Here is a 114,008-nt window from a genome sequence, read left to right on the forward strand (position 1 = left end):
GCCCAAAGCCACCCCCAGGCGCTTGATTTCAGCCATACCCCGAGTAATGAGCGCAGCCCGGGCATTCAGCCCCAGTTGCATGCCATCGCAAATGCCGGTAGCCACCGCCATGATGTTTTTTACAGCACCGCCCACTTCAGCGCCGACCAGATCGTCAAGCTCGTATACCCGCAAGGCGGCATGGTGTGCAGCACGCACCATAGCTTGGCGGGTGGGCTCGTCAGCACTGGCGGCAGTGAGTGCGCAGGGCAGGCCACGTGCCACTTCGGCAGCAAAGGAAGGGCCTGTGAGCGCACCGCCATAGGGCTTGCCCAACACTTCCTCAATGACTTGGTGCGGCATCAGGCCAGTACCTACCTCAAAACCCTTGCACAGCCACACCAAAGGCGGCCATTGCTCAAAGGGCGCTATTTCAAGCAATTGCAACAGTGTTTGGCGCAGTGCGCCCATGGGCGTACCTAACACCCAAAGTGCATCAGCTTGCCCAAGCGCATGCCGGGCAGCCACCGAAAAATCGGGTTGCACTTTCAGTGTGGGAGAAAGTTTGATTCCCGCCAGGTAACGCGGATTTTCACGCTGGCTGGCAATGGATTGCAGCACAGCGGTATCGCGCCCCCACAACACCACATCATGCGCAAACGACGTGTGGGCAGCCACTGCGGTGCCCCATGCCCCCGCACCGAACACGGTGATGTTCATGCGCGCCACCGATTAGGCTGTGGTGATGATGCCGGAACCGTTTTGCTTGGCAGCCTGTTCTTGGGCTGCGGCCAAACGTTGCTGGTAAAACTGCTCGAAATTAATGTCGGACAAATGCACGGGTGGGAAGCCTGTGCGGGTAATGAGGTCGGCCACGTTGGCACGCAGGTAGGGGTAGATCATGTTGGGACACAAAATGCCCAACAGGGGATCAAACTGTTCTTCAGGCACATTCGAAATTTCGAAAATACCAGCCTGTTTGCACTCGACCAGGAAAGCCACTTTGTCGTCGATTTTGGCGGTCACAGTGACGGTCACTTCAGACTCGAAAATGTTTTCGGCCAAGCGTTGCGCACCTACGTCCACAGCCACTTCAATTTTGGGCGGGTTTTTCTCGAGGAAAATTTGGGGCGCATTGGGTAGCTCCAAGGACGCGTCCTTGATGTACACGCGCTGCATTTGAAACACTGCTTCTGAATTCTGTTCGGCCATTTGCTGGCTCCTATGGATTGAATGAATAGGGTATGAAATGAAATTAGCCGGGTTGCCCCAGCAGTGGCAAGAGCTTACCAGCGCGATCCAGGTCGAACAGGTCGTCACAGCCGCCCACATGTGTGCTGCCAATGTAAATTTGCGGCACGGTTCGGCGGCCGGTTTCAGCCATCATTTTTTCTTTCTGGGATGGATCAAGATCGACCCGGATTTTCTCGATGTTCTGAACACCACGCTCGTTTAGCAGGCGTTCGGCACGCACACAAAATGGGCACACTGCGCTGGTGTACATACGAACCGGGGCTTGACTATTGCTCATGTGTATTCCTTGACTACTGTGATTCTACAACTTGGCTTGCTTTTACTTGGCAACCTGCTTGGTGGCCTTGGGTGTTTTGGCTTTGGGCGCGGCATCTGCTGCGGCTTCTTGTCCCTTTTTAACCGGCAAGCCAGCTTCTTTCCAGGCATTGATGCCGCCGTCAAGCACAAACACATCGGTGTAACCAGCTGCTTTCAACACGGTGGCTGCTGCACCTGAACGCGCGCCGGTTTGACACAACACGATCAAGGGGGTTTCCTTGGTTTTGGCCAAGGTACCGGCCTTTTCTTTCAGGTCTTTGATGGCCATGCGCTTTGAGTTGGGTACCGAGCCCGAGTTTTTGACGAAATCATCGTCGCGAATGTCAACCAGCACTGCCTTTTTTTGGTTAATCAGCAAGGTGGCTTGGGGCACGGTGACGCGAGTGCCGCCACCTTTGGTCAACACTGGCCAAATCAACATGAGGCCAGAACCAACGGCCAAGGCGATGAGCCAACTGTTTTGAATCAGAAATTCCTGCGACATAAATCCTGCAATGAGTGGGTCTTGATGGATTGGTCATTATATCCCCTTGAATCGAGGCTAAAATGGAGGTTTGCCTAATTAGACAGCAACTTAAAGGCCACAAACATGTACAAACTCGTATTGATGCGCCATGGCGAAAGCCAATGGAACCTGGAAAACCGCTTTACCGGCTGGGCCGATGTCGACCTGACCGAGAAAGGCCGCGACGAAGCCCGCAAGGCAGGCGACCTGCTGAAAGCCGAGGGCTACAGCTTCGATGTGGCTTACACCTCTGTGTTGAAGCGCGCCATTCGTACCCTGTGGATTGCCCTGGATCAAATGGACCAAATGTGGCTGCCCGTGGTGCATGCATGGCGCCTGAACGAGCGCCATTACGGCGACCTGCAAGGCTTGAACAAATCAGAAACCGCAGCGAAGTTTGGCGAGGAGCAAGTGCTGATTTGGCGACGTGCGTACGCGATTGCGCCCAACCCATTGAAAGTGGACGACCCTCGTTTTGCGGGCAAAGACCCCCGCTACGCCAAACTCAAGCCCGAAGAAATTCCGCTGACCGAGTGCCTGAAAGACACTGTGGACCGAGTAATTCCCCTGTGGAAAGAAGGCATTGCGCCCGCCATCAAGGCTGGCAAGAAAGTGCTGATTGCAGCCCACGGCAATTCATTGCGCGCCCTGATCAAGTACCTGGACAACCTGAGCGAAGAAGACATTTTGCAGGTGAACATTCCGACCGCACGCCCATTGGTATACGAACTGGATGAGAACCTGAAGCCGATTCGCAGCTACTACCTGGGCGACCAGGCCGAAATTGAAGCGGCCATGGCTGCCGTGAAAAACCAGGGAAAGGCCAAGTAAACACAGGTGCGTAACTATTCCAAGTTGATTCGTTGTACACAGGGTGGGCTTTGCGCTGTATTGGCCGTGCTCACCCTGAGCGCCACTGAACCTGCCCGGGCGCAAAGCAATGTGCGCGACCCGGCCGGCGTAAAACAAGAGCGCGACGAAGTGCGCCGAAAACTGGATGCATTGAAAAAACAAATCAATGAAACCAGTGGCGAGAAAAAACAGGCTGCGAAAGCACTTGGCTTGCTTGAGCAACGGCTGGAGAAAACCCAGAACCGCCTGAAGGCACTGGACCAAGACAGGGATGCCCTGGAAACGGACATCAAGAAACTGAGCCAGGAAGAGGCCCAACTTCAGAAAGACCTGGAGAGCACCCAGGCGCGTTTGGCGGAGGTAATGCGCAACCAGTACCGCCGGGTCGAAGTGAACCCGACACAGGCATGGCTGGCGGGTAAGTCGGCCAGCGAAGCTGCGCGCGAAAGCTATTGGTATGAACGAATTTCAGCGGCCGAGCGTGATTTGGCTGCGCAACAGGCTGCGCAAGCCCGTGAATTAGAATCCATTCGGCTGGGCCTGGAGAAAAAGCAGGAACGGCTTGACAACACCATTGCCGACCAGAACAAAAGCCAGCGGGAATTGGTGGCGCAGCGCGAAGAGCGCAACCAGCTGATCGCCGACTTGAACTCGAAACTGAAAAACCAGGAACTTGAACGAAAGCGCCTGCAAAGGGATGAGGCACGGCTAAGCAATGTGATTACCGAGCTGGCCCGCGCCATTGAGGAGGCCAAGCGCAAACAGGCCCTGGCTGCGCAACAGCAAAGCCAAGGCGGCAAAACGCCCGGCAAGGCGCCCAGCAAACCGGAATATTCCTCCCCGCCCCCCATGCCCAGTACGGGTGAGTTTGCGAAACTGAAGGGGCGCCTGGTGCTGCCTGTGCAAGGCACGGTGTCAGGGCAATTCGGGCAAACACGGTCAAAAGACGGGCAAGGTCCTTCCTGGAAGGGTATTTTTATCGCCACTGAGGCCGGACAAGGGGTTCGAGCGGTTGCAGCCGGGCGGGTGGTGTTCTCGGAATGGCTGCGCGGATTCGGCGAAATCGTGATCATTGACCATGGCGACCAATTTTTGAGCGTTTATGGCAACAATGGTAAATTAATGAAAAGATCAGGGGATTCCGTGAAAGCGGGTGACACCATTGCTGAAACTGGCAACAGCAGTGGTAATCTTGATACAGGTTTATATTTTGAACTAAGGCATCAGGGACAACCCTTCGATCCTGTTTCGTGGACCAAAGGTCGGTAGGCATTATGCGTCAAAAATTGCGTCAAATCAGTTTGGTATCCGTCGGTGTAGTGGCCGGCGTGTTGGTCAGCGTAGGAATCAGTGCAGTGGCCCAACGGCAACAGCCTGAGGCCTTGCCCTTGAGTGAGCTGCGCCAGTTCACTGAGGTATTTGGCGCAATCAAGAGTTTTTACGTGGAACCCGTGGGCGACGACAAGCTGTTCAATGGTGCCATCAGTGGCATGGTGGCCAATCTGGACCCCCATTCCAGTTACCTGGATGCTGAAGCATTCAAAGAACTGCGCGTGGGCACGCAAGGCGAATTTGGTGGCCTGGGTATTGAAGTGGGCACCGAAGATGGCTTCGTTAAGGTTATTTCACCGATTGAGGACACCCCTGCCGCCAAAGCCGGCGTGAAAGCGGGCGACCTGATTGTGAAAATCGATGACAAACCCACCAAAGGCATGAGTTTGTCGGATGCTGTCAACCTGATGCGCGGCAAACCAAAAACTGAAATTCGCCTGACCTTGCTGCGCAAGGACGTGGAAAAACCCATTGAAGTGAAGATTATTCGCGATGTCATTCGTGTGCAAAGCGTGAAATCCAAGATGCTGGACGATGCCATTGGTTACGTTCGCATTACCCAGTTTCAGGAACACACGGGCGAGTACCTGGTGAAAGCCATCAACACCCTGCAAGCCAAAACACCCATGAAGGGCTTGGTGCTTGACCTGCGCAATGACCCAGGTGGCTTGCTGAACGCAGCCGTTGGCGTGAGCGCCGCATTTTTGCCGCAAAACACCTTGGTGGTGTCCACGGATGGTCGCACTGAAGACAGCCAGCGCAAATTGGTGGCCGGGCCTGAAGATTACCTGCGCGGTCGCGAAAAAGACTACTTGAAAGAGTTGAGCCCAATCGCCAAAACCGTACCCATGATTGTGGTGGTGAACGGTGGCTCGGCATCTGCCTCGGAAATTGTGGCAGGTGCCCTGCAAGACCACGGCCGTGCCAAAGTACTGGGCACACAAACATTTGGCAAGGGCTCGGTTCAAACCATTTTGCCGCTGAACAACAACACAGCGATCAAATTGACAACGGCCCGCTACTACACACCAAAAGGCAGAAGCATTCAGGCCAAAGGCATTGAGCCGGATTACATCGTGACTGAAACGCCTGAGGGTGACATTGTTGAACGTGTTCGTGAGGCTGACTTGACTCGCCACCTGAGCAATGAAAAAGGCGAAGAAACGCCCAGCGAAAAGAAGGCTGACAACAACAAGAACGCGGACATGAAGCCGATTGTGTTTGGCGAGAAAGACGACTACCAATTGCAACAGGCCTTGAATTACCTGAAAGGCAAGCCTGTGGTGCAAAACCGCAAGCCTGCACAAACAGCCAAATCAAGCAAGTAAGCGGCCCCGCAAACAGCTTGAGCATGGAACTGCGAGACTTGAATGACGAGGAGTTGCTGCGCTACTCCCGTCATATTCTTCTGGATGAAATTGGCATTGAAGGCCAGTCGCGCATTGCCAGTGCCAAGGTGCTGGTGGTGGGCGCGGGCGGTTTGGGCTGCCCCAGTGCCTTGTACCTGGCCAGCGCGGGTGTGGGCACCATTTACATTGCCGACGACGACGAAGTAGACCTGACCAACCTGCAACGGCAGGTGCTGCACACCACAGCCCGTGTCGGCATGGCCAAGGTTGAATCTGCAAAAACCCAGCTGAATCAACTGAACCCCTGCAGCACCATTGTGCCGATTGCTCACCGCCTGGAAGGCGAGGAACTGGAACAGTTGGTTGCAGAAGTCGATTTGGTGCTGGACTGCTGCGACAACTTCAAGACCCGCCATGCGGTGAACCGCGCCTGTGTGAAGTTTGGCAAGCCCTTGGTATCGGGTGCGGCCATTCGGCTGGACGGTCAGCTTGCCGTGTTTGAACTGAATAACCCGGACGCACCTTGCTACCACTGCCTGTTCCCGGAAGGGGACGATGTTGCTGAAGTGCGCTGCGCCACCATGGGTGTGTTTGCACCCCTTACAGGAGTAATTGGCACCTTGCAAGCCAGTGAGGCACTAAAAATTTTGGCGGGCTTTGGTCAACCCATGTACAGCACGCTGCAAATTTACGATTCGCGCAGTTGTGAATTCACGAAAATGAAAATTCGCAAAGACCCCAAGTGCAGTGTGTGTAACACCTAAAATTTTGCGGTGCGTATGGCTTCGAACTGCCTTATGCGGTGTTTCACTTTGCCCGTGAGTTGCCTTGGCTTGAAACCCAGGCGGGGAAATGTGATCCAGCTGGTGTGAATGCCGTGCCGGGCCGCTTGCTCTAGGTGCCCAAAGGTGTCGTCTACCAGCAAAGCCCGCTTTCCCTTTAATTTGCTTTTCAAGTTTGGCCACAAAATATTGGTAGGCTTTGGCCGCCAGGTTTGATGCACTACCATGTCTTCAATTGCGATGACCGCGTGCAGGTGCCGGTACAAGCCCATTTCCTTGCACAAGGCCACGGCGTAAGCGCGAGGTGCATTGGTGAGCATAATGCGCAGGCCGGGTAGTTTGCCCAAGCGGTGCGGCACACTGCCGTGGCGAGAGCTGAGTTTTTTCAAGCCCTCGAAACGGTGGGTGCTGGCCAGAAAGTGATGCGGGTTGGTTTGGTGATGGCGCATCATGCCCAAGAGGGTTGCGCCATAACGAAGCCAGTATTGGGTGCGCAACTCGCTGGCCTGTTGATGGTCCAATTCAAGGTGCTCAGCCAGGTAGTGTGTCATTTGCCGGTTGATCTCGGGCAGAATGTGGGTGGATGCATGGTGCAGGGTGTTGTCTAGATCGAGCAAATACACTTTGCCAGACAAACCCGCATGGGGACGACGAATATAACGAATGCGCAAAACGAATGAACCTGAAGTTGAGTTTTCATCCTGAATTTTGTCAGGACACCTTGTGCCATTCTGACACCGCCCTGCGGTGCGGTCTAGACAACAGCTGCCCGCCAGAATTGCTGGACAACCTGAGCAGGCTGTCGGCCTTGCTGGGCGATATTCAAAGGTCCCTGAATATTCGCCCTGGTGCGTTAAAGATTAACAGTGGTTTCAGGGCAGAGGCCCTGAATGAAAAGGTGGGTGGCGTGCCCAACTCACAGCACTGTGCGGGGCTGGCAGCAGATGTGGTGTGCCCTGAATTTGGCAGCCCCGGTGAATTGGCTGCGGCGATTGCACAATTGCCATGTGAATTTGATCAACTGATTCTGGAGTTTGGCAAATGGGTGCATGTGTCTGCCGCCCCCATGGGCCAGGCTCCCCGGCGAGAATGCCTGAGCATTTTCAGCAAAGACGAAGGTTATCTGGAAGGTATTGTGAAGCGATGAATAAAACCAAAAAAACAATGTTCAAAATCGGTGCTGCTGCCCTGCTTTGCTTGGGCACCTCGGGAGCGGCTATGGCAGCCGATGCCACATGCAAGGGCATGGGCAAGCAAGTGATTGATTCAGACCTGCGGTTTTCACTGACGCACAGTCAAATTCCTGGCGAATTGGCGATCAGCACCCACAAAATTCGGGTGGCGGGCACACAGTACAAACTGGAGTCGACCTCACAGGCCAAAGGCTTCCTGGCGTTGCTGTATTCAGGGCAGCTGACCCAGAAAAGCGAGGGGCTTGTGGACCCGCAATTGGGCTTGACACCCCTTTATTATGCCGAGCAGCGCGGTAAAAAACCGGTGGCTGAAAGCATGCTGAATGCAGAAACCCAGCAAGTGATGTTCAAGCGCAATGGCGAATCTGCGCCTTATGAAAAAGGCCTGCAAGACCGTATCAGCATGATTTATCAGATTGCAGCCCGATTGCGCTGCAACGCTGACTTGAAAGCTGGCGACACTTTGCCCATGCGCGTGATGAGCACCGGGCGCGTGGCCAACGAGGTGTTTGTTTTAAAGAAAACAGAAGAATTGACCCTGGATTTGGGCAACGGCGAACGCAGGGTAAGCACGCTGCAATTTGAGACCAAGCCCGAAGAAGCTGGCGATGAGATTGTGCGCATTTGGTATGCCAAAGACTTGAACTGGCAACCCGCAAAAATTGAAATTCAGGATGCTGACGGCAAGGCCTTGACCCAAACCCTGATTGGCGCAGGTGCTTAGCCGTTGGCAGGCACGCGACGCAGTAAATTGGGGTCTGCTTCAAGAATGGGCAAATTGACCTGATGCCGCTGCCCACTGCGACGCATGACTGCGAAGGTTGGGCCTACTTCTTCCAGTGTCCAGCCGTTGGCCACTTCATCACCCACACGCCTCGACTGCGCTGGCTGCCCTTCAATTGACATCACCGCGGCCCCCTTGCCGTCGCTGTTGGCAAAAACACCCAACAAATTCACCGATGGCGGAGTAAGGCCACCGGCAGTTTCAACACCCATGAGCCGAGCTTCAGGCGACTGGTCAATTTGATAATTGGCCGAAGCCTGCGCAGGCATGGCCGGGGCCACCACAGGTGCGGGCGCAAACAATTTGATGAGCACCCACACAGCCAGGCCCACTGCACTTAGCCAAAGCGCCATGCGCAAGGCCTGGACCAGCCTTGGCGACAAGCTGAACTGGGCAACAGGGTTTTTCAGTGCAAGTTTCATGGGGCGTAGTGAAGTGACACGTTGGAAAGCATCATAACCCGCGAGAAGGGCCAGATTCAAAAAAAAACCGGACAACCCGCAAGGGTGACCGGTTTTTAAGCCATGCTTCAAGGGTTGTCGGCAACCTTGGTTGCCCACATCAGCAGTATGCGCATGCAAGAACACCTAAGAAAGACCCTATTTACGTGACAAGGGTAAAGGTTTTACCGATTACCCGAAAGCGGGGGGATTTTGTGCTGCGTGCAAGGGTGGTGCGAGCTGCTGTCAAATATTCATAAAATGGGTGTAACCTTCAGCAAGGATAATTCTGGATCTTTTCTACGGTTGTTTATGAAAAAACTAAATTCGCTTCAAGGCAAAAAACAAAACAAGGGTTTTACCCTGATTGAAATTATGGTGGTTGTAGTCATTCTTGGCATTCTTGCCACCCTGGTGGTGCCAAAGATTATGGGTCGCCCGGATGAAGCCCGCGTGGTTGCTGCCAAGCAGGACATTGCCTCGGTGATGCAGGCCCTTAACCTGTACCGCTTGGACAACAGCCGCTACCCAACCACTGAGCAGGGTTTGCAAGCGTTGGTGACTCTCCCGACAACAGAACCCGTGCCACGCAATTACAAGCAGGGCGGTTATTTGTCTCGCCTGCCAGTTGACCCTTGGGGCAGCAACTACCAGTTTTTGAGCCCGGGCATCAATGGCGAAGTTGATGTGATGAGCTTTGGCGCAGACGGCAAAGCCGGTGGTGAGGGCGTGAATGCCGACATTGGTTCCTGGAGTCTCTAAGCAGGGTTTCACCCTGCTTGAACTGCTGGTGGTGATCGTCGTTTTGTCGATCGCCGCTGGCCTTATTGTGGTGCGCGGCACACCCGGCGACTCCAATTACTTGGAGTCTGACGCCAAAAAGCTGTCGCAACTGCTGCGCATTGCCCAGCAAGAATCCCTTCTGAAATCCAAAGACATTCGCTTTGTGGCCGGCGATGAAGGCTATACCTTTGAGGAATTCACCGGCAGCCGTTGGGTGCCAGTAAGCACGGAACCCCTGCTACGCCCTCGCCTTTGGGACAACGGTCCCTTCAAGGTAACCCTGATTAATGAGGGCCTGGAGAACAAATTCCTGACCCTGGAAAGCCAGGCTGGCCTGAAACGCCAGGCCATTGTGCTTCAACGCAACCAGGTTCAAGTGGTGCTGGAAAGCCAGGCCAGTGGGGTGTTCAAGGTGGGCAAACCCAACACGGTGCTGAACAGGGGCAGTCAGCGCCTATGAAACAGCAGCGCGGTTTTACCCTGATTGAAGCATTGGTTGCAATGACCATTATTGCTGTGGCCTTGATCGCTTGCCTGAAGGCCGCGGGTAATTTGAATATTCAGCAGGACGAGATGATCAAGCGGCAGTATGCGCAGTGGAGCGCAAAGAATGCGGCCAACTTCATTCGGGTGTCCGGTGTTTTCCCAAGCGCACAAACAGCACAACAAGCCTGCCCACAGGGCAATTTCCGTTTCGTGTGCCGGGTTGAAATTTCAAATACCCCAAACCCGAATTTCAGACGGGTGGAAATTCAGGTGCTGGACGCCTTTGAGGGTGCCCAAGGCAATCAACTTGCACGCTTGGTGATTTTCTTGAGTAGTGCGCCATGAGTAAAAACGCACAAGGTTTCACACTGTTGGAAGTGCTGATCGCCTTGGGCATTGTGTCGGTGATCTCGATTTTGTCCTGGCAGGGTTTGCAAGAGGTGCTGCGCTCGGCCAACCGGGTGACCGAAGTGGATGAGCAAATTCAAACTGTATCGGCGGTGTTGTCGCAATTTGAGAAAGACCTGGGTGCGCTTGAGCTGACGCTGGAGGCGCCCACCCCGGAAAGCGATTTGATTGAAGTAACCGGCAATGGCCTGCTGATTCAGTTTACCCAGCGCAACACCAGCGAACCCGCCTACCGGGAGCGTGTGGAATGGGTGCTGGACGGCACCAACTTGCTGCGAATTGCCCGGCGCGAGCTGAACCCTGAGCAACCCTCGATCAGCGACCCGATTGCCACCCGTGGCATGCAGGTGCGCCTTCTGCGGGAACCGGGCGGCTGGAGTAGCCCCGTGATATTTGGCAACCACATTGTTCAAGAACGCACCGATCTTGAATTGCAAGGGCCCGCTTTGCAGTTGAACAGCGGCAGCCCGGCACAGCGCCCCCCCGAGAGCGGAGAGGGCGAAACACCGGGAACACCTGAAGGGCAGGCCGTGCAAAGCCTGGTACGGGCGGTTGAAATCAGCTTGACCCAACCCAACAACCAGGCTGTAACGCGGGTGTTTTTAACAGGCGGGGTGTACTGATGCAATTGACTCGAGCCCCAAGGCAACAAGGCGCAGCCGTGGTCATGGCGCTGTTTATTGTAGTGCTGTGCACACTGGCAGTAAGCCCTTTGATCTGGAATCTGTTTGCAACCGCCAAAACCATTTCAGTGGCTGCTGCACGCGACCAGGCGGATGCTGTTAGCCGCAGCGGTGTAGATTGGGCCCGTGTTATTTTGCGCGAAGACGCGAGGGTGTCTACCACTGACACTTTGACTGAGCCTTGGGCTGTGCCCTTGGCAGAAAGCCGCATCAACGAGGGTTTGATGCGCAAGGAAGAAAACGCCACTGACGTGGATGACCGCGAGGTGGTGTTGACCGGGCGAATTGAGGATGCACAAGGGCGCTTTAACCTGCGCAACCTGGGTGCTGACAACCCACGCCAGCAAATTTGGCTGGCTGGCTTTACCAAACTGTGCGACCTGCTGAGCGTGCCTGCGGACCAGCGCAACTTGCTGGTGCAAACCTTGAGCAGCATGTTCATGCCAAAACTGGCCAACCCCGAAGAGCAAGGAATTGACCCCAACGCCCCACCCATTGAACCGGCTTTGCGTTGGGAAGAGTTTCGCGGCAAGTACGGAATCTCTGAGGAAACCTGGAACCAGTTGCGCCCTTATGTCGCCATTTTGCCCAAAGCGAGTGCGGTAAATGCCAACACTGCATCTGCCGAGGTGCTTTACGCAGTAGTAGAAGAAATGAGTTTTAGCGATGCCCAGCGACTGCTGGCCCAACGTGAAAGAGTCACTTTCAGAAATGTGGCCGATATTCGGGCTGCCCTGAATGCAAATGTGACCATAAACAATGATTTAATAACCGTGAGAAGCAATTACTTCCTGGTAGAAGGCACTGCACAGGTAGAGGAAGCGTTGATTCGGACCCGGGCTTTGCTTGAGCGAAGAGACCAGCGCGTGTATGTGATGTGGAGACAATAATTGAATAACAACCAACCCTTGTTGGTGATTTGGTGGCCAAAAGCCCTGGACCAAACCCGTGCGGAAGAAGAAGGCCGCATGATTCGCCTGCGTTACGAAGTGCTGGCCCGAAGTGGCGACAAATTGCATGGTGGCGAAGAAGCCCTGAACAAGCTACCGAAGGACATGCCTTGCCTGGTCTTGGTGAACCCCACCGAAGTGGGCCTGTTTGCCGTGGTGCCGCCAAAATTGACTGGTAACAAACTGAAAGAGGCGCTGCCCTTTCTGGTTGAACCTTATTTGCTCAATGAACCTGAAGAAAACCACGTAAGCCTTTGGCCCAACCTGCCCAACCATCTGGGCGGCGCGAAGCTGGCCGCCGTGCTGGGCAAAACACGCGCACGCAGCATTGTCAGCAGCTGTGCACAACAAGGGCTGAAGTTGGCAGGCTTGAGCTGCGAAACACTGCGTGAACGCACCGGAAGCGAGGGCGCGGCATGGCTGAGCGGACAAGATTTTATTTTGGTCGATGGCATTGACACTCCCCTGCTGACCCCCGCCACCCAACCCGCCGTGTTGAAAGTGATGCTGCAACGCCGATTGCAACAAACCGGCGCCCCCGTAATTGAGTTGAGTAACACTGACCACGCGTGGCTGAACACCCAGGTGGACGGTGCCATGGGTGAAAATAAAATTCGGGCCAGTGCCAAAGCACCGGTCGAGCCCCTGCCAAAGCTGTTGAACAAAAGCCTGTTGAACGCGGACGAACTTCGAAAAATGGGCATGCGCCCCATGGCCAACCAGGCTGGCTTGCGCAAATTGCTTGCCCCTGCCGCGGTGTTGTTGGCTGTTGCGGTGCTGGGCTTGAATGCATTGGCCTTCAAAATTGAAAACGCCAACGCCGCCATTGAAGCGCAGATTGCGGAAAGCTATGCACAGGCCTTGCCCAACACGCCCATGGTGGCCGACCCCCTGCTGTTGATTGAACGAGAAAAACGCAACCTGAACGCCGGGCTGGACACCAGCAATGCCCAGGGTGCAAGCGCCCTGCTGCACGAGGTGGGGCTGGCCATGGAGCAAGCGCCTTTTAACAGCATGGTCGATTTTGCCTGGGCTGAGAACACACTCAGTGTTCGGTTCAACGCCAATGTTTCTGAAGACCAGCAAGGTGCCGCTTTGCAAAAACTCAAGGCCAGAAGGCTGGAGGCCAAGTGGCTGATTGGTGCGCAATCCAACTTGCCAGTGCTGCAAGTAAAGAAGGGAGTTGCGCGATGAAACCCACTGACTTCCTGAACAAGGCGCAAGCCCAACTGGACCAACTGAACAGCAGGGAACGAAAACTGGTGACTTACGGTGGCGCGTTGGCGGCCATTCTGATTGCCTGGTTTGTTCTGATCGAACCAGCCTTACTGACCATACAACAAGGACCAGCCAACCAGGCTGCGCTGGTGGACAAAGCTGGCCAGGTGATGCGCGCTGCGCAAGACCTTGAAGCCCTGCGCGGCGCACGCTCGAGAGTTGTCGTACCCGAGAGCGATTTGCAGGCCCGCCTGCAACAACTGCTCGACGAACAAGGCATTGCAGAGCAGGCCGCATTGGTGCGCACCGAAGAGGGCGACATTCGTGTGGAGTTCAACAATGTGTCGGCCAGTGGCTTTTTGGCCTGGATGGCGCGCGCAGAGGCCATTTCCAGCATTAATTTGAATTTGGCCGAAGTCGAGAAAGTGGAAGCCGGGGTGTTGAAAGGTTATGTAACCTTGTTGCCAGCCAACCAGGGCAATGCAGGCGCGCCCCAATGAAACGATTGCGAGGCTTGTGGCCGTTTGCCTTGATTGCCCTGGCGGTGCTGGTGTGGAATTACCCGGTGTATGCCGTGTCCGGCAGCATTGAATCAGCAAGCGACGGTAAGGTGCGGGTGCTTGGCAGCAACGGTTCGGTGTGGGCCGGGCAAATGCAGTTGGGTTTGTCGGATGGGGCACGGGTGTATGCCATTCCGGAGGCACTGGCCTGGCGGCTGAAGTTGGGCAGCGACGCTGGTTGGCTGGCCATTGAAGTAACACATCCAAAATTCGTACAGCCTTTGCATCTGGGATTCAATGGCGCAGGTATTACTGTCAGTGGTGGAGAACTTCGAATGCCCGCAGCCTGGCTGGGGGCAACAGGCGCACCATTCAATACCATTCGACCCGAGGGGCTGTTGCAGTTAAGCTGGCTTGAATGGGAAAGCGGCAAGAACATGAATGCCACACTGAAATGGCTGGATGCGCAATCGGCGCTGGCCAGCATTCGACCCTTGGGTGAATATGTCATCACCGTGACAGGAAATCCTGATACAAGAATAGACATGACACTGGCGACCAACAAAGGCCCCTTGATGCTGGAGGGAAATGGTCAGTGGACAAACGGACAACGATTTGTATTCAATGGGTATGCCAGTGCACAGGAACGCAGCAAGGATGCGTTGACAGGCTTGCTCAGCCAGATGGGACGACTTGAAGGCGATCGCTATCGCTTGGGTGTATTTTGATGAAAGAAGCAAAAATAAAAGGAACAGTGAGCTTGAACACTGCACGCATGGGACAAATGAAACGCTCGCTTTTGAGCATTGCGCTGGCCTCTATGGGCTTGGGATTGGGTGTTGCAGGCCATGCACAAAACCTGAACCTTCAAAGCACGGCACGGGTACAAAACAGCCAGGAAGACAAGTTTGCACTGAACTTTGTGAACGCCGACATTGATGCGGTGGTGCGTGCAATTGGCTCGTTTACCAATCAAACCTTTGTGGTTGACCCGCGCGTGCGCGGCACCATTTCACTGGTGTCGCCTGAACCCTTGAGCGCAGCCGATGCGAAAAATGCGCTGCTGGCGGCGCTGCGCCTGCAAGGCTTCACCATTGTGGAAAGTGGTGGAATTGCCCGTGTGTTGCCCGAAAACGATGCCAAGGTGCAAGCCGACAGTGTCGACCCCCGCCGCGCGATGAACCAAAGCGGCAATGCAATCGTGACCCAGGTGTTTCAGTTGAACTATGAATCGGCCACTGCACTGGTTCCGGTGCTGCGCCCCTTGATTGCACCGAACAACACCATTGCCGCCTATCCCAACAACAACACCCTGGTGATTACCGATTACGCAGACAACCTGCAACGAATTGCCCGAATTATTGCCAGCATTGATGGCCCTTACTCCGGAGACCTGGAAGTAGTTCCGCTGGAACATGCACTGGCTGTGGATTTGGCTGCCATATTGGGCCGCATGCTGGATGAAGGCAACCGGGGAACCGGCGCTGCCGTGGATGCAGGGCAGCGTTTGTCCGTGATGGCAGACCCCCGCACCAATTCACTATTACTGCGCACGCCCAGCAAGGCGCGATTGAACCTCGCGAAGGCCTTGATTGCCAAGCTGGACCAGCCCACCAAACAGCCTGGCAATGTGTGGGTGGTGTACCTGAAAAACGCCGAAGCGGCCAAGCTGGCGAAAACACTGCAAGCGGTGCTCAGCAGCAGTCCGATTTCTGACAACAGTTCATCGGGATTGAGCTCGCTTTCTGGCGGCGGCTTGGCAGGTGGATTGGGCGACACATCGAATACCAACAACAGCACGCGCAACGTTACCAATGGCAGCCCTGGCTTGGGCGGTGGCAGCAGCTTGGGCTCCTCATTGGGTGGTGGTACTTCCAGCGGGCAATTGAGCGCGGCTTCCGGCAATGTGGATTTGAACAACGGCGGCATTGTGCAGGCCGACCCTTCCACCAATTCGCTGATTATCACCGCGCCCGAACCGATTTACCGCAACCTGCGCTCCATCATCGAAAAGCTGGATGTGCGCCGCGCACAAGTGTTTGTAGAGTCCCTCATTGTTGAAGTGTCCACTGACAAAGCAGCCGAGTTTGGCATTCAGTTTCAGGGCTTGTCGGGCGTGGGTGCGGACGGTGTGCGCGTAATCGGCGGCACCAACTTCAATGACCCAGGTTCAGGCAGCAATATTCTGGGCGCAGCCACCAACCTGGGTTCGGTGGGCCGCGGTTTGAACATCGGCGTGATTGACGGACAGGTGAATATTCCAGGCATTGGCACCATTTCCAACCTGGGCTTTTTGGCGCGGGCACTGGAAAGCAAGGCCAATGCGAACATTCTTTCCACACCGAATATTCTGACGCTGGACAACGAGGAGGCCAAAATTGTAATTGGCCAGAACGTGCCTTTCATCACCGGCCAATTCACCAACAGCGGTGGCAACGGCGCAACTGTAAACCCCTTCCAGACCATTGAGCGACAGGACGTGGGCTTGACCTTGCGCGTGAAGCCGCAGGTGTCTGAAGGCGGCATCGTGAAGCTGGGGATTTTCCAGGAAGTGAGTTCGGTGGTGGACAGTACCAATGTGTCGGGCATCATCACCAACAAACGCTCCATTGAAAGCAATGTGCTGGTCGAAACCGGGAACATCATTGTGCTGGGTGGTTTGGTGGAAGACCGGGTAACAGGCAATGAGGAAAAGGTGCCGGGCTTGGGCGATGTGCCAGTGCTGGGGCAGTTTTTCCGCTACGACAACCGACGCCGCCAGAAAACCAACTTGATGGTGTTTTTGCGGCCCGTGGTGGTGCGCAACGAGGACCAGGCCCAAAGCATTGTGACGAACCGCTACGACTACATGCGCCAGTTGCAACAGGAAAACCAGCCCGAAAAACGCTTTGGCTTGCCCAATATGGAAGCCCCAGTGTTGCCAAGCCGCCGACCTGCCGATATAGCGCGCCCCAACGCGGTGGCCCCGGCTCAAAACAATGCTGATTCAATCAACCTGACGCCAAGCAATCGCATTTTGGTGATTCCACGCGCAGGGGAAAGCAGCAGCAATTCCGATGTAGGCCCCAATGGCGGGCGCATTGTACGCGGCAGCGGCAATGAAACCAGCTCGAACCTGGGCACAGCGCCCACTGGAGGTAACAAGCCTTGAGCGAGCTGCGCTTCAACCCACAAACTGTTGCCCGTTTGCACTACGGTTTTGCGCGACAAAACCAGGTGCTGTGCCTGGACGCACATGCCGATCAATGGCGCCTGGCTTTCAGCCCACGCACGCCCAGCCATGCACTGATTGAAGCGCAGCGTGTGGCACCCTGCCCGATCGACTGGGTGTTTTGTGAAGATGCTGTGGTGCTGGAAAAAACGATCAATCAAGCGTATTCGAACCAGGAAACCAGTGCAGCGGCCGTGGCCGACGAGGTGGCGGGCGACCTGGACCTGGACCAGTTGATGCAAGACATTCCAGCAGTTGAAGACCTGCTGGAAACCGAGGATGACGCGCCGATTATCCGGATGATCAACGCCTTGTTGACCCAGGCCAGCCGAGATGGCGCATCGGATATTCACATCGAAGCGTTCGAAACCCATTCAGCAGTTCGCTTCCGCGTCGACGGCACCCTGCGGGATGTGTTGCAACCTCGCCGAGAACTGCACTCCGCCCTTATTTCACGTATCAAGATTATGGCCAGCCTGGACATTGCTGAAAAGCGATTGCCACAAGATGGCCGAATCACCCTGCGCATTGGCGGCAAGCCGATGGACGTGCGGGTTTCAACCTTGCCCACAGGCCACGGTGAACGCGCCGTGCTGCGTTTGCTCGACAAAGAAGCGGGCCGGCTTGAACTGAGCCGACTGGGCATGCCAGAGCACACCCTGAAGGAAATGGATCGTCTGTGCAATATGCCGCACGGCATTATCTTGGTCACAGGCCCAACAGGTTCGGGTAAAACCACCACGCTGTATGCCGCGCTGTCGCGAATTGATTCATCCACCACGAATGTGATGACGGTGGAAGACCCGGTCGAATACGACTTGCCCGGCATCAGCCAAACCCCTGTGAATGCCAAAATCGACATGACCTTTGCCAAGGCCTTGCGCGCCATTTTGCGCCAGGACCCCGACGTGATCATGATCGGTGAAATCCGCGACCTTGAAACTGCGCAAATTGCGGTGCAGGCTTCGCTGACGGGTCACCTGGTGTTGGCCACTTTGCACACCAACGACTCGGTGAGCGCAGTAACGCGTTTGGTCGACATGGGTGTTGAACCATTTTTGCTGTCCTCCAGCCTGTTGGGCGTGTTGGCCCAGCGCTTGGTGCGCCGCCTGTGCCCCCACTGCAAAACAAGCACCGTGGACGAGCAAGGCGCGACCCACTGGCATGCCAATGGCTGCGACCAATGCGGCCACACAGGCTACATTGGCCGAACCGGCGTGTACGAATTGTTCACCATCGACGATGAATTGCGCACCATGGTGCACAACGAAAACTCGGAAGCAGAAATGCGCCAACGCGCGCAGGCCAAGGGCATGAAGAACATGAGGGAAGACGGCCAACGCTGGGTTGACACAGGCACCACCACACTGGAAGAACTGCTTCGAGTGACGAGAGATTAACCACACATGGCCGTTTTTCGATACGAGGCATTAAACGCCCAAGGCAAAACAGTCAAAGGCTCGATGGAAGCCGATTCGCCCCGCGCCGCGCGCAACCAAATGCGCATGCAGGGCATGACCCCAATTGAAGTCGTTGAGGTGGGCAGCGCCAAGATGACCGGCAAGAAAGCCGGGCGTTTTGACCGGGAACTGAGCAACCGTGAAGTGGTGCTGTTGACCCGCCAGCTGGCCAGCCTGCTGCAAGCCCGTTTGGCATTGGCACAAGCTTTGGCGGCATTGGTTGAACAGGCTGAGAAACCCTTGATACGGGAACGCATCAACAGCATTCGTTCTGAAGTGGTTTCTGGCACACCCTTAAGCCAGGCACTGGCGCAGTACCCAAAAGCCTTCCCTGAAATGTATGTGGCCACTGTGGCTGCGGGTGAAAATACCGGTGATTTGGGTGGCGTGCTGTCCAAACTGGCCGACGCACTGGAAGCCCGCCAGGCCTTGCAACAAAAAGTGAGTGCCGCCTTTATTTACCCAGCCATTGTGACGGTGGTCGCCTTGATGGTGGTGATTGGTCTGCTGACCTATGTGGTGCCACAGGTGGTGTCGGTGTTCGAAAGCAACAACCAGGCTTTGCCAACCTTGACCGTGGTGATGATCGCCTTGTCCGACTTGTTGCGCGATTGGGGATGGCTGATGGCCCTTGCGCTTGCAATTGCCATTTACCTGTTTCGCAACGCGCTGAAGAACAAAGCCTTCAAGCTGAAGTTTGATGAAGCCGTGCTGACCATCCCGGTGGTTGGCCCTTTTGTGCGGGCAGTGAACACTGCGCGTTTGGCTTCCACGCTGTCGATACTGGTGGGCAGCGGTGTTCCCATTTTGAAGGCGCTGGCTGCGGCCAACCGCACCTTGGGCAACAGCGCATTGCAGCTGGCCATGATCGATGTTCAGGAGCGCGTGAAAGAAGGCAGTGGCTTGAGCAAAGCCATGGGCAAAAGCGGCCTGTTTCCGCCAGTGCTCACCCACCTTGTGGCCAGCGGCGAGGCCACGGGGCAGCTGGCTGCCATGCTGGAGCGTGCCTCGGAAAGCCAACGCACCGAAGTGGAACGCAAAGCCATGTGGCTGACCAGCTTAATGGAGCCCATACTTATTTTGGTGATGGGCCTGATTGTGTTATTGATTGTACTGGCTGTGATGATGCCGATTATTGAAGTCAACCAACTGATCCAATGAACATACAAAGCAGAACAGAAATTGGACAAGACACCATCCGCGTGATGCTGGTGGACGACGACGAGCGCATACAACAAGCGCTGCGCCTGGGCATTGAAACCCACCCTGAGCTGAACCTGGTCGGACAGGCCTACACCCTGAAAGAAGCCATGATCGTGGTTGAACAACTGCAACCCGATGTAGTACTGGTTGACCTGGGCTTACCCGATGGCAGCGGGCTGGAATTGATCGCGCACATTCACCAGCACCTGCCTGGTTGCGAAAGCATGGTATTGACCGTGTTTGGTGATGAATCACATGTGATTTCAAGTATTGAGGCGGGGGCCACAGGCTACCTGACCAAAGACACACGCACCGCAGACATTCTGGACCGATTGAAACAACTGCGCGCAGGCGGTTCACCCATCAGCCCGGTGATTGCGCGGCGGCTGCTGAACCGTTTTCGCGGTGTCGCCACACCCGATCAACTACCCACCAGCAAATCAACTGCCACGCATGAATTCACCCCCCTGTCCGAGCGGGAACAACAGGTGCTTGAGATGGTGGCCAAGGGTTTCATGCAAGCTGAAATCGCAGACATTCTGGGTGTTTCCATCAACACAATCAGCACCTACATTAAACGTATTTACAAAAAACTGGCGGTAAACTCCCGCACCAGCGCTGTTCATCGCGCCAATGCCTTGGGATTGATCAATCTGAAAGACTGCTGAAACAATGCCAAGCGCACAATTAACGCCCGCATCCAATTGGGTAAAGCGACTCGGCTTTTTCTATGCATTGGCCGTGCTGATTGCACTCAGTGGTGCGGCCGTGTTGTATTACCAAATTGCCAAAGCCATACCCAGCGACCCCGCCGCCATTGAATTAACCATGGCACGCTTTGCAGCGCACACCGACTACCAAACCAGCCCACCTGCGCACCTGGCCAACGCTCCCGTGGTGCTGCTGCCCCACAGAATTGACGACATGCTGCGCGGCCCTGGCGGGTTTTACTGGTATGAACTGGATTTCAACGTGGCCAGCGACAGCCGGATTGAGGCAATTTACATACCCCGCTTTGCCATGAATGCAGAGGTGTATCTCAATGGCGATCGCGTCGCATTCTATGGCCCGTTAACTGGTGCATATGCCGAGCGCAACTGGAACCGCCCGCAGATCGTGAACCTGGGGGCCAAGGCACTTCAGCCGGGCAAAAACACGCTGGCCATTCAAGTGCGCGCGTTTCCAGACTACCTGGCAGGCTTGTCATCGATCTGGCTGGGTTCAGACGAAAATTTGCGCGAAGCCTACCGTTCGCGTTATGAAGTCCAGGTGACTTCGGTTTACCTCAGCACGGCCTTTGTATTGGGTGCGGGTATTGTGTTGACCATACTGATCGGAATGGGCAAAACGCGCAGTGGACTGCTCACGTTACTTGCCGCCACCTGCTTTTTGTGGGGCATTCGGAACCTGGCATTTTTGACCACGGTGCCGCCCTTTGAACATGGTTTGTGGATCCAGATTACCCAAGGCGGCTTGCTGGTGTTTGCCAGTGCAATCGTATTGCTGATACTTCTTTATTGCAGGGTGCCCAAACCAAGGCTGGAGTGGAAAATATGGTGGGCCTACACCCTCAGTTTTCCGGTTTTGCTGTTCATCAATGAGAACTGGGCACTGCGACTGGTGGGCTATTACGGCATTCTTGGCCTGTGCATGTACAGCTGGAATGTAGTGCTGCTGATTAGGCATGGAAACAACAAACAATCACTGGCACCGCACGCTTTCGGCTTTGGCTTGCTGTGCTACATGGCTTTGAGTTTGTCCGACCTGCTATTCCTCGCGGGTATTTTGCCGTTCGATGGTTACTTCTTGAATCAGTACATGGGCATTGCCATGTTTCTGGCCATGAGTTACTTCCTGATTGACCGCTACAGCGGTCTGCTGGCTGAATCGGACCGTTTTAACGAGACACTTCAAAGCCGCCTGATGGAGCGGGAAGTTGAATTGGCAACGCAATACCAGCGTATGCAAAAAACCGATGAAGAAAAAGTGAAAATGGCTGAGCGCCAACGCTTGATGGCGGACATGCACGACGGCTTGGGCGCCCACCTTGTGGCTGCCATTCACCACCTGCAATCTTCCAACTTCAACAGAAAAAGTACCTTGAACCTGCTTGAATCGGGCCTGCGGGATTTGCAATTGACAATTGATTCACTGGAGCCGATTGAGCAAGACCTGACCACCCTTCTGGGCGCCTTTCGCTACCGAATCGCAGACAATATGCGAAGTGCCGGCATTCGACTGCATTGGGTGGTCGATGAAGACATACCACCCGTGCCTTACCTGGACGCCCGGAACTGCCTGCATGTTTTGCGCATGGTTCAGGAAATTTTCACCAATATTTTGAAACATGCGAACGCCAGCGAGGTAAGCCTTCATGTTTCAAGGGGACCAAAATATGTGGGTGTTCAGATTCGGGACAACGGCGTAGGATTTGTGCTGGAGAGGAGCCGACACGGCAGGGGCTTGAAGAACCTCAAACAACGTGCGGCTTCACTGGGAGGCAACATTGAAATGTCCACTGAAGTGGGACATGGCACCTGTTTTCTGCTCAAATTACCCTTGAATACCGAAACCGGCCAACCATGAACGCGCGAGACCTTGATCAGTTTGAATCCAAGCCTATTGGTGTGATCCTGATCGAGGACGAACCAGCCACGCAAGACCACCTGACCCGCGTTATCGATTCCTCACCGCAAATGAAATTGCTGGGGGTGGCAAGCACTGTTCAAGACGCCTATTCCCTGCTGTTCATGACCAACCCCACAGTCGCCCTGATCGACTTGGGTTTGCCCGATTCCTCCGGAATTGAGGTGATTGAATGGCTTAGCAAACACAAGCCTGAAACAGAATGCCTGGTGATTACGGCTTTCGGTGATGAAGACCATGTGGTGAGAAGCCTTGAGGCAGGCGCAAGCGGCTATCTGCTCAAAGATTATTCCAACGAGGAACTGATTGAGCACATTCTGGAAGTGGCCAATGGTGGTTCGCCCATCAGCCCCTTGATTGCCCGCCAGTTGTTGTCAAAAATGCAGGCAGCACGGCCTGCCGACAGCGACTTTTTACAAGCGAAAACCGGGCAGGATGAGTCACAAAAAGCCTGCAGCATCACCGACCGGGAATTGAAAGTCATTCAACAAGTGGCACGCGGGTTCACAGCGCAGGAAATTGCAGCTCAAATGGGAATTTCTACCCACACCGTAGCCACGCATGTGAAGCGAATTTACAAAAAACTGCATGTTCACAGCAGGTCAGAAGCAGTCTACGAAGCCACTCTTCTGGGCTTGCTCGACCTTTGAACCCGGAACCCGTTGATCGCCTGTTTGCCTGGCGTTTTTCCCTGTTGTTCGCAATCACCCTGCTGGTGGCCTTGTGGGGCACGTTCAACGCCCCCCTGCCCGGCCTGGGTGATGACAATGCCAAAGCGCAAGCCTATCTGTTTGATCACGCCAAAGTGCTGTTCTCCAGCAATTCCGCACTGAGCGCAGCCGACGTGATGTCGCTGAATGCCAAGAAAACCGTGATGCTGCCCGATTCCTGGGACACCACCCAACCCGGCTTTGAAGGCCAAGGTTGGTACCAGATCGACTTTCGATTGGATCCGGCCAAACCCACCCCCAACACCGTGTTCTTGCCCAGGGCGATCATGAACGCGCACGCTTACCTGAACGGACACTGGATTGGCGGACTGGGCACCCTGGAGGGCGAGGTTACGCGGCATTGGAACTACCCTTACCTGTTTCAGTTTTCACCCGACCTTCTTTCCACTGGCCAAAACACCTTGCTGATTCAGGTGGCCGGCTACAAAAACTATCGCAGTGGCCTTGGTCGACTGTGGCTGGGCCCCAATGACACGCTCGAGCCAATGTATGAATCGTCTTACAGGTGGCAGGTCACCGGGTCGATGCTGGCCACACTGGTGGCCTTTGTCAGCGGCCTTTTGCTGCTGGCTTTCTCCAGGGTTTTTCGGGAACAGGAAGGGTTCTTTTTTTTCAGCCTTGCCGTGATCGTGTTTGCCATTCGCAACACCGGATATTTCATGGACTGGACGCCCCTGCCCCATGCGCAATGGGGTCAACTGGTGCACAGCCTGCATGCGTGGTTTGCCTGCCTGTACGGGCTTTTCCTGATCCGCTACATGAAACTTGGCTGGAACTGGATACCGAAGGGTTTGCTAACCTATGCGGTGACGGTTTCTCTGCTCACCTTTGCTGCAGGCAGCGAGCAAATCCTGAATTTCACATTCTGGTTGCTGTTGCCAATCATCCCGCTGGTGTTTGTGTTGAATTTGATTTTGCTAAGCCATTCCTGGCGCGCACGCAATTTCGAAGGCGCCATTCTGGGCTGTAGCTCCCTGCTGTTTGTGTTGCTCAGCATTCGGGATTTGGCCACCATGCTGAACCTGCTGCCCATCGAATCCATACTGCTGTCGCAGTACACCGGTATTTTGCTGTTTGTATGCGCTTGCTGGATTATTTTCAGGCGCTATCGCGGCTTGCTGCAAGAATTGAAATCATCCAATGACTCGCTGAATTCCGAACTGGCAGTTCGCGAACAACAACTGTTTCGACAATTCAATTTGTTGCGCAAAATTGAGCAACAACGGGCCCAGGACGATGAGCGCCGACGCATTATGCAAGACATTCACGATGGGGTGGGTTCCAGTTTGGTGTCGGCCCTGAACCTGAGCGAAACCAAGCCTTTGAGCCAGGATGAAATGCGCGATGTGTTGCAGGAATGCCTGGACGACTTGCGCATGGCGATTGATTCGCTTGATCCACAAAGTGATGACCTGCTGGCCTTGTTGGGCAACTTCCGCTGGCGCTACGAGCGTCGTTTGAAGGCAAGTGGTGTTTCATTGCTGTGGAGTGTGGCTGACGTTCCAAAATTGGAGGGCTACAGCTCTCGCGACCTGTTCGATCTGCTGCGAATTGTGCAGGAAATTTTTGCCAACAGCCTGAAACACGCCAAAGCCAGCAAGATTGAATTGAGTGTGCGCTGGGATGAGGCCAATGACAAAGTGCTGTTGAATATCAGCGACAACGGCGTGGGCATGCCCCACAACACCTTGGGGCGCGGGCGTGGTTTGGCACACATGAAAATTCGGGCCAAAGCCATTCGCATCGAACTTTACACTGGTCGCAACAGCCAAGGCCAAGGCGTGGCCGTGTTCATGGCCATTCCAAAAATGCGCAGAAAGTAAAACAAGCCGGGCAGTAAGTTGGGTGTGAACTCAGCTGCTGGCTTCTGAGTTCAATTTATTCCACACCGCGCGGCCTGCGCGGCTGATGTAAGGCTTGCCAATGCTGCCTGAAATCCACGCCCCGGTTTGCACCAACTTGTTCAGGTTCAAACCGGTTTGAATACCCATGCCATGCAGCAGATACACCACGTCCTCGGTGGCCACATTGCCAGTTGCACCTTTGGCATAGGGGCAACCACCCAAACCCGCGATCGAGCTGTGAAACGTGGCTACTCCTAGCTGCAAGGCAGCCAGAATATTCGCCAGGGCTTGCCCGTAAGTGTCATGGAAATGCCCTGCCACGTTGTTCAAGCCCACGCTGTAACCCACCGCCTCAAACACCTGGCTAACTCGCAAAGCGGTGCCCACGCCAATGGTGTCGGCCACATCAAATTCTTGCACCCCAATATCGCGAAGCCGCAGGGCCACTTCGGCTGCGCTTTGCACAGGCACTTCACCCTGATACGGGCAGCCCAGAGCACATGAAATAGAGCCGCGCAAATGAATGTTGTGTGCGCGGGCCAACTCGGCGACAGGTTTGAAACGCTCGATACTTTCAGCAATCGTGCAGTTGATGTTTTTTTGAGTGAATGCTTCCGATGCGGCGGTGAACACCACCGCTTCCTGCACACCGGCCTCAATGGCTGCCTCCATGCCTTTAAGGTTGGGCACCAGGGCTGAATAAGACACCGTGCGGTCTTGCAGTTCAGGCAGGTTTTGAAGGCCTGCCAACACATCGGCACCATCGGCCATTTGCGGCACCCATTTCGGCGACACAAAGGCTGCGGCTTCCAACCTGTGAATACCTGCCTCAATCAGTTGCTTGCACAGGTCAATTTTGATGGCTGTGGAAATTGGCATTTTCTCGTTTTGAAGGCCATCGCGTGGGCCAACTTCAACCAAGGTGACTTGGGCAGGAAGTTTAGTCATGCTCATTTTGAATTCATGTCTTCAGAAAAATGAATCAGCTCGGTGCCCTCGGTCACCTGATCACCAACAGGATGTGGAATGGCTTGCACTACACCATCGCAGGGCGAATTCAGGGTGTGTTCCATTTTCATGGCCTCCAGGCCAATCAAGGGCTGCCCTTTTTTAACAGCATCGCCCACTTTCACAAACACTGCAAACACCTTGCCCGGCATGGGTGCTGCAACACCGTGTGCGTCGTGCCCCTGATCGGCGCGAATGTGCGCCGGGTTTTGCCAGTGCAGGTTAACTTGTTCCGCACCCACATGAATGCTGAGATTGTCGCCATGCCAAATCAAATCAAAGGGGCTGCCTGCGTGTGGGCCTGTGTTGATACTGCCTTGGATTCGAGCCAAGCCACTTTGATTGCCCTGACCTGCCAGCGTTGCAATCAAAGAAGTGCCCGAGCATTGAATAGTCGCCTGCTGCCCATTGACCAAGACATGCGTGTGCGTGGCCAGGGCAGTATCGCGATTTAACCAGCGATCCTCCCGCAAGGGTGGTGCACTGGAATAGAAACCGTCGAGCTGGGCCATTGGGTCGGCAGTTCTTTGGCCTTGGGTGTGTTGATGCAAAGCCCAGCGCGCAAGACCGGCCATGGCATGCACAGTGTCAGGATTAATCGGGTTTGGTGTGTCAGTAGCAGTACTCATTCTGTCTATCAGCCCAGTGTCGTATCCACCTGCCGCGAACTCGGGATTCAAACACAAGCTGCGCAACCAAGCCAGGTTGTTTTTCACGCCCACACAACGCAACTGCGCCAAGGCATCGGCAAGTTTTTTCAATGCGGCTTCACGGGTGGGCGCCCAGGTAATCAGCTTGCCCACCATGGGGTCATAATACGGCGACACTGCGAGGCCAGAGCGCATGGAAGAATCGAGGCGAATGCCGGCAGTGCGGCCCGCATGGGTGCCCGTGCGAAACTCGATCGCATCCGGTGCTTCCCACAATTCAACGCTGCCAATGGCTGGCAAAAAACCTTGATCGGGGTTTTCGGCATACAGGCGCGCTTCAAAAGCATGGCCGTCGATGTGGATGGTTTCCTGCGTGGCGGGCAGGGGCAAGCCGGCTGCAATTTCGATTTGCCACTGCACCAAGTCAAAACCGGTGATCATTTCGCTGACAGGGTGTTCCACTTGCAAGCGCGTGTTCATTTCCATGAAATAGAATTCGCCACGTGCATCCAGCAAAAACTCGACTGTGCCCGCACCCACGTAATTCACGGCCTTGGCTACTTGCACTGCAGTGTGCCCAAAGGCTTCACGCTGTTGTTCAGTAAGACCAAATGCCGGTGCTTCTTCAATCACTTTTTGGTGGCGACGCTGTGCTGAACAATCGCGTTCAAACAAATGCACCACATTGCCGTGCGTGTCTGCAAACACCTGCACTTCAACGTGGCGTGGCTTGATGATCTGTTTTTCAAGCATCACGGTGGCGTCGCCGAATGCATTTTTGGCCTCGCGCTGGCAACTTTCCAAGGCGGTCTGCAATTCGCCTGAATTGTTCACAATTCGAATGCCTTTGCCACCACCGCCAGCCACGGCCTTGATCATCAGCGGAAAACCGATGCGTTCAGCTTCAGTTTGCAAAGTAGCCAACGATTGGTCGGCACCAAAGTAACCGGGAATCAGCGGCACGCCCGCGGGTTGCACGCAGGCCTTGGCTTCGCTTTTGCTGCCCATGATGCGAATGGCTTCAACACCAGGGCCGATGAAAGTGAGGTGTGCGTTGGCACAGGCCTGGGCGAATGCCGCATTTTCAGACAGAAATCCATAACCTGGGTGTATGGCCTGCGCACCGGTTTTCTTTGCAGCGGCAATCACTTTGTCGATATTCAGGTAACTTTGCGCGGCCTCGGGCTCGCCAAGGCACACGGCTTCATTGCATTCCTGCACATGCAAGGCCTGCGCATCGGCAGTGGAATACACCGCCACGGTGTGTATACCCATGGCCTGCGCTGTGCGGTTAATTCGGCGGGCAATTTCGCCCCGGTTGGCAATCAGTATTTTGGTGAACATTGTGTGAATAACCTTTTTAGCCAACCCACTTCGGTTTGCGTTTTTCCATGAAAGCCATCATGCCCTCGGCGGCCTCGGCGCTGCCGCGCACAGCCGCCAGGCGTGCAGCCACGTCGGCATGGGTTTCGTCGGCGGTGACGTCCATGCGTGACACATCGCGAACGAGTTTTTTACATGCGGCCATGGCGTCGGGCGCGCAACTGTCCAGTTCTGCCAGAATGGATTCAAGTTTGGCATCCAGCGTATCGGGCGTGGTCAGTTCATGCACCATGCCCAATTCGTATGCTTTCTCGGCAGTGAATGTTTCGCCTGTGATGAAGTAACGGCGTGCGGCCTGCACACCCATGGCTTGAACCACATAAGGGCTGATGGTGGCGGGAATCAATCCGCGCTTTACCTCAGGCAAGCTGAACTTCACGTTGTTGCTGGCCACAATAATGTCGCTGGCGCTGACCAACCCTGTTGCGCCGGCCAGGCACAGGCCATGCACCCGGGCCACCACTGGTTTCGGGCATTCAGCAATGCCACGGAACAGGCTAGTCAGGGTAATGCCGCTTTGCTGGTTGCTGGCAGCCTGCTGGGCCATTTGCATCATGTAACCGAGGTCGGCGCCAGAACAAAATGCGTCGCCGTTTGCAGCCAGCACAATTGCGCGTGTTTCCGCATCATTGCCCAAACGTTGAAAGGCCTCCACGAGCATGGCGATCATTTCACCGTTCATGGCGTTTTTGATGTGCGGGCGGTTCAGCGTTAACCACACAGATTTTCCATTGCGGGTTTCAATCACAGGTTTTTCGTTGGTCTGCTCTGTCATCGCAGGGTCTCCATTTTTATTGTTCTACGCATTTGCATACGCGCCTTTACATTCTGTACACGCCAAATTTCGTTTCTGGAATGTCAGCATTCAGGCTGGCTGAAATGGCCATGCCCAAAATACGCCGCGTGTCAGCCGGATCGATCAAGCCGTCGTCCCACAGCCTTGCAGTGGCGTAATACGGTTGGCTTTGTTCATCGAACTGTTTCAGCGTGGGGGCTTTGAATTCGGCTTCTTCTTCCTTGCTCCAGCTGCCACCTTTGGCTTCAATCTGGTTGCGCTTCACAGTGGCCAACACACCGGCCGCTTGTTCGCCACCCATCACGCTGATGCGCGCATTGGGCCACATCCACATGAAGCGCGGGCTGTAGGCGCGCCCGCACATGCCATAGTTACCGGCACCAAAAGAACCACCAATGACCACGGTGAATTTGGGCACTTTGGCACAAGCCACTGCCATGACCATTTTTGCGCCATGGCGGGCAATGCCTTCGTTTTCCACTTTTTTGCCCACCATGAAGCCAGTGATGTTTTGCAAAAACACGAGCGGAATTTTGCGCTGGCAACACAACTCGATAAAATGCGCACCCTTCTGGGCCGACTCGGAAAACAGAATGCCATTGTTCGCCACAATACCCACGGGCATGCCGTACAAGCGCGCAAAGCCACACACCAGCGTGCTGCCAAAACGGGCTTTGAATTCATCGAACTCGCTGCCATCAACCATGCGGGCAATGATGTCGCGCACGTCGAATGGCTTTTTCGCATCGCTTGGCACAATGCCGTAAATTTCTTCGGCGCTGTACAGGGGCTCTTTCGATTCGCTCAAGGCCCATGGGTAGCGCTTTTCGGGGCGACCCAGATTCGCCACGATGCGGCGTGCAATTTCCAAAGCGTGTTGATCGTTCTCGGCCAAGTGGTCGGCCACACCGGAAAGGCGCGTGTGCACATCGGCACCACCCAGTTCTTCAGCACTGACAATTTCGCCCGTGGCGGCTTGCACCAAGGGTGGGCCACCCAAGAAAATCGTGGCCTGATTTTTTACGATAATGGCTTCGTCGCTCATGGCGGGTACATAGGCACCACCGGCAGTGCAGCTGCCCATGACCACTGCAATTTGCGCAATACCTTGCGCACTCATATTGGCCTGGTTAAAAAATATGCGGCCGAAGTGATCTCGATCGGGAAACACTTCGTCTTGATTGGGCAAGTTGGCCCCACCAGAGTCCACCAGATAAATACAGGGCAAGTTGTTTTCTGCGGCCACTTCCTGCGCACGCAGGTGCTTTTTCACGCTGAGTGGATAGTAAGTGCCGCCCTTCACCGTGGCGTCGTTGCACACAATCATGCAGTCCACACCGCTCACCCGGCCAATGCCGGCAATGGCACCCGCGCCCGGCGCAGCACCACCGTACATGCCCCAAGCCGCCAATGGCGCCAACTCAAGAAATGGTGAGCCGGGATCGAGCAAACCGGCCACGCGCTCGCGCGGCAGCAACTTTCCGCGCGCGGTGTGCCGCTCATTGGCCACCTTGCCACCACCCTGCGCGACCACCGCCAAATTGGCTTTCAGTTCGTCAACCAGCTTTTTCAGTGCAGCCTGATTGGCCGCAAAATCAGGGCGGTTTTTAACGTTGTTGGAATCGAGAACCGCCATGTTTAGAACGGTCCCTGTGCTACCCAGCGGCGCAATTGCTCCATGCGGTCTTGGCCCCAGAAGGCTTCCCCATCCACCACAAAGTAGGGTGCACCAAACATGCCTGCATCAATGGATTCTTGCACGGCGTTTTTCATTTGCTCTTTCACTGCGTCGGTTTGGCTGCCTTCAACCAGCGCTGAACCATCCAGACCAATCGAGCTGGCCACTTGGGCAACCACAGCGTCTTCAGTGATGTCCAGGCCATCCACAAAATACGCCTTGTACAGGGCGCGAGTTAGTTCACCTGCTTTGTCAGCCTGTGTGTTGAGCACCTGCAAAATAGCGCGTGAAGCCGTGGTGGCGTTGATTGGAAACTTCTTGGGCCAATTGATTTTCAAGCCATGAAAGCGCGCGGTGCGGGCAAAGTCTTTTGCCGAATACTTGCCCTTGGCCGGGTTCATCATGGGCGCGGTGTTGCCTGTGCTTTTGAACACGAAGCCCAGCAAGGTGGGCTTGTAGTTCACCGTGCGGTTGCCAGCGGCAGCAATTTCTTCGATTTGCTCGGCGGCCACATAGCTGTAGGGGCTGGTCAGGTCGAAATAGAAATCAATCGTTTGTTTGGTAGTCATGGTGCTTTTTGGCTCCAGATTGAGGTGTTCTTGTGATTCTATCGAAGTTAGGGCTGACTTCGCAGGCCTGCCTGCGCCTTGTCAGGAAAAAAGCCAACCCAGCCACTGGCTGGCCCAGGGTTGCTTTGAAACCCACGCAAACACAGCATAACCGCCCCACCACAACAGCAGCACCAACAGGGCCGCTAGCGCGGTGAACACATAGCCAGCCAGCACCAACCTGCCATCGCGCACCCTTAAACCAAAGGTGATGCACACCATGGCCGCTGCGGGCAGCACATTGTCGAATGAAGCAAAGGGCACTGGTGCAGCCATGCACAAACCCGCAAAAGCCAGCACCAAACCGTTGATTGGCCGCATGCGCGGGTGGCTCATGATGAAAAGCCTTGGCCTACTGTGGGGCGCCACCCTGCGAATAAAAATTCCCAGAAACTTTTTGAGCACACCGGCCGCCTTGGGTGGAAGTCGCTTTTCACCGATCTTCTTGGGAATGGGCACACCAAAACCCAGCGCATAGCCCACACCGAGCAAAAAGGTAAGGTACCCCAAACTGGTGGCAATTCCGGGAATTCCAAAAGGCAACAACAGCGGCAAGGCAGCCAGGCCAATCCAGGTCAATTGCTGCTTCGGGCTACGCCCAATCGCATCGGCCACAGTGGCCTGCGCCATATTGTCGGCGAACAACACCACACGCCGCCAAGCGTAGGGCAGTTCTTTCAACGATTCATCTTGATCGGCAGGCTTGTTCAATTGACTGGCTGTGAATAAAAGCACCCCATCTTAGGCGAATTTGAGTGCAGGCATGATGCGGCATACCACTTTCGAGCGAAGGGTAAGCCCGATAGACAACATACCCAATGAAGCATCACCCTAGATGATGACGCTTTTGCCACATTCAGCCGCAAACAGGAGTGACCATGCTAAAACGAGCTTGTCTTTCAATTGCTTTGACCGCGGGCGCATTGATGGCTTCACCTGCGTTCGCAGAGCGCTTTCCGGACGTGCCGCGCCCCATCGATTATTTTGTGAATGGCGAAGAAATTCTGGCCGTACACACGCTACGCGACAATATTCGGGCACAAGGTAACTTCCCCTTGGCCAAGGCTTTGCTGACAATTGGCCGTGAAGACCTTCTGGGTCTGAACCGCAGCCTGGACAGTTTTGAAACCGGCACCTTGGAAACACCCTTGGGCGGGCACTTCGAGGTGGACAAAGAGGAGGTTGTACAATTCCGGAGCGAACGCGCGGTGCGGGGCACACGGGGGTTGAATCGCCTGGGTTACAGAAGTGGATTCAATTAAAATTAAAAAAGGGCTGCATTCACGCAGCCCTTCTCAATTAACACTTTGATTACTTACGCAGCCTGCTTGGCCTGCGCTTTCCGGCTTGATGTTTTCTTGCCAGCTGCTGAACCTGCTTTCGCAAATTCCAGCACGCCGTCTTCAAGCTTGCCTTTCTTCAACACAGGGCGATCGGCCAGGTAGTTGTTCACCACTGTCCACGGTGCTGCCGGGCCCTGTTTGGGCAGACGGTCGGCTGCGCGCTTCATGTAGCCAGCTTCCAGGTCAAACATCGGCGTATCGTCGGCTTCAACACCTTCAGCATTGGGCACCACGCGGTTGTAGCCATGTTTGTCCATGTGATTGATCACGCGGCACACAAATTCAGCGGCCAAATCCGCTTTCAATGTCCACGATGCATTGGTGTAACCAAACACCATGGCAAAGTTGGGAATGCTGCTCATCATCACGCCTTTGTAGCTCATCACCTCGCCGACATTCACGGGCTTGCCATCCACGTGCGCAGTCAAACCGCCCAGAATTTGAAGATCGAGACCAGTAGCAGTGATGATGATGTCCGCTTCCAAAACCTGTCCGCTTTTCAACTTGATGCCATTGCTCACGAAGGTGTCGATGTGATCGGTCACAATATCGGCCTTGCCTTTTTTCAACACTTTGAACAAGTCGCCATCGGGCACCACACACAGACGCTGGTCCCATGGGTTGTAGCTGGGGGTGAAGTGCTTCATGTCGAAACTCTTGCCCATGCGAGCACGGGTAGCACCCAACAACAGGCGTTTAATGGCCTGTGGGCGCTCTTTGCTCAACTTGAAAATCAAACGCTGCAACCCAATGTTGCGGGCACGGCCAATGTTGTAAACCCAAGTGTCGGGCATGAATTTCTTCAACACCACTGAAACTGGGTCGACTGAAGGAATGGATGCGATGTAAGTGGGCGAGCGCTGCAGCATGGTGACGTGGGCTGCGTCGTCGGCCATGGCGGGCACCAGGGTAATGGCTGTTGCGCCACTGCCAATCACCACCACACGCTTGCCAGAGTAATCAAGGTTTTCAGGCCACTGCTGTGGGTGCACCACGGTGCCTTTGAAATTCTTGATGCCAGGAAATTCCGGGCTGTAACCCTTGTCGTAGTTGTAGTAACCCGTGCAGCCCAGCAAGAAGTTGCTGGTAAACACCTGCTTTTCACCAGTTTCTTCAATAATGCCTTCCACGGTCCACTGGTTCGCCTCAGAATCCCAGTTGGCAGCCGTTACTTTCAAACCGAATTGGATGTCTTTGGTGACGTTGTTTTCTTTGGCTGCTTCGGTCACGTATTCACGAATTTCCTGGCCATTGGCCAATACTTTCTCGCCTTTCCAGGGTTTGAAGCTGTAACCCAGTGTGAACATGTCGGAATCTGAGCGAATACCGGGATACCGGAAAAGATCCCAAGTACCACCAATGGCTTTGCGACGTTCCAGAATTTTGATGCTCTTGCCCTTGCAGTTCTGCTTGATGTGGCATGCTGCACCAATGCCAGACAGACCGGCGCCAATAATCAGTACGTCTACGTGTGGATTGTTCATTATTTTGTCCCCGTGGTTTGACCGTTCATGTGACTTTTCGTATTGTCAGTTGAGAGGATAGTGGCGAGCCGGCTCTGTTGGCTAGTAAGAAACACTCTAAACTGGGCTAACTATTACACAGAGCAAGGAAAAATGGAATTTCTTGAAACACTGAAACAGCGACACAGCGTACGTGCTTTTGACCCCAAGGCTGTACCAGAAGAAGTACTTCAACGCCTACTTTCACAGGCTGCACTGTCACCAAGTTGGTCGAATACCCACCCCTATCGCATCGCACTGGCCACCGGAGATGTGCTGGAAAGTTTGCGCAGCGAACTGTATTCACGCTTTCAAGAAACCATTAAATTGCAGCGCGGCGGCAAGTTGGCGCAAATCAAAGGGCTGCTGACACGCAGCAAAGGCATTCCCGATGGCGATGTAAAACCTGTGGTGAACTACCCAGGGGATTTGCAAGCCCGGCGGGTAGAGTGTGGCAAAGGTCTGTACGGCGTACTGGGTGTAGCCCGCAACGATTTGAAGGCCCGCGACCAGGCCATGGCCGAGAACTTTCGCATGTTTGGTGCCCCGGCTGCTGCATTCGTGTTTGTGCATGAGGGTGTGGGCATTTACAGCGCACTGGACGCCGGTATTTTTTTGCAAAGCCTGATGCTGGCGGCCACCAACGAGGGCTTGGGCACCTGCGCGCAAGGCGCACTGGGGCTGTTCCGTTCACCCTTGGATAAACACTTTGACATCCCGAAGCAGTACAACTTGCTGTGCGGCGTGGCCATTGGCTACGAACTGGATGTGCCTGTGAACAAGTTTCAGCCTGAGAAGATTGCGGCGAGTGAATTGATGTTGCCCAAGCGAGGGGCCTGAATGCAGGCTGTTTAACAGCTCAATCGGCTTGGGTTCCGATCTCTCGCCAGAAAACCTGTTGATCCCTTGCTGAGCCTTGCGATGCCTGAGAACGACCCTCCTAAACTGCGGGTCGGGTCCGTTCTCTGTCGCCCATGCTGGGCGACACCGGCCCTGCTCGGCACGCAAGGGCAGGTTTTCTTGAAGGCGAGGCGATCGAAACACCGCCGCCGATTGGGCTGTTGAACCAGTCGTGACTAGGAGCTGAACTTGCAATGGGTCGCACGATGACCAGTCAGAAAACTTGCCGGCTTGGCGCGCCGAGACTAACGATCGCGCCCTGGCGCGAAAGCCAAGACCCGACCGTTACTTTTGGAGGGCTTGGCTTAGTGCAGACTCAAGCTGACAAGACGATATGCCAAGTTTTCGGGCAGCGGTGACCCTTCAAGTTCAGATCAAAAGTCACCAATGACATGCGACAAAAGCAACCTCAATGGCTGTTCACTGCTTCTTGATAAACCGGTTGGTAAACCGCACCGCTTCGGAGTACGGGAAAATATCCTCAATATGCCCTTGAGTAATGCGGTCTTTGCGTTCTTGCCAGAATTCATATTCCAGCAAGTCCCGGTGTTTGCCTAAAAATGCCTTACGCACTCTGCGGTCGCCGAGCAGAAAATGCCCGAACTCCTCGGGAAACACGTCTTTGGGGCCTACGGTGTACCAGGGCTCAGACGACATCTCGGCTTCTGGATTGGGTGCCTCGGGAATGCGACGGAAATTGCAATCCGTCATGTACTCAATTTCGTCATAATCATAAAACACCACACGGCCCAGGCGCGTCACACCAAAGTTCTTGAACAACATGTCGCCCGGGAAAATATTGGCAGCGGCCAGCTGCTTGATCGCATTGCCATACTCGGTAATGCCATGTTCCACTTCAGCGTCGGTGCCCTGCTGCAGGTAAATGTTCAACGGGGTCATGCGGCGTTCAATGTACACATGCTTGATCACCACTGTGTCGTCTTCGAAGGTCAGAGAACTTTCACAAGTGTCTTTCAGGTGGTCGATCAACTCCTCAGAAAACCGGTTCAACGGCAAGCCCACATGGCTGTATTCCCAGGTGTCGGCCATGCGGCCCACACGGTCATGTTCTTTCACCAACTGGTATTTGCGCATTACACCTGCGCGGTCAATTTCCTTGCTGGGTGCAATTTTGTCTTTGATCAGCTTGAACACATAAGGGTAAGACGGCAGCGTGAACACCGCCATCACCAAGCCTTTGATACCGGGCGCCACGATAAACTCATCGTGCGAATGTTTCAGATGATGCAAGAAGTCGCGGTAAAACAAGGTTTTTCCCTGCTTGTGCAAGCCCAGCATGGTGTACATCTCGGCCTTGGGCTTGTTGGGCAACAGGGTGCGCAAAAATTGCACATAAGCGCCAGGTGTTTCCATGTCCACCAAAAAATAAGCGCGCGTAAAACTGAACAGCGTGGCAATTTGCTGCACATTGAACAGCACTGTGTCGATGTACAACTTGCCTGAGGAATCGCGCAAAATTGGAATGGCAAACGGTTGCGGCATATTGGCGTTGATAAATTTGCCAATGATGTATGCGCCCTTGTTGCGGAAAAACAGGCTTGAAAGCACCTGGATTTGGCAATCCGGATCCACCTTGATAGGCCGTGGCATCACCTGCCTAGCCGCATGCACCACATAGCGCAAGTCACGCTCCAAATCGACGAAGTCGGCATTCAGTGAAAAGTCGCGCACCAGTCTTCTTAAAGTTTTGCGCAAGCCACCGCTTTTTGGGTTAGCCGGGTAATAGCTGCGGTAAGAAGGCGGATCACTTTCCACGTAATCGGTGCTCACCGCTGGGCGTACGAACAAAAAACGGTTGTGGTAATAATCGCGGTGCAAAATTTTGGTGAGCGCCGAGTTGAAAAAGGTCTCAGCCAGCTCCGGCTGTTTGTGGTCGACCAGGTAGGTTACAAAACGGGTTTTGATCTTGGCCCACACCGATTCACTCATCAACAGCGAGCCATAGTTTCGGCGAAGCAAATCAACCGCCTCTTTCACGCGTTCATCGTAAAAATCAATACGGTCGCGTGCCAACTGCTGAATCAGATGCCAATCGCCTTCCTCAAACAGTTTTTTGGTTTGTTGGGCGCAGTAACGAAACAGCCGATAGTGCTTGTCAAAACCAGCAAGAATGTCGGAAGCCACTTTCTTGGACAGTTCGCGCTCCTCTTCCTCACTCAAGTGGCTGGTTTCGCTGAGTTCACCAAAATCCTCTTCCAGGGTTTTCAGGTCCAAAGGCACGCTGCTCATAACTGGCTTCACTCCATATGATGAACCACCGATTCTACGAGATACCTTACGCATTTGCCCGAGAAAATCCAAAACCTGCGCCAACTTAGTATGATTAGGATGTTGAACTGGGAAGTTGTCATGCGAAGTCATTTGAAATTGGTGTGTTTGGTGTTGTTGCCTCTACTGGCCTGGGCCTGCACTGGCGAGGACAGTACCAATGAAGGCTCAACACGCAACGCCATTCAATCCTCCGAGGCCTTTGGCTGGCCGGCTTCGGTTCAAGGTGAAGATCCGCCAGAAAGCCCGGCATCCAATGACGACGTTCTAACCCAGTTGGGCATGGTCAGCGACATGCTGCCACGCCAGCAACTGGCCGGTGTGGTCGACCCCATTGCCTTGGGCTACACGCTGAGCGACATCACCGACCCGGCATTGCTTGAATTTCAAATTCGCGCCATGGCTGCGCAGCTGAGCGATGGCTCCCGAATTGACCAGGTATTTCACTGGTACGGCCACCCCGAGAACAACCAATCGGTTGCATTGGTGCCGGTTGAATTTCAGAACCGCTATGGCACCCGCCTGCACGGCGAAATTGTGCTGCCCAAGCGCGGGCAAACCGAAGCAACTGCCCAAAAATACCCAGTCATTCTGGCGCTGGAAGGCCTGAACACCAACACCGCCATGTACCGCTGGTGGCATCAGCTTTTTGCCGACGCCGGCTATTTGGTGTTTGCCTTCGATTTTTCCGGCCAGGGCCGCTCAGATGATGAAGTGCAAGGCGACCCCGGCAACAATATTGAAGAAGCGCAAGACGCGCTCACCTACCTGCTCAACAACAGCCCGGTACGCGGGTTTATCGACCCCGCCCGCATCGGTGTAATCGGCCACAGCATGGGTGCCATTGCCACCATGGGTTTGCAGGCTGTGGAGCCGCGTTTGAAAGCCGCAGTGGCCGCCGCACCCATCAGTGAAATTCAATCGGTGTTCGACAAAAACCCGATTCCGGTGATGATACAAACCGGTGACCACGACGGCCCCATCGCCCCAATCGTGGCCATAAACCCTGCCGTGGTTCGGCCTGTGTATGACAAGTTGACCAGCGACCGCGCCTTTATTGTGGCCGACGCCGCCAGCCACGCCCAACACACCAACTACCCGCTGTTGCCCACCTCCACCTGGGGGCGAGAAATTGCCGCGCAGTACTCACTGGCCTGGATGAATTACCACCTGCTGGGCAACACCGAGGCGCTGAAAGTGCTGCAAACCGCGCACCCGCGCCTAAGCTATTTGTGGGAAAGTGAAGTGGTGATTGGGCAGGACAAGCGGGTTTTCAGATCCGCCGGGCCTGCCCTGCCGCAGTAATTGCTTACATTGTTTCCGCAAACAATTCGCGGCCAATCAACATACGGCGAATTTCGCTGGTGCCTGCGCCAATTTCATACAGCTTGGCATCGCGCCACAAACGGCCACAGGGGTACTCGTTGATGTAGCCATTGCCGCCCAGAATTTGAATGGACTCACCTGCCATCCAAGTGGCCTTCTCGGCCGAGAACAGAATGGCGCCAGCGCAATCCTTGCGCAGCTTGCGCACGGTTTCAGGCGTGGCCTTGTCGCAAGCCTTGCCCACCTGGTACACATAAGCGCGCGTGGCCATCATGACTGAATACATGTCGGCCAGCTTGCCCTGAATCAACTGGAATTCACCGATACTTTGGCCAAACTGCTTGCGGTCGTGCACATAAGGCACCACCACATCCATGGCCGCCGCCATAATGCCCAAGGGGCCACCAGAAAGTACAGCGCGCTCAAAATCAAGTCCGCTCATCAGCACATTCACACCACGGCCCACCTTGCCCAGCACGTGGGTCTCTGGCACTTCGCAATCTTCAAAGACCAGCTCGCCGGTGTGGCTGCCGCGCATGCCCAACTTGTCCAGCTTTTGCGCAATCGAAAAGCCCTTGAAGCCTTTCTCAATCAAAAAAGCGGTAATACCGTGGGGGCCAGCCGCCAAATCGGTTTTGGCATACACCACCAGTACATCCGCATCGGGGCCATTGGTGATCCACATTTTGTTGCCATTCAGCACGTACTTGTCGCCCTTTTTGTCGGCCCGCAACTGCATGCTGACCACGTCCGAACCCGCACCGGGTTCGCTCATGGCCAAAGCACCAATGTGCTCACCGGAAATCAGCTTGGGCAAAAAGGTTTTGCGCTGCCAGTCGTTGCCGTTGCGGCGAATCTGGTTCACACACAGGTTGGAGTGCGCACCGTAACTCAGCGCCACCGAGGCGCTGGCGCGCGAAATTTCTTCCATCGCCACCATGTGGGCCAGGTAGCCCATGCCACTGCCGCCCAGTTCTTCCTCAACTGTGAGCCCCAACAAACCCATATCGCCCATTTTTCGCCACAAATGCATGGGAAATTGGTCGGTTTTGTCCATTTCTGCCGCCAACGGGGCAATTTCCGCTTGGGCAAAAGTTTGTACTGCATCGCGCAAGGCGTCGATGTCCTCTCCAAGATCAAACTGAAGTCCTGGCAAATTCAACATGTCAAAGTCTCCGCAGAAGTTATGCTTTTTCGAAATGATGCCCTACAATCAGCCCCTTCACCCACACAAATGACTGAAAAGTCACCAGAAAACACATGGGAATTGAACGTTTGTTTGAACCGCCCGTTTTGGGCCAGCCCACCCCGGTTGCACCCGGCGTACTCTGGCTGCGTTTGCCACTGCCGTTTGCGCTCGACCACATCAATGTGTGGCTGATTGAAGAAGAAAGCCAGTACACCTTGGTGGACTGCGGGGCAGGCCTGCCCGACGTGGCCGCCATGTGGGAAGACATCGAACAAACCCTGTTTGTGCGCAAACCCTTGGGCAGAATTATTTGCACCCACGCCCACCCCGACCACATTGGCATGGCAGGCCCATTGGCGCGTCGCCACGGGGTGCATGTGCACATGTCCACGGGCGAATACTTCATGGCCCGCGGGCTGTGCGCCAACCTGCCAGGTTTTGACGGCAATACCCTGGGCACCTTCATGGCCAGCCATGGGCTGGTGAACGAGAAAAAGGCCGATGAAACCCTGGAAGCACGCGGCGGCATGTTTTCAAGGCTGGTGCCTGAACCACCCCTGAACTACCAACGTATTCAGCACGGCGATGAAATCGAGATTGGCAGCCACCTGTGGCGCTGCCATGCCGGCTTTGGCCATAGCCCGGAACACATCAGCCTGGTGTGCGACAGCCTGAATTTGATGATCAGTGGCGACATGCTGTTGCCCACCATTTCAACCAATGTCAGCGTGTACGGCATTGAGCCGGAAGGCAACCCATTGCTGCTGTTCTTGAAATCGGTGCAAAGCATGGCCCAATTGTCAGACAAACTCACAGTACTGCCGTCCCATGGCGTGCCATTCAAAGGTGTACACGACCGCTGTGCGCAATTGCTGCGCCACCACGAACACCGTTTGAATGAATTGCTGGACGCGATCAAGGAAAAACCCCTGACCGCTCGCCAGGCCATCTCCGTGTTATTCCGGCGCGAGATGGACGGCCACCAAATGAGCTTTGCCATGGGCGAGGCCATCGCCCACCTGCACTACCTGTGGTACAAAGGTTTGGTCAAACGTTCGGCCATTCAGGGCGTTTGGACATTTCAAGCCCTTTAAATTTGAACAAGTATCCCCATTTTCATCGTTGATCCAATTTTTGCAGCACACAGCACCATGAACAAAGCAGCCCACAACATGATCCCAGTCACCATTCTCACCGGCTTTCTGGGCAGTGGCAAAACCACCCTTCTCAACCGCATTCTCAAAGAGAACCACGGCATGAAGATCGCCGTGATTGAAAATGAGTTCGGCGAAGAAGGAGTCGACAACGACCTGCTGATGCAAAACGAGCAGGAAAACATTGTCGAGATGAACAACGGCTGCCTGTGCTGCACAGTGCGCGGCGACCTGGTGCGCATTCTGGGCGAAATGGCCGCCAAGCGTTTGGCTGGCGAGCTGAAATTCGATCGAGTGGTCATTGAAACCACCGGCATGGCTGATCCCGGCCCGGTGGCACAAACCTTCTTTGTCGATGATTTGGTGGCCGAAAGTTTTATTCTGGACGCAGTCATTACCGTGGTGGATGCCAAGCACGCCATGCAACAACTCGACGAGCACCGCGAGATTCAACAACAAGTGGGCTTTGCCGATCGTATTTTGCTGTCCAAAACCGACCTGTGCACGGAAGACGATGTCACTGCGTTGAAACGCCGCCTGGTTAAGATGAATGCCCGCGCAGAAATGATGATTTCAGAGTTTGGCGTGGCGCCCATCGACAAACTGCTGGACGTGCGCGGCTTCAACCTGAATTCGATTCTTGACATTGCCCCCGACTTTCTGGATGAAGACAAACACATTCACAACGACGAAATTCAAAGCTTTGTGTTCAAAAGCACCAAGCCGTTCGACGGGCAAAAATTTGAAGAATTCATGGGCTCGGTTACCCAGGTTTATGGGCCTGACATGCTGCGCTACAAAGGCATTTTGAACATCAAGGCCAGCGACCGCCGCGCCTTGTTTCAGGGCGTTCACATGCTGATGGGACTGGACTGGGGCAGAAAATGGGACAGTGCCGAGAAGAAAGAAAGCAAAATTGTGTTTATTGGGCGTAAACTCCCCAAGGAATTTATCACCCAAGGGTTAGAGCTCTGCCTAGCCCGATAGCGGATATACTGGTATATAGTCAATAAAAAACCAAAGGACTAGAGGCTGTGCTATGACCACTGAAAAGACGCCCGTCATCACTGAGAAGCAATTGCTCGCGATGAAAGAAGACGATTACATGAACGAGGTGCAGCTTGCCTTTTTCCGCCAGCGTTTGCAGGAAATGGAAAAGGAATTGCTGGCCAATGCTGGTGAAACCACCGAGCATTTGCGGGAAACCGTGGTGGTGCCCGACCCTGCTGACCGCGCCACGATCGAAGAAGAGCATGCGCTTGAACTTCGTACACGTGATCGTGAACGCAAATTGCTGAAGAAAATCCAGCAATCCATTCAAAAAATTGATGCCGGTGAATATGGCTGGTGTGAAGAAACAGGTGACCCCATCGGTGTGGCCCGTTTGCTGGCACGCCCCACTGCCACCTTGTCGCTTGAAGCACAGCAACGCAGGGAATTGAAGCAGCGCATGTACGGGGATTAATTTCTCGATTTGCTGTTGTTGTGCAAGAAGGCACGCTGACTGTCGGTTGGCGTGCTTTTTTTACGTTCCCTGCCGGTTCACAGCCCGATCGGCTTGGGTTCCGCTTTCTCGAACATTCGTTAATAGCCCACTCGGCTTGGATTTCAATCTCTCGCCTGAAAACCTGGTTTTCCCTTTTTGAGATTCACCCTGACTCACCTCGCTCGGCAAAAGGGCGGGCCGAGTCTCGGTGCCGGCCTTTGGCCGACCGTGGCGGGCGAATTCAAACGGGCAGGTTTTCTTGAAGGCGAGGCGATCGAAACACCGCCGCCGATTGGGCGTTGAACAGCGGTGAGCTGCGCGGTGTTGGAGAGACGCTGGCGCCGGCGACTCGGGAGCTGAACTTGCAATGGGTCGCACGATGACCAGTCAGAAAACTTGCCGGCTTGGCGCGCCGAGACAAACGATCGCGCCTTCGCGCGAAAGCCAAGACCCGACCGTTACTTTTGGAGGGCTTGGCTTAATGCAGGCTCAAGCAGACAGGCCGAAATGCCAAGTTTTCGGGCAGCGGTGCCCGTCAAGTACGCCCCCAAAGTCACCATTCAGGTGACGTAAACCCTCCAGCATCACAGTTTTGTCATCACTTTTCCGCCACAAATATTTCACCAAACTAATTTTTCATTAAAAATCATCGACTTAGGGGCAACAAATCCCATCAAAGTGAGTTTTTTACCCATCTTTTGTAAGTAATGTGCGAATTGCGACGCCCAATCATTCTCTGTTGTTATTACGTAGGCAACGCAGATTGCCTACAGAAAACTAATAACTATTTTTAATCATTTCAAATGACGGAGAAAGCATGGCCCTAGACGAATTGAAGAGCGGCATCAGTGCCGTACCAGTAGCTGGCGAAATTCTGGCTGGCGCATTGGACACCTTTGCTGGCGCACTACCAGCCGCCCCCGAACTGCCTGGCTTGGACGCCATCCCCGGCTTGGATGCATTGCCTATTCCCACCGACAGCCTGCCTGGCCTGGACTCACTGACAGGTTTGTTGGGCGGCGGTTTGCCCACACCTCCTGCCGGTGTTCCTGGCTTGGACTCAATTCCCGGCTTGGACATGCTGCCAACCAGCCCCGACGCGATCACTGACCTGCTGACAGGCGGCCTTCCAGATGCGCCTGCAATTCCTGGTCTTGATGCGATTCCCGGTCTGGACGCACTGCCGCTGCCAAGCGACGGCGCACCCAGCCTGGACACACTGACAAACCTGCTCGGTGGTGGCTTGCCAGAAGCCCCTGCGCTGCCCGGCCTCGACGCTATTCCAGGTTTGGATGCACTGCCAATTCCAACAGACGGCCTGCCCAGCCTGAGCACGCTGACTGACCTGCTCAGCGGCGGTTTGCCCGATGCCCCAGCCCTGCCAGGTTTGGATGCACTTCCTGGCCTGGACGCTATTCCCGGTCTGGATGCACTGCCAATCCCGACAGACGGCCTGCCCGGCCTTGATTCGCTGACTGGCTTGCTCGGTGGCGGTTTGCCAAGCCTGCCCGGTGGTGGTGACACAGGTGGTGGTCTGCCTGCCAGCCCCATCAGCTTCGAAGACGGCACATTGACCCTGGCCCTGCCCGAAGGTTTGCCAATTTCGGCATCCGTCAGCATCAGCGGTTTGGAAGTTCCTGAAGCAGGCTTGCCCCTGCCTGCCTAAATTTTAGGCAAAAGCGGTTCTTGACATGACACAGTGGTTTAGCCAGCCCTCGGGCTGGCTTTTTTATTCCTGATCGTTTTTTAATGCCAAGGCCCTGTTGTACACCGTGTTTTTGGCCATGCCAGTGGCTTTTACCACAACAGCCACGGCGGTTTTCAAAGGCAACTCAGCCAGCAGCAAAGCAAGCCAGGTGTCCAGGTCTGCATTGGCCTGCGCGCTTTCTGCGTCACTGTTCAAAACCGCGTTACCCCCGATGACCCAAGCCCACTCACCACGCTCAGCGTTCTTGTCTTGCCGCACCTGTTCAAAAACCCGCTCACCACTGCCCCGGTAAAAGGTTTCAAACTGCTTGGTCAACTCGCGCCCGGCGCACATGTCACGCCCGCCCATACCCAGGCTTTCCAGGTCATCCACCAATTGAATCACGCGGTGGGGCGCTTCAAACAGCACTTGGGGCTCAGGGCAGGCCAGCCAGTTCTTCAAATCCTCCAAACGGTTTTTTCCTTTGGCGGGCAAAAAACCACGAAAGGTAAAAGCGCCGTCCACCAGGCCACTGGCAGCCAACACCGCCAATACGCTGCTGGCGCCGGGCACCGGCACCACCGTAAAACCAGCTTCGGCCACGCAGCGAACCACCACCGCGCCGGGATCCGACACAGCCGGGGTACCGGCATCGCTGACCAATGCCACCGATTCACCACGCTGCAAGCACGCCAACACACCTTGTGCGCTTTCACGTTCATTGTGGGCATGGTGGGCCATCAAGGGCTTTTTAATGCCCAAGGCGTCCAGCATTCGGGCGGTGTTGCGGGTGTCTTCCGCAGCAATGCGGTCTACCTGCTCCAGCACCGCGCGGGCGCGCAAGCTTAAGTCACCCATATTGCCGATGGGGGTTGCCACCACATAGAGGGAAGGTTCTCGCCTTGCTTCAACCCTCGCGTCAGAATTCACAACATCCTTCACTCCATTCCCCTCACCGGCGTTCTGCATGGCGCTTAAATCCAAATTCAAAGTTCCTGAATTGTCCGGCATTCCGTGGGGCGCACGCAAATCACGTTCACCAAAAGCCAAAATTCCATGGGCAGCGCCTAAAGAAAAACACAGCACAGAGCGCAAATCAGCACCCGAACACAAACTGGCCTTGCTGGCAGAGGGGCAACTGGCCGAGACGCAGGCGCTACAGCTGTTGGAACGCCATGGATTGAAACTGCTGGCCAGAAACCACCGCTGCCGCTGCGGCGAAATTGATTTGATCATGGCGCAGGGCAACACAGCAGTGATTGTGGAGGTTCGCCTGCGCAACAACAGCCGCCATGGCAGCGCACTTGAGAGCATATCCGCCCACAAACAGGCACGCGTGTCGCGCTGTGCAAAGCTGTGGTGGGTGCAGCAGGGTCAACGCAAGTTCACGCATTTGCGTTTTGATGTGGTCGCACTGGAAAACGGCACCGAACCGCAGTGGGTGCAAAATGCGTGGCAAATCAGCAACTAATACCGAATCAAACCGGTATGCCAAGCAAATCGCCTGCAACGCGGTCACCTATAATAGAAGGCTCGAGATAACTGCCAGAAGGCCTGTCGCCATGGACTTGATCACACGCATTACCCAACAATTTGATGAAAGCATTGCCGCCAAACAGGCCGCCACCGAAGAGCTGGCCGGGCCAATTTCCGAGGCAATCGAGCTGATGGTGAATGCACTCACCAACGGCGGCAAGGTACTGGCCTGTGGCAACGGCGGCTCGGCAGGCGACTGCCAGCACTTTGCAGCTGAACTGGTGGGCCGGTTCGAACGTGAGCGCCCAGGCTTGGCAGCCATCGCGCTGACCACCGATTCGTCGGCGCTGACTGCGATTGGCAACGATTACAGCTTCAACGAAATTTTTTCAAAGCAGGTGGCGGCCATTGGCCAGCCTGGGGATGTGCTGCTGGCCATTTCAACCAGCGGCAATTCGAAAAACGTACAACTGGCCATTGAAGCCGCCCACGCCCGCGACATGACCATTGTTGCACTCACCGGCAAAGGTGGCGGTCAAATGGTGCACCAGCTGAAGGAAGGCGATGTTCATGTGTGCGTGCCACACAACCGCACCGCCCGCATTCAGGAAATTCATTTGTTGGCGATCCATTGCATTTGCGATGGCATCGACCTGAGCTTACTTGGAGAAGAAGAAAATGAGTCGTAACCCCCGGTTTTTTACCCGCACACGTTCTTCGGCAATTAGCGCCGTGCTTGTGGCCTCACTGGCAGCCCCCTTGTTGGGTGGCTGTTTTGCAGGTGCTGTTGCAGGCATTACTGCAGGCTCACTGGCTGCTGCTGACCGCCGCACCGTGGGCACACAGGTTGAAGACCGCACCCTTCAGGTAAAAGCGGAAAGTGCCATTCGCGAAAGCTTTGGTGAAAATGTGCACGTGAATGCCACCGTATACAACCGCCAGGTGTTGCTGACCGGCGAGGCTCCCGATGAAGCCACCGTGCGCAACGTGGAAGCCCGCGTGGCCACACTGCCCAACATTCGCCTGATCGTCAACGACATTCAGGTGGGCTTCAAAAGCTCATTGTCAGCACGCTCCAACGATGCCTTCATCACCGGCAAAGTCAAAGCCTCCCTGCTGGATGCGCAAGACATTTTTGCCAACTCATTCAAAGTGACCACCGAAGCCGGTGTGGTTTACCTCATGGGCCTGGTGACCGAGCGTGAGGCCAACCGTGCTGCCTCCATTGCGGCAGGCGTTCCCGGCGTGGTGAAAGTGGTCAAGGTGCTTGAATTGATTTCTGAAGCTGAACTTTCCCGCCTGTCAGCCACTCCAAACAACGGAACTGAACCAGCACCGGGCCCCCGTTAATACCATGATCAAGAAGTTTCTTTCACTGTTTTCAACCCTTGCAGTAGTCAGCCTGCTGGCTGCCTGCGGGGGCGACAAAGCGCCACAGGTCGATTTTGTCACCATCAAAGGCGAAACCATCAAACCTGCCGATTACCAGGGGCAGGTCATGTTGGTGAACTTTTGGGCGACCAGCTGTGTGACCTGCGTGAAGGAAATGCCGGACATTGTGGACACCTACAACAAGTACAAAGACCAAGGCTTCAAAACGATTGCTGTGGCCATGAGCTACGATCGCCCCGACTACGTGGTGAATTTTGCGGAAACGCGGAAGTTGCCATTTGATGTGGCACTCGATGTGTCTGGCGAGATTGCCAAGGCTTACAAAGATGTGCAAATTACGCCGACCACGTACGTCATCAACCGCAAGGGCGAGATTATCAAAACCTATGTGGGCGAACCCGATTTTTCGGCCTTGCATGCGCTGATTGAAAAATCGCTGGCTGAAAAAGTTTAAACCCGTCAGCATTTACAGAACCGGGCTTATTCCTCCCCCCATTTGAAATCATCCATCACGCGGCGATCCCGCTTGGTGGGTCGCGCCTTGATTTCCAGGGCTGGGTCTTTCATCAACTTGCGGTTGGCCGCCCGCTCGGCACGCTTTTTCGCGCTGTCCATGGTTTCTTCGTAAAGGCCTTGCGCAATGGTGGCACTGCCCCGCTTGTCGCCCAAGCCTTTGACCACCAGCACCATGTCATCCCAACCCACCGGTACGGTGAGCACATCGCCCACCTGCACGCCATAGGCAGGCTTCACGCGTTCATCGTTGCACTTCACCTTGCCGCCTTCCACCACTTCGGTGGCCAGCGAACGGGTTTTGAAAAAACGCGCAGCCCACAACCATTTGTCGATTCGCACCTTGGCACCCGGCGCCGAAAAATCAACTTTGCCGTTGGCGGTTTTGGCGGGTTCGGGATTTCTGTTTTTACTGCGGCTCAAGACAACTCCATCGGGGATTCCCACACTGGCTGGCCTACCTTGGTTCAGGTAGCCTTTGGGACTTCCATGAATTCAGACAAGGACAAGCTGTGAAACACTCCATCGCAATTATTCCTGGCGACGGCATCGGTCAGGAAATTATGCCAGAAGCACTGAAGGTACTGGCTTGGGCAGAAAAAACCCATGGCATTGCGCTGGAGTTGCACCACAAAGACTGGGCACACTGCAATTATTACCTTGAACACGGCACCATGATGCCCGATGACTGGAAGCCCCAGCTAGAGGCCTGCGAAGCCATTTTGTTCGGCGCGGTGGGCATGCCCCACCTGGTGCCCGACCACATTTCCCTGTGGGGCTCGCTGCTGCGCTACCGCCGCGAATTTGACCAGTACGTGAACTTGCGCCCCGTGAAACTGCTGCCCGGCGCGCCCTGCCCCTTGGCCAACAAACAACCGGGCGACATCGACTTTGTGGTGGTGCGGGAAAACACCGAAGGCGAATACTCGGCCGTGGGTGGCCGCATGTTTGAAGGCACCGACCGTGAAATTGTGCTGCAGGAAAGTGTTTTCACCCGTCATGGCGTTGATCGTGTGTTGAAGTTTGCTTTCGAGATGGCACAAAATCGTCCCCGCAAAAAACTTACTGCCGCCACCAAAAGCAATGGCATTGCCATCAGCATGCCCTACTGGGACGAGCGGGTGGACAACATGGCCCAAGGCTATCCTGAGGTGACTTACGACAAACAACACGTGGATATTCTCGCCGCGCGGTTCGTGATGCAACCCGAGCGTTTTGATGTGGTGGTGGCCAGCAACCTGTTTGGCGACATTCTCAGCGACCTGGGGCCAGCCTGCACTGGCACCATTGGCCTGGCACCCTCGGCCAACTTGAACCCTGACCGAACATTCCCTTCGCTGTTTGAGCCCGTGCACGGATCGGCACCCGACATTGCAGGCAAAGGCATTGCCAATCCGATCGCCATGATTTGGTCTGCCGCCTTGATGATCCAGTTTTTGGGCAACAGCCCGGCCGTGATGGCAGCGGGTCGCCAAGCCAGTTACCAACAGGCCCACGACCAAATTCTGACCGCCATTGAAACCGTGCTGGAGAGTGGTGACCCTGCTGTATTGACAGGTGACCTGAAAGGAAAAGGCACCACCAAAACCTTGGGCGATGCCATTGTAAAAGCACTGGGTTAAATACCCCGCGATGAACGCTTAATTCGCCCCGTTCTTGGCCAAATACCAGCCAGTGTGCGTGGGGCGAAGTGCCATCTCAATGACAAAACTGGGCTGCAAGGTACCCGCCACTGCGGTACCGGTGCTCAAGGTGAACACCGAGGGGTCAAACGACTCCACCTTCAGATTTTTGAAGTGGTTCAGCATGTGCGCATCTTTCAAGCTGGCCTCGAAGCGGGCCGACACGGCGTCTTCCTGACCAAAAGGCTTGTTTCGAATGTAATCAACAGTTTTTTCAACCCACAAGCGACCAAAACACAGGGCCTCATTGTCGCCTTGTGGCCCTTGTCGGAAGTGAATGCCTTCCAGTTTTTTCAGGCCGCTTGAGGGCATGATCACCCAGCGGCCATCGCGGGTTTGAAAAATATCCAGCAAACCCGACAAATCCCAAGCCTTGACCTCGCGGGCCACCGCACTGTTGGCCGGCACCTGGTCGCGCGCATACTGCTCAATCGCTTCCGGACTGGGCAAACGGGCGCACAGGGCACCGTGGCTCAAAATAAAGGTTTCAGCCCTTGCACCTTTGAGCAAATTGTCTTCATTCAGGTTGGTGCGGGGGTTACAAGCCACCAGCAAGCCCGTCAGCAGGGCTAGGGCAATCCAGTTAAAAACAGGGCGGATCATTTTTCAGCTTCCTTTTTCACTTGCTAACATTGTGAACCTTTGTGTCAGCAAGCGAAGCGTCAAAGAAAGGCGGAAAGGCCTGCCTATTTGCGCGCATGGCCCAGGGCGCGGGGCGGTGAATAACCCAGTTGCCTTGCCAGTGCCTCGGCTTGGGCAGCCAGAAGGGGTTGCGCTGCCTCGCGGTAGTAAAGTGCCAATTCATAGCTTGCAATGCCGTTGCCCAATCCACCGGCGTACTGCAACCAGCCCACATAACGCAATTGGCCTTGTTCAGTGTCGGCTTGCTTGTGCAAACGCGCAATCCGGGCGGCTGCATCCTTGTCGCCACGCGCGGCCCGGATCAGGTCAGCATCGGCGTCCACCTGTTCTCGGGCTGGCAATGATTCCGGCAAGACAAAACTGGTTTTGAACAACTTCACCTCTGTGTTGCGCAACACCTTGAGTGCCTGTTGGGCACCGGTTTGATACACCTTCACCGACCTGGCGTGGATGCTGTTCGGGAAAGACTTTAAAAAAGACTGACACAAGCGAAGCAGGTCGACGGGCCACTGCGTGGACTGAATGACCTGCCAGGCTGCGGATTCCTCGGGCAACATGGCCTGTAACGCGGGCTCCCCGGGCAACGCAGAAGCCACAGCCAGCGGAACCTGCACGCGGGCGTTGTCAGCAATAAACGGGTTTTGGGCCAAGCGCCGGATTGCGGCAAGCGGGTGATTCAGCATGGTGCTTTCCACATCGTCCTTCACCATCCGAAACAGGTCATTGAACGTAATATGCCCAGGCGATTCGCGAAGCTGTTTCACCAAAGCACCGGTGTAAAAGGTATTTTGATCGGCACTGGCTGGTGACACCGCAGGTTTGCCGGCACCCGTTGAAAAACAGACCAGGCTGCCCACCGGCGCTTCAACCTGATTCAAACCCTCGCCATCGCCCAGCGCATTGCGCAAATCGGTTCGGCATGCATCAATCACTGTGATGTTCAGTGCCTGCGGCCTGGGTGGCAAGGCAGCCAGTAATTTTTGCTGCAACACCAGGGAACGTGCCAACAAATCACGACGGGGCGCAGTGGGGTTGGCCCCCGAAGCCAACAACAAATTATTGGAATCAAGCTGCAAGCCGTGCCCTGCGTAATAAAACAGGGTTACTGCGTCCGCAGGTGCTTGTGCCACACGTTTCACAAACTCATTCACCGTGGTTTGCAGGCTGTTTTCGTCCAGGTTCATGGCCTGGGTTACATCAAAACCCCGAAAGGCCAAAGCCTCGCCAAGGTCCATCACATTTTTGTGAATCGGTGGCAAATCATGCGGAACCGGGTAATCGCCATTGCCAATCAACAACGCCAGCCGGTGTGTGTAGGGTACGGCCTGCTCACCGGCTTGCACGGGGTTGGGCCTAAAAACAATCGGTGCTGCGGCAAGTACACCCGCCATCCCCAGCAGGGTTTGCAGTGCGCCTCGCCGCCCTGGTGAGTGCATTGAATTATTCGTAGTGATAAGTGAATTCCTGACCATCGGTACCGATTCTCAATGTAGTCACCGGCCTGCCCTGCAAGGTGGCCTGCAACAATTGTCGGCTCACTGTGGGCAACAAGGTGTTGCTCAAAATAGTGCCCACCATTCGCCCGCCCGAGTCAGCCTCGTTGCAGCGCGCCACAATGCGGTCGATCACCGAGGCATCCATGTGAACGGCCATGCGGTGTGTGCTGGCAATGCGTTGCTGAATACGATCCAATTGCAGGCGAACGATGTTGGCCAGCATGTCGCTGGAAAGCGGGAAGTAAGGCACCACTTCCAGTCGCCCCAGCAAGGCGGGTGGAAACACTTGAAGCATAGGTGCACGCAATGCCTGAACAAGTTCCTCGGGTTGAGGCATTTCGCCAGTGGCCAAACCCGCTTTGCAAAGGGCCATCAATTCCCGGGTTCCCACATTTGTGGTCAGCAAAATCAGCGTGTTCCGAAAATCGATTCTGCGGCCTTCGCCGTCTTCCATCCAGCCTTTGTCAAACACCTGAAAAAACAGTTCGTGTACATCGGGGTGGGCTTTCTCGACTTCATCCAGCAACACCACACTGTATGGTTTGCGGCGCACAGCCTCAGTCAATACACCGCCTTCGCCATACCCCACATAACCGGGTGGCGCACCTTTCAGTGAAGACACGGTGTGCGCTTCTTGATACTCGCTCATGTTGATGGTGATCACATTGTGTTCACCGCCATACAAGTTTTCGGCCAGGGCCAAGGCAGTTTCGGTTTTACCCACACCCGATGTGCCAGCCAACAGGAACACGCCCACCGGTTTGTTGGGGTCGTCCAGGCCAGCACGGTTGGTTTGTATTCGGCGTGCAATGGTGTCCAACGCATGGGGCTGACCCACAATTCGCGCACCCAGTGCACTGCTCAGGTTCAGCACATTCTCAATTTCATTGCGCACCATGCGCCCCACGGGAATGCCGGTCCAGTCGGCCACCACCGCAGCCACACATTGCGCATCCACCTGCGGGTGAATCATGGGTGTTTCACCCTGAAGTGCTTTGATCTCGCTGTCCAACATCTGAAGTTCTGCAAGATTGGAAAGTGTCGCCCCGCTGCCCGGCTCAAGGGCGTCGGCTTCATCCATTGTTTTACGCAAAGCCAGCAAGGCGTCCAGAATCCGCTTTTCCTGCAACCACTGCGATTGCAGCCTGTCCAGTTCCGCAGTCAGTGCGGCTGATTCATGGTCGATGTCAGCCAGGCGTGCCGTGTGTTCGCGCCCAAGAGTCGACTCTTTGTCGATGGCGTCACGCTCAAGTTTAAGGGCTTGCAGTTTGTTTTGAATCAACTCGATGGGCGCTGGCACTGCATGCTGGGAAACCGCCACACGTGCACAGGCTGTGTCGAGCAGGCTGATTGCCTTGTCGGGCAACTGGCGTGCGGGAATGTAGCGATGAGAAAGTTTGACTGCGGCTTGCACCGCTTCATCCAACAATAAAACACCGTGGTGGGCTTGCATGGCTTGCGCCAACCCACGAAGCATTTCAATGCCCTGGGCCTCGCAGGGCTCCTCCACCTGCACCACCTGAAAACGACGAGTAAGTGCCGGGTCTTTTTCAATGTACTTTTTGTACTCGGCCCAGGTTGTGGCACCAATGGTTCGAAGTGTGCCACGCGCCAAAGCGGGCTTGAGCAAATTGGCTGCATCGCCGGTTCCCTGGTTGCCACCAGCACCCACCAGAGTATGCACTTCATCAATGAACAAAATGGTGCTTTGCTCACTGGCCTGAATTTCATCGATCACCTGGCGAAGCCGCTGTTCGAACTCGCCTTTCATGGAAGCACCTGCCTGCAACAAACCGAGGTCGAGGGTTAAAATGCGCACCCCTCGCAGCGCAGGTGGCACCTCACCGGCAACCACTTGCAAGGCAAACCCCTCGACCACTGCGGTTTTACCCACCCCGGCCTCCCCGGTAATCAAGGGATTGTTCTGCCGCCGGCGAAGCAGAATATCAATGATTTGGCGCACCTCCAGTTCGCGCCCACACACCGGGTCGATGTCGCCGCGTTTTGCTTTTTCGGTGAGGTCGACGGTGTAGCGCGCCAAAGCCTCTTCGCCGCCCAGCTGCGCAGCGTGCATTGCGCCACTGGCCTCGCCAGGCAGTGCACCTTGCGGCAATTCAGCGGTCAACAAAGCCTGTTCCGCAGAACTCGCAACCAGACTCTCGAAATTTTCACTTAAGACTGCTTCAGGAATCTGTTTGAAGTGAGGCGAAATTCTCAGCAATTCCTGCAACAGAAAATCGGTTTTCAGCAAAGCCACCAAAACATGACCCGTGCGCACCTTCTGGGCGCCAAACATTAGCGAGGCGTAAACCCACGCCCTTTCTACGGCATTGGTGATGGACTCTGACAAATCGGAGATGCCTTGTGCGCCACTGGGCTGACGCTCAAGGGCACGCTGTACATCGGCAAGCACTGCGCCCTCATCCAGCTCAAAATGCCGAAGAATGTGGTGCCAGTCGCTGTCATCCTGATGAAGAATTTGGGCCACCCAGTGCACCAGTTGCACATACGGATTTCCCCGAAGTTTGCACAGCACAGTGGCACCTTCAACCGACTTGAAAGCAATGGGGTTTAGTTTGGCAAACAGCGACACACGGCTGATGTTGCTCATGTAGAACTCCGGAACAAGGAAGAATGAGAGGGAACTGCCGGGCACTTCAGGCGAACTGTTGCGGGCTTCTGTGTTCGTGCATGCACCTGCATTTGACCCAGCCAAGCGGTGCGACCCAGTTGAACCTCGCCGTTCAGGCGAGCGCGCGGAATTTGATCGGTTCTGACCTGAAGTTCGAACTCACAATCAAATTCCAGCCCCAAATAGGCGTGAATGGCCTGAACAAGACGCATGCGGCCCTCCGTGGCGGGCAGCAATTGCAGATAGGCCGCGAATGTCATGGGACCCAGTTCAATTTTGATCTTGCTTTGGGCGCACCATACCCTGCTACCCAGCATGGCCCCGTGCCCAAGCGCCTGCTCAGCCGAACACAAGCCCGCTTGCACCGGCAATTGCAACCACTGCGCCTGAAACGGCACAATGCGCACGGGTGTGCCTGTCAAGGCATACAGGCTGCTGGCCAACCCTTCCTGGGTTTTGGTGCGACGGGTAAAATGCCCCGCCAAGCCTGCGCGAAAGTGGGTGGGCAAGGCCTCACGGCCCCAGCAACTTGATACGCCATGCCCAAATAAACTATTGAGGTGCTGGGTAAATGGATTGAAGTTGCTTCGATGATAAGCAATGTGCGGCTGTGATTCCGCCCATGCCCTGTAGAAAAGCAGGTAAGCCCTGTGGTGAAAAATATCCAGAAACTCGGAGAATGTGGGGTCATTCCACTGATGAACGCGTGTGTACGCATGCTCGGTGTAATGCAAGGGCAACGCGCCATTGGGGCCCAGTAAACCAAAATTCTGAACAAACAGTTTGCGAACAGCCCCCAGGCGACCGGCCTGAATGGTTTCTTCCCGCTTGAAGTCTTGCGTGGCAAAGTCAAGGTAAGGGCGCTGCCCCAAACGCACTGGGTCGTCGCGCAGGCGCAATGATTTACCCAGCAAGGGCTTGCCTGAATTGGCATGCTCAATTTGTCGCAGCAAGGCAAAAAAATTGGGGGCCGGTGGTGTGGGCATGGTCATGCGCGTGAATCTGCCTACAGCAAGGGGCGGTTGCCCGACCTTGCCGGAAAATCAAAGACTGCCCCCGTGCTTTGTAAACGCACCCGGGTTTGCACAAATGAATTCACTGACACATGCGCGGCCAGGTAGCTGGCAAGTACGCTACCCAACACCAAGGCACCTGTGCCCTGCAAAGCCAGCTCATCAAGTGTCAAGGTGACCTGCAAGCCACGCACCACCGCAGGCCTGCCCTGACGAACAATGCGAGACACCAGTGGCTGCGACTCAACCGCCAATATGGCGCGGGCCATGTGTTGTTGCGCTTGCTGCGCAGGGTCGGCGTGCAAGGCCAGCAGTTGGCTTAAGGCGAGTGCATCCTGATCAATCAGACCAAGATAGTTCAACGACAAGTGCTCAATTAACTGCCAGCAGCTTTGCCCACCGTACCTGGCAGCTTTCGGGCGACTGGGGCCACGCAAGAAGCGAATGGCAAGCACTGGCAAATTACCGGGCCACGCCAAATCGCTTGGCCCTTGCCCCACAGGTATCAGCAAGGGCAAATCGCGGTTGGTGCACAAGGCCTGAACCGCGAGCTGCTCGAGGCCATGGGTGTGAACAAGCTCCCCGGCGGGCAAGGTAAGGCCGAGGTAAACATCGCTGCCAGTGTAGGAGGAACGTCCACCCTCACGCGTCTGCTTTTCTGACACCAGGGTAGGTACGCGCCGATGCACAAACCGGGGTACTTCACCCAAGGCGCTGGCCGACATGCCATACAAAGGAGGCAATTCCTGCACGGTATTGCGACCATGCCCCTGCACGCTGAGCACCGAGTGCACTTCAAAGTCTTGTGGCTTGGTTCGATTGGGCTGCACTTGCGCCTCATGCAAGCGCTCATCCAGCAACACCCGGTCGCAGCTGTGCTCAAACAAATTGACCACTGGGGTGCAATTCAAGGCCAGGGAATCGGCATCGACCACCCGATCAAGTTCGGTATTGGGCTCGGTGAAACAGAATGCAAGTTCAAAAGCGGTGTGCTGGCAACTGACCAGAAAGCGCTTTAAACCCTGAACCCGTAAAAACAGAAAACGGGCTGGGAATGCAAAAAACTCTTGCAGCAAACGCATGCCACTGAGCTGGTTTGAATGCACCGGCAGCAGCGCCTGAGAATCATCAAAACCCAAGGCCATCACACTGGTGTTGGGCAACCAATGCCAATCGCCCTGTTCGCTTGCGCGCACGCCAACCAACACCGATTGATAACACAGCCTTTCAAAGAGTGTGTGGGCGTACTCATCACCACAACTGACGTGAAAATCAAGTTCATCCAATGGCAGCTGGGACAGCGCAGTGTGTGCTGAGTTTTCGATGCTGACCGTCAACGCCGAACGCACTTGTTGGCCACTGACTGCTCTCGGTACCACCCCTTTAAAAGGGCCGTGTTCAATCGAACTGATTTTCAGGGGCCACAAAGTTACGGTGTGAGCAACCCTGAATTTGCAAGGTGTGTGAATGCCCTTGGCCACCTGGCTTTGCAGCACTGTGCCCGCTTTAAGTTGTATGCCTTTTTTCAAAGCAGTGTCACTGTGGTTGGGCATGAGTTGAACCACACCCATGGCCGGCACCGGTGCCAGAAAATTCGGACTAATGCAGTTCAACAATTGTTCGGTGAAACGCGGAAATTCTTCGTTCAAACGAAGCTGTACCCGCGCGGTCAGAAATGCGAAGCCCTCGAGCAGTCTTTCTACATAGGGGTCTTGAACTTCAGTCGAATCCATCGCAAGTCGCGATGCAATTTTCGGAAAGCGCGCTGCGAACTCAGCCCCTGTGTCACGAACATGGGCAAGTTCCTGGGTATAAAACTGAAGTAAGCGCGGATCCATGCGGTGTTGATACCTGTTGCCTAGAAACCGGAAAGCGGCAACAACAAAACCTTGCCGGTTTCAAGATCCACTTCAGTGCGCAACATCAACTCGATTGGATAGGGCTGAGCCCACAGCAGGCCAGAAATGCGCAAGCCGATGACATTGTGCAAATGCATCAAACCTTGCTGGGTTTCTGCCGTTACTTTCAGCGAATGGCCATCAATGCGGGGCTCGAACCGGCGAATCAGATTGGCCACAGTTCGCTCGAAATCTTTCACATCGATCATGGAGGCAATTTTTCCAGCCACCGGGGGCATGCCGTAAGCCAGCACCGATTCATTCAATCCTGAATGCTGTTCAAGACTGTCGCTGTCAAGTACACGAGTGGCGTTTAACAACTGTTCCAGATCGCGCAGCACCAACTGACGCAAGGCCTCTTTGGTGATGAAACGACTGTGGGCCGATTCAGTTCGGCTTGCAGGCTCATCGTCCTGAAGGCGATCCAGCAAGGCGGGTTGCAAGGCGTCCCGGGACTTACTCATAGACGTCAATGTAAGTGCAGGCACCTGCCTTTAAATTGGCTGCTGACTTGGGGGTATACAGCACTTCAATTTCTTTGAAGGCAATAGAAAATGACTCTTCAACCTGACGACCGTCGCTTGCACTGCCCGAAATTTCATAATCGCAAATGCGCGCCTTACGCAAGGTAATACGCAAGTAATCAATGGTTGCAAGGCCACCGGGGTCGCGACATGTGAGCACTACTTTGCCGAGCAATTCAGCAGATTTCAAGGCGCTCATGATCGCTGTGGTCGAACTGTCGATCGACTTTTTCACGTTCAATGTGCGTACCGAGGCTTTGGACGCAAGTTGCGAGGACGAATGGACTTGCTGGGACATGCCCCAAGACCAACCGGCGATTTCTATTTCACCCACATGACCACTGACCTGGCTTTCCCCCTGAATGGCCCCTTGGCGGGAACCATCCAGGGCCAGGAACATATCGACTTTCGACATTGTGTTTCCTGGCTGTCCGATTACTTCTCGGAGTTGGTTGCAATGTTGAATGTGGCTTCAACCTTGCCATCGGGGCCGCCGTCTTTCTTCTGGGGCACGTACACGTAGCTGAACTCGGCGAAGTTCAATGTCACGGTTTCTGTCAAGCGGTCTTCACCACCAGAACCACCTTGGCTCACGTTGGAGATGATGACGTCTTTCATGGTCAGCACGACATACTCCAGCGGCTTTTCACCCGCCTTGCGCACGGTCAGAATGGCTTCATCGAAATGTTTGCCGTTGCAACATGCCTTGATCAGGTTTGGTGTGGACTTGTCAATGTACTTGGTGAAACTGATGTCTTGCACACTCACTTTGCCAGCACCGCCGCCACGGCCAACATGGGTTGTGCCCGACTGGGACATGCCCCAGCTCCAGGCGGCAATATCAATTTCCTTGGCGTGTACGCTGTCCACGGATTCGCCATCTACACCCTTGATTTTCAAAAACATGTCTACGGACATTTGATTCCCTCTGTAATTGGTTGATTAATAATTCAAGTTTTAAGACGCTTTGGCGGATGGCAACTTGCTGACCAAACGCAAAGACACGGTGAGGCCCTCTAGCTGGTAGTGCGGGCGCAAATAGAATCGGGAGGCGTACATGCCAGGGTTGCCCTCAATTTCTTCAACAACCACTTCAGCGGCAGCCAATGGGCGTGAGGCTTTGACTGCCTCAGAGGAATTGGCAGGATCACCATCCACGTATTGCATGATCCAGTCTTGCAACCAACGCTGCATGTCGGCACGCTCTTTGAATGAACCCACCTTGTCGCGCACAATGCACTTGAGGTAATGCGCAAAGCGACATGTGGCAAACAGATAGGGCAAGCGTGCAGCCAGCTTGGCATTGGCTGTGGCGTCCGGGTCTTCGTACTCGGCCGGCTTGTGCAAAGACTGTGCGCCGATGAATGCAGCCAGATCGCTGTTCTTTTTGTGAATCAGCGGCAAGAAACCGCTTTTGCTGAGCTCGGCTTCCCGGCGATCGGAAATGGCAATTTCAGTTGGGCACTTCATGTCTACGCCGCCATCGTCAGTGGGGAATGTGTGCGTGGGCAAATTGGGCACTGCGCCGCCTGATTCGATGCCACGAATGCGCGAGCACCAGCCATATTCCTTGAATGATCGGTTGATGTTCACTGCCATGGCATACGCCGAGTTGGCCCAGGTGTAGCGGCTGTGATCGGCCAGGCCAGTGTCTTCTTCGAAGGCAAATTCTTCTACAGGATTGGTTTTCGCGCCGTAAGGTTGACGCGCCAGGAACCGAGGCATGGTCAGGCCCAGGTATTTGGAGTCGTCGGAATCGCGCAGGCTGCGCCATGCAGCATAGTCGGGTGTTGAAAAAATCTTGGTGAGGTCGCGCGGATTGGCCAGTTCTTGCCAGGAATCCATTTGCAATGTGGCAGGTGATACCGCAGACAAGAAGGGGGCGTGTGCAGATGCACTGATTTTCGACAGTTCACCCAACATTTCTACGTCGGGAGGTGAATGGTCGAAGTAGTAATCACCGATCAGGCAGCCATAGGGCTCACCACCAAACTGACCGTATTCATGCTCGTAAATTTTCTTGAACACCGGGCTTTGATCCCAAGCCACGCCCTTGTAGCGCTTCAAGGTTTTGGCCAACTCGGTTTTGGACACATTCATGAAACGGATTTTCAGGAATTCGTCGGTTTCAGTGTTGTTGACCAGATAGTTCAGGCCACGCCATGCACTTTCCATTTGCTGGAAATCGGCATGATGAATAATTTCATTGATTTGCACAGAAAGTTTTTGGTCAATCGCAGCGATCATTCGCTCGATGGAATCAACCACATCGTTACCGACCAAATCAACGCCTTCGAGTGCTTGCTGGGCCAGGGTGAGCACAGCCGATTCCACTTCCGATTTGGCTTCGTCGGTTTTTGGTTTGAATTCTTTCTGAAGAAGAAATGAGAGTTCATTGCCCTCGAGTTCGATCACATCGAGTGCACGGTTTTGCAATTGTTCAGACATGATTACTCACCTTGAGTTGGAGTTGACAGGCTTTTCAGCAAGGCGGGGTCGGCAAGCAGTTTGGCCAGCAGTTCTTCTGCGCCGTTCTTGCCGTCCATGTAGGTGAGCAGATTGGACAGTTGCTGGCGCGCCTCCAGCAGTTTGCGCAAAGGCTCTACTTTTCGGGCAATGGCAGCGGGGCTGAAATCATCCATGGACTCGAATGTGATATCGACTGCCAGATTGCCTTCACCGGTGAGGTGATTGGCCGCGTGAAAGGCCACACGAGGCTTGATGCTTTTCATGCGGGCATCGAAGTTGTCCACGTCCACCTCAAGAAAGTCGCGCTCGGCCACAGGTGCCAATGGCACCTCGGATTTGCCGGAGAGATCGGACATGACCCCCATGACAAAGGGCAACTGGACTTTTTTCTGGGAACCGTACACCTCAACGTCATATTCAATTTGCACGCGGGGTGCACGATTGCGCCCTACAAATTTTTGTCCGCTCATTGATTAATCTCGCAAGTAAGAAGAATGGGTAAATGCAGGGCGACTTTAAGCATCTTCCTGCTCGAGAGAATCGGGATTGACTCCCATGATTTTTGCGACCTCGGCCAGGGCCTCCGGTGCGAGGTCTTTCATCAACTGCATGAAGTTTTTGTCGATCAAGCGGCGTGCCCTTTTCAAGAGAAGCTGTGCGGGATTGGTGGGCTCGGCCTGCTCGAGATAAACACACACCTGATCGATGGCAGCCAAAGCCTGTGCACGGGACTGAATACCCGCCTGCGCCACCAAGTTCACCGCCTTGCTTGATTCGCACAAAGCACTAAGTGGTGCAAACGGGGAGGTTTGTTCCATTTCAGGCTCAGGGGATGGCAGGCAGGACAACACATGAGCCAGCAGCAGCTTGAACTCCTGAAGTTGCGGCAGTCGATCCGCCTCGATGTGCAAAGCCAAGGCTTCCAGAATTCGCTTCAATGCAGCCTGACTGTTCAACAGCACCGAACGCAGGGTTATTGCATCGCTTTCAGCCGACTGAAAGAACAATTCAATTTGTTCGCGTGTGACGGGTGCTTCCAAACCCGGTGAATTGCCGGTTATCGCTTCGAAGTCTTTCAGACGAATGTCGCCAATTCGTGGATTCCGAACCACCACGCTGTTGCGCAGCGATTGGAAAAATGAGCCACCAAAACCCAGGCTTTCAATGACATTGATTCGGGCGTATGGGTCGCCATCATCAAGCGGCGGGTTCACGACAGGCCATGCCACTTCAAGCAGGCAGGCCAGCGCACCCAAACCTTCCGGCAAAGTTTGCAGGCCACCCAGATTCAAACGGGACTCGGCCCACAACACCACCAGGCGAAGATCTCGACTACGTTCGAGCAACTGCAGTGCGCCTGTTTCTACAAAGTTCCAGTCGGGGGGAGTTGCGGGTTCAAACTGGGTTTCAGGCTTGCCGCATGCGGCTTGCTGCAACTCGAGAAATGCATTGTCGTATTCAAGATTGGGACCACAGTCGCCCTGCGCAAATGGTGCTGTCCAGGAAGGTGCGGCAAGTAGTGATAAGGAGTGAGAAGCAGACACGTTGCGCAGAGGCCCTAATGGTAAAACCATGCGGGACTCTAGCAACGGAAACTGAAGTTGGCGATTGGTCTAACCTGACAGCAATCACCACATAGAGTTAGAGAGGGATAAGAACTAGCCCACCTTGCGACTCAATTCACGCAACAACACCCACTCCTCGGCGGAACTGGGATGAACTGCAATGGTTTTGTCGAAATCAGCCTTGGTGGCACCCAGGGTGTAGAGCACTCCCAGCAGTTGGATCATCTCGGGCGAATCGTCGCCCAACATGTGAATGCCCACCACGCGGTCAGTTTCATCGTCGACCAGCAGCTTCATGTAGGTTTTTTGTTCGCCGCCCGAGAACTTGGTTTTCATGGGCGTGAACTCTGTTTCATACACACGGGTGGGGGCTCGCTTGGCGGCCTGTTCTTCGGTTAAACCCACGCTGCCAATTGGCGGTGAGGTGAAGGTGGCTGTGGGCACGCTGCTGTGATCCACAGTGAGATTTTTTCCATTGAACTCGTTTTCTGCCAATGCACGCCCCTCCGCAATGGCAACAGGTGTCAGGTTCACGCGGTTAGTCACATCACCCACGGCATACACACCTTTGATGCCCGTGTGGCTGTATTTGTTCACTTCAATTTCACCGGCAGGGCCTGTGCGCAAACCAATGTTTTCAAGCCCCAAACCTTGCGTGTTGGGGCTGCGACCCGTGGCGTTCAAAACGAAATCAAAAGTGTGGGCTCCTGCTGCTGTTTGTAATTCAAACGCAGCACCTTGTTGGCTGAGCGATTTGAAATCAGTGTCGGGATAAAGTTGAATGCCTTGCAGCGCCATGGCCGTAACCAAGCGGTTGCGAATGCCCATGTCGAAGCCACGCAAAGGCAAGTCGCCGCGATAAAACACCGACACTTCAGAACCAAGACCACGCAAAATGCAAGCGAATTCAAGCGCAATATAACCTGCACCAATGACACCGACGCGTTTGGGCAGCGTGGAGAGATCGAGCAATTCATTGGAGGTTGCCGCCAGTTCAAGGCCTGGGAAAGCGCTGCGATTGGGTGCTGCGCCACTGGCAATCAAAATACGCTGTGTGTTTAAAGTTCGATCGCCCACCTGCACTTCGGTGGTGGACTTGATGACACCATGGCCGCGAATGGTTTCAACCCCGCTGTTCTCGAGCATGCGGGCGTAGATACCTTCGAGCCGGTCAATTTCCTTGCCTTTGGCTTCTTGCCACTGCGCCATGGAAAATTCTGCTTGTGCTACTTGCCAACCCGGCTGCAAACCTTCACGCAGGGTTTGTCCAAACTGCGCAGCGTACATCATGAGTTTTTTGGGCACACAACCCCGGATGACGCACGTACCCCCCAGGCGGCTGGATTCAATGAGCGCGACTTTGGCACCATAGCTGGCTGCGCGGCGGGCGCTGGCGACTCCGCCTGAACCACCGCCGATGACAACGAGATCGTAGGGTGTGTTGGGTGTGCTCATTGAATTCTCCTTGGGTGCTGCATTGGAGGTTTATTGTACCGCGTGGGGATTAGGACGATCTTCGCGGATGACTGTTGAGCAGAACTTGAAGGGTCACCGCTGCCCGAAAACTTGGCATTTCGGCTTGTCTGCTTGAGTCTGCACTAAGCCAAGCCCTCCAAAAGTAACGGTCGGGTCTTGGCTTTCGCGCGAAGGCGCGATCGTTTGTCTCGGCGCGCCAAGCCGGCAAGTTTTCTGACTGGTCATCGTGCGACCACTTGCAAGTTCAGCTCCGCGTCACCTGCGCCAGCGTCTCTCCACCACCACGCATCTCACCGCTGAGTTCAACGCCCAATCGGCGGCGGTGTTTCGATCGCTTCGCCTTCAAGAAAACCTGCCCTTGCGTGCCGAGCAGGGCCGGTGTCGCCCGGCATGGGCGACAGAGAACGAGCCCGACCCGCTGTTTAGGAGGGTCGTTCTCAGGCATCGTGAGGTTCAGCAAGGGATAGACAGGTTTTCAGGCGAGAGATTGAAACCCAAGCTGGTTGGGCTAAAAAACCAGCCGTTTAGCCCAACCGCCACGCATGGTACTTGCCCAGCCACACCAGCACTTTCTCCGGTGCATGCGCACGCTTCCACTCACCCGCAGCGTACTTGTTGGCCTCCGCCAATGTGGGGTAGGTGTGTATGGTGCCCAGAATTTTGTTCAAGCCCAAACCATGTTTCATGGCCAACACAAACTCGGCGAGCAAATCGCCTGCATGCACGCCTGCAATGGTCACACCCAGAATTTTGTCTTTGCCGGGCACGGTCAGCACCTTCACCACACCATGCGCCTCGCTGTCGGCAATGGCGCGATCAAGGTCGTCAATGCCATAACGCGTCACCTCGTAGGCAATGCCCTGCTCTTTGGCATCCTGCTCGTTCAAGCCCACGCGGGCTACTTCAGGATCGGTGAAAGTGGTCCATGGAATCACTGAATAATCGGCCTTGAATTTTTTAAGGTGACCGAACAAGGCATTCACTGATGCGTACCACGCCTGGTGTGCTGCCACATGCGTGAACTGGTAAGGGCCGGCCACATCGCCTGCCGCAAAAATATTCGGGTACAGAGTTTCAAGGTATTCATTGGTGACCACGGTTCGGTTGGTTTCAATGCCCAGTTTTTCCAAACCATAACCGGTCAAGCGGGCTTTGCGGCCCACGGCACAAATTACATCGTCAAATTCAATTTCAACGGTGTTGCCTTGGTGTTCGGTGACCAATACTTTTTGATCGCCTCTGCGCTCAAACCGAACGGCTTTGTGTTGGGTCAGAATGTTTACACCGTCGGCGCGCATGCTGTCTGCGGCCATTTCAGAAATTTCCGGGTCTTCGCGCACCATGATTCGATCAGCCAGTTCAACCTGGGTAACCTGCGAACCCAAGCGGGCAAAAGCCTGGGCCAGTTCACTGCCGATTGGGCCACCGCCCAGCACCACCAAACGCTTGGGCAACTCGTCGCGTTTGGCGAATTCGTCCCACAAAGTGTCGCTGGTCAGGTAACCGCTGGTTTCAATGCCGGGCAAAGGTGGCACCACCGGTTGGGCGCCTGCGGCGATCACAATACTGCGCGTGGTCAAGCGGCTGGTTTCGCCACTGTTGTGTTTGATCTCTACGGTCCACGGATCAACAATGGTTGCATAACCCTGCACCACATCCACGCCCAGGCCGGTGTAACGTTCTACGCTGTCGTGCGGCTCAATGGCTTTGATGATGTCGTGCACGCGTGCCATGACCGCCTTGAAACTAAAGCTGGGCGTGGCTGCATGCAAGCCGTATTTGTCGGCGTTGCGCATTTGGTGGGCCAGTTTGGCGCTTTTGATAATCGCTTTGGAAGGCACGCAACCAAAGTTCAGGCAATCGCCGCCCATTTTGTGGGCCTCCACCAGGGTCACTTTGGCTTTCACTGCCGCGGCAATATACGAACTCACCAAACCTGCCGCACCCGCACCAATCACCACCATATTGCGGTCAAATTTCACGGGCTTGGTCCACTGGGCGTACACCTTGCGGGCCTTGATCTTGTCGGTGATCTTTTTCGCAATCAGCGGGAATATGCCCAACAACACGAATGAAAGGATGAGGCCTGGCGACAGGATGCCTGCGAGGCTGTCAATTTTTGCAAGCTCAGTGCCTGCATTTACGTAGACCACGGTACCAGCCAACATGCCCAGCTGACTGACCCAGAAGAAGGTGAAGGCCTTCATGCTGGTTAGCCCCATGAGCAAATTGATCAGGAAGAACGGGAACACAGGCACCAGGCGCAAGGTGAACAGGTAGAAAGCGCCTTCTCGCTCAACCCCCTCATTGATCGCTTTCAGGCGGTTACCAAATTTGGCCTGTACCGAATCGCGCAGCAGGTAACGCGCACCAATAAAGGCAAGCGTGGCACCAATGGTGGATGCAAATGACACCAAAATGAGACCTTGCAGCAGACCGAACAAGGCACCTGCGGCCAGGGTCATGACTGCGGCGCCGGGAATTGAAAAAGCAGTGACCAGCACATAGGCTGCGAAAAACACACCTGCAACCAGCCAGGGCGATTCGGTTTGAAATTCGCGGAACTGTTCCAGGCGGCCTTTCAGGCTATCGAGGGTCAAGAGGCTGTGCAAGTCGAAAGCAAACACCGCCACGACAGCTGCAACGATAAGCAGCAGAACAATTTTTTTCATTTCAATTCCTTGGTTTTTCTACGCAGTGTGTTGCCAATCATGCATGGTCTGGGCAACTTGTACAGATAGTTTCGGCGAGTCGTACAAAAAAGTTACCTCGATCTTGAAAGATAGTCGCGTTAATCTAGGTCAACACGATGACAGATGCAATTTGACCATGAGCCACACTATTCATTCAATTTTTATCAGCCATGGTGCGCCCAACTACGCATTGGAGCCCGGACTGCCCGGGCATGCACTTGAAGCCTTGGGCCAGCAACTGATTACACAGGGCACGCGCACGCTGATTGTGCTGAGCCCCCATTGGCGCAGCGCCAAACTGGCGGTAACCAGCCACGACGCACCGGTGATTGTTCACGACTTTTATGGTTTTCCAAAACAGTTGTACGAACTGAAGCCAGAAATTTGTGGTGCGCCCGAATTGGCTTTACAACTGGCCAATTGCCTGGGCTCGCAGAATTTCTCAACTGAACTTCGCCCGCAACAAGGTTTTGATCACGGCGCCTGGGTACCTTACATGCACCTGTTTCCCAATGGTGGTCCGCCCATGATTCAACTGAGCATGCCAGTGGATTGGACCGGCGAAACTGCTTTGAATGTGGGTGCGGTGGTGGGCAAGTTTGCGCGCGAACACAATGCCGTTGTGGTGGGCAGTGGCAGCCTGACCCACAACTTTGACGACATGGACATCCATGCCGCCAAAGTGGGTGGTGATGCGCAGGCGCAAGGCCTGATTTATGTGGGCGAGTTCAATGCCTGGATTCAGGAACGCCTTCAAGCAGGCGACAGCAAGGCCATTGCGCAAGCCGAACTTGAAGCACCACACTTTGCACGCGCCCACCCGGACGATGACCACTACCTGCCCCTGCCCTTTGCGGTGGGTGCCGCATCAAACACCTTCAAAGTGAATGTGCTGCCTGAGGATGTGCGATACAAAGCGCTGTCGATGCAAAGCTTTGCATTCACTGCCTAGTTATTTGACTGGGTGTCAGGACAGCTGCGTGACGCTGCAATTGATGGTTTCAGGCAGCACACCGTCTTGCAGCGCTTTTTTCAGTGACTCCACACCGCGATCCCACAAAGGCACCTGTGCAGGCTGGCCTTGTACGGTCGGCACGGTGAGGGCTTCTTGCGCGCCTTCATGGTGCTGGTTGATTGCACGCACCAAATCGAGATGGCGAACCCAGACCCACTGACTGCGTTCAATGTCGACGCACTGGCGGGCTTGGGCAATTTCATCAACCGATTTGAACGGCACTTGCGCGGTGTACAAGTGAAACGGCACACCCGGCGAAATTGAAGGGCCCTTGAACTGGCTGATGTCAATTTCAGCATCGTTGTAGGCGCAATTGGATTCTTCGTTGAATTCTCGCATGGCAGTTTGTGATGGCGACTCGCCCTTTTGGGCACTTCCCCCCAAGGTGGCCCAACTGCGGCGGGCGGGGTGCGGATCGAAAGCCATCAAATGCAAGGCCTCGCCAGCAACACAGCTATAAGCGATCAGCCCGGCGGGTGGCGCATTGCTGGAGGAACAGGCGGCCAATGTGAACAATGCAGGCACTAGAAAAAACAAACGCATGGCAGAGGCATTCTTGAATTCAGAACGCCCATTATCACCTGCTTACATGACACCTTGCGCGGTCAGGCACCCATCCAGCCCAAGGCAATCGCAGTGAGCACGGTAGACACACCAGCCGTGTAAATTGTTTTGAGTTTTCCAGTCATTTTGATGCTCTCCGGAATCATTTCATTGCAAACCACAAAAGCCATTGCGCCGGCTGCAAAAGCCATGGACGCGGGCGTGCCCATGGCCCATGAATCGGCGGTGATCACACCCAAGCCGGCGCCAATCGGCTCAACCAAACCAGTGACCAGGGCAGCAAGGGCAGCAAGCACTTTGTGCACACCAATGCTCCACAGGGCCGTGGCCACAATCAAACCCTCGGGAATATTCTGCAAACCGATTGAGAATGCCGTGCCTGAGGCGCCATTCAAGTTGCCTGCGCTGGCACCCACGGCAAAACCTTCAGGCACGTTGTGCAAGGCAATGGCAATGGTCATCAACAAGGCCATGCGCAGGCGTTGATTGCCTGCCATTTCAGGCCCCGCCACAGGGTGTTCATGCGGCAGGGTTTGGTCAAGCACCGTCATGACCCCATAGCCTGCGGCAGTGGCCACCAGCGCCACCATCAAGGCACCCTCGGTTTGAATGGCGGGAACGAACAGCGACATGACCGCGGCTGCGGCCATCATGCCGCCAGCGATTGCAATGAACAATCCCAGGCCTTTGTCATCAATTTTTTTCATGACCAGCAAGGCCATGCCACCCAGGCCGGTGGCCGCACCGGCAATGGCAGACAATTCAACAGCCTGCAACTTGGCGGGGCTTGCCACAATGTATTGGATGGCAGCCCAAACGGCGGGTACACCTTGGGTGAATGTGAGGTACAAGCCCAAGGCAGCAATCAGAATGCCCACCACACCTCGCAGTGCGCGGAAGGCACGGGTGGCGTCCAACCCTTGCTGGTCGGCGACGTTCAGACCCACAATTTTGGTCATTTCCTGAAAACTCATGGCGGGCTCCTGTGCTTCAAAGGCTTGAATACACCTTAATTTTGCCCGACAGGGTTTTATTCGTCTAACGGATAATTTCTTTGAAGTTAATCGGATTTACCGATTAACTGCGCAGGTGCGGAAACCGGACAGCACGTCTTGGCGATCGGGTTGAAAGTAGTTGCGGTATTTGGGGTGAACCATTTCGGCCGATGTGGCCCAACTGGCACCCTTCAACACTTTGCGATCGTGGAACCAGGGCTGGGAGTAGTCTACATAAGGGTGCATTTTGAACCCGTCGAACGGCAGGAAAGTATTCGCGGTCCATTCCCACACCTGCCCCCACTGCATGTTGGGCTGGGTGTGTGCGGCGTACTCCCATTCAGCCTCGGTGGGCAATCTGCGGCCAGCCCAGTGGCAATAGGCCTGGGCATCCAGCCAACTGATGTTCTCAGCCGGCGCATTCAGGTTTAACGGCGTTTGCCGACCATAGCCAAGGTCGACCCAGCCACCATTTTCAAAGACAACAAAAGCGGGCAAGGGGTGTTTTGTGGCTTGAACAAATGCCAGGTATTGCGCCCAGCTGACCGGGCGGGAATCCATGGTGAAAGCATCCAGCTTCACCGTGCAAGCGGGCACTTCATTGTCGAATGCGAACCCCTCCCCTTGCCAGCCAAGGGTCCACTGGCTGGCTGGCAGGTGCAGTTGACGCATTTCGCCACATTCCTGAACGCCGGGCCGGCACGCGTTGTGGGGGCGCAGTTGGATGTTCAACAACTTGGCCATAAAAACCGCGGCTTCATTGTGCATTTGTTCATGCAACACACAAAGCCGAAAAAAGTAAAGGTACTGGTCGGCTTTGCCAGGGTTGCCCGCGCACAAGGCATCGGCTTGTTCAAGCAAGGTTAAGGTGTCGCTCAAGGAGGCTGCGAGGTAGTCGCGTGTGCCTTGCAAATCGGGCAAGCCGATTTCCCAGCGGGTGTCGTGCGCAATGGTGCTTGAGTTCAGGCGCGCATCGGCGTTGAACAGGCGCGAATCAAGCTTGGGTGTATCGGGATTGCACCCCACCCCCAAAGCCCAGTCGGGGTTGCGGGCCAGCCACCAGTCTTGAAACCAGGCCACATGGCACAACTCCCAAAGCGGTGGGTTCAATTCAGGGCGACGGGGTACTTTGCAATCAGAACCCAGCGCTGCCACATAATCTTCCAGCAAACCCAGGGTGCGTTCGCGGGTGCGCAACAACGCGTCGCGAAGAAAGGCGGCATTCGCTGTTCGGGCCAACTGGGCTGGGTTGATGCGGCTGTTCACAAAGGCACTGCGGTGATGTCGATACGATAAGTGTACGACAAATGGATACAATGAAAGCAATCGGAAATGTCGATCAAGAAGGAATGAGCACACTGAATACGCAAGCCACCGCCCTGTCTTTGAAGCAACTTGGCTATTTGCTGGCTGTTGCCGAAACCCTGAACTTTACCCGGGCAGCCGAGTTGTGTTTTGTGACGCAATCTACTTTGTCGGGAGGCATCGCCGAGCTGGAACGCACACTGGGTGTGCAATTGGTGGAACGAGACCGCCAACGGGTGGCGCTTACTCCAGTGGGTGTGGAGGTGGCACAGCGTGCGCAAAGCATTTTGTCCGCAAGCCGTGACCTGGTGGCTCGCGCGCAATTGGCTGCAGACCCGGCCAGTGGGGTATTCCGTTTGGGTGTGATACCCACCATCGCCCCTTTTCTGCTTGGTGCAATTTTAAGCAAGTCGAAAACCAGTTTTCCGCAGTTGGTGCTTCGCGTGCGCGAAAGCCAAACCGCTGCGCTGCTACAAGAACTGGAGCACGGGCAACTGGATGCCGCATTGATTGCCCTGCCCATCGACCTGGGCAAATTGAAGGCTTTTCCCCTGTTTGAAGAACAATTGCAACTGGTGGCCCACCGAAATGACCCACTTTGCAAAACCGCAGGCATACCACTGCGCGAGGTGGACACTCGCCGCTTGCTGTTGCTTGAAAAAGGCCATTGCCTGCGCGACCACACCGTGTCGGCTTGCAGCGCCAAGCAAAGGGATGCAAGCAACAGTGACGGCAACCTGATCGAGGCCAGCAGCTTGGGCACCATGGTTCAACTGGTGAATTCGGGACTTGGCTGCGCTTTGTTGCCCAATATGGCCATACAAGCTGGCTTGCTGAACAACACCGAGCTTCAGCAAATTGAACTGGCCGCCCCATTGCCCAGCCGACAAATTGCACTGATTACCCGCAACAGCCACCCCAAGCTGCACTTCATAGAGACAGCACTTTGCCCGCTATTGAAGGCCTGCCAGCCTGTTTGAAGATTGTTTGATTTTAGTTTGATGTTCTTTTTGTGATACTGGTATGATCAGTTGACCAGTTAGAATGTAACAACTGCTTTATTCAGGCAAGCCATGGAAAATATTCAGAAAATCTCGATATCCGAACAGGTCTACACCCAACTTCGCGATCGAATTCTTAAAAAGGTATTACCAGTTGGCGCAGAGCTTCCTTCAGAGCGCGAGCTGTCTGAAACCTTGGGTGTGAACCGGGGTGCAGTGCGCGAGGCCATTAAACGCTTGCAGCAGGCCAGGCTGGTGCGGGTGCGCCACGGTGGTGCCACCCAGGTTGAAAACTTTGAGGTGGAAGGCGGCCTCGAATTACTGCCCAGCCTGATGGTGAACGCACATGGGCAAGTGAACCTGGAGGTGGCCCGCGGCATTGTGGCATTGCGCAAAGCCTTGGCACCTGTGGTGGCCGGGCAGGCTGCCCTGCACGGCGGGCAAACACTGGCTGAACAACTGAAACCCCTGATTGTCGAGATGCAAAGCACCGAGGAACTGGCAAGACTTCAGCAACTGGCCTTTGATTTTTGGGCGCGGGTGGTGCAAGGCAGCGGCAATGTGGTGTTCAAGCTGGCCTTTAATTCAATGAACCAAACCTACCTGGCGGCCTGGAACACGCTGACGCTGGTGATGCAAGACGAATTTCGCGACATCAACACCCTGGCCCAGCTTGCACAGGCCATTGAAGCCGGGGAAAGCCGGCGCTGCGAAGTGCTGGCAAGGCAACACGTGGAACTGGGTAGCCGGGCATTGAACGCTGCCCTGGGCAACGCGTAGCACCTATTTAAAAACGGAGACAAACATGCTGGGAATTCCTTTGGGCCTGCTGACAGCCAATGCCGTGGAGTGGGGCATGCACAAATATGTGCTGCATGGCATGGGCAAGAAACGCGACACATTCTGGGCCTTTCATTTCCATGAACACCACAAGGAAGTGCGTGAACATGGCTACTACGACCCCAACTACGAACGCTTTCCGCTGGGCATGCATGCACAGGGCAAGGAGGCCTGGGCCTTGATTGCCAGTGCGGTGGCTGTGGCCCCCCTGTTTCCCGTGGCACCGTTTTTTGTGGGCACACTTTGGTACAGCAGCCTGAATTACTACCGGGTTCACAAAAAAAGCCACATGAGCCCGGCTTGGGGTGAACAACGCGTGCCTTGGCATTACGACCACCACATGGGCAACAACCCCAGTGCCAACTGGTGCGTCACCCGCCCATGGTTTGATTACATCATGGGCACCCGTGTGTTCACCGAGGGCGGCATGCGCGAGAACAATGTATTGGGACTGAAACACGTTCCTGCCTGGCTAGAACGCCTTCTGCCCAAACCCGAATCACTGGGCACTTTCGCACCCAAACCGGCAGCACGGCGCGCAGCGTGAGCCTGTGACATAATCGGTTCACTACAACAAGGAGAACTGAATGGGCTTGCTGATGATGGTCGCTGGACTGGCGCTTTTTTTGGGTATGCACGCGACGCGAATTCCAGACGACCAACGCCGGTCGGGGATGATCGCGAGGCTTGGCAAAGGCAAGTATCGGGGCATTTACACAGCGGTTTCAATTGTGGGTTTGGTGCTGATTGTGTACGGCTACGGCCAGGCCAGGCTTGACCCGGTTTTTGTGTGGAATCCACCTGCGGCGATGCGCCACATTGCAGCGCTTCTCATGCTGGTTTCTTTCATCATGTTGGCGGCCTGTTATGTGCCCACCAACCACATCAAGGCCAAGTTACAACACCCGATGACTTTGTCGGTGAAAGTATGGGCGCTGGCACATTTGATCGCCAACGGCACATTGGCCGACATCATTTTGTTCGGATCGTTTTTGGTGTGGGCTGTGCTGCTGTTTAAAACAGCACGCCGTCGGGCCATTCCGATGGGCTTTGCAGGCGATGGCCCCACCAAGGTGGGGACACTGATGACTGTGGTAGTGGGCGCGCTGGCCTGGCTGGTTGTCGCAGCCTGGCTGCACGTTCACTTGATCGGAATCAGCCCGTTTAGCCGGTAACTTTTTACAGATACCAGAAACACAGTGCGGCCACCGCCGTGGGCCCCAAAGCCCCGGCGAGCAAACCACCTGCTGACACTGCTTCGCCGGGAAACTGGCGCTTGAGCAGCGACAAGCCGGCGGGGTTGGGTGCATTGGCAATCACGGTGAGACCACCGCCCGCCACCGCACCAGCCACCAAGGCGTAGCGGAAACTTTCTGAAGTGCCTTCAATCAGCGAACCCAGATAAGTGAGCGCAGCGTTGTCAGTAATGGCGGTCAACGCCATGGCAGCCACGAACAATACACCGTCATCGAGATCACTTACTGCCGGTTGCAACCACCACTGCTGCATGCCACCGAGTACCACCAGGCCAGCCAGGAAGAACGCCACCAGAAGACCTTCTTTCAACAATAGGCGAGACTGGAAGGTGTTGTAAGCCGCAGTAAAACCCAGGAAAAACAGGAAAATGCCCAAGAACACTGCGGGATGATGTGCAAACAACACCACAGCACCCAGAAAGGCCAGGTGAATTACCATGGCCCACCAGGGCACTGGTGCCAAAGGCTGGCCGTCTTCACCCAAAGCCTCGGGTGTTTTAACTTCAGCGCCCAAATGCTTGGCTGCAAAGAAAATAAACACGGTTGCATTGATGAAGACACCAATTGCCGCTTTCCAGCCAAAGTTGACCATCATGAAGGGGGTGTCCCAACCCCAGGTGCCAGCCACCATCAGCACGGGTGGTGCCGCAAACGAGGTGAGCACGCCGCCGATGGAAATATTCACGAACAACACGCCCAAGCCCCAATAGCGGATCAAATTGGGCACAGCTTTGGAAAACAGCACATCACGTAGAAGAAGCGCAGCCAAGGTCATGGCAGCAGGCTCGGTAATAAAGCTGCCAAGCAGGGGCACCATGAACAGGCCCAGCCAGGTGAAAGCCACACCTTTGTTCACCGGCATGAGTTTCGCCAAGCCTTCCACCAGCAGCCGGGAAGCATCCAGCACAGGGCGGCTGGCCGCAACCACCATGATCACAAACACGAACAAGGGTTCGGTGTAATGCCGTGTGTCGACATATTCAACCGCTGAATCCAGATTGACTGAAAAGGCCATGGCGATGACCAAAAACAGAGCCCAAATGCCAAACACGGCTTCGACTTCACCCAGCAGGTGAAACAAACCGCTGTGGTGTTTGCTGTGGTGAGCCAGGCGTTCAAAGTAGCTGGCTGAAAAAGTGTGAATAAGCGCGCCGGCAAAGAGAAAGGCGGCAATCCATTGAATGGTTGTTGCTGTCATGTCGGTGGTCTTTTTGTAAGTTGGAAAGGATACTGCCCCGGCTTGTTTTGCATTCGGGATCAGTTGGCTTAATAGCAAGAGCCTATCACACCCTTAAAGTTCCCCGAATTACGAATATTTCGGGAAAAGTTCCCTAGGCGCAGCGCGCCCTGCTTCCTACACTTTCCGTACAACATCAAAACAATGGCAAGAGGAAGGACATGAAAGCATTTCAATTAAGCACAGTGGCCTGTGCAGTGTTAATGGCCTTGGGGCACAGTGCCCAGGCTTACGCGCAGCAAGGCAATGCCTTACCTGGCGTCGAAGTGTCGGGCAACAGTATTTTGCCTTCCAACATTGAGAATTTGCCCGGTTCGTCGAATGTGCTGACTCAGGAGGACCTGGACAGGCGCGAGCCCTTCTCCATTCTGGAGTTGGTTCGCGAGGTACCCGGTTTGCATGTGGTGTCTGAAGATGCGGCAGGCACCCACCTGAATATTGGCTTGCGTGGCCTGAACCCGCGGCGCAGCTCGCGAACACTGCTGCTGGAAGACGGTGCACCCACCGTATTTTTTGCACCTTATGGCGATCCCTCTGCACACTACTCCACACCCCTTGAACGGCTTGAAAGGGTGGAGGTATTGAAAGGATCTGGGCAAATTTTGTATGGCCCGCAAACGCTGGGCGGGATGATCAATTTCGTGACCAAACCCGTACCACGAGACGGATTTGCAGGATCGGCAAAATTGTCGGTGGGCAACGAAGGTTATCGCGGCGCGCATTTGAACCTAGGCACAGGTTCGGAACAGGGCGGCATCATGATTGATTTGCTCAAACGCAAAGGCGACGGCATTCGCGCGCAACATGAGTTTGATGTGCAGGATGTGACCATCAAAGGCCAGTTGAACATCAACAGCGCACACACCCTGACCGCGAAGTACACCCGTTTTGAAGAAGATTCCCTGTTCAGTGAAACCGGGCTTACGGCGCAGGAATATTTGCGCGACCCCTACTCGGTGCCTGGCACCGAGGGCGAACGCTATGTGATGGACCGTGACACCATTCAATTGATTCATGGCTGGCAACTGGGTGAACGCGCCCGCCTGACCACGCAGGTTTACCACACCAAAACAGACAGAACTTCCTTGCGCTCGCGCGAATTTGAGTCGGCCTTTGACCCGATGGACCCAAGCACGATTGGCTTGGGTGAACTGGAAACCGAATTTGCAACACGACCCCGACAATACGATGTATTTGGCATTGAACCGAAGCTTGAATTCACCCATTCTGCGTTTGGTGTGCCCAGCGAAACCATCATCGGCATGCGCTACCACACGGAGGACATTGACCGAAAGAAATTTGAATTCGACAACTTCGCAGACACCACGCCTGAGGCTGACGAGCGTCTGCTGGCCGATGTGGAGGCGACTGCGTTTTTTGCGCAAAACACCTTCTTGATCGGGGACTGGACACTGACACCCGGCATTCGGGTTGAGCAGATTGATCAAACCAAAACACTGTTCTCCGGTGTGGCGGGTACCGCCAACTTCCAGCAAGAGGACATGCTGAACACCAAAGAAACCGAGACTTTGCCTGGTATTGGTTTTACCTGGAACGGATTGGACAACACCACGGTGTTTGGTGGTGTACACCGCGGCTTTGCCCCACCACGCCCCGACCGGGATATTGAAAACGACATGCTTCAGCGGGTAACACCGGAGCTGGCCACCGTGACGGAATTGGGTATTCGAGGCAATGTGCGTGCAGGCTCCTATGAAGCAACATTCTTCAATTTGGACATTGAAGACATTGTGGTGAATTCAGGCGGCTTTTTCCGAAACGAAGGCGAGGCACAACACACAGGCTTTGAGTTGGCCGGGCGTTTCAACTTGGGTGAATTGTTCAGTGAAAAAGCCAACCCATTCTTTGTCAGCATGGCCTACACCAACCTGTTCACGGCTGAATTTAAAAACTCGGGCGTGGTGGGCGGTGAAGGCGAAGATGGATACGGCACTTACCAGGCCGGCAACCGTTTGCCCTATGCCCCCAAGCACACGCTGGCTTTGAACTTGTCGTATGAAACCGAGCAATGGAATGCCAGAGTGGGTGCAACACATGTGAGCAAGCAGTTTGCCAACACAGAAAACTTTGGTGGCACTGAGCCGCTGGGCTTTTGTCCAAATGGGGAAGACCCAGCAAATGACCTGTTCTGTGGCCTGTTCGGAGAAATCGAAGCGGTGACCTTGCTGAATGCATCAATCAGCTTTGCACCGGCTGGCAGCAACATCAGCTACTTCCTGAATGCAGAGAATCTGACCGACAAGCAGTACATTGCTGCGCGCACCAACGGGATTCACCCAGGCCGGCAGCGGCAGGTGGTGGCGGGGATTAATGTGAAGTTTTGATACTGCAACATTTTTGCTCAACACACTCAGGTCGCAATGCCCTCGCAGCGCCGATCAAGAAAACCTGCCCTTGGTGTTGAATTTACCGTCCGTTCGGCAAGGCCGAAAGCGCAGCCCGCCCGCTGTTTAGCGGGTGCGCTTAGGGCGGTTAATCAATAACAAGGGGGCATTCAGGTTTTCTGGCGCGAGAGGGTATGCACCTGAGCGTGTTGAGCGAGCAAGTTAGTGATTGCAGCAGCACCAGTGTTATCGCCCCACTGGCCGCTTCGCCAGCTTGCGCTGCAAAGTGCGCCTGTGCATGTTCAACGCTCTTGCGGTGGCCGACACATTGCCATCGTGTTCATTCAGCACGCGTTGAATGTGCTCCCATTCAAGGCGAGAAACCGACATCGGTTGAAAATCAGAGACATCTTCTTCAGCCGAAGCAATGCCGGTCGCATCATCATCCAGGGTACGCAACACCGCAGCGCTGTCTGCTGGCTTGGCCAAATAGTTGTCGGCCCCCAGCTTGATAGCCTGCACGGTGGTGGCAATGCTGGCATAGCCAGTCAGTATCAGAATAGTCGCATTGGGCTGCAAAGCCCGAAGCTGCGTAATCAGCTGCAAGCCCGATTGTTCACCCAGATTCAAATCAAGCGTGATGTCGGTGAATTGCTGTTGCCCGGCAATAAGCAGGGCCTGCTCTTTGTTCAAGGCCACACTGGCTTGAAAGCCTTTGCGTTCAAACGACAAAGCAAGGGTACTGGCAAACACTTCGTCGTCATCAACAATCAGGATTGAACGCATCATTGCGGCAGCACCGGCAAACTTAAACTGGCGCAAACACCGGGGTGCAGGTTGCGAAGGCTGAGTTTTCCACCCTCACGCTCAAGCAGGTTGGACAGCAGAAAAAGGCCCATGCCTTGACCGTTGGCCTGAAACAGTTGCTGCCCAATTTTGGGCAATAACTCGACATCGATGCCGTCGCCTGCATCATTCACAAACAAGGTCAGGCTTTCATGATCGCATTGCATGCCCACCTGAAGCGGCTGATTCACCGAGGCACGCTGCTGGCTTTGTGCAGCATTGTCCAACAGGGTAATCAAACCCAACTCAAGCAATTCTTTGCGCACTTTGAACTCGCCTGCAATTGAGGCAATACTGGGCATCAGCCGCACTTCATGCTGAGGGTTTCGGGTTCGCCAAAGGCCAAGCGTGTTGTGCAGCCATTCGCTTGGTTTGATCATTTGTGCATCGGCATTGTGGCGCGGGTTGACTTCAATTTGAGCACGCAGTTGGCCCAGCGTGTCTGTGATGGATTGAACCTGGGCACTCAAAATACTCATTTCCCGTGCCTGCGCCTGCATGGCGGGGTCGTTTTTCCAGTCTGAAACAATGGTGGCAATGGTGGACACTGGCGTGCCCAGCTGGTGCGCAATTGAAGCGGCCTGATTGCCCAGCGCCGCCAAACGGGACTCACTCGCCAACCGTTGTTGTGCGCGCCCCAGCGCTTGGTCGCGGTTGCGGATCGATGAACTCAAACGCGCCACAAAACCCACCAGAATCAACACGCTGACCAGAAAATTCAGCCACATGCCCACGAGGTGAAAGTGAACACCATCATCGGGATTGGCCAACACCAGGGGTATGTAATTGCCCATCAACACCGTGTAGGCCACCACACTGAACAAGGCGAGAACTGCAACTTGTGCCCAAGGCAACAAAGCTGCAGCCAGTCCAAGAAGGGGCAGGTACAAAGACACAAAAGGATTGGTGACGCCACCTGTGAAATAAAGTACGAAGCTGAAAGCAGCGAGGTCAGCAAACAACTGGGCGGCCACTTCAAAACTGCCCACAGTGTTGCCCTGCCGCAGGCGAACAAAAGTGATGGCATTGAGTAAAACCAGTGCGCCCAGAATAACAGCCAATACAGACCAGGGAAGGCTGACCTTCAGCAACAAACCCACCACCGCCAACAACAAGACCTGAGCGGCCAGCGCAAGCGTGCGCATCCACATCACAGTCACCATTTGCTGGCGGCGTACAGACAGATCACTTTGGTCCATCAGCCCTTCGGTCCAAAGGTGCATGAAGGGGCGGTGTTCAGGAAGGGGGCTTGTTCTCATCCCCACATTCTAAGTGGCTTCGGGATTGCTTGCCTTGAAATTGTTGTGGCCGCATTGTGGCTGCGACAATATGCCGCATTTTCGCAAGTTTGGGCATGGCGTATAAACCGGGTTGAACTACCTTGTCCGGAAATACCCAATGCACACCAACCCTCCCTTCAAGCTGCGAGCCCTTTCATCGGGCGTGCTGCTGACCCTTGGCTTTCTTACCCAGTCGGCATTTGCAAACCCGGCCTTGGATACCGTTGAAATTCAGGCCCAGCGCGAGGCACTGAGCGCAGCCAGTGTTCGGGTGGCCGAAGAAAAATTAAGTCAAACGCCAGGCGGCACTGCAGTGGTGAACGCAGAAAGTTTTGAAGCAGGCAAGGCAGTCACCATCAAAGACATGCTGGACTTTACGCCCGGCGTGTTTGCGCAAAGCCGCGTAAATGAAGAAGCACGGCTCAGCATTCGAGGCTCGGGCTTGTCGCGCACTTTCCACATGCGCGGCATTCGCCTGCTGCAAGACGGCATACCGATCAATCTGGCAGATGGGGGCTCTGATTTTCAGGACATCGACCCCCTGGCCTTGCAACACGTTGAAGTGTACAAAGGGGCCAATGCCTTGCAATACGGCGCAGCCAGCCTGGGCGGTGCGATCAATTTCGTCACACCCACGGGCTACACCACGCCCAACAGTGTGTTGCGTCTGGATGCTGGCAGCCACGAGTTCGCACGGGCGCAATTCAAAACCGGCGATGTCGTCGGCAATTGGGATTATTTTGCCTCGCTGTCGCAATTGCGCTCCGATGGATTTCGGCAATTCAGTGGGCAGAAAAACACCCGCCTGAATGCCAATGCTGGATTAAAAATTTCGCCACAACTTGAAACCCGGTTCTATGTCATACACGGTGACATGAACCAAGAGTTGCCCGGGAACCTGAGCAAATCGCAACTTCAAACCGACCCCACGCAGGCCAATGCTGCATCTGCTGGCACCAACTCACAACGTGATTTCCTGATTACACGGGTGGCGAACAAAACCACCTGGATTTCGCCAGCGGGGGTGGAATACAACGCGGGTGTGTATGCGGTGGACAAAAACCTGTACCACCCACTGAGCTTTGGTTTGATTGACCAGCAAACACGTGATGTGGGCACCTTTGGAAACCGCAATGCCCAGGGCGAAATGTGGGGCCTGCGGCATGACACCACGCTGGGTTATAACCTGGTGCATGGCGTGACTGAAGCACGCATATTCAACCATGTGCGTGGTGATCGAATCAGCCTGAGAAGCCATGAAGATCAGAAAGCGCACAACATGGAACTGTATGGCGAAAGTCGCTTGCATGTCACCGACCGCTTGCAGTGGATCAATGGCTTGCAATGGACCCACGCCAAACGCACCGCGGACGATCAGTTTCTCAGCGATGGCGATGCAAGCTACCAGCGCCGCTACGCACAGTTCAGCCCTAAAACTGGTTTGCTTTGGCAGGCCAGCGAGGCGGTGCAGGTGTACGGCAATTTAAGCCGTGCGTTTGAGCCGCCCACATTCTCTGAGACCAGCCCAACGCGTGCACTTGAGGCCCAGGAATCGACCACCTTTGAACTGGGCACTCGGGGTGTTGCCGGAGAAATTCGCTGGGACATCAGCGCTTATTACAGCCAGTTGAACCATGAGTTTGTCAGCTACCAACTCAACCCGCTGGTGCCTGGCTTGAGCGCCATTCTGAATGCCGACGACACAACACACCAAGGCGTTGAAATTGGCATCGCCGGGCCTTTTGCGCGTGATTTGCTCAAGGCTGGCGACACCTTGAACTGGCAACTGGCATACACCTTTGGCCGATTCCGTTTTGACAATGACCGCGCGTATGGCAACGCCGCGATTCCCGGCATTCCCGAACACTATGTGCGGGCCAAACTGGACTACGCCAACACCTTGGGCTGGACCCTGTCGCCCAATATTGAATACGTACCGCAAGGCTACTTTGTGGATTTGGCGAACACGCTTTCCACTGACCCTTACCTGTTGCTGGGCTTAAATGCCAGTTACAGGTTCAGCGACACACTGCGTGTGTTTGTGGATGCCCGCAATTTGACCGACAAGGTGTATGCCGCCACCACGGGGGTGATAGTGAATGCGAATGGGGCAGACTCGGCTCAGTTTGCGCCAGGCGAAGGCAGAAGCGTTTATGCGGGTGTTGAGGTGAAGTGGTGAGGTTGGGATTCAATGTGTGCAAAGTGACCGACAGCTTGCGTCGCTGACTCAGGTGCATACCCTCTCGCGCCAGAAAACCTGAATGCCCCCTTGTTATTGATTAACCGCCCTAAGCGCACCCGCTAAACAGCGGGCGGGCTGCGCTTTCGGCCTTGCCGAACGGACGGTGAATTCAACACCAAGGGCAGGTTTTCTTGATCGGCGCTGCGAGGGCATTGCAACCTGAATCCGCGGAGCAATTGAGTCAGTGACCTGCCCTACGCCGGCTTCTCAGCCCAAACCCGGCCATCATCACCACCGCCAACACAACGACCACGCACATCACAATATTCTGAACGTTGCGGCCCAACCCACCCAAGAAGCTCCACTTGTGAAGCATGCTGAAACTCCAGATCTCGGGTTTCGCCGAATTCACGGTGATGTCGGCCAACACGCCAGTGGCTGTGTCTACAAACACGCTGGCATTCAGCGGTTGGCCATAGTCAAATTTCCACACCGGCAAGCGCTTGTTGCGAAAGTCATAATCGCCGCCAAAACGCGTCACCAAACTGACATGTTGAATGGCCTCGCGCGGAAGACCCGTGTGCAGTTGTGCAAGTTGATGGGCCATTTCACGGTCGCCATCCCGCCACAACAACCCTGTGTTCGCATTCAGATAGATGGCGGGTCCGGTTGGCTGAACGCCATCAAATCGCGCTGTGCGAATGGCTTGGGCATTTTCGGGCAAGCCGTGTTTTGGAAGCGGCAAAGCAAGGCGATACAACAACTCGCCATTCTGGTTCGCAACCAGAGACAAACCACTTACTTGCAAATCGCGGGTAATCTCGGGCCAATTTGAATGAATCGGAAAGTCCAGATTCTGTACATCAATGGCCGGGCGCATGGTCAGTTGCGATTGCTCATCAGGCCAACCATGCTGCACCACGTGGTACACACCGCTGAAAGAAAACATCAACACCGGCACCACCAATACATACCCTGCCATGCGGTGCCAGCCCTTGGCCCCAGCTGCGCGCACCTTGCGGCGAATGAGTACCAGCATGGCCAAACCACTGCTGGCCATCAACAGCAGCACACCCACCAGCATGGCAATCAACAACACACGTGGTGTTTCAGCCGCTTTGGGCATCCAGCTCCAGGTGTGAAGCCATTGAAACGCCGTTTGGACACGGTGCTTGGTGTTGTCCGACACAGCCGCCAAAGCAGCCGTTTCGGTGTACACATAGGCGTTCAGGCCATCGGGCTGGTCAAACTGCACCCGATACACCGGTAACAGGCGGTTTACGGCCGGGTAGTCATTTGAGAATTTTTCAATGCGCTCCACCTTCGCAATTTCAGCGTAGGGCACGTTCAAGTAATGACGAGCCAGGAAAGCGGCGTACACCGGATCGTGATTGGGCATTTCCTGCCCTGTATTCAGATCGAAGTAACGCCTGGGCGTAAGTTGCGATTCCGTGACCTGTAACAGGTTGGCCGACTCCCCAACCACCACGCGAATGGATTGTGCCTGCAAAATACCGGCGTGGCCCAACACCTGTTGAACTGGCAAGGCCTGGTTTAAATTCAATGCGCGCTGTGGCGGCGCAAATACTGCCTGTTGCACGCCAAAGGTTGTAAGCCAGGGGTGCAACAGGCCCGACAAGCCCCACAGCAACAATGCGGCAAAACCGAACAAAGCCAATGCGCGGTGCAGTTTTAACAACTTGATTTTCATGGTGGAATTCATGCCTGCCCAAACAAGCCTGAATTATCAGGCAGTGGCCAACAAGCAGGCTGCGACATATCGTCGCAGGCATAAAACATGCGTAGAATCTCTGTCTTCAGTCAAGGTATCTGCATCACATGTTCAACTTCCCCCGTCTCGCCACCGCCACTTTGCTTGCACTCACCGTGTCAGGCTGTGCCATCGTGAGCGTGGGTTCTGTCAGCTCGGAAGATTACCTGTCTGCCCGTCGGGGCGATGTACTCACAACAGGCAAACTCAGCGCGTCTGCCCGCACAGCGCTGCAAGTGGTGGGCACCGACCAAGGCCGCTGCAACAGCAATATTTCCGAATGCAGAAAAACCCTGATCGCCTCCATCGGGCTCAGTGATGAACAACGCTTGTCTACACTGTCTGAACTCTGGCTTCAAGAAGCGTTAAAAAGCGAAGAAGCGCAGAAACTGGAACCTGCCAACGATGCCTTGAAGGCCGCCACTTTGTCGGCCTACCTTGAAAGCGCCAAGCATGCTTATGCGTATTTGTTTTTCACCGGCAGAACGCCCGACCTGCGGGCTCTCGAAGACCGGCAGGCACAGGTTCGCGATTACTACAATTTTTCAACGCAACAGGCTGTGGTCGGTTTGTTCAACCGCTACCGCGACCAACTTGAGCAATCTGTTTCGCAGGAAAGAACCTACCTGCTCGACTTCGCCCCTTGGCAAGTCAGCGGCAGCACGGCAGGTATCAGCCTTAGCCACAAAGGACAACTGCCCAATGAATTGCTTGCCGCATCGTCGCTGACATTCAAGGGCCTTCGCAACCAGTATCGTCGCGATGGGTTGGGCGCAGAGCTGGTTGCCGTGTTTGCCGACAGTGTGGTGAAACAGGAAGACGAGAACAAACCCTGGAGTGAAACACCGTTTCCGTCCATTACCGTGATGCTGCGCTTTCCGGGCAACAGCATTGATTCTGTGCTGGCCGGCAACCGGGTTGAACTTCAAGGCTTCGACCCCCACCGCCATGTCAGTGTAGACGTTCGTGGCATTCGTGTTCCGCTGGCAGCCAACTTTACCTCGGGCTACGGGCTGTGGCTGGCCCGCTCGGGTTTTGCGCAAGAAAGTTTGTTGTCGCTGATTGGCCGCAGCGAAACCTTGGACAAACCGCGTATTTATTTGATGCAGCCTTTCGACCCCAACCGCCGGGTTATTCTCATGCTGCATGGCTTGGCCAGCAGCCCGGAGGCCTGGGTGAATGTGGCCAATGAAGTGCTGGGTGATGAAGAGCTTCGCCAGAACTTTCAGATTTGGCAAGTGTATTACCCCACCAATTTGCCACTGCCGTTCAACAACCTGGAAATTCGCGAAGCAGTCAATGCCACCCTCAAGAACTTTGACCCCCAAGGCAGCCGCAGGGCATCGAAGGACATGGTCTTGATCGGGCACAGCATGGGTGGCGTGTTGGCCCGTTTGATGGTGTCAAATTCAGGCAACCAGCTGTGGGAATCGGTGCTGGACAGGTACAACATTTCCGAGCAACGCGAAGCGCGCTTGCGCCAAAAAATTGAGCCCTATGTAATATTCGATGCCATGCCGCAGCCCACGCGTGCCATTTTCATTGCGGCACCGCACCGCGGCACACCTTATGCAGAAAATCGCTTTGCCCGTTTTGTGTCGGGGCTGATACGCCTGCCCGCCACGGTGCTGGGCCGCGTGACTGAAATTGGCCAGCTGTTGGTGAACCCGGATGAAGCCTCGGACGAGCCTTTGGTAGACTCGATCAACAGCATCAAAAACCTGAGTGATCAAGACCCTTTTGTACGGGAATCGTCGAAACTTCCAATTTCAAGCGACGTGACTTACCACTCCATCATGGGCAACGACACACCCGACGTCATTCTTGAAGCCAGCAGCGACGGCGTGGTGCCCTATGCCAGCGCAAAGCTGGAAGGCGCGGCTTCGGAGTTGGTCGTGAACTCTTGGCACAGCGTGCAGGAAAAGCCCGAAGCCATCGTTGAAATTCGCCGAATTTTGCATGAACACCTGAACGCGCTGCGGTGAAGTGTTCTTCAGTGAGTGGCGAGCTTCACGGGTAGCCAGCGCCCGTCTTGCAGCACCACTTCATAGCGGGCCCAGCGCTTGAAAGCTTCCACATTGCTCAAACCTGTTTCATACAAATCAGCACCCGCCACATTCTTGTAGATGACCTGCTGCCCTGACTCACCCTTGTATGGCGTGGTCAAGGACATGTCCAGCAACTCGCGCACACACCAGCGATAACCCACTTGGCCGTTGCTGTAAAACGCCCCCACAGTCAGGGTTTGGGGATGGGTGCTTTGTTCGTCTGCATGCTTGGTGGCGTATTCGAACAGCTCAGCCAATACGTCGGCGCTGACATCCACATAGGAATCCATGCGGGCAATGGCTGCGGCGAAGTCTTCGTGGGTCAGGCTGGCACCTGTTTCCGACAACGATTCCACCGGCTTTTTCTGCTTGCGTGCAAAGTGGTTGGGGTACCGCCGCCAGGAAAACAGCGCATTGAAACTGACCGCCACAAACAAAATAGCCAAGGTGTTCAACAGCACCGGGTTGATCATGTACCAGTAACCCAGGTTTGAAATGGACTCGCCACCCAGCACGGCGCTAAGCGCAGTTGCACCGCCTGGCGGGTGAATACAGTTGGCCCAGTACATCACGCCCACCGCCAAACCCACAGCCAAAGCGGCAGCCAAATAAGTGTGGGGAATGTAACGTGCACACGTGACGCCAATGAGTGCCGACACAAAATGCCCACCCATCAAAGCCCAAGGCTGCGACAAGGTTCCGTGGGGCACGGCGAACAGCAACACCGCTGTGGCACCCATTGAGGCCACCACGAGAATGGCATCGGTTCCCTGCACCACAAAACCGGACACCCAACACACCATCAGAATGCCCAAGAAGGCGCCCAGCCCGGAAATCGCTTTCTCGCGAGGGCTGGTGGAATTGGACTCGAAGCCAAGAATTGACCTCGACACCGACAAGGCGCGCAAAGCCCGGATGGATAGTTTCATGCTTGGAATCAACGGGTTTGTGTAACACAAGCACATGATGATACGCCTGCCAGTTGGGGCCGAGCACCAAGTTGGTGCAATTCAGGATGATCCTTTTTAGGTTCACAGTCGATATACTTCGCACTTGCCAATTTCCGCTGTCTGCTCCGTGCGCAACTCCACCATTGATCTGCTGAAAGCATTCGCATCACAAATTATCGTGATGCATCACCTGTTGCTGTACACACCCATGTCGCCCGTGTTGCAGGCCAAGTGGCCCGAGTTACTCGGATTCATCGCCGACGAGGGTCGCTATGTGGTGCAAATTTTTCTGGTGATTGGCGGTTTTTTAGCCGCACAGTCGATGTTTGGTTTGCTGAGCAAGGCAGGCGATGTCGCTGTGTGGCCGCTGTTTAAAAAGCGCTTTCTACGCCTGGCCAAACCATTCTGGGTGGCCATTGCGGTAGCGGTATTGCTAGGCTGGTTGGGCGGTCAAATTGCAATGCACGAGGAAGTGTCTGCCTTGCCCAGTTTCACCCAACTGCTAGCCCATGTGTTTTTGTTGCACGACATTGTTGAAGTAGAAGCCTTGTCGGCTGGGGTTTGGTACGTGGCGATTGATTTGCAACTGTATTTGCTCCTGGCGCTGTTTGCATGGTTCAGCCAAAAAACCGAAGGCTTCAAGTTGCTTCAACCAACAAGGGCCCTCTTGCTGCTGGCCGTTGCGGCAACGATTGCTTCGCTGTTGGTGTGGAACAGAGAATCCGAGCACGACGAATGGGCCTGGTATTTTTTCGGCGCTTACGGCTTGGGGGTTTTGGCCTACTGGGCGCAGCGTGAAGGCAAGGTAATTGCAGGCAGCATGGTGATTGTGTGCCTGCTAGGCGTTGCGCTTTGGATTGAATGGCGCGAACGTTTGTTACTGACAGGTGTAACTGCCTTGCTGTTGATGAACAGTGTTCGTATTGAGCGCTTTGTGGCTGCGCTTGTTCAAGGTCCTGTGCGCTGGCTTGGCGACATTTCCTATTCGGTATTTTTGATTCACTACGGCATTGCCGTGTTTGCAAGTTCGGTGGTGATTGCCCTGGGCTTGACCAGCTTTGCGGAAATGCTCGCTGCGTTTGTGGTGACTTGGGTGGTGAGTATTGCGGCTGGGTGGGTGTTGTATTGGGGGACTGAGCAAAGTCTTTAGGAATTTGCCCCCTACAAATCAACCTCGGTGTTGTACTTTTAACATGGCCTGCTGCGCCCGCCCAGCCATTTCCGTGCTGAATTGACCCAGAATCCAATGCAGGGTTTGAATCGTTAGCGCTGTACCGCTGATCGGTGCGCGCCCCAGAAAATCAAGCATGGAATTCACGATGGTGAACACATCGTCAGCCAGCAGCTTGCTGGCATTGGCGGCCTTCACCAATACCTCTGAGAGCAGATCGGCCGCTGTAACCGCAAGGCTTAATCCACCTTGCACGGTGACCAGGTAGGCATAGCCCATTGAACGCAACACCTGTTCAGTCAGTTTGCCCACAAGGTCGAGTAGCTTGGCATTGAACATGCCACCACCACCCAATTTTGCGAATTCTCTCGATAAATCTGCATACTGCGACAAGCCACTTGGCATGGGAGAAAAATCGCCCCAACTGCTGCTGTAGGCCATTTTTGAATAGCCGCTGTGCAGCAGGTGTGCGTCAATACCCACCTTCTCGCCATGGCGTATTAGAAGTTCAGAAGAGCCACGCGACGCATGCATGTAGGGAAACAAAGGCACCATGGGCACCGGGTCGCAAGGGTTCGCAATTCGACGAATTTGATTGGGTGTAATTTGCCTGGCCATGTCTTGCGCGTAGCTGACAATACCCACGCGCGGCGCACCAATGGTGTACAGGCACACATTGAAACCGGCATCGCGCAACATGCACGCATTGAGGTTGGCCAAAGCGCCGCCCAGGCTGTGGCCCATGCAGTGAATGGTACTTGGTCGCTTTGCACCACTTTGCGATACAAAGTTCACCAACTGGCTTTGATAACTTTTGAAGGTTTTCAAAAAACCACGGTGAAACACATTGCCCCGGGGGCCAATGCCATAGCCAATATTTGCATTGGTCGCCAAATCGAATTTGTTGTGCGCGAAGTTGGTGCCGCGTGTAACAAGCACCAATTCGTTGGCGCGGCTGCCAGTGCCGTGGGCGACGAAACCGAAACCGCTGAGGAGGTCGATGTTGAAGAGGCCTGATCGGCCAGACAGCATAGTAACTTGTTCGCCGTAAACCTGATCGACATCCAGAAGTTCTTTCCCCAAGCTGGCAGCCGCCAAGTTTCTGACGCCTGCCAACGGCATATTCGGGGTTCTTTTCCTTACTTCTCGAAATAGCATATCCGACCTGTAAGCGATATCTGACAGGTTATGAACTAGACTGGGTGGCAACAGAAGTTGAGAATGCTGATTCATTTATCTAGATGCCCCACTCTTGATTTTTCTAATGTTGCAGTCCAGACTTGGTAAGACTCCGTTGATAAGTTTTCGCGACGAGAGGTCGCAACTGAATTGAATTTCATCGAAACCAGTTTCAAATCTTGGCTCATATGAACTGCGGGTCTTTGAATACAATATTAATTCTTCAGTAGGCTGTAGCAGAAATATTTCCTGGGACACAACTGGCACATGAAATAGCCGTGCCAAGAACCCAAAATCTGCAGCACCCCGTACCTCAGGAAACTGAAACTTGCCATCCGCTTTGGTGGTTGTCATCTCTGTTCTGGCCTCCTGCTCCATATTCCAATGAAGAATTCTTTTTACTCTCGCGCCCGCTATAGGCTTGCCTTGATTAAACAGTTGACCCTCGACTGCTGAGGACAAAATTAAATTGTCTTGCCACACGGCTTGCGCCCCTTGGGAAAGGAAAAGAATAAAAAGAAAGCTTAAGAAGGAAATTGACCGGCGAAGAACTGATTGCATGCGGCTACGGTGCTTTATGTAAGTGCAAAACTCTTACCCTAACAGAGCAATGCACAGAGTCAAAAATCGACCGAATCGAATAACCCCAAATGATTAGTTTGCTCGACTTTACAGTCAATAATCGGCAATCGTTCCTCGAACATTTGTCGGTCCTTTAAATCGCAGCTCAAATTAGTTTTCTCATAACCGTGTTCAACTGCTTGGTTATATGAATTTCTTCCAGTGGCAAACAACGAGGTCGAAGACTGCCCCTCTATCAATTCAACATCAATCGAAATAACAGGAACATGAAACAGTTTGGCTAATAATCCAAATTCGGCAGCACTCCTTACTTCGGGAAATAAAAATACTCCGTTCCCGTCTGTGAAAGTTATTTCTTTACGCGGCTCGGCGTCCATATTCCAATAAAGCACTCGAACTACTTTCGCACCCACTAAAGGCACTCCATGGTTTGATAATTGCCCACTGATTACTGAGGACAACATCAAATTATCCTGTCGAACACTGCGAAAAAGGCTCAAGTCCCAGGTTGTTAAAATTAAGTAGGGAACACTGAGAAATCCGAGAAGCGCAAGAGTACGCACGCGCATTGAAAGGCTGCCTTCAAGGGGAAAGGCAACACAGTAGCAGAGGAGATTAGCGGCTCAAAAAAGCCGCTTTTTTGAGTCACTCGAAAAGGGTAGAACCAATGAATCAGGGGCAACAGGCGGCAGTAAGCGAAGTTTCTCGGAATAGACCACATTATTCCTGAAGCAGAAAATCCTTGATCAACGCGACGGCCTCATGCACATGTAAAAGTCCAGAATGTGTCGCGCGTAGCTTCGGAAACTGATCTTGCAAATACACATTGGTCACACCTGGCTCATCCAGAAACTGGCTTTCAACTGGTGTCACAACCAGATCATCTTTCGTGGCCAGGACAAGCGCCCGCAAACCGCCCGGGTTGAACCTGCCATTCTGCAGATTTTTCATGAACTCAGACTCACTGCCTAGCTGAGTGCAGGCAGGGCAATGCGCCGAGGATACCTTGGGGGGAACTCGGTCTGTGCCTCTCAAACTGGGTGCGACGGCAACGATCCGGTCTACCCTGTTAGCAAGCTCTGGCGTATTCGAAGCAAGGAAGGCCAACAGACCGCCTTGTGAATGACCAATCACACTGACCTTTTCGGCACCTGTTTCTTGCAGAACAGTACCGATAAACTTCGTGACTTCCGAAAGGGAGGATTGAATATCAGCAATCCCGTTGACGCCATAGATACCTTGCTTGCCGTAATTCAGCGCGTATAGACAAAAGCCATTTTCCTTAAGCACGGGCGCCACAGTGGAATATGCACGACGGGTGTTTGCAAACGTTCCATGCACCAACACCACAGGTGAATAGTCAGAGTTTGTGCAGCTAACGTTGACAAGTCCCGGCAAGCCCAGCGAATCGTCTGCAACTGCACCGCCTGACTGCACGAGGAAAAACAAACCCACACTCAACGTAAAATTCGACCACCGCAAGGCGTTCTCCTGTATTCAATCATCCATCAACAGCTTTTTACACGAACTTGATCGCTGGCAGTAGAGGGGTATTCAAAATTGAACCACCCACCCCACAAACGTCACTCACTCATCGCAGCGCATTGATTAATTTTGCGTGTTGCGCAATATGCAACATTAACCTATGATCTTGTCTTTTAAACACAAAGGACTTCGAAAGTTCTTTGAAACTGGAAGCATTGCTGGCATTCAGGCAAACCATGCCAAACGGCTTCGCTTGCAACTAGCCGCCCTTGATACAGCGGAAACCATTGACGATATGGATATTCCAGGCTTTTCGCTTCATCCACTCAAAGGCGAAATGCGTGGCCGCTGGGCGATATCGGTTAATGGCAACTGGCGCTTGACATTTGAGTTTCGTGAGGGCAATGCCAACGTGTTGGATTATGAGGATTATCACTAATGAGCATGCACAATCCACCCCACCCCGGTGAATTCATCACTGGTGTTTATCTTGAGCCACACGGAATAAGTGGTCGAGAACTTGCAGAAAAGCTGGACGTGGCCCCCTCTACCCTCAGCCGCATTCTCAATGGCAGCAGTCGGATCACGCCTGAAATGGCACTGCGGCTTTCCAAGGCAATTGGGCGCTCGCCTGAAAGTTGGCTTGCCATGCAAGACGCTCACGATTTGTGGGTGGCCCGCAAAAATGTGGATCTACGCCGAGTTGGGAAGCTTCGCCTGGCAAACGCCTGAAGCCCCTACCGCATCGCTACTTCTCCACAAACGCCCGTTCAATCACATAGTCCCCTCGCTCGCCCTGCCTTGGGCTGATTTTCAAACCCTTGGCATCGAGTAGTTTGCAGGTGTCTTCCAGCATGCTGGGGCTGCCGCAAATCATGGCGCGGTCTTGCGTTGCATCAAGCGCGGGCAATCCCAAATCCTCAAACAGTTTTCCGCTGTGCATCAGGTCGGTCAAACGGCCACGGTTGCGGTATGGTTCGCGGGTTACAGTGGGGTAGTACAGCAAGCGGCCTTGCACCAGTTCGCCAATGTATTCCTGCTTGGGTAGTTCTTCGCGAATGTAATCGGAATAAGCCAGTTCACTGACAGTGCGCACACCATGCACCAACACCACTTTGTCGAATCGCTCGTAGGTGTCGGGGTCGCGAATAATACTCATGAAGGGTGCCAAGCCGGTGCCCGTGGCCAGCAGGTAGAGGTTGCGGCCATCATTCAGGTCGTCGATCACCAAGGTGCCCACAGGCTTTTGGCCCACAATCAACTGGTCGCCAGGCTTTAAATGCTGCAAGCGGGAAGTGAGCGGACCATCGGGCACTTTGATGCTCAAAAATTCAAGGTGCTCTTCGTAATTGGCACTGGCAATGCTGTAAGCGCGCAGCAGTGGTTTGCCTTCGGCCTGCAGACCAATCATCACAAAGTGGCCGTTGTGAAAACGCAGGCTTTGGCTGCGGGTGGTTTTGAAACTGAACAGCGATTCATTCCAGTGGTGCACTTCCAGCACGGTTTCAAATGCCAAATTGCTCATCATTCAACTCCAAGTTCGCGCAGGTAGGCCCAGGGGAAAATTCCGCGTTCGTGGCCGTCTGCAAATTTAAAGTTCAGGGCGTGCTCACCCACCATTTCAATGCCGGTAATGGCGCTGCCCTGCACCACCGGCTTGCCCGCACGCTGCGCGGCCACGCATTCTGCACACTTGCAATGTGTACGCAGCAGGCTGTGCGGCAGTTCGCTCACCACCCCGTCGGCCCATTCAATGCGCAGCAGTTGTGAAGCGCGTTGATCAGTAACCGCCACGGGCTGAGTGGCCATGTTACTCATCGCAAGGTCTCCATGCCCTCTTCGCCCAAGTGCCAGCTTTGGCCCATGGTGGCGGGGTCAATTTCACCGCCCATGGCGGCCAGGCTTTCCTCGCGAATCAGGCTTTTCAGTTGCCGGTGCAAGGCGGTGAATACTGGCGAAGCTGTCATTGCAGCGTTTCGCGGGCGTGGCAGGTCGATGGGAATTTCCGCCTTTATTTTTCCGGGGCGGGCTGTCATCACATACACACGATCGGACAGAAAAATGGCTTCCTCAATGTCGTGCGTAATAAACAGCACCGAGATTTTCCACTGCTGCCACATGTGGGTCAGAATTTCCTGCATCACCACGCGGGTTTGGGAGTCGAGTGCGCCAAAGGGTTCGTCCATCAGCAACACGCGCGGGCCATGCCCTGTAGCTTCAAACCGAACTCCACGTTTTCGCGCACTTTCAGCCACGGAAACAGGGAGTACTGTTGAAACACCACACCGCGTTCGGCGCTGGGGCCATGAATGGCCTGGCCGTCCATGGCAACCACACCGTCGCTGGGTTTCAGAAACCCGGCCACAATGTTCAACAGGGTGCTTTTGCCGCAGCCCGATGGACCAACCACCGAGACAAACTCACCGGGTTGCACGTTCAGGGAAACGTCTTGCACAGCCGCAAAGCGCGCGCCGTTTTGAATGAAGTTCACCTGCACATTGCTTAGTTCAATACAGCCCTCAGGCTTTTTCACGGTGCTGTTCATTTTCCACCTCCGGGCCCGGCAATGTGTTGCCAAGGCATGAGCAAACGGGCCAGCAGCAAGATGCCGCCACTGCACAACAAGCCCAATACACCAATCACGATCATGCCCAGCACAATGTTGGGGTACTCAATCAGTGAATACGCTTCCCAGGTGAAGTAACCCACACCAAACTGGCCTGAAATCATTTCCGCTGCAATCAGCGACACCCAAGCCACACCCATGCCCACCGCCAAACCGGTGAACACATTGGGTAAGGCGGCGGGCAGTATCACTTTGGTCAGCATGGTGAACTCGTTGGCACCCAAACTTTTTGCGGCACGTAACAGCACGGGGTCAACGCCTTTCACGCCGGCCATTGTGTTGATCAGGATTGGAAAGAATGCGCCAATGAAGGTGATGAAAATAATGCTGCTTTCTGTGGTGGGCCACAGCATGATTGATATAGGCACCCAGGCAATGGCAGGAATTGGACGCAACACTTCAAGTGCGGGAAACATCAAGCCGCGTATGACCGCAAAACGGCCGCACAACAAGCCAAGCGTGACACCCAAAAAAGTGGCCATGGCAAACCCCTGCATAATGCGCACCACGCTTTTCCAAATGTTCGTTTGGAAACGCTGGTTTTGCATCAGCTCGACCATATTGGTGAACACCTCTCCAGGTGTGGGAATGTTGTTGAAGCGAATGTAAAAGTCGAGCTTGTACAAAGTGGCCACATACCAAAAGGCAACCAGTGCGCCGATCGATAAAAACGTCATCAATGCGGCCAAGCTGTGCTTCTTCGCGCTGATCAAGAACAGTTCGCGGGCCGGCAACTTCTCGGTCACCTCGGGTTTCGGCCGCACCGCAAGGCGGGCGGTGTTCGCGGTCGCCTCCACGGCTTGCAAAGCGGGTTCTTTCGCCCCGGGGGCGAGGGTGCTGGCCTTCACCCCCGGGGCATACGGCTTCGCAGCCGCAGGCATTTGAATTTCAAGAGGTCGTGACATGGCTTATTTCCCCACTACAGCAAGCGCAAGTGCGTCGGTGTACATGCCCACCTTGCCGCCATTTTTCGCAGCATGGGCCTCAGCGTCTTTTTTCAGTAAAAAGGGCACAATTTCCGGGGTTTTTGCGCCAGCCTTCAGCGAGTAAAATGCTTTGTCGGCAAACACCTTGATCTTCATGCTTTGGTCGTACACGTACGCCACGCCAATTTTCTTGCCTTCGCCTTGGGCTTTCTTGATGGCAGCCAGTGTGCAGTTGGCTGACTTGTAGGCAGTGATTGCGCCGCCTTCGATCCACACTTCGCCGGCTTGCCGGGGCTCGATGATTTTTCCACCACACAGTGGGTCGGTGCCGGAAATTTCATAGTTGCTGGTGCTTGCCTTTTGCTTGGCATAGTCCAGTCCCAATTCCTTGAAGGCTTGCTTCACATAGGTTTCGTCGACCCAGGCATCGGCGTCAAAGTCTTTCACGCGGCCCATGCGTTTGAGCACACCATGGTCGTACTTCACGGTTTCAACCCACTTGGGCTTGATGGTGGGGTCTAGTGTATGCACACCGCCTGGGCCAAGGAATATGTAAGCCACTTCTTTTTCAATGCGGGTCCACTCTTCAATTTTGGCTGCCGCTTGCACCGGGTTTTTGCGTACCCATTCGTTGGCTTCCATCAGTGCTTTGATGTAGGCCACCACAAACTCGGGGTACTTTTTGGCGAAGTCTTCGCGCACCACCACGCCGTGGAATGTAGGCACTTTGGTTTCAGCGCCATCGAAAATTTTTCGGGCAAAGCCACGGTAAGGCAACAGTTCAGCAAACGGTACAAAGTCAGCATGACCATCAATGCGTTTTTCCTGAAGACTGGAGGTACCTACTTCCGGGCTTTGGCTTGAAAGTTCGAAGTCTTCGGCAGTCCAGCCACGGTCTTCAAGGGCCTTGAGCAACATACCATGTGCTGCCGACCCGAAAGGCACGGAGAGTTTTTTGCCTTTCAGGTCAGCCAGCTCATAGTAAGGGGAGTCTTTGTGGACCACCACGCCATTGCCCGCGCCTTCAGAGTTGTAGGCAATCAGTGCGATCAAGCGGCTTTTGGTTTCATTGCCGTTTTGAAATGTGGCGCCATTCACCAGCAAGGGGTAGTCGCCCATCATGCCGATTTGCAAAGTGTTGGCCACCATGCCGTTGGTGACGGGTGGGCCCGAAGTGAAGTTTTGCCATTCCAGTTTGAACTGAATGTCTTTGAAGCGAGGCACCGTGGCCAAATGCTTTTCAATCAAACCCAGTTCTTTCAAGACCACACCCCCAGTAACAGTGTTGGTGGTGGTGTTTTGGGTGCCGATTCCGACTGTGACTACTTCGGCCAATGCTGGAAATGAAAGTGTGCAGGCCACCAGCGCGCTGGCTGCGCGAATGCCGATGAACCTGCCTGCTACCTTGCCCTGTGCTGCGATTCCTTTGAAGATTCCCGTGTTCATGTCAACAATCCTTTTCAATAGACTCGTTTCAAAATGGGTGCCAGGTGGTTGGCTATATTTGACAGTCGGAATATTTGAATGCTTTCGGGTTCAGGCCTTGTCCGTGCAGGCTTCGTCCAGGTACTGCTTTTTGTTCGCTACATCAACCCAGGCGTCGGCGTCTTCCAGTGGCTCTTTGGCGCTGTCAATCACCGGCCACTGTTGGGCCAATCGTGCGTTAATCTCAATGAAGTCCCGCTGGTCAGCGGGTACATTGCCTTCTTCGTAGATTGCGCTGGCGGGGCATTCGGGAATGCACACACCACAATCGATACAACCTTCAGGATTAATCACGAGAAAGTTCGGCCCCTCGTGAAAGCAATCCACCGGGCACACCGACACGCAGTCGGTGTATTTGCATTTGATACAGGCTTGCGTCACCACGAATGTCATGGCAATTCCCCTTAACTGTGTTTCAGCGTGATGTTGGTCAATGCCAGGCGGGCCAGCTTGCGCACATCGGGATCGTTGTCTTCCAGCGCTTTTTCAAGCGCAGGAATGGCCCGTTTGTCGCCAATTTCACCCAAGGCAATGGCCGCCTCTTTTCTCAAATTGCTCACGGTGTCGTTCATGGCTTCCACCAAGGCAGGCAGCGCGGGCAAAGCTTTCATGACACCCAGGGCACGCGCAGCTTTGACACGCACTTGCCAGTAATCGTCTTGCATGGCATTCACCAGTTCATCGGTGGCCTGTGCCATGCCCAGCTTGCCAATGGTGGCTGCGGCTTCCTCACGTACCATCCACACGCTGTCGTTCAGGGCCCGCATCAGCGAAGGCAGCACGCTGACTTCATTGGTGTAACCCAATGCACCCACAGCAATGCGGCGCACTTCACCATCGGGGTCGTGGGCAGCCACTTCAGCCAGCTCGCCAACGGCTTCAGCACGCTTTAAGTAACCCAGTACACCCACTGCTTCCCTGCGAACCGCCGGGCTTGAATCTTTTAACTGCTTCAAAGCAGGCTCATAAGCCTCGGGCACTCTCAGCGCACGCACTGCTTTCAAGGCCAGCGAACGCACTGTGGCATCGACATGGGTTAGCAGCGGGATCAATGGCGGGGCTGATTCCGACTCCTTCAGTTCTGCAAGCACCAAACCGGCCGCTTCTTGAACCACTGGTGATGTGTCTAGCAGCATTTGTGCCAAAGCGGTTACGGTGGTTTGATCCTCAAAGCCCTCCAGTGCACGCACTGCTTCCAGGCGTACATTGGCATCGGCATCTTGCAGGCAGGGCAACAGCAACAACTCAATGTCGTCTTCATCGCTGTATGGCAAGTCGATTACTGCCAGGCGGCGCACTTCGGCGTCGGGGCTGTTCAAGCGTTCTGGCAAAGTAGGAATTACAATGCTCATGGTGTGCCTCCTTTCAGCGCAGCAAGAATGGGATGTCCACGTGCACTGCGCCCGTGGGGCAGTCCTTTTCACAGGGCAGGCAGTACCAGCATTCATCAAATTTCATGAATGCCTTGCCGGTCACATGGTCAATGGCCAGCACGTCAAGCGGGCATACATCCACGCACACAGTGCAACCTTTCTCGGCAATGCATTTCTCGGAATCCACCTTCACGGGGACTTGGGTAATTGTTGCGGCCATGGTCATAGTCAGTACCTCTCGAGTTGAGTGTTGTGGCAAATCAAGCGGCTTCACCCACCACGCGCAGGCGCTGGTAAGCATCCATTTCCTTTTCGTCAATGGGCACAATGTAGGGCTCGATTTCCTTTTTCTTCATGGCCATCTGGCCTTGGGCGTTCTTGTACAGCAGGGTGTGGCAGAACCAGTTGGCATCGTCACGCTGTGGGTGGTCTACGCTGTAGTGATAAAGGCCCCAACGGCTTTCAGTGCGGAACAGGCTGGCGCGCGCAGCCATTTCTGCGCAGTCGATAATGGAATGTGTTTCCATGGCGCGCATCAATTCGTGTGCATTGGTGGCCACCATGTTGGCTGCATCGGCGCGTACTTCATCCATGCGGCGCAAACCAATTTGGTATTTGCGGGTTACTTTGGGTGGCTGCAAGTAGTCGTTTACCAAGCGACGTGTTTTGTATTCCACCTGGAAAGGTGTAGGCCCTTCGGTGCGCAACAACGGTGCTTCAATGCGGTCGTGTTCGGCTTGCACCTGGGCTTCGTCCAGCGCGTTCAAACTGTTTTCTGCACAATAGGCGGCAGCATTCACACCGCAAATTTTGCCGTACACAAATGCACCCAGCATGTAGTTGTGCGGCACGCTGGCACAGTCACCTGCGGAATACAAACCGGGTACCGATGTTTCACCTTGCGCATTGATCCAGATTCCCGATGCACTGTGACCACTGCAAAAGCCAATTTCGGAAATGTGCATTTCGATCATTTCCTTGCGGTAGTTGTTGCCACGTTGCTCGTGGAAACGGCCACGGCTTGGACGCTCGTTGGTGTGCAAAATAACCTCGATTTCGCTGATGGTTTCTTCAGCCAAGTGATCCAGCTTCAGGAACACGGGGCCATTACCGCTTTGCAATTCGCGGTAAAACTCCATCATCATTTGGCCGCTCCAGTAATCACACTCAATGAATCGCTCACCGGCTGCGTTGGCCGTGTAACCTCCGAATGGGCCGGTTACATAAGCACAGGCTGGGCCGTTGTAGTCTTTGATCAGCGGGTTGATCTGGTAACACTCCAGGTTGGCCAGTGCAGCACCTGCGTGGTAAGCCATGGCATGGCCATCACCACAATTGGTGGGGTTCTCGTAAGTACCCATCAAGTAACCCGATGAAGGCAAGCCCATGCGGCCTGCGGCGCCAGTGGCAATAATGGCTGCCTTGCAGCGAATGACGTAAAAATCTGCTGTGCGGCAATCAAAACCCATCACGCCAGTAATCTCGCCGTTTGCACCGGTCAGCAAGCGCGTGCACACCACACGATTGGTTACCTCGACCCGTGTGCGCTTGAGCTGGCGATACAACACGCGCTTCATGTTGTGGCCTTCGGGCATGGGCAACACATAGCTGCCCAGGTGGTGAACCTTGCGCACCGAATAGTCGCCGGTTTCATCCTTCTCGAATTTAACGCCCCATTTGTCCAGTTCCTGAATCATGTCAAAGCTGTTCGCGGCATACGCCATGACAGCCTCTTGATCCACAATGCCATCGTTGGCAATCGTGATCTCTTTCACATACTGTTCAGCTGTGGCATGGCCGGGAATGACTGCGTTGTTCAAGCCGTCCATGCCCATGGAAATTGCGCCGCTGCGTTTCACGTTGGCCTTGTCTACCAACAACACGCGCAGCTTGGGGTTTTGTTCTTTCGCTTTCACTGCGGCCATGGGGCCACCCGTGCCGCCACCAATCACCACCAGGTCGTATTCCAAGTCGATGCGTTTCATGTTCACACTCCTCAAGTTCGGTTGATGCGCAAGCGATACTGGAATGCATCGCCCCGGTAATACAGGTATTCAAAGTCAACAGGCTTATCGCCCGCGTAGGTCATTCGCTCCATGCGCAACAGGGGGCAACCCTCATCCACACGAAGTTGTTCGGCCAGCGACTCGTCGGCTGAAATGGCCTCGATTTGCAGATCGGCATGGGTCAGGTTATAGCCGTGGTCGTTTTCCAGAATTGCGAAAATATCGCGCACGGCCAAATCTTCCTGCACCAACTTTTCGCCGATTTCAATCGGGAAGTAACTGACATCCACCGAGATTGGCTCACGGTTCAAGAATCGCAGGCGCTGAATTTCAAACACTGGCTGGCCGGCTTTTACATGCAGGCGACTCGCCACCTGCGCGGTGGCATCGACGGGCTTGGCGCTGAGCACATTCGAATAAGTTTCGTAACCCGAAGAGGACATGGCTTCACCAAAACCCTGCAAGCGCGACAAGCTTTGGAAGGCTTTGGGTTTCGATACAAAACTGCCCTTGCCCATTACCTTGAAAATTAATCCTTCTTTTTGAAGGTCACCAAGCGCCTGTCGAATGGTGATTCGGCTTACACCAAACATGCGGATCATTTGGCTTTCAGATGGCATTTGCGTGTGTGGTGCATACGTGCCATTCAGAATGCTTTTTCGCAAGGTTTCCCGCACTTGTGTGTACAGGGGCAAGGCTGAAACATTGTTGTCAAACGCCTGCTCGCTTACGATCTGAATATTTGTGTTACCGGTCAACTTTCCGTTCATGTTTACAGCCTGTTTTAAACTTGTTATGACAGGTCATGATATGCATAGACCGTGCCAGCTTTTGTTGCACCGTAGCAGTGCCGTTTTCAGTGTTTTATCCCTTTGTTACAGCAATTTGAATGCAATACACTTAAACATGGCGCCCAAATTAATGCACCGCAGCACCGCCATGAATCACATGCACCAATACAAACCCTGAGGCCCACAAATGCATGCACAGCGCACCACCCAATACCCACACCCTTAGGCCTGCAGCGCGCAAATCAACCCAGCGGGTACCCACCCCCAAGGCGGCCAAACCGGCAGCCATGAACAGTTGTGAAAGATCAACCAGCGCGGTTTCGACCTGAATGTTCAATGCGCCAGTGGATTTCAAAACCACGGCCAACAAGAAACCCCACAAAAACAAAGGGGGTTGCATGGATACGCGGGAAAGATTGCTACCTGCCTCTTGGCGCTGCACACGCAACATGCTCCAGGTCAGCCAAACCATGGCCGGAGCCAACAAGGCCACACGCAACATTTTCTCGATCAAGGCAAAGGTTGGCGCTTCGCCACCCACCAGTGCTGCACCCGCCACCACATGCCCCAGTTCATGCACACTCAAGCCCAACCACAAACCTGTAAAATCAGGCTGCAAATCAAACAGCCATTGAAAGCCTGGAATGGCAAACATGCTGAGGGTGCCAAACACCACGGCTGTGCCAAGTGCAGCCGATGTGGCGGCGGGTGGCGCACGCAATACTGAATCAGCCGCTGCAATGGCGGCACCACCACAAATTGCACTGCCTGCGCCGATCAACAAAAAGCTGCTGGCCTGCAAACCCATTCGCTTGCCCAGCCAGGCCGCCAAGCCCAAAGTGCTGGCCACTACAAACACTGCAGCCAACACACCAGCCCAACCCACAGCCAACAAATCGGCAAACCCCAACTGAAAACCAAACAGGGCAATGCCGGTTCGCATGACATGGCGGCGAGCAAAACCAAACCCGGCCAGCCCGTGGTGCGCCACTGCGGGTGCCAGGTTGCCCAAAGCCATACCGAGGAACATGGCCAGTGGCAACAACCCCAGACCCCAGCTTGCAAGGCCACCCGGAACAGCGCCCAGCCAAGCCAGTGCAGCCAGCAGCAAGCTGAGTAGCAAACCAAAAGGCAAGGTGGTGTTGGGGGTTTGAAGAACGCGCATGGTTATGAAACTAAAAAAGACACCTTATGGTGATGCTTTTTTTCATATATCCATAGACAATGAAATTCCTGTATTGATAACCATGGGTTATGCATGAACCTGCACCTGCTTCGAATATTTGTATGCGCCGTGGAAGTAAACAGCTTCACCAAGGCGGCAGAACAACTTGGGATTAGCCAACCCGCTGTGTCCAAGGCAGTGCGTGAACTGGAATCACAACTGGACACGCTGTTGCTTGAGCGCCAGGGCAAGTATTTCAAACCCAACGAGGCAGGGCAGGTATTGTTCGACTATGGCAAAAGCCTGTTTGCCATGGAGCGAGAGGCCAGTGAGGTGCTGCGTGCCTTTAAAAACCTGGAACGTGGCCGGCTTATTGTGGGTGCCAGTACCACCGTGGCCAGCTATTGGCTCGCGCCTTACCTGAAGAAGTTTTCAGACAAGTACCCCGGGGTGGATGTGCAAGTGGTTGGGGCGAACACTGAGAGCGTCGCTCAACTTTTGTTGGACTGCGCAGTGGATGTGGCACTGGTTGAGGGCGCTGTGAATGATGAGCGAATTGAAACCCGCTTGTGGCGCACCGAAGAAATGGTGGCCATTGCGCCCAGCTTTGAGAACAGCGCACGCAAGCGTGACCTTGAGCAACAGGTTTGGATTTTGCGCGAGCAAGGTTCGGGCAGCCGCAATGTGGCTGAACAACTGTTGATGAACAAGGGCATACAAACGCTTCGCACACTGGAAATGAACAGCAACGAGGCGATTATTCAAGCGGTGGCTGCGGGGTGCGGCGTGGGCATCGTGCCCAAAATTACCGCACGCGATCAACTTGCCTTGCGGCGAGTGAAACGCTTTGCACTGGGATCTGGAAAAATGGAACGGCCGTTGTTCAGGCTGCGCTTGCCACACAGACCGCTGAGCAATGCGGCGCTTGCATTTGAAGCCTTGTTGGGGGCAACAGTGGCGACATAGCCCCCAAGGGGCTTTCTATCAGTTCGTCTTCCAGAACCGATACTCCGCGCTGTACTTCACCTCGGCTTTGTCACCTTCATTCTCGGCTGAACATTTTTTTGATGGTGCAACACCGCCCTTGGTGTTCACACGCTGAACGTAGCTGATTGCAGTCAATGCGCCCAAGCCGCCAGACACATCGGCCTTCACCAGTTGCAAAGGAATGTTTTTATTGCCATTGGGTGACACGGCCACTTGCGAACCTGTGACGAAGGAACCATCCTCATGCGCCCAACGCGCTGGCGGGCCTGTATAGTCGCCAACTTTGTCACCTTCCTTGTCCATTAGCTCGGCCTTGGGGCCAGCCATTGTCCATTTGTAAGTGGTCAGGGGGGCTTTTTCTTTGCTGCATTGGTATTCAATTGTGCCGCTGGCTTTGGTTTCCAGCACCAGGCTGTTGCCAGTGGCCACCTGGATTAGCGCTGGCAAATCCTTCTGGGCGGCATCCGTTTGTGCAAGTGCCGTGTTCTGCGTCAACAACACGCCGGGTACGCAGGCCACGACGATGTTCAACCATTTCTTGGGGATCATGTAATTCACTCCATTTTTTTGTGCCTGACCAAGAGGGACTATCCCGAACCATGAAAGTTCTAACGATTACACCACCCCGGTGGCTGACAAGCGCTTCAGAACACGCCGCGCATCATGTTCCCCGCAATGGCGAACACCACCACGGCAAACACCTTTCGCAGCAGTGGTGCAGGCAATATGTGGGCTGCCTTGGCGCCCGAGGGTGCCAACAACACACTGGCCACCACAGTGAACAACAAGGCAGGCAGGTACACAAACCCCAGGCTGCCCGTGGGCAGGCCGGGTGCGGTCCAGCCATTGAATACAAATCCAAGGGTACCGCCCAAAGCAATTGGAAAGCCCATGGCCGATGCAGTACCAATCGCATTTTTGATCGATACATTGCACCACACGAGAAACGGCACTGTGAGTGCACCACCGCCCACTGCCACCAGCGAAGAAGCAGTACCAATGAAGGTGGCCACACCCATTTGCCCGTTGCGCCCCGGCAAAACCCGGCCGGGTTTGGGTTTGTATTCAAAAAACATTTGAAAGGAGGCAAGCCCCATGAACAGGGCAAAAAATACAATCAGAAAGGTGGTGGAAACATGCCGCGCCAGGAAGGTACCAAACAGGGTGCCCAACAAAATGCCGGGAATGAAATTCTTCACAACGTCCCAACGCACCGCACCGTGCAGGTGGTGCGAACGCACGCTGGACACAGAAGTAAAAAGAATGGTGGCCATGGAAGTGCCCAACGCCAAACGAAAAGTCCATTGCCCTGGCAGGTCTGCCAGCTTGAAGGCCCACACCAGTGCCGGCACCAGCACGCTGCCCCCACCTACGCCCAAAAGACCCGCCAGAAAACCGGCAACCACGCCAATTGCAATGTAGGCAGCAACAGCCTGTACCGTGAAAATTTCAGCAAACAGTTCAGCGCCCAATTCGGCCTCGTGAGTTTAGGTAGTCTGTGAGCGCAACCAGCTCAACGCGCCATCAAAACTTTGGAATTCGGAGAATGAACGTGCCTGAACATTGGGGAACCGCTCACGCACCATGCGGGTGAGGGTGTTGCCAGGCCCCAATTCAAAGTACACCGTGGCCCCCATTTCTGCTGCCAGATCAAGCGTGCGTGCCCATTGCAAAGGCTCGGAAATTTGGCGGGCGAGACAATCAATTGCGCCTGCGCTCGACTCGACCGGGCTGCCATCCAGCGCACTGAGCACCGGACAATCGAAAGGCGCCCAACTTGCAGATTCCAGTGTGCGGCGATAGGCCACCGTGGCATCGATCAACCAAGGTGTGTGCGAGGGCACTTGCACGTTCAGGTGCACCACATGCGCGCCCAGTTCGCGTTCCATGCCTTTGCAAATCGACTTCATCACGGCCGTGGGGCCAGCCAATACCGCGTGCTGCTCATCATTCACAATCGCAACCGCCAAGCCATGTTCTTGTGCAAGGCCATGCAGTTTTTCAAGCCGAATGCCTTTCACCGCCATCATGCCGTGGGCAGGTGGTGCAGCCTGGTCCATGCATTGCGCGCGCTCTAAAGCCAGCGCAATTCCTTCCAAAGGCCGTACGCTCCCAGCCACCACATGGGCAGTCAGTTCGCCAATGCTGTAGCCTGCGCTCAAGTCAATGTGAATTCCCTGTGCTTTCAAGGCCTGCGCCACTGCGGTGCCAGCGGCCACAATCAGGGGTTGTGCGTGGGCATTGGCAAAACATTCATTCGGATTTTGCGACACGGCCATTGCATCGAAAGGCATGGCATGAAGCAAGGGTTCAAGATGCGGCTTGATCAGGGGCTCAGCCAACAAACGCGGCAGCATGTCCAGTGTTTGGCTGCCCTGCCCGGGGCACAAAATACAAAGGCTCATTGGCGGGCCACCATGAAGTTGGGCAACTCAGAATTGACCTGCACCAGTGCCTGTACAAACAGCGCAGCTGACAACAAATCGGCACTTCCGCCCGGGCTTAACCACTGTGATTCAAACTGCGCACACAAGTGTTGTGCCCTGCTTTTCCAACCGGGTGCGAACACACCGCCTTCTGACAGAAATTGATCAACCCGGCCTTGGGCCCACTGCAAACCTTTCAAGCCACCACGATGCGCAAGGTTGGTGTCGGGCAACTTGCCAATGGTGCACACCAAAGCGTGCAACTGGGCCTGCTCTTGCGAAATACCCTCCGACAAGGCCCAGCGCAATTGCGGCACAGTGGTCCAAAACAGAACCGGAAAGCCTTCCGCCGCCTGTTCGCGGGCACCCGGCAGGCCGAAAGCGTCCCTGACCCGCCGCCCATGCGTGGGGGTGTCTGCATGCTGAACCTGATCCTGAACACCTGCCAGCAAAATATTCACACCCCATTTGGCTGCAACCAATCGGCCCAAGCTGATCGGCTCAAAGCAACCATGCTCACGAAACTGCGCACCCGCCGCACCGGCCAACAAACCCATCAGGAAAATGGCGCCTTTGTGGGTGTTCACCCCACCAGTGGCCTTGAACATGGCCCGCTCTGCGGACAAACCCAGGCCTTGCAAGGCTCGAAATTCCGCGCCTTGAATGCCCGCGGCAAAGCATTCGCCAAAGTAACCCCGCAAAGCCTGAATGCTGCTGTAAAAGGTGGCTGCATTCATGTCAGCGTGGCTGCCATTGCGGCTTGGGCACACCAAGCCAGGCTTGTATTCCAGTTCCACTTCCTGTCGAAGGGCTTCGCAAGCGGCATCATCAATTCGCGCGATCAGTTCTTTCATGCTGCACTCCCAACCGGGCAGGCAAATCCAGACCGATAATCCGCAAGCGACATCAGATTGACTTCAAGATTGGTCTTGCTCAGTAGCTGTGCATGCGGTTCAAACAAAGCCCGACTCAGTTCACGCCATTGCACGGCGTTGCCGCTCGGGTTGAGCACCTCGCCATCCACTTTGAATTCGGGGTATTTGTTTTGAAGTGCATGGAGAAAACGACACAACTTTTCCGCAGTGGGCCAATTCAATGGCTTGAACAACATGTCCAAATCAGAGTGTTCAGTAACGCAGGGCAAACCGCTCAGTGCCTGCACCGCGCTGGAACCATACACATGGGCGTCAATATCCTGTTCAAGCAAGAAACCGCGCAAGGCGGTAGCACCTGCCTGCCAGTGCTGCGGCAATTGCGCCAACACACCACCCAGGTTGGGGCCCTGCTGGTGCTGTTGAATGTCGCACCTGTTGACCAAAAATGACAAGCGCCGCTTGCCCCAGGAGGCTGGTTCAGCAAGCCCTACTCGCAAGCCGTTGGATTCAACATCGTTCTGACGCGCAACAATCAACGGGTAGCCCCCAAGCACCCAGCGGTGCAACAGCGACAAGGCGCTGATGGGTTCGATGGGTGCAGGCCCGGCATACTCAGCCTGCTTCACTGCATCCAGTTTCAACCACACGAAATCATGGCGATTGAACAGGTTCATGGCCTGCTCCTCATTGCGGGCCAAGCACGCGCTCGATGACCAGTCCTGCAGCCTGTCGGCCACCACGTTCAACGCCACGCGCAATGCGAGAGTCTTTCGCAATCTCCTCCCGCGACTTGCCCTGCAAATGCGCAATTGCCTGAACCAGGTTTGCGGCATAATCGCTTTGCCACACGGCATCCAGGTGACCCATGCGCAAATAATTTTCCACCCCGGGTGAGAACACAGGCGACTGCTTGGCCAGCTCTTGCAAATGGTCCAATGGAATTTTCGTGATACGCGACATGGCAGGCAGGTTCATCACTTTGATTTCTGCGTCGGCCAGGGCGTAGCAGGCATCGGCCATCATGCCGGTGCTGATGTAACCACCACTGACTGCCTCGCCATACACCACACTCAAAATCACATGACCGCGCTGGCGTGCCAGCTCAACTGCCTTGGCCAGGTGCGCCATATAGCCGTTCAGGCCCATTAACTCATCCCGGCGACGAAGGCGCTGGCCTTGCGTGTCGAGCAAAAATACAATGGGCTCTCCGGGGCGTTGCTTGATGGTTTCAATCACCACACGCGCCATGGTCAAGGCCATGTCGGCACCCACCTCGGCTTTTTCGGATGTACCAATGACAGTCACTTGCTGATTGCCCGCCGTTGCGCGGCCATAGAAATGATCTGCCTCTACATGGCTTGCTTTCCAGCTTTGACCAAACAGGGCGTTCAATACCTGATCCCGATTCATGCTGCCCCCCTGGCCACATTGCGCGCATTGGCTGTGGCATTCACAAATTCATCTGCGGGCATCAAGGCCAATTCCTCTGCTGTGGGCAAACCCAAGCGTTGCCAAATTTCCTTGGCATCGCGGCAGTCACCAAACTGCTCAAGCCGCTGGGTCAACATGGCATGCTCGGCTTCCAGGTTTTCAAGATCGAAATTCACTTTGCCTGAATCAAGCGCTTTTAAAGCGGCATTGCGAAATGCATCAACCTCATCGGCCACCAAGGCTTGAATGTCGCCCATCACATAGCGATGCTTGCCGCCGCTGACGCGCCACACCAAGGCACGGTCGCGTGAATCAAATTCTTCCACGCCGTACACGGTTTCAATCACCTCGGGACCTGACATCGCCAAGCGCCCCTCTTCCGACATGATCAGCACATCGCAGCAGCGTGCTATCAAACCAGTGCCGCCAAAGCAGCCTGCCTTTCCGCCAATCAAACCGATGAATTGAATGCCTTGCGCACGCGCTGCACACACCGCACGCATAATTTCAGACACGGCAATCAAGCCCGCATTGGCCTCGTGCAAACGCACGCCGCCACTTTCAAAAATCAGCAGCACTGCACGGGGTTTTTCTTGCACGGCTTTGGCAATGAGTGCAGTGATTTTTGCGCCATGCACTTCGCCAATGGCACCGCCCAGAAACTCACCTTCCTGGGCGGCCACCAGCACAGGTGCACCACCCAAGGTGGCTCGCCCAATGACCACACCATCATCAAATGCAACCGGTTGTTCAAGCAACGCCATGTGTGGGCTGCTGATGCGATCAGACGGTTTCAGGATTTCCTGAAAGCTGCCTTCATCGCACACGGCCTGCACACGCTCTCGTGCGCTGGCTTCCAGAAAACTATTGGCCATGCTGGTTCTCCCATGCCTCAATGGCTTGGTCCAGGCGCAGGCTGACCACAGCCGGTGTAGCGCCCACATCGTGAATTTCAATTTTCAAACCACCCGCGTTTTTGCGTTCAGCAAAATCGGTCAACACAGCTTGCCAAATTTGCCCGAAACCACGCGCCGAGGTTTGAATATCCACGGCGCAATGCGCGCCATCGCTGCCTTTCTCCAGCAACACTTCGCAATTGCCACTGGCGGTAACACCCACCAGCACTGCATCACGCTGTGCCTGCTGGGCCTTGCTGGGCAAGTTGTATTTCAGTTGTTCCATGCTCATGATGAAAACCCCTTACCAGTTGCGGAAACGGCTGGGCGGGTTATACAAACCACCCGAAGCACGCACCAAATCTTTCACGGTTTTCGCGGCCAGCAAATCGCGGCTGGCATCGCGCCGGGCAATGCCCAAATCTTCTGCCCGTTTGATCACGCCGCGTGCCCGCAATTCCTCTACCTTTTTCTTGTCGCGGGCCATGCCCACTTCGGTGTAACCGGCCACGCCGCGAATGGCTTGCTCACGTTCTTCCTCGCTGCGGCACAAGAGCAAGTTCGCAATGCCTTCTTCGGTCACAATGTGCGTGACATCATCACCAAAAATCATCACAGGCGGGTTGTTCAAACCCATGCTGTCGGCGAGGTCCCAGGCGTCCAGGCGTTCTACAAATGCTGGTGCCATGTGCTCGCGAAATGTTTCAACCATTTGCACCACCAGCTTTCGGCCACGCGGCATGTGCTTGGGGTTGGCCTGTGCTTCACGCCCAGCCTTGACCCAGGCTTCGCTTTCATGCCTGCGCCCGCGTGCATCCGCGCCCATATTGGGTGCACCGCCAAAGCCAGCGATGCGGCCTTTGGTGGCTGTACTGCTGTTGCCATAGGTGTCAATTTGCAGCGTAGAACCGATGAACAGGTCGCAGGCGTAATGCCCTGCTGCCTGGCAAAATGCGCGGTTGCTGCGCATGCTGCCATCATTGCCGGTGAAGAACACATCGGGCCTTGCTGCAATGTATTTTTCCATGCCCAGTTCACTGCCAAAACTGTGCACGCTTTGAACAAAGCCAGCTTCAATGGCGGGTATCAACGCTGGGTGGGGGTTCAGTGCCCAGTTGGTGCAAATTTTTCCTTTCAGGCCCAATTGTTCGCCGTAAGTGGGCAACAGCAATTCAATGGCTGCCGTGTCGAAGCCAATACCGTGGTTCAAACGCTTCACGCCGTACTCGGCATAAATGCCCTTGATCACCATCATGGCCATCAACACCTGAATTTCAGAAATTTGCGCGGGGTCGCGTGTAAACAGCGGTTCAATGTAATTCGGACGGGGCGCGTGTATTACAAAATCGACCCAGTCCGCAGGCACATCCACACGCGGCAGTGTGTCGCGTATTTCGTTGACCTGCACAATCACAATGCCGTTTTTGAAAGCAGCAGCTTCAACAATGGCAGGTGTGTCTTCCGTGTTGGGGCCTGTGTACAAATTGCCCTGGGCATCTGCAGCCTCGGCTGCAATCAAGGCCACATTGGGCGTTAAATCGACAAAGTAACGGCCAAACAATTCAAGGTAAGTGTGAATTGCATTGATCTTGATTTTACCGGCCGCCACCAGGTTGGCCAGCCTCGCACCTTGAGGCCCTGAGAAAGAAAAATCAATTTCCTTGGCAATGCCTTTGTCGAACAAGGCCGTGTGTTCAGGCAAGGCCACCACCGATTGCAACAAGTGCAAATCATGCACCTGTTGCGGGTTCACCTTGGCCAAACATTGCGCCAAAAAATCGGCCTGCTTCTGGTTGTTACCTTCCAGGCAAACACGGTCACCGGGTTCAATCACACTTTCCAGCAAAGCCACGGTTTGCTCTGCTTTTACCACCTTGCCGGAATTACCCCCGGCAAGGTGGGCAGCGCGACCCAACCGGGCCGCCTTGGATTGTTGCCCTTGGCGCCACGTTGTGTTGGTCATACTCATTCTTGATTTCCTGCTTAGTAGTCGTACAACATTTCTGGCAAGAAAAGCACCACGTCCGGGAATGCTGACAAGAAGGCAATGTAGCCCGCAATGATCAGAATGAACGGAACAATGCCACGGAAAATTTCACCGAACTTGATGTCAGGCGCAATGCCGTTAATCACGAACAGGTTCAAGCCCACGGGCGGTGTAATCAGCCCCAGTTCCATGTTGATGGTCAAAATAATGCCGAACCAGATTGGATCGAAACCTGCAGCCAGAATGGGCGGCAAAATCACCGGCGTGATCATCAAGATAATCGCCACTGGCGGCAGGAAGAAACCCAGCACCAGCAACAGCATGTTCACCCAGAACAGCAAAGCCCACTTGGACATTTCCAAGGCAACCAGCCATTCCGCCATGCTTTGGCTAATGCGCAGGTAGCTCATCACATAGGTGAACAGGAAAGACATGGCGATGATCATCATGACCATGCAACTTTCTTTCGCAGTGCCAGTGAAAATGGCGCGAAGGTCGGTCCACTGGTAGCACTTGTACAGTGCAATCACCAAAATAAGCGCAGCCACTGCACCCACACCCGCCACTTCAGAAGGCGTACCAAAGCCGCCGTACATGGCGCCCATGATCAAGCCAATCAGGAACAGGAAAGGCAGCAGACGCGGCAGCGACTCCATCTTTTCCTTCCAGGTGAAGTGTTCTTTCTTGCTGACCTCGGCAATTTCTGCAGGGCTGGCAGTCTTCATCCATTCATGACGATCACGAATGTACTTGATCACCACCCACACAGAAAACAGCACCGCCAACAGGAAGCCCGGAACAATACCGGCCACAAACAGCTTGCCGATGGATTGCTCGGCCATCACGCCATAAATAATCAGCGTAATGCTGGGCGGAATCAAAATGCCCAAAGTACCACCCGCAGCAATCAGGCCAGAAGCCAAGGCACCGGTGTAACCACGTTTGCGCATTTCCGGAATACCCATGCCGCCAATGGCTGCACAGGTTGCAGGGCTTGAACCACACAAGGCTGCGAAAATGGTACAGCCCATGACGTTGGCCACACCCAGGCTACCGGGCATGCGGTACAACCAGCGGTAAGCCGATTCATACAAATCAACTGCCGCTCGGGTTTTGCCAATGGCAGCCCCCATGAGAATAAAGAGCGGAATGGTCAACAAGGTGAAGTTTTCAAGTTCACCGAAAATGGTTTCTGCAATCAAATGAATGTTGGTTGCAGGCATGAAAAAATACATGATGATGACTGCTGAGCTTCCCAGTGCAAACGCAATGGGCATGCCCGAGAACAGCAACACCAAGGTAAGGGCCGTGTAAATCAGGCCAATTTCGACGACGCCCATATCAGCCCCCTTGTCCGCTGGTTGTAGTAGCGTGCCCATGCTTTGGCAGTTCGGGCGCTTTGCCCATCAAGCCTTCAACAATTTGCACAATGAATTGCAGCGTCAGCAACAGCATGCCGAATGCCATGAAGAAATACGGAATCCACAACTTGGGCCCCCAGGTTGAGCTGGTGGTCCAGCCCTGGTCCCAGGCCTCGTGGCAATACACTGCCGACAGGTAGGCCACCAAACCACAAAACAGCATCGACAGAATATCGCCGAACAACAGGCGAATTCGGGATGCTTTCTTGGACATGATCTCGTCCAGGATTTCAATGCCCACGTGGCCGCGCTCGCGCTGCGTGTGCGCGGCGGCCAGAAAAGTGGCTGCAATCAACATGAAAATACTGAGCTCGATGACCCAGTCATTTGAAATATTCAGGATGTATCGTGTTACAACTTCGTACACCAGTACGAGCGAACAAATCAGAATCAAGAGTGCGGACAAATAGGCCATGGCTTGATTGAAGCCGCGTACCGTGCCGCTGAACAGTCGCCACAATGGGTTGTTCATAATAGTCTCCGAGTGGAACTTGAACACCAAGCCCGCCCTACGTTGGACAGGGCTTGGTGCGCCTTACAGAACTGCCTTGACTGGTATCACTTCACGGCAGTGGCCATGTCCAACCACTTCTGGCCGTCTTTCACTTCTTCAGCGAAATCTTTCCACGCAGACTTCTCTGCAACAGCACGCCACTTGGCAAATGTTGCATCGTCCATGGCATAGGCTTTCTTGCCTGCTTTCTTCCACACTTCGGCGGCCATCTGGTCGTCTTTCTTGGACTCTTCAATCGAGAACTTTTCCAGACTTGCACCCACTTCCATTACAGCCTTTTGCTGGGCTGGTGTCAGGCGGTCAAATGTTGACTTGGCCATCAAGAGGGGCTCAAACATGAACCAGAAAGAATTCTGGCTGGCGTCGGTCAAGTGGTCGCCCACTTCTTCCAAGCGGAAAGAAATGATGGACGTGCTGGATGTGACAGCGGCGTCCAACACGCCAGTTTGCATGGCGCTGTAAACTTCGTTGGATGGCACGTTGGTGATTGAGCCACCTGCACCTTTCAACATCAAATCCATGTGCTTGGAGGCACCGCGAATTTTCACGCCCTTCACATCATCGGGAGCCAATACTTTTTTCTTGGATGCGATACCGCCTGCCTGCCAAATCCAGGTAACTACTTTCACGCCTTTGCTTTCCAGCAGCTTTTCCAGCTCGTTACCAATGGGCTGGCCTTTCCAGCGGTGGCCTTGTTCGTAGCTGGTGATCATGCCGGGCATCAGCGTGATGTTCACTTGTGGAATCTTGCCGCCTTCGTAAGCCAATGGGTACAAAGTCATGTCGACTGAACCGTTTTGCAGGGCGCCAAACTGCGCGAAAGTTTTGACCAGCGAGCTGCCTGGATAAATTTCAAACTTCAGGCTGCCATTGGTTTTCTCGGCCACTTCGCGTGCAAATTTGCGCACCAGGCGATCACGGAAATCGCCCTTTTCTTCGGTGCCACCTGGGAACTGGTGCGACACCTTGATGGTCGTGGTTTGTGCCGACGCTGTGTTGGCGAAACCAAATGTGATTGCTGCTGCGGCCATACCGGCCACCAGGGGTTTGATCATGAACTTCATGAGTAAGTCTCCTCTCTTGCTTCTAATTGAACGCTGTTGAATCAGGTGAGTGATTCGCAAACGCTTTCCACATCCGAACGAAATTTCTGGGTTCGTTCAATAGTTCCCGGACAACAGCGAGCCGAAGCCCGGGGCATAGGTCTTAAGACCCAATTTCTTTAACATCATGTAAGTCGTTGCGACCGATGAAGACAATACGGGCATACCCGCGCGGTCTTCAATCGGCTGAATGGAACCCAGCGACGGCATTTGTACGCAGGCGGATGCCACAATTGCGTCCACATTGGCTGTGTTCAGTTTTTTGGTATGTTCAATTGGGGCAAGCGGATTCAACAGACCCACTTCCAGGTTGTTCGACACTTCCAGCGAAATGCTGTCGAGCACTTCAATGCCTTCGTTCTCGATGTAATCAATCACCAGGCAAGTCAGTGGTTTCATGTAGGGGGTGAGAATGGCCACCTTTTTTGCACCAATGGCTTTCAGGCCATCCACCAGGGCACCTGCACTGGTCACCACGGGCGCCGGGCCACCGGCTTCCACGGTGCGGCCATGCAAACGTTCTTCCGATTTTTTGTGATAGCCCAAACCCATGCTCATGATGGCCACCAGGCAGGCATAACCCAGCACATCCACGCGGGCATCGGCCAGTTCAAGCGCACAGCGATCGGAATCGGCGTCCATCTTGGCCAGTTCCTCTTTGGTCACATGCTGCATGCGCATGCGGCTGGAATGAAAGGTAAAACGCTCGGCTTCCACGGCTTCACGCGCGCGCAAAATTGCGGGGATTTCCGTTTCCATGGTGGTGTTTGAACTTGGCACAATTTGGCCAATCCGGTAAATCTTGCTCATTGAATACTCCGTGTACGTAAACCTAGTTCGCCAACTGGCGGGCCAGGTCCACAAAATCCTGGGCTACAAAATCGAACTCGCCCGCTTCCACTTTGGGAAGTGGCACATGTTCACCAAACTCAAAAGGGCGCATCACATAGGCAGTGCGCATGCCTTGCGCTTTGGCCGCGCGCAAATCGCTTGGGTGTGAAGCACACAACATGACCTGCTCAATGGGCAAGTTCAGCAAACCGGCTACGCCGTGATAGGTTTCGGGGTCGGGTTTGTAATGCTTGAACAGTTCAGCCGACACAATGCAGTCCCAAGGCAAACCGGCGTTTTTGGCCATGGCGGTGAGCAGGGAAAAGTTGCCGTTAGACAGGGTAGTAATGGTGAATTGTTTTTTCAGGGCATGCAGACCAGCAACCGTGTCAGGCCAAGGGGTGAGGCGGTGCCATACCTTGTTGAGGTTCTCGCGCTGCTGATCGGTCAGACCAGCCAAACCAAATTGCCCAACGATGGAGTCGAGAATCATGCGGTGCAGGCTGTCAATGTGCATCCAGGGCAATTCGCCTTTGCGCACCTTGTCCATGGCAGGCGCATAACCGGCACGCCAAGCGTCGGCGAAGGCCAAGGCATCTACTTGAATGTTCAGGTGTTTGGCAATCATCGCGACCTCGCGGGCAACACTGCCACGCCAGTCTACGACCGTGCCAAAAACATCAAATGCAAGTGCTTTAACAGCACTGGCTGCATGACTCATCCTTGTCTCCTCGTTGCTGCCCCCGAAACTGATTGTGTTTGGGGCTGTGCTCTCTTATGATTGTATGTAGAGCATCGCATTTTGCATGCGTTATTGAATTTCTTGTATACAAGACTAATTGCGCTCGTATACATTGTCAATAACGTTGATTCATTTTTTTTATCGCCGCATGAAGAAAAAACTGTCAGAAGACGTACGGGACCAAATCGAAGAGTTGATCGCTTTCGGGAAATTGCCGCCCGGCGAGCACTTGGATGAAACCGAGCTGGCAGAGCGATTTGGCGTGTCTAGAACCCCCATTCGTGAAGCGTTGAACCAATTGGCCACCGCTGGTTTGGTGGAGCTTCGCGCACGTCGTGGTGCCGTGGTGGCGCAGTTCAGTGCCCAACAATTGGTGGAAATGTTCGAGGTGATGGGCGAATTCGAAGGTATGTGCGGCCGCCTGGCCGCCCGTCGCCTGACCGATGAGGAACAAAAGGAATTGGTGGCCACGCATGAAGAATGCAAAGCCGCCATGGAAAAAGGCGGCGACCCGGATGAGTACTATCAACTCAACGACAAATTCCACGGTGTAATTTACCGCGGCAGCCACAACGAGTTTTTGATGGAACAGGCCTGGGGTTTGCGCAGAAGGTTGCGGCCTTATCGCCGTTTGCAATTGCGGGTTCGTGGTCGCATTCCCACTTCACTGGATGAACACGATGCAATCGTGAAAGCAATTTTGAGCGGTGACGGCGACACCGCCAACGAATTGCTGCGCAGCCATGTCATGGTGCAAGGCCAGCGCTTTGCCGATTTGGTGGCTTCACTGCCTTTGTTGAAAGTCAAGGCAGTGGCCTAGTCGCACAAGTTAAAGCTTCGGTCTTGCCAATTCAAAATTGCTGCGGGTGGTGCAATACCCATCGCCCGCCAGTTTGCCAACTGCGTCCAGCAATTCATTGGCGATCTTTCCCTCTCGCATCGCGGCCTCGTTCACCTCAACACCCAGCACATCCAGCAGCATCATTGAGC

113 protein-coding genes and 1 pseudogene (2 of these 114 only partly in view) are annotated in these 114,008 nt (G+C 54.6%); 46 read left to right on the top strand and 68 right to left on the bottom strand.

The genetic code is table 11. From position 1 onward, the window contains the following. The 4 genes in view from FCS97_RS01640 to FCS97_RS01655 are tightly spaced (at most 43 nt apart) and all read right to left on the bottom strand, a layout consistent with a single transcriptional unit that may run on beyond the window. On the bottom strand, window positions 1-699 hold the 5' portion of the coding sequence (locus tag FCS97_RS01640) for an NAD(P)H-dependent glycerol-3-phosphate dehydrogenase (protein ID WP_138516009.1). 315 nt of this gene lie to the left of the window's left edge; only the first 699 of its 1,014 coding nucleotides appear in the window; the start codon lies at window positions 697-699; its stop codon lies beyond the left edge, outside the window. Window positions 700-711: 12 nt separating this feature from the next. Beyond that, entirely contained in the window at window positions 712-1,191 is a 480-nt protein-coding gene (gene secB / locus FCS97_RS01645; protein WP_138516011.1) for a protein-export chaperone SecB, read from the bottom strand. Between the two features lie 43 nt (window positions 1,192-1,234). Continuing rightward, a complete protein-coding gene (gene grxC / locus FCS97_RS01650; RefSeq protein WP_138516013.1) occupies window positions 1,235-1,510 on the bottom strand; it encodes a glutaredoxin 3 in 276 nt (91 codons plus the stop codon). Between the two features lie 42 nt (window positions 1,511-1,552). Further along, window positions 1,553-2,035 carry a rhodanese-like domain-containing protein gene (locus FCS97_RS01655; protein WP_138516015.1) on the bottom strand — a complete coding sequence of 161 codons (483 nt, stop codon included), beginning with the start codon at window positions 2,033-2,035 and terminating at the stop codon, window positions 1,553-1,555. Between the two features lie 105 nt (window positions 2,036-2,140). On the opposite strand from FCS97_RS01655, the gene gpmA reads away from it, so the two are divergent. The 4 genes from gpmA to FCS97_RS01675 are packed head-to-tail and all read left to right on the top strand — an operon-like array spanning window position 2,141 to window position 6,353. Then, window positions 2,141-2,887 carry a 2,3-diphosphoglycerate-dependent phosphoglycerate mutase gene (gene gpmA / locus FCS97_RS01660; protein ID WP_138516017.1) on the top strand — a complete coding sequence of 249 codons (747 nt, stop codon included), beginning with the start codon at window positions 2,141-2,143 and terminating at the stop codon, window positions 2,885-2,887. A gap of 6 nt (window positions 2,888-2,893) precedes the next feature. After that, the gene (locus FCS97_RS01665; RefSeq protein ID WP_138516019.1) at window positions 2,894-4,177 is read left to right on the top strand and encodes a murein hydrolase activator EnvC family protein; all 1,284 of its coding nucleotides are present in this window, start codon (window positions 2,894-2,896) and stop codon (window positions 4,175-4,177) included. A gap of 2 nt (window positions 4,178-4,179) precedes the next feature. Next, a complete protein-coding gene (locus FCS97_RS01670) occupies window positions 4,180-5,568 on the top strand; it encodes a S41 family peptidase (protein WP_425460739.1) in 1,389 nt (462 codons plus the stop codon). 38 nt (window positions 5,569-5,606) lie between these two features. Further along, window positions 5,607-6,353, top strand: a complete 747-nt coding sequence (locus tag FCS97_RS01675) for a HesA/MoeB/ThiF family protein (RefSeq protein WP_138517750.1) — start codon at window positions 5,607-5,609, stop codon at window positions 6,351-6,353. Here FCS97_RS01675 and FCS97_RS01680 read toward each other — a convergent pair. Continuing rightward, window positions 6,350-7,042 (bottom strand): HAD family hydrolase, encoded by a 693-nt coding sequence (locus FCS97_RS01680; RefSeq protein ID WP_138516023.1) that lies wholly within the window; start codon window positions 7,040-7,042, stop codon window positions 6,350-6,352. The genes FCS97_RS01675 and FCS97_RS01680 overlap by 4 nt on opposite strands. A 5-nt stretch (window positions 7,043-7,047) precedes the next feature. On the opposite strand from FCS97_RS01680, the gene FCS97_RS01685 reads away from it, so the two are divergent. Further along, entirely contained in the window at window positions 7,048-7,518 is a 471-nt protein-coding gene (locus FCS97_RS01685; protein ID WP_138516025.1) for a D-Ala-D-Ala carboxypeptidase family metallohydrolase, read from the top strand. Further along, a complete protein-coding gene (locus FCS97_RS01690; protein ID WP_171035127.1) occupies window positions 7,515-8,288 on the top strand; it encodes a DUF3108 domain-containing protein in 774 nt (257 codons plus the stop codon). Before FCS97_RS01685 ends, FCS97_RS01690 begins: the two co-directional genes overlap by 4 nt. Here FCS97_RS01690 and FCS97_RS01695 read toward each other — a convergent pair. Then, window positions 8,285-8,770: a type II secretion system protein N gene (locus FCS97_RS01695; protein ID WP_138516029.1), complete on the bottom strand. Its 486-nt coding sequence runs from the start codon at window positions 8,768-8,770 to the stop codon at window positions 8,285-8,287. The two genes, FCS97_RS01690 and FCS97_RS01695, sit on opposite strands and share 4 nt — an antisense overlap. Before the next feature lie 330 nt (window positions 8,771-9,100). On the opposite strand from FCS97_RS01695, the gene gspG reads away from it, so the two are divergent. Genes gspG through FCS97_RS01770 form a run of 15 tightly spaced genes read left to right on the top strand, consistent with a single transcriptional unit; the run spans window position 9,101 to window position 24,890 of the window. Then, window positions 9,101-9,550, top strand: a complete 450-nt coding sequence (gspG, locus tag FCS97_RS01700) for a type II secretion system major pseudopilin GspG (protein WP_138516031.1) — start codon at window positions 9,101-9,103, stop codon at window positions 9,548-9,550. Next, complete coding sequence (locus tag FCS97_RS01705) at window positions 9,522-10,031, top strand: prepilin-type N-terminal cleavage/methylation domain-containing protein (protein WP_138516033.1); 510 nt, start codon at window positions 9,522-9,524, stop codon at window positions 10,029-10,031. Before gspG ends, FCS97_RS01705 begins: the two co-directional genes overlap by 29 nt. Continuing rightward, window positions 10,028-10,402 (top strand): type II secretion system minor pseudopilin GspI, encoded by a 375-nt coding sequence (gspI, locus tag FCS97_RS01710; RefSeq protein WP_138516035.1) that lies wholly within the window; start codon window positions 10,028-10,030, stop codon window positions 10,400-10,402. The genes FCS97_RS01705 and gspI overlap by 4 nt, the downstream gene beginning before the upstream one ends. Further along, complete coding sequence (locus FCS97_RS01715; protein WP_138516037.1) at window positions 10,399-11,088, top strand: PulJ/GspJ family protein; 690 nt, start codon at window positions 10,399-10,401, stop codon at window positions 11,086-11,088. Before gspI ends, FCS97_RS01715 begins: the two co-directional genes overlap by 4 nt. Next, complete coding sequence (gene gspK, locus FCS97_RS01720) at window positions 11,088-12,038, top strand: type II secretion system minor pseudopilin GspK (RefSeq protein WP_138516039.1); 951 nt, start codon at window positions 11,088-11,090, stop codon at window positions 12,036-12,038. The genes FCS97_RS01715 and gspK overlap by 1 nt, the downstream gene beginning before the upstream one ends. Continuing rightward, a complete protein-coding gene (gspL, locus tag FCS97_RS01725; RefSeq protein WP_138516041.1) occupies window positions 12,039-13,292 on the top strand; it encodes a type II secretion system protein GspL in 1,254 nt (417 codons plus the stop codon). It begins immediately after the preceding gene. After that, the gene (gspM, locus tag FCS97_RS01730; protein WP_138516043.1) at window positions 13,289-13,816 is read left to right on the top strand and encodes a type II secretion system protein GspM; all 528 of its coding nucleotides are present in this window, start codon (window positions 13,289-13,291) and stop codon (window positions 13,814-13,816) included. The genes gspL and gspM overlap by 4 nt, the downstream gene beginning before the upstream one ends. Further along, window positions 13,813-14,544, top strand: coding sequence for a type II secretion system protein N (gspN, locus tag FCS97_RS01735; RefSeq protein ID WP_138516045.1), 732 nt, complete (start codon window positions 13,813-13,815; stop codon window positions 14,542-14,544). Before gspM ends, gspN begins: the two co-directional genes overlap by 4 nt. Next, a complete protein-coding gene (gene gspD, locus FCS97_RS01740; protein WP_138516047.1) occupies window positions 14,544-16,967 on the top strand; it encodes a type II secretion system secretin GspD in 2,424 nt (807 codons plus the stop codon). The genes gspN and gspD overlap by 1 nt, the downstream gene beginning before the upstream one ends. Beyond that, window positions 16,964-18,427 (top strand): type II secretion system ATPase GspE, encoded by a 1,464-nt coding sequence (gene gspE, locus FCS97_RS01745; RefSeq protein ID WP_171035128.1) that lies wholly within the window; start codon window positions 16,964-16,966, stop codon window positions 18,425-18,427. Before gspD ends, gspE begins: the two co-directional genes overlap by 4 nt. A gap of 6 nt (window positions 18,428-18,433) precedes the next feature. Beyond that, window positions 18,434-19,648, top strand: coding sequence for a type II secretion system inner membrane protein GspF (gene gspF / locus FCS97_RS01750; protein WP_138516049.1), 1,215 nt, complete (start codon window positions 18,434-18,436; stop codon window positions 19,646-19,648). Next, window positions 19,645-20,358 (top strand): response regulator, encoded by a 714-nt coding sequence (locus tag FCS97_RS01755; RefSeq protein ID WP_138516051.1) that lies wholly within the window; start codon window positions 19,645-19,647, stop codon window positions 20,356-20,358. The genes gspF and FCS97_RS01755 overlap by 4 nt, the downstream gene beginning before the upstream one ends. Before the next feature lie 4 nt (window positions 20,359-20,362). After that, on the top strand, window positions 20,363-22,276 hold the full coding sequence (locus FCS97_RS01760; RefSeq protein WP_138516053.1) for a sensor histidine kinase: 1,914 nt from the start codon (window positions 20,363-20,365) through the stop codon (window positions 22,274-22,276). Beyond that, a complete protein-coding gene (locus FCS97_RS01765) occupies window positions 22,273-22,986 on the top strand; it encodes a response regulator (protein WP_138516055.1) in 714 nt (237 codons plus the stop codon). The genes FCS97_RS01760 and FCS97_RS01765 overlap by 4 nt, the downstream gene beginning before the upstream one ends. Continuing rightward, entirely contained in the window at window positions 22,983-24,890 is a 1,908-nt protein-coding gene (locus FCS97_RS01770) for a sensor histidine kinase (RefSeq protein WP_138516056.1), read from the top strand. Before FCS97_RS01765 ends, FCS97_RS01770 begins: the two co-directional genes overlap by 4 nt. Before the next feature lie 30 nt (window positions 24,891-24,920). On the opposite strand, the gene FCS97_RS01775 is transcribed toward FCS97_RS01770, so the two are convergent. The 6 genes from FCS97_RS01775 to FCS97_RS01800 form a co-directional block, all read right to left on the bottom strand. Beyond that, a complete protein-coding gene (locus tag FCS97_RS01775; protein WP_425460732.1) occupies window positions 24,921-25,865 on the bottom strand; it encodes a hydroxymethylglutaryl-CoA lyase in 945 nt (314 codons plus the stop codon). Continuing rightward, window positions 25,862-27,913: an ATP-binding protein gene (locus FCS97_RS01780; protein ID WP_138516058.1), complete on the bottom strand. Its 2,052-nt coding sequence runs from the start codon at window positions 27,911-27,913 to the stop codon at window positions 25,862-25,864. The genes FCS97_RS01775 and FCS97_RS01780 overlap by 4 nt, the downstream gene beginning before the upstream one ends. 16 nt (window positions 27,914-27,929) lie before the next feature. Next, window positions 27,930-28,727, bottom strand: a complete 798-nt coding sequence (locus tag FCS97_RS01785; protein WP_138516060.1) for an enoyl-CoA hydratase-related protein — start codon at window positions 28,725-28,727, stop codon at window positions 27,930-27,932. A gap of 46 nt (window positions 28,728-28,773) precedes the next feature. Continuing rightward, window positions 28,774-30,384, bottom strand: a complete 1,611-nt coding sequence (locus tag FCS97_RS01790) for a carboxyl transferase domain-containing protein (RefSeq protein WP_138516062.1) — start codon at window positions 30,382-30,384, stop codon at window positions 28,774-28,776. Between the two features lie 2 nt (window positions 30,385-30,386). Beyond that, on the bottom strand, window positions 30,387-30,995 hold the full coding sequence (locus FCS97_RS01795) for a 2-hydroxychromene-2-carboxylate isomerase (RefSeq protein ID WP_138516065.1): 609 nt from the start codon (window positions 30,993-30,995) through the stop codon (window positions 30,387-30,389). Window positions 30,996-31,076: 81 nt separating this feature from the next. Beyond that, complete coding sequence (locus FCS97_RS01800; protein WP_171035129.1) at window positions 31,077-31,769, bottom strand: exopolysaccharide biosynthesis protein; 693 nt, start codon at window positions 31,767-31,769, stop codon at window positions 31,077-31,079. A 143-nt stretch (window positions 31,770-31,912) separates the two neighbouring features. Here FCS97_RS01800 and FCS97_RS01805 point away from each other — a divergent pair, with 143 nt between their 5' ends. Further along, the gene (locus FCS97_RS01805; RefSeq protein WP_138516069.1) at window positions 31,913-32,296 is read left to right on the top strand and encodes a hypothetical protein; all 384 of its coding nucleotides are present in this window, start codon (window positions 31,913-31,915) and stop codon (window positions 32,294-32,296) included. Between the two features lie 53 nt (window positions 32,297-32,349). Here FCS97_RS01805 and FCS97_RS01810 read toward each other — a convergent pair whose 3' ends face one another. Continuing rightward, a complete protein-coding gene (locus FCS97_RS01810; protein WP_138516071.1) occupies window positions 32,350-33,861 on the bottom strand; it encodes a flavin-containing monooxygenase in 1,512 nt (503 codons plus the stop codon). Between the two features lie 132 nt (window positions 33,862-33,993). Here FCS97_RS01810 and FCS97_RS01815 point away from each other — a divergent pair, with 132 nt between their 5' ends. Next, a complete protein-coding gene (locus tag FCS97_RS01815; protein ID WP_138516073.1) occupies window positions 33,994-34,719 on the top strand; it encodes a nitroreductase in 726 nt (241 codons plus the stop codon). Window positions 34,720-35,199: 480 nt separating this feature from the next. Here FCS97_RS01815 and aceK read toward each other — a convergent pair whose 3' ends face one another. Further along, window positions 35,200-37,029, bottom strand: coding sequence for a bifunctional isocitrate dehydrogenase kinase/phosphatase (gene aceK, locus FCS97_RS01820; protein ID WP_171035130.1), 1,830 nt, complete (start codon window positions 37,027-37,029; stop codon window positions 35,200-35,202). A gap of 120 nt (window positions 37,030-37,149) precedes the next feature. Between aceK and FCS97_RS01825 the strand changes: the two genes are divergently transcribed. Then, window positions 37,150-38,373, top strand: a complete 1,224-nt coding sequence (locus tag FCS97_RS01825) for an alpha/beta hydrolase family protein (protein ID WP_246065710.1) — start codon at window positions 37,150-37,152, stop codon at window positions 38,371-38,373. Between the two features lie 4 nt (window positions 38,374-38,377). Here the strand turns inward: FCS97_RS01825 and FCS97_RS01830 are convergent, their stop codons facing one another. After that, entirely contained in the window at window positions 38,378-39,559 is a 1,182-nt protein-coding gene (locus FCS97_RS01830; protein WP_138516075.1) for an isovaleryl-CoA dehydrogenase, read from the bottom strand. A 95-nt stretch (window positions 39,560-39,654) separates the two neighbouring features. On the opposite strand from FCS97_RS01830, the gene FCS97_RS01835 reads away from it, so the two are divergent. From FCS97_RS01835 to FCS97_RS01850, 4 genes are all read left to right on the top strand, one after another. Beyond that, entirely contained in the window at window positions 39,655-40,677 is a 1,023-nt protein-coding gene (locus tag FCS97_RS01835) for an MBL fold metallo-hydrolase (RefSeq protein ID WP_138516077.1), read from the top strand. Between the two features lie 57 nt (window positions 40,678-40,734). Beyond that, a complete protein-coding gene (locus FCS97_RS01840) occupies window positions 40,735-41,724 on the top strand; it encodes a CobW family GTP-binding protein (RefSeq protein WP_246065712.1) in 990 nt (329 codons plus the stop codon). A gap of 52 nt (window positions 41,725-41,776) precedes the next feature. Continuing rightward, on the top strand, window positions 41,777-42,202 hold the full coding sequence (dksA, locus tag FCS97_RS01845; RefSeq protein WP_008247451.1) for an RNA polymerase-binding protein DksA: 426 nt from the start codon (window positions 41,777-41,779) through the stop codon (window positions 42,200-42,202). A gap of 838 nt (window positions 42,203-43,040) precedes the next feature. Beyond that, window positions 43,041-43,889, top strand: a complete 849-nt coding sequence (locus FCS97_RS01850; protein WP_138516079.1) for a hypothetical protein — start codon at window positions 43,041-43,043, stop codon at window positions 43,887-43,889. A gap of 63 nt (window positions 43,890-43,952) precedes the next feature. Here FCS97_RS01850 and rsmI read toward each other — a convergent pair whose 3' ends face one another. Continuing rightward, the gene (rsmI, locus tag FCS97_RS01855) at window positions 43,953-44,840 is read right to left on the bottom strand and encodes a 16S rRNA (cytidine(1402)-2'-O)-methyltransferase (RefSeq protein WP_171035131.1); all 888 of its coding nucleotides are present in this window, start codon (window positions 44,838-44,840) and stop codon (window positions 43,953-43,955) included. A 37-nt stretch (window positions 44,841-44,877) separates the two neighbouring features. On the opposite strand from rsmI, the gene FCS97_RS01860 reads away from it, so the two are divergent. The 4 genes from FCS97_RS01860 to FCS97_RS01875 all read left to right on the top strand — a co-directional run bounded on the left by FCS97_RS01860 (window position 44,878) and on the right by FCS97_RS01875 (window position 47,232). After that, a complete protein-coding gene (locus FCS97_RS01860; RefSeq protein ID WP_138517756.1) occupies window positions 44,878-45,381 on the top strand; it encodes a YraN family protein in 504 nt (167 codons plus the stop codon). 91 nt (window positions 45,382-45,472) lie between these two features. Beyond that, window positions 45,473-46,075: a phosphoheptose isomerase gene (locus tag FCS97_RS01865; protein ID WP_138516083.1), complete on the top strand. Its 603-nt coding sequence runs from the start codon at window positions 45,473-45,475 to the stop codon at window positions 46,073-46,075. Then, window positions 46,065-46,736 (top strand): BON domain-containing protein, encoded by a 672-nt coding sequence (locus FCS97_RS01870; protein ID WP_138516085.1) that lies wholly within the window; start codon window positions 46,065-46,067, stop codon window positions 46,734-46,736. The genes FCS97_RS01865 and FCS97_RS01870 overlap by 11 nt, the downstream gene beginning before the upstream one ends. Window positions 46,737-46,740: 4 nt before the next feature. Further along, window positions 46,741-47,232, top strand: a complete 492-nt coding sequence (locus FCS97_RS01875) for a peroxiredoxin family protein (RefSeq protein WP_138516087.1) — start codon at window positions 46,741-46,743, stop codon at window positions 47,230-47,232. Between the two features lie 26 nt (window positions 47,233-47,258). On the opposite strand, the gene FCS97_RS01880 is transcribed toward FCS97_RS01875, so the two are convergent. Next, on the bottom strand, window positions 47,259-47,714 hold the full coding sequence (locus tag FCS97_RS01880) for an RNA-binding S4 domain-containing protein (RefSeq protein WP_138516089.1): 456 nt from the start codon (window positions 47,712-47,714) through the stop codon (window positions 47,259-47,261). A gap of 140 nt (window positions 47,715-47,854) precedes the next feature. On the opposite strand from FCS97_RS01880, the gene FCS97_RS01885 reads away from it, so the two are divergent. Then, window positions 47,855-48,913 carry a tartrate dehydrogenase gene (locus tag FCS97_RS01885; RefSeq protein ID WP_246065978.1) on the top strand — a complete coding sequence of 353 codons (1,059 nt, stop codon included), beginning with the start codon at window positions 47,855-47,857 and terminating at the stop codon, window positions 48,911-48,913. An 18-nt stretch (window positions 48,914-48,931) separates the two neighbouring features. Here FCS97_RS01885 and FCS97_RS01890 read toward each other — a convergent pair whose 3' ends face one another. The 13 genes from FCS97_RS01890 to FCS97_RS01950 form a co-directional block, all read right to left on the bottom strand. Then, a complete protein-coding gene (locus FCS97_RS01890; protein WP_138516092.1) occupies window positions 48,932-49,576 on the bottom strand; it encodes a hypothetical protein in 645 nt (214 codons plus the stop codon). Window positions 49,577-49,659: 83 nt separating this feature from the next. Further along, the gene (locus FCS97_RS01895; RefSeq protein ID WP_171035132.1) at window positions 49,660-51,051 is read right to left on the bottom strand and encodes a caspase family protein; all 1,392 of its coding nucleotides are present in this window, start codon (window positions 51,049-51,051) and stop codon (window positions 49,660-49,662) included. A 4-nt stretch (window positions 51,052-51,055) separates the two neighbouring features. Then, window positions 51,056-53,722: a type VI secretion system ATPase TssH gene (gene tssH, locus FCS97_RS01900; RefSeq protein ID WP_138516097.1), complete on the bottom strand. Its 2,667-nt coding sequence runs from the start codon at window positions 53,720-53,722 to the stop codon at window positions 51,056-51,058. Beyond that, window positions 53,719-54,735, bottom strand: a complete 1,017-nt coding sequence (gene tssG / locus FCS97_RS01905) for a type VI secretion system baseplate subunit TssG (RefSeq protein WP_138516099.1) — start codon at window positions 54,733-54,735, stop codon at window positions 53,719-53,721. Before tssG ends, tssH begins: the two co-directional genes overlap by 4 nt. A 14-nt stretch (window positions 54,736-54,749) precedes the next feature. Beyond that, entirely contained in the window at window positions 54,750-56,594 is a 1,845-nt protein-coding gene (gene tssF, locus FCS97_RS01910; protein ID WP_138516101.1) for a type VI secretion system baseplate subunit TssF, read from the bottom strand. A 20-nt stretch (window positions 56,595-56,614) separates the two neighbouring features. After that, window positions 56,615-57,118 carry a type VI secretion system baseplate subunit TssE gene (tssE, locus tag FCS97_RS01915; RefSeq protein WP_212746429.1) on the bottom strand — a complete coding sequence of 168 codons (504 nt, stop codon included), beginning with the start codon at window positions 57,116-57,118 and terminating at the stop codon, window positions 56,615-56,617. Next, window positions 57,111-57,593, bottom strand: a complete 483-nt coding sequence (locus tag FCS97_RS01920) for an Hcp family type VI secretion system effector (protein ID WP_138516103.1) — start codon at window positions 57,591-57,593, stop codon at window positions 57,111-57,113. Before FCS97_RS01920 ends, tssE begins: the two co-directional genes overlap by 8 nt. Before the next feature lie 20 nt (window positions 57,594-57,613). Beyond that, window positions 57,614-58,096: an Hcp family type VI secretion system effector gene (locus FCS97_RS01925; RefSeq protein ID WP_138516105.1), complete on the bottom strand. Its 483-nt coding sequence runs from the start codon at window positions 58,094-58,096 to the stop codon at window positions 57,614-57,616. A gap of 39 nt (window positions 58,097-58,135) precedes the next feature. Next, entirely contained in the window at window positions 58,136-59,626 is a 1,491-nt protein-coding gene (gene tssC, locus FCS97_RS01930) for a type VI secretion system contractile sheath large subunit (RefSeq protein ID WP_138516107.1), read from the bottom strand. Between the two features lie 2 nt (window positions 59,627-59,628). Next, complete coding sequence (gene tssB / locus FCS97_RS01935) at window positions 59,629-60,117, bottom strand: type VI secretion system contractile sheath small subunit (RefSeq protein WP_138516109.1); 489 nt, start codon at window positions 60,115-60,117, stop codon at window positions 59,629-59,631. 45 nt (window positions 60,118-60,162) lie between these two features. Then, complete coding sequence (locus FCS97_RS01940) at window positions 60,163-61,221, bottom strand: type VI secretion system protein TssA (protein WP_138516111.1); 1,059 nt, start codon at window positions 61,219-61,221, stop codon at window positions 60,163-60,165. A gap of 84 nt (window positions 61,222-61,305) precedes the next feature. Then, entirely contained in the window at window positions 61,306-62,667 is a 1,362-nt protein-coding gene (gene gorA / locus FCS97_RS01945) for a glutathione-disulfide reductase (RefSeq protein ID WP_138516113.1), read from the bottom strand. A gap of 545 nt (window positions 62,668-63,212) precedes the next feature. After that, window positions 63,213-65,360, bottom strand: coding sequence for an FAD-dependent oxidoreductase (locus FCS97_RS01950; RefSeq protein WP_138516115.1), 2,148 nt, complete (start codon window positions 65,358-65,360; stop codon window positions 63,213-63,215). A gap of 157 nt (window positions 65,361-65,517) precedes the next feature. On the opposite strand from FCS97_RS01950, the gene FCS97_RS01955 reads away from it, so the two are divergent. Beyond that, complete coding sequence (locus tag FCS97_RS01955; protein WP_171035133.1) at window positions 65,518-66,333, top strand: DODA-type extradiol aromatic ring-opening family dioxygenase; 816 nt, start codon at window positions 65,518-65,520, stop codon at window positions 66,331-66,333. Window positions 66,334-66,348: 15 nt separating this feature from the next. On the opposite strand, the gene FCS97_RS01960 is transcribed toward FCS97_RS01955, so the two are convergent. The 3 genes from FCS97_RS01960 to senA all read right to left on the bottom strand — a co-directional run bounded on the left by FCS97_RS01960 (window position 66,349) and on the right by senA (window position 69,221). Next, window positions 66,349-66,939: an NUDIX domain-containing protein gene (locus tag FCS97_RS01960; RefSeq protein WP_138516120.1), complete on the bottom strand. Its 591-nt coding sequence runs from the start codon at window positions 66,937-66,939 to the stop codon at window positions 66,349-66,351. Between the two features lie 62 nt (window positions 66,940-67,001). Beyond that, window positions 67,002-67,934, bottom strand: coding sequence for a ZIP family metal transporter (locus tag FCS97_RS01965; protein ID WP_138516122.1), 933 nt, complete (start codon window positions 67,932-67,934; stop codon window positions 67,002-67,004). A 96-nt stretch (window positions 67,935-68,030) separates the two neighbouring features. After that, window positions 68,031-69,221 carry a selenoneine synthase SenA gene (gene senA, locus FCS97_RS01970; protein ID WP_246065721.1) on the bottom strand — a complete coding sequence of 397 codons (1,191 nt, stop codon included), beginning with the start codon at window positions 69,219-69,221 and terminating at the stop codon, window positions 68,031-68,033. Window positions 69,222-69,262: 41 nt separating this feature from the next. Here senA and FCS97_RS01975 point away from each other — a divergent pair, with 41 nt between their 5' ends. The 4 genes from FCS97_RS01975 to FCS97_RS01990 all read left to right on the top strand — a co-directional run bounded on the left by FCS97_RS01975 (window position 69,263) and on the right by FCS97_RS01990 (window position 72,276). Beyond that, window positions 69,263-70,240, top strand: coding sequence for a hydrogen peroxide-inducible genes activator (locus FCS97_RS01975; RefSeq protein WP_138516124.1), 978 nt, complete (start codon window positions 69,263-69,265; stop codon window positions 70,238-70,240). Window positions 70,241-70,333: 93 nt separating this feature from the next. Next, window positions 70,334-71,041 (top strand): FadR/GntR family transcriptional regulator, encoded by a 708-nt coding sequence (locus tag FCS97_RS01980; protein WP_138516126.1) that lies wholly within the window; start codon window positions 70,334-70,336, stop codon window positions 71,039-71,041. A gap of 25 nt (window positions 71,042-71,066) precedes the next feature. Further along, the gene (locus tag FCS97_RS01985) at window positions 71,067-71,648 is read left to right on the top strand and encodes a hypothetical protein (RefSeq protein ID WP_138516128.1); all 582 of its coding nucleotides are present in this window, start codon (window positions 71,067-71,069) and stop codon (window positions 71,646-71,648) included. A 40-nt stretch (window positions 71,649-71,688) separates the two neighbouring features. Beyond that, entirely contained in the window at window positions 71,689-72,276 is a 588-nt protein-coding gene (locus FCS97_RS01990; protein ID WP_138516130.1) for an NnrU family protein, read from the top strand. A gap of 4 nt (window positions 72,277-72,280) precedes the next feature. Here the strand turns inward: FCS97_RS01990 and FCS97_RS01995 are convergent, their stop codons facing one another. After that, complete coding sequence (locus tag FCS97_RS01995) at window positions 72,281-73,555, bottom strand: putative Na+/H+ antiporter (RefSeq protein ID WP_138516132.1); 1,275 nt, start codon at window positions 73,553-73,555, stop codon at window positions 72,281-72,283. A gap of 200 nt (window positions 73,556-73,755) precedes the next feature. Here FCS97_RS01995 and FCS97_RS02000 point away from each other — a divergent pair, with 200 nt between their 5' ends. Continuing rightward, a complete protein-coding gene (locus FCS97_RS02000; protein WP_138516134.1) occupies window positions 73,756-75,939 on the top strand; it encodes a TonB-dependent receptor family protein in 2,184 nt (727 codons plus the stop codon). A gap of 246 nt (window positions 75,940-76,185) precedes the next feature. Here the strand turns inward: FCS97_RS02000 and FCS97_RS02005 are convergent, their stop codons facing one another. Next, window positions 76,186-76,728, bottom strand: a complete 543-nt coding sequence (locus FCS97_RS02005) for a response regulator transcription factor (RefSeq protein WP_138516145.1) — start codon at window positions 76,726-76,728, stop codon at window positions 76,186-76,188. Beyond that, window positions 76,725-78,044, bottom strand: coding sequence for an ATP-binding protein (locus tag FCS97_RS02010; protein ID WP_138516148.1), 1,320 nt, complete (start codon window positions 78,042-78,044; stop codon window positions 76,725-76,727). Before FCS97_RS02010 ends, FCS97_RS02005 begins: the two co-directional genes overlap by 4 nt. 139 nt (window positions 78,045-78,183) lie before the next feature. On the opposite strand from FCS97_RS02010, the gene FCS97_RS02015 reads away from it, so the two are divergent. Continuing rightward, window positions 78,184-80,244: a TonB-dependent receptor family protein gene (locus FCS97_RS02015; protein ID WP_138516150.1), complete on the top strand. Its 2,061-nt coding sequence runs from the start codon at window positions 78,184-78,186 to the stop codon at window positions 80,242-80,244. 244 nt (window positions 80,245-80,488) lie between these two features. Here the strand turns inward: FCS97_RS02015 and FCS97_RS02020 are convergent, their stop codons facing one another. Next, the gene (locus FCS97_RS02020) at window positions 80,489-81,958 is read right to left on the bottom strand and encodes a PepSY domain-containing protein (protein ID WP_246065724.1); all 1,470 of its coding nucleotides are present in this window, start codon (window positions 81,956-81,958) and stop codon (window positions 80,489-80,491) included. A gap of 128 nt (window positions 81,959-82,086) precedes the next feature. Here FCS97_RS02020 and FCS97_RS02025 point away from each other — a divergent pair, with 128 nt between their 5' ends. Continuing rightward, window positions 82,087-84,003, top strand: a complete 1,917-nt coding sequence (locus FCS97_RS02025) for an esterase/lipase family protein (protein WP_138516154.1) — start codon at window positions 82,087-82,089, stop codon at window positions 84,001-84,003. 8 nt (window positions 84,004-84,011) lie between these two features. Here the strand turns inward: FCS97_RS02025 and FCS97_RS02030 are convergent, their stop codons facing one another. Next, entirely contained in the window at window positions 84,012-84,995 is a 984-nt protein-coding gene (locus FCS97_RS02030) for an HPP family protein (RefSeq protein ID WP_246065726.1), read from the bottom strand. Window positions 84,996-85,143: 148 nt separating this feature from the next. Here FCS97_RS02030 and FCS97_RS02035 point away from each other — a divergent pair, with 148 nt between their 5' ends. Then, window positions 85,144-86,166 (top strand): acyltransferase family protein, encoded by a 1,023-nt coding sequence (locus tag FCS97_RS02035; protein WP_138516158.1) that lies wholly within the window; start codon window positions 85,144-85,146, stop codon window positions 86,164-86,166. Window positions 86,167-86,184: 18 nt separating this feature from the next. Here FCS97_RS02035 and FCS97_RS02040 read toward each other — a convergent pair whose 3' ends face one another. From FCS97_RS02040 to FCS97_RS02055, 4 genes are all read right to left on the bottom strand, one after another. Next, window positions 86,185-87,309 (bottom strand): lipase family protein, encoded by a 1,125-nt coding sequence (locus FCS97_RS02040; protein ID WP_171035134.1) that lies wholly within the window; start codon window positions 87,307-87,309, stop codon window positions 86,185-86,187. A gap of 111 nt (window positions 87,310-87,420) precedes the next feature. After that, window positions 87,421-87,927, bottom strand: a complete 507-nt coding sequence (locus tag FCS97_RS02045; protein ID WP_138516162.1) for a DUF6795 domain-containing protein — start codon at window positions 87,925-87,927, stop codon at window positions 87,421-87,423. A 59-nt stretch (window positions 87,928-87,986) separates the two neighbouring features. After that, entirely contained in the window at window positions 87,987-88,412 is a 426-nt protein-coding gene (locus FCS97_RS02050) for a DUF6795 domain-containing protein (RefSeq protein ID WP_138516164.1), read from the bottom strand. 256 nt (window positions 88,413-88,668) lie between these two features. After that, window positions 88,669-89,403 (bottom strand): esterase/lipase family protein, encoded by a 735-nt coding sequence (locus tag FCS97_RS02055; RefSeq protein ID WP_246065979.1) that lies wholly within the window; start codon window positions 89,401-89,403, stop codon window positions 88,669-88,671. Between the two features lie 190 nt (window positions 89,404-89,593). On the opposite strand from FCS97_RS02055, the gene FCS97_RS02060 reads away from it, so the two are divergent. Continuing rightward, entirely contained in the window at window positions 89,594-89,872 is a 279-nt protein-coding gene (locus FCS97_RS02060; RefSeq protein WP_138516168.1) for a type II toxin-antitoxin system RelE/ParE family toxin, read from the top strand. After that, the gene (locus FCS97_RS02065) at window positions 89,872-90,165 is read left to right on the top strand and encodes a HigA family addiction module antitoxin (RefSeq protein ID WP_138516170.1); all 294 of its coding nucleotides are present in this window, start codon (window positions 89,872-89,874) and stop codon (window positions 90,163-90,165) included. The genes FCS97_RS02060 and FCS97_RS02065 overlap by 1 nt, the downstream gene beginning before the upstream one ends. A 16-nt stretch (window positions 90,166-90,181) precedes the next feature. Here the strand turns inward: FCS97_RS02065 and FCS97_RS02070 are convergent, their stop codons facing one another. From FCS97_RS02070 to FCS97_RS02120, 11 genes and pseudogenes are all read right to left on the bottom strand, one after another. Continuing rightward, on the bottom strand, window positions 90,182-90,958 hold the full coding sequence (locus FCS97_RS02070) for a ferredoxin--NADP reductase (RefSeq protein WP_138516172.1): 777 nt from the start codon (window positions 90,956-90,958) through the stop codon (window positions 90,182-90,184). Next, complete coding sequence (locus FCS97_RS02075) at window positions 90,958-91,251, bottom strand: gamma-butyrobetaine hydroxylase-like domain-containing protein (RefSeq protein ID WP_138516174.1); 294 nt, start codon at window positions 91,249-91,251, stop codon at window positions 90,958-90,960. Before FCS97_RS02075 ends, FCS97_RS02070 begins: the two co-directional genes overlap by 1 nt. Next, window positions 91,248-91,978 (bottom strand): annotated as a pseudogene (locus tag FCS97_RS16825) (ABC transporter ATP-binding protein). Before FCS97_RS16825 ends, FCS97_RS02075 begins: the two are co-directional and overlap by 4 nt. Next, window positions 91,975-92,964 carry an ABC transporter permease gene (locus tag FCS97_RS02085; protein ID WP_138516176.1) on the bottom strand — a complete coding sequence of 330 codons (990 nt, stop codon included), beginning with the start codon at window positions 92,962-92,964 and terminating at the stop codon, window positions 91,975-91,977. The pseudogene FCS97_RS16825 and the gene FCS97_RS02085 overlap by 4 nt, the downstream one beginning before the upstream one ends. Before the next feature lie 3 nt (window positions 92,965-92,967). Then, window positions 92,968-94,431 carry an ABC transporter substrate-binding protein gene (locus tag FCS97_RS02090; protein WP_138516178.1) on the bottom strand — a complete coding sequence of 488 codons (1,464 nt, stop codon included), beginning with the start codon at window positions 94,429-94,431 and terminating at the stop codon, window positions 92,968-92,970. Between the two features lie 90 nt (window positions 94,432-94,521). Beyond that, the gene (fdxA, locus tag FCS97_RS02095; RefSeq protein ID WP_138516180.1) at window positions 94,522-94,863 is read right to left on the bottom strand and encodes a ferredoxin FdxA; all 342 of its coding nucleotides are present in this window, start codon (window positions 94,861-94,863) and stop codon (window positions 94,522-94,524) included. A gap of 11 nt (window positions 94,864-94,874) precedes the next feature. Further along, on the bottom strand, window positions 94,875-95,822 hold the full coding sequence (locus tag FCS97_RS02100) for a HEAT repeat domain-containing protein (RefSeq protein ID WP_138516182.1): 948 nt from the start codon (window positions 95,820-95,822) through the stop codon (window positions 94,875-94,877). A 13-nt stretch (window positions 95,823-95,835) separates the two neighbouring features. Further along, the gene (locus FCS97_RS02105; protein WP_008247354.1) at window positions 95,836-96,069 is read right to left on the bottom strand and encodes a 4Fe-4S dicluster domain-containing protein; all 234 of its coding nucleotides are present in this window, start codon (window positions 96,067-96,069) and stop codon (window positions 95,836-95,838) included. A 34-nt stretch (window positions 96,070-96,103) separates the two neighbouring features. Then, the gene (locus tag FCS97_RS02110; protein ID WP_138516184.1) at window positions 96,104-97,828 is read right to left on the bottom strand and encodes a fumarate reductase/succinate dehydrogenase flavoprotein subunit; all 1,725 of its coding nucleotides are present in this window, start codon (window positions 97,826-97,828) and stop codon (window positions 96,104-96,106) included. Window positions 97,829-97,839: 11 nt separating this feature from the next. Continuing rightward, on the bottom strand, window positions 97,840-98,619 hold the full coding sequence (locus FCS97_RS02115; RefSeq protein ID WP_138516186.1) for a GntR family transcriptional regulator: 780 nt from the start codon (window positions 98,617-98,619) through the stop codon (window positions 97,840-97,842). 148 nt (window positions 98,620-98,767) lie between these two features. Then, window positions 98,768-99,805 carry a YeiH family protein gene (locus FCS97_RS02120; RefSeq protein WP_138516188.1) on the bottom strand — a complete coding sequence of 346 codons (1,038 nt, stop codon included), beginning with the start codon at window positions 99,803-99,805 and terminating at the stop codon, window positions 98,768-98,770. 93 nt (window positions 99,806-99,898) lie between these two features. Here FCS97_RS02120 and FCS97_RS02125 point away from each other — a divergent pair, with 93 nt between their 5' ends. Further along, on the top strand, window positions 99,899-100,771 hold the full coding sequence (locus FCS97_RS02125; RefSeq protein ID WP_138516190.1) for a LysR family transcriptional regulator: 873 nt from the start codon (window positions 99,899-99,901) through the stop codon (window positions 100,769-100,771). A gap of 18 nt (window positions 100,772-100,789) precedes the next feature. Here FCS97_RS02125 and FCS97_RS02130 read toward each other — a convergent pair whose 3' ends face one another. From FCS97_RS02130 to FCS97_RS02195, 14 genes are all read right to left on the bottom strand, one after another. Beyond that, complete coding sequence (locus FCS97_RS02130; protein ID WP_138516192.1) at window positions 100,790-101,341, bottom strand: DUF3455 domain-containing protein; 552 nt, start codon at window positions 101,339-101,341, stop codon at window positions 100,790-100,792. Window positions 101,342-101,436: 95 nt separating this feature from the next. Further along, window positions 101,437-102,264, bottom strand: a complete 828-nt coding sequence (locus FCS97_RS02135) for a sulfite exporter TauE/SafE family protein (protein ID WP_246065753.1) — start codon at window positions 102,262-102,264, stop codon at window positions 101,437-101,439. 15 nt (window positions 102,265-102,279) lie between these two features. Further along, window positions 102,280-103,197 (bottom strand): acyltransferase domain-containing protein, encoded by a 918-nt coding sequence (locus FCS97_RS02140; RefSeq protein ID WP_138516195.1) that lies wholly within the window; start codon window positions 103,195-103,197, stop codon window positions 102,280-102,282. Continuing rightward, the gene (locus FCS97_RS02145) at window positions 103,194-104,072 is read right to left on the bottom strand and encodes a triphosphoribosyl-dephospho-CoA synthase (RefSeq protein ID WP_138516197.1); all 879 of its coding nucleotides are present in this window, start codon (window positions 104,070-104,072) and stop codon (window positions 103,194-103,196) included. The genes FCS97_RS02140 and FCS97_RS02145 overlap by 4 nt, the downstream gene beginning before the upstream one ends. Next, on the bottom strand, window positions 104,069-104,767 hold the full coding sequence (gene mdcG, locus FCS97_RS02150) for a malonate decarboxylase holo-[acyl-carrier-protein] synthase (protein ID WP_138516199.1): 699 nt from the start codon (window positions 104,765-104,767) through the stop codon (window positions 104,069-104,071). The genes FCS97_RS02145 and mdcG overlap by 4 nt, the downstream gene beginning before the upstream one ends. A 10-nt stretch (window positions 104,768-104,777) precedes the next feature. Next, window positions 104,778-105,503: a biotin-independent malonate decarboxylase subunit gamma gene (mdcE, locus tag FCS97_RS02155; RefSeq protein ID WP_138516201.1), complete on the bottom strand. Its 726-nt coding sequence runs from the start codon at window positions 105,501-105,503 to the stop codon at window positions 104,778-104,780. Continuing rightward, window positions 105,500-106,399, bottom strand: coding sequence for a biotin-independent malonate decarboxylase subunit beta (locus FCS97_RS02160; protein WP_138516203.1), 900 nt, complete (start codon window positions 106,397-106,399; stop codon window positions 105,500-105,502). Before FCS97_RS02160 ends, mdcE begins: the two co-directional genes overlap by 4 nt. Further along, window positions 106,389-106,712 (bottom strand): malonate decarboxylase acyl carrier protein, encoded by a 324-nt coding sequence (gene mdcC / locus FCS97_RS02165; RefSeq protein ID WP_425460733.1) that lies wholly within the window; start codon window positions 106,710-106,712, stop codon window positions 106,389-106,391. The genes FCS97_RS02160 and mdcC overlap by 11 nt, the downstream gene beginning before the upstream one ends. Before the next feature lie 12 nt (window positions 106,713-106,724). Continuing rightward, window positions 106,725-108,389, bottom strand: coding sequence for a malonate decarboxylase subunit alpha (gene mdcA, locus FCS97_RS02170; protein ID WP_171035136.1), 1,665 nt, complete (start codon window positions 108,387-108,389; stop codon window positions 106,725-106,727). A gap of 14 nt (window positions 108,390-108,403) precedes the next feature. Beyond that, window positions 108,404-109,747 carry a TRAP transporter large permease gene (locus FCS97_RS02175; protein WP_138516205.1) on the bottom strand — a complete coding sequence of 448 codons (1,344 nt, stop codon included), beginning with the start codon at window positions 109,745-109,747 and terminating at the stop codon, window positions 108,404-108,406. A 1-nt stretch (window position 109,748) separates the two neighbouring features. Then, window positions 109,749-110,300: a TRAP transporter small permease subunit gene (locus tag FCS97_RS02180; protein WP_138516207.1), complete on the bottom strand. Its 552-nt coding sequence runs from the start codon at window positions 110,298-110,300 to the stop codon at window positions 109,749-109,751. An 86-nt stretch (window positions 110,301-110,386) separates the two neighbouring features. Continuing rightward, a complete protein-coding gene (gene dctP, locus FCS97_RS02185; RefSeq protein WP_138516209.1) occupies window positions 110,387-111,406 on the bottom strand; it encodes a TRAP transporter substrate-binding protein DctP in 1,020 nt (339 codons plus the stop codon). A gap of 96 nt (window positions 111,407-111,502) precedes the next feature. Continuing rightward, entirely contained in the window at window positions 111,503-112,255 is a 753-nt protein-coding gene (locus FCS97_RS02190) for a maleate cis-trans isomerase family protein (protein ID WP_138516211.1), read from the bottom strand. A 22-nt stretch (window positions 112,256-112,277) separates the two neighbouring features. Next, on the bottom strand, window positions 112,278-112,997 hold the full coding sequence (locus FCS97_RS02195) for a haloacid dehalogenase type II (RefSeq protein ID WP_138516213.1): 720 nt from the start codon (window positions 112,995-112,997) through the stop codon (window positions 112,278-112,280). A gap of 169 nt (window positions 112,998-113,166) precedes the next feature. On the opposite strand from FCS97_RS02195, the gene FCS97_RS02200 reads away from it, so the two are divergent. Next, on the top strand, window positions 113,167-113,838 hold the full coding sequence (locus tag FCS97_RS02200) for a GntR family transcriptional regulator (protein WP_138517762.1): 672 nt from the start codon (window positions 113,167-113,169) through the stop codon (window positions 113,836-113,838). 9 nt (window positions 113,839-113,847) lie between these two features. Here FCS97_RS02200 and FCS97_RS02205 read toward each other — a convergent pair whose 3' ends face one another. Continuing rightward, window positions 113,848-114,008 carry the final stretch of a flavin reductase family protein gene (locus FCS97_RS02205; protein WP_138516215.1) on the bottom strand. It continues 448 nt past the right edge of the window, so the window shows 161 of its 609 coding nt (coding positions 449-609); the start codon falls outside the window, past its right edge; its stop codon occupies window positions 113,848-113,850.

The organism is Limnobacter alexandrii (assembly GCF_005871185.1).
In the GTDB taxonomy this organism is placed as follows: domain Bacteria; phylum Pseudomonadota; class Gammaproteobacteria; order Burkholderiales; family Burkholderiaceae_B; genus Limnobacter; species Limnobacter alexandrii.

Coding starts and splice junctions, on each gene's coding strand:
- secB (WP_138516011.1), bottom strand. CDS start 1,191: ATGGCCGAACAGAATTCAGAAGCAGTGTTTCAAATGCAGCGCGTGTAC.
- grxC (WP_138516013.1), bottom strand. CDS start 1,510: ATGAGCAATAGTCAAGCCCCGGTTCGTATGTACACCAGCGCAGTGTGC.
- FCS97_RS01655 (WP_138516015.1), bottom strand. CDS start 2,035: ATGTCGCAGGAATTTCTGATTCAAAACAGTTGGCTCATCGCCTTGGCC.
- gpmA (WP_138516017.1), top strand. CDS start 2,141: ATGTACAAACTCGTATTGATGCGCCATGGCGAAAGCCAATGGAACCTG.
- FCS97_RS01685 (WP_138516025.1), top strand. CDS start 7,048: ATGAACCTGAAGTTGAGTTTTCATCCTGAATTTTGTCAGGACACCTTG.
- FCS97_RS01690 (WP_171035127.1), top strand. CDS start 7,515: ATGAATAAAACCAAAAAAACAATGTTCAAAATCGGTGCTGCTGCCCTG.
- FCS97_RS01695 (WP_138516029.1), bottom strand. CDS start 8,770: ATGAAACTTGCACTGAAAAACCCTGTTGCCCAGTTCAGCTTGTCGCCA.
- gspG (WP_138516031.1), top strand. CDS start 9,101: ATGAAAAAACTAAATTCGCTTCAAGGCAAAAAACAAAACAAGGGTTTT.
- FCS97_RS01705 (WP_138516033.1), top strand. CDS start 9,522: ATGCCGACATTGGTTCCTGGAGTCTCTAAGCAGGGTTTCACCCTGCTT.
- gspI (WP_138516035.1), top strand. CDS start 10,028: ATGAAACAGCAGCGCGGTTTTACCCTGATTGAAGCATTGGTTGCAATG.
- FCS97_RS01715 (WP_138516037.1), top strand. CDS start 10,399: ATGAGTAAAAACGCACAAGGTTTCACACTGTTGGAAGTGCTGATCGCC.
- gspK (WP_138516039.1), top strand. CDS start 11,088: ATGCAATTGACTCGAGCCCCAAGGCAACAAGGCGCAGCCGTGGTCATG.
- gspM (WP_138516043.1), top strand. CDS start 13,289: ATGAAACCCACTGACTTCCTGAACAAGGCGCAAGCCCAACTGGACCAA.
- gspN (WP_138516045.1), top strand. CDS start 13,813: ATGAAACGATTGCGAGGCTTGTGGCCGTTTGCCTTGATTGCCCTGGCG.
- gspD (WP_138516047.1), top strand. CDS start 14,544: ATGAAAGAAGCAAAAATAAAAGGAACAGTGAGCTTGAACACTGCACGC.
- gspF (WP_138516049.1), top strand. CDS start 18,434: ATGGCCGTTTTTCGATACGAGGCATTAAACGCCCAAGGCAAAACAGTC.
- FCS97_RS01755 (WP_138516051.1), top strand. CDS start 19,645: ATGAACATACAAAGCAGAACAGAAATTGGACAAGACACCATCCGCGTG.
- FCS97_RS01760 (WP_138516053.1), top strand. CDS start 20,363: ATGCCAAGCGCACAATTAACGCCCGCATCCAATTGGGTAAAGCGACTC.
- FCS97_RS01765 (WP_138516055.1), top strand. CDS start 22,273: ATGAACGCGCGAGACCTTGATCAGTTTGAATCCAAGCCTATTGGTGTG.
- FCS97_RS01775 (WP_425460732.1), bottom strand. CDS start 25,865: ATGAGCATGACTAAACTTCCTGCCCAAGTCACCTTGGTTGAAGTTGGC.
- FCS97_RS01780 (WP_138516058.1), bottom strand. CDS start 27,913: ATGTTCACCAAAATACTGATTGCCAACCGGGGCGAAATTGCCCGCCGA.
- FCS97_RS01785 (WP_138516060.1), bottom strand. CDS start 28,727: ATGACAGAGCAGACCAACGAAAAACCTGTGATTGAAACCCGCAATGGA.
- FCS97_RS01790 (WP_138516062.1), bottom strand. CDS start 30,384: ATGGCGGTTCTCGATTCCAACAACGTTAAAAACCGCCCTGATTTTGCG.
- FCS97_RS01795 (WP_138516065.1), bottom strand. CDS start 30,995: ATGACTACCAAACAAACGATTGATTTCTATTTCGACCTGACCAGCCCC.
- FCS97_RS01805 (WP_138516069.1), top strand. CDS start 31,913: ATGCTAAAACGAGCTTGTCTTTCAATTGCTTTGACCGCGGGCGCATTG.
- FCS97_RS01810 (WP_138516071.1), bottom strand. CDS start 33,861: ATGAACAATCCACACGTAGACGTACTGATTATTGGCGCCGGTCTGTCT.
- FCS97_RS01815 (WP_138516073.1), top strand. CDS start 33,994: ATGGAATTTCTTGAAACACTGAAACAGCGACACAGCGTACGTGCTTTT.
- aceK (WP_171035130.1), bottom strand. CDS start 37,029: ATGAGCAGCGTGCCTTTGGACCTGAAAACCCTGGAAGAGGATTTTGGT.
- FCS97_RS01825 (WP_246065710.1), top strand. CDS start 37,150: ATGCGAAGTCATTTGAAATTGGTGTGTTTGGTGTTGTTGCCTCTACTG.
- FCS97_RS01830 (WP_138516075.1), bottom strand. CDS start 39,559: ATGTTGAATTTGCCAGGACTTCAGTTTGATCTTGGAGAGGACATCGAC.
- FCS97_RS01835 (WP_138516077.1), top strand. CDS start 39,655: ATGGGAATTGAACGTTTGTTTGAACCGCCCGTTTTGGGCCAGCCCACC.
- FCS97_RS01840 (WP_246065712.1), top strand. CDS start 40,735: ATGAACAAAGCAGCCCACAACATGATCCCAGTCACCATTCTCACCGGC.
- dksA (WP_008247451.1), top strand. CDS start 41,777: ATGACCACTGAAAAGACGCCCGTCATCACTGAGAAGCAATTGCTCGCG.
- FCS97_RS01850 (WP_138516079.1), top strand. CDS start 43,041: ATGGCCCTAGACGAATTGAAGAGCGGCATCAGTGCCGTACCAGTAGCT.
- FCS97_RS01860 (WP_138517756.1), top strand. CDS start 44,878: ATGGCGCTTAAATCCAAATTCAAAGTTCCTGAATTGTCCGGCATTCCG.
- FCS97_RS01865 (WP_138516083.1), top strand. CDS start 45,473: ATGGACTTGATCACACGCATTACCCAACAATTTGATGAAAGCATTGCC.
- FCS97_RS01870 (WP_138516085.1), top strand. CDS start 46,065: ATGAGTCGTAACCCCCGGTTTTTTACCCGCACACGTTCTTCGGCAATT.
- FCS97_RS01875 (WP_138516087.1), top strand. CDS start 46,741: ATGATCAAGAAGTTTCTTTCACTGTTTTCAACCCTTGCAGTAGTCAGC.
- FCS97_RS01885 (WP_246065978.1), top strand. CDS start 47,855: ATGCCAGAAGCACTGAAGGTACTGGCTTGGGCAGAAAAAACCCATGGC.
- FCS97_RS01890 (WP_138516092.1), bottom strand. CDS start 49,576: ATGATCCGCCCTGTTTTTAACTGGATTGCCCTAGCCCTGCTGACGGGC.
- FCS97_RS01895 (WP_171035132.1), bottom strand. CDS start 51,051: ATGCACTCACCAGGGCGGCGAGGCGCACTGCAAACCCTGCTGGGGATG.
- tssH (WP_138516097.1), bottom strand. CDS start 53,722: ATGAGCAACATCAGCCGTGTGTCGCTGTTTGCCAAACTAAACCCCATT.
- tssG (WP_138516099.1), bottom strand. CDS start 54,735: ATGACCATGCCCACACCACCGGCCCCCAATTTTTTTGCCTTGCTGCGA.
- tssF (WP_138516101.1), bottom strand. CDS start 56,594: ATGGATCCGCGCTTACTTCAGTTTTATACCCAGGAACTTGCCCATGTT.
- tssE (WP_212746429.1), bottom strand. CDS start 57,118: ATGAGTAAGTCCCGGGACGCCTTGCAACCCGCCTTGCTGGATCGCCTT.
- FCS97_RS01920 (WP_138516103.1), bottom strand. CDS start 57,593: ATGTCGAAAGTCGATATGTTCCTGGCCCTGGATGGTTCCCGCCAAGGG.
- FCS97_RS01925 (WP_138516105.1), bottom strand. CDS start 58,096: ATGTCCGTAGACATGTTTTTGAAAATCAAGGGTGTAGATGGCGAATCC.
- tssC (WP_138516107.1), bottom strand. CDS start 59,626: ATGTCTGAACAATTGCAAAACCGTGCACTCGATGTGATCGAACTCGAG.
- tssB (WP_138516109.1), bottom strand. CDS start 60,117: ATGAGCGGACAAAAATTTGTAGGGCGCAATCGTGCACCCCGCGTGCAA.
- FCS97_RS01940 (WP_138516111.1), bottom strand. CDS start 61,221: ATGGTTTTACCATTAGGGCCTCTGCGCAACGTGTCTGCTTCTCACTCC.
- gorA (WP_138516113.1), bottom strand. CDS start 62,667: ATGAGCACACCCAACACACCCTACGATCTCGTTGTCATCGGCGGTGGT.
- FCS97_RS01950 (WP_138516115.1), bottom strand. CDS start 65,360: ATGAAAAAAATTGTTCTGCTGCTTATCGTTGCAGCTGTCGTGGCGGTG.
- FCS97_RS01955 (WP_171035133.1), top strand. CDS start 65,518: ATGAGCCACACTATTCATTCAATTTTTATCAGCCATGGTGCGCCCAAC.
- FCS97_RS01960 (WP_138516120.1), bottom strand. CDS start 66,939: ATGCGTTTGTTTTTTCTAGTGCCTGCATTGTTCACATTGGCCGCCTGT.
- FCS97_RS01965 (WP_138516122.1), bottom strand. CDS start 67,934: ATGAGTTTTCAGGAAATGACCAAAATTGTGGGTCTGAACGTCGCCGAC.
- FCS97_RS01975 (WP_138516124.1), top strand. CDS start 69,263: ATGGATACAATGAAAGCAATCGGAAATGTCGATCAAGAAGGAATGAGC.
- FCS97_RS01980 (WP_138516126.1), top strand. CDS start 70,334: ATGGAAAATATTCAGAAAATCTCGATATCCGAACAGGTCTACACCCAA.
- FCS97_RS01985 (WP_138516128.1), top strand. CDS start 71,067: ATGCTGGGAATTCCTTTGGGCCTGCTGACAGCCAATGCCGTGGAGTGG.
- FCS97_RS01990 (WP_138516130.1), top strand. CDS start 71,689: ATGGGCTTGCTGATGATGGTCGCTGGACTGGCGCTTTTTTTGGGTATG.
- FCS97_RS01995 (WP_138516132.1), bottom strand. CDS start 73,555: ATGACAGCAACAACCATTCAATGGATTGCCGCCTTTCTCTTTGCCGGC.
- FCS97_RS02000 (WP_138516134.1), top strand. CDS start 73,756: ATGAAAGCATTTCAATTAAGCACAGTGGCCTGTGCAGTGTTAATGGCC.
- FCS97_RS02005 (WP_138516145.1), bottom strand. CDS start 76,728: ATGATGCGTTCAATCCTGATTGTTGATGACGACGAAGTGTTTGCCAGT.
- FCS97_RS02010 (WP_138516148.1), bottom strand. CDS start 78,044: ATGAGAACAAGCCCCCTTCCTGAACACCGCCCCTTCATGCACCTTTGG.
- FCS97_RS02015 (WP_138516150.1), top strand. CDS start 78,184: ATGCACACCAACCCTCCCTTCAAGCTGCGAGCCCTTTCATCGGGCGTG.
- FCS97_RS02020 (WP_246065724.1), bottom strand. CDS start 81,958: ATGAAAATCAAGTTGTTAAAACTGCACCGCGCATTGGCTTTGTTCGGT.
- FCS97_RS02025 (WP_138516154.1), top strand. CDS start 82,087: ATGTTCAACTTCCCCCGTCTCGCCACCGCCACTTTGCTTGCACTCACC.
- FCS97_RS02030 (WP_246065726.1), bottom strand. CDS start 84,995: ATGAAACTATCCATCCGGGCTTTGCGCGCCTTGTCGGTGTCGAGGTCA.
- FCS97_RS02040 (WP_171035134.1), bottom strand. CDS start 87,309: ATGCCGTTGGCAGGCGTCAGAAACTTGGCGGCTGCCAGCTTGGGGAAA.
- FCS97_RS02045 (WP_138516162.1), bottom strand. CDS start 87,927: ATGCAATCAGTTCTTCGCCGGTCAATTTCCTTCTTAAGCTTTCTTTTT.
- FCS97_RS02050 (WP_138516164.1), bottom strand. CDS start 88,412: ATGTTGTCCTCAGTAATCAGTGGGCAATTATCAAACCATGGAGTGCCT.
- FCS97_RS02060 (WP_138516168.1), top strand. CDS start 89,594: ATGATCTTGTCTTTTAAACACAAAGGACTTCGAAAGTTCTTTGAAACT.
- FCS97_RS02065 (WP_138516170.1), top strand. CDS start 89,872: ATGAGCATGCACAATCCACCCCACCCCGGTGAATTCATCACTGGTGTT.
- FCS97_RS02070 (WP_138516172.1), bottom strand. CDS start 90,958: ATGAGCAATTTGGCATTTGAAACCGTGCTGGAAGTGCACCACTGGAAT.
- FCS97_RS02075 (WP_138516174.1), bottom strand. CDS start 91,251: ATGAGTAACATGGCCACTCAGCCCGTGGCGGTTACTGATCAACGCGCT.
- FCS97_RS02085 (WP_138516176.1), bottom strand. CDS start 92,964: ATGTCACGACCTCTTGAAATTCAAATGCCTGCGGCTGCGAAGCCGTAT.
- FCS97_RS02090 (WP_138516178.1), bottom strand. CDS start 94,431: ATGAACACGGGAATCTTCAAAGGAATCGCAGCACAGGGCAAGGTAGCA.
- fdxA (WP_138516180.1), bottom strand. CDS start 94,863: ATGACATTCGTGGTGACGCAAGCCTGTATCAAATGCAAATACACCGAC.
- FCS97_RS02100 (WP_138516182.1), bottom strand. CDS start 95,822: ATGAGCATTGTAATTCCTACTTTGCCAGAACGCTTGAACAGCCCCGAC.
- FCS97_RS02105 (WP_008247354.1), bottom strand. CDS start 96,069: ATGACCATGGCCGCAACAATTACCCAAGTCCCCGTGAAGGTGGATTCC.
- FCS97_RS02110 (WP_138516184.1), bottom strand. CDS start 97,828: ATGAAACGCATCGACTTGGAATACGACCTGGTGGTGATTGGTGGCGGC.
- FCS97_RS02115 (WP_138516186.1), bottom strand. CDS start 98,619: ATGAACGGAAAGTTGACCGGTAACACAAATATTCAGATCGTAAGCGAG.
- FCS97_RS02120 (WP_138516188.1), bottom strand. CDS start 99,805: ATGCGCGTTCTTCAAACCCCCAACACCACCTTGCCTTTTGGTTTGCTA.
- FCS97_RS02125 (WP_138516190.1), top strand. CDS start 99,899: ATGAACCTGCACCTGCTTCGAATATTTGTATGCGCCGTGGAAGTAAAC.
- FCS97_RS02130 (WP_138516192.1), bottom strand. CDS start 101,341: ATGATCCCCAAGAAATGGTTGAACATCGTCGTGGCCTGCGTACCCGGC.
- FCS97_RS02140 (WP_138516195.1), bottom strand. CDS start 103,197: ATGAGCCTTTGTATTTTGTGCCCCGGGCAGGGCAGCCAAACACTGGAC.
- FCS97_RS02145 (WP_138516197.1), bottom strand. CDS start 104,072: ATGAAAGAACTGATCGCGCGAATTGATGATGCCGCTTGCGAAGCCCTT.
- mdcG (WP_138516199.1), bottom strand. CDS start 104,767: ATGAACCTGTTCAATCGCCATGATTTCGTGTGGTTGAAACTGGATGCA.
- mdcE (WP_138516201.1), bottom strand. CDS start 105,503: ATGAATCGGGATCAGGTATTGAACGCCCTGTTTGGTCAAAGCTGGAAA.
- FCS97_RS02160 (WP_138516203.1), bottom strand. CDS start 106,399: ATGGCCAATAGTTTTCTGGAAGCCAGCGCACGAGAGCGTGTGCAGGCC.
- mdcC (WP_425460733.1), bottom strand. CDS start 106,712: ATGAGCATGGAACAACTGAAATACAACTTGCCCAGCAAGGCCCAGCAG.
- mdcA (WP_171035136.1), bottom strand. CDS start 108,389: ATGAGTATGACCAACACAACGTGGCGCCAAGGGCAACAATCCAAGGCG.
- FCS97_RS02175 (WP_138516205.1), bottom strand. CDS start 109,747: ATGGGCGTCGTCGAAATTGGCCTGATTTACACGGCCCTTACCTTGGTG.
- FCS97_RS02180 (WP_138516207.1), bottom strand. CDS start 110,300: ATGAACAACCCATTGTGGCGACTGTTCAGCGGCACGGTACGCGGCTTC.
- dctP (WP_138516209.1), bottom strand. CDS start 111,406: ATGAAGTTCATGATCAAACCCCTGGTGGCCGGTATGGCCGCAGCAGCA.
- FCS97_RS02190 (WP_138516211.1), bottom strand. CDS start 112,255: ATGAGCAAGATTTACCGGATTGGCCAAATTGTGCCAAGTTCAAACACC.
- FCS97_RS02195 (WP_138516213.1), bottom strand. CDS start 112,997: ATGAGTCATGCAGCCAGTGCTGTTAAAGCACTTGCATTTGATGTTTTT.
- FCS97_RS02200 (WP_138517762.1), top strand. CDS start 113,167: ATGAAGAAAAAACTGTCAGAAGACGTACGGGACCAAATCGAAGAGTTG.